This is a genomic window from Comamonas sp. MYb396, from assembly GCF_037479555.1.
GTDB lineage: Bacteria > Pseudomonadota > Gammaproteobacteria > Burkholderiales > Burkholderiaceae_C > Comamonas.
The window spans coordinates 1-113,636 of sequence record NZ_JBBGYU010000010.1 but is presented as its reverse complement, the minus strand read 5'-3'; the positions used below and the strand labels follow the sequence as shown (position 1 = coordinate 113,636).

At 61.8% G+C, this 113,636-nt stretch carries 102 protein-coding genes and 1 riboswitch (1 of these 103 running past the window's edge); of the genes, 53 read left to right on the top strand and 49 right to left on the bottom strand.

What is annotated here, in order from left to right:
- A protein-coding gene (gltS, locus tag WH265_RS20780) for a sodium/glutamate symporter (protein ID WP_339559527.1) crosses the window boundary here: on the bottom strand, nt 1–760 show its 5' portion. 479 nt of this gene lie to the left of the window's left edge; 760 of the gene's 1,239 nt are visible here — the first part of the coding sequence; it begins with the start codon at nt 758–760; its stop codon lies off the left edge, out of view.
- Between the two features lie 225 nt (nt 761–985).
- Nucleotides 986–1,097: riboswitch (S-adenosyl-L-homocysteine riboswitch) on the top strand.
- A gap of 35 nt (nt 1,098–1,132) precedes the next feature.
- Here gltS and metH point away from each other — a divergent pair.
- Both metH and WH265_RS20770 read left to right on the top strand, forming a co-directional pair.
- Nucleotides 1,133–3,886, top strand: a complete 2,754-nt coding sequence (metH, locus tag WH265_RS20775; RefSeq protein WP_339559526.1) for a methionine synthase — start codon at nt 1,133–1,135, stop codon at nt 3,884–3,886.
- A gap of 118 nt (nt 3,887–4,004) precedes the next feature.
- Complete coding sequence (locus WH265_RS20770; RefSeq protein WP_312988892.1) at nt 4,005–4,274, top strand: helix-turn-helix domain-containing protein; 270 nt, start codon at nt 4,005–4,007, stop codon at nt 4,272–4,274.
- 38 nt (nt 4,275–4,312) lie between these two features.
- On the opposite strand, the gene WH265_RS20765 is transcribed toward WH265_RS20770, so the two are convergent.
- Nucleotides 4,313–4,918, bottom strand: coding sequence for a DUF4304 domain-containing protein (locus tag WH265_RS20765; RefSeq protein WP_339559525.1), 606 nt, complete (start codon nt 4,916–4,918; stop codon nt 4,313–4,315).
- 249 nt (nt 4,919–5,167) lie between these two features.
- Between WH265_RS20765 and WH265_RS20760 the strand changes: the two genes are divergently transcribed.
- The 3 genes from WH265_RS20760 (at nt 5,168) to WH265_RS20750 (ending at nt 7,513) form a co-directional block, all read left to right on the top strand.
- The gene (locus WH265_RS20760; RefSeq protein WP_021025332.1) at nt 5,168–5,992 is read left to right on the top strand and encodes an ABC transporter substrate-binding protein; all 825 of its coding nucleotides are present in this window, start codon (nt 5,168–5,170) and stop codon (nt 5,990–5,992) included.
- Nucleotides 5,993–6,059: 67 nt separating this feature from the next.
- Complete coding sequence (locus tag WH265_RS20755) at nt 6,060–6,827, top strand: amino acid ABC transporter permease (protein WP_339559524.1); 768 nt, start codon at nt 6,060–6,062, stop codon at nt 6,825–6,827.
- On the top strand, nt 6,824–7,513 hold the full coding sequence (locus WH265_RS20750) for an amino acid ABC transporter permease (RefSeq protein WP_339559523.1): 690 nt from the start codon (nt 6,824–6,826) through the stop codon (nt 7,511–7,513). Before WH265_RS20755 ends, WH265_RS20750 begins: the two co-directional genes overlap by 4 nt.
- 73 nt (nt 7,514–7,586) lie before the next feature.
- On the opposite strand, the gene WH265_RS20745 is transcribed toward WH265_RS20750, so the two are convergent.
- The 3 genes from WH265_RS20745 to WH265_RS20735 form a co-directional block, all read right to left on the bottom strand.
- Nucleotides 7,587–8,948 carry a glycerophosphodiester phosphodiesterase family protein gene (locus WH265_RS20745; RefSeq protein WP_339559522.1) on the bottom strand — a complete coding sequence of 454 codons (1,362 nt, stop codon included), beginning with the start codon at nt 8,946–8,948 and terminating at the stop codon, nt 7,587–7,589.
- 287 nt (nt 8,949–9,235) lie between these two features.
- Nucleotides 9,236–9,505 (bottom strand): hypothetical protein, encoded by a 270-nt coding sequence (locus WH265_RS20740; RefSeq protein WP_339559521.1) that lies wholly within the window; start codon nt 9,503–9,505, stop codon nt 9,236–9,238.
- 43 nt (nt 9,506–9,548) lie between these two features.
- On the bottom strand, nt 9,549–10,328 hold the full coding sequence (locus WH265_RS20735) for an SDR family oxidoreductase (protein WP_339559520.1): 780 nt from the start codon (nt 10,326–10,328) through the stop codon (nt 9,549–9,551).
- Between the two features lie 116 nt (nt 10,329–10,444).
- On the opposite strand from WH265_RS20735, the gene WH265_RS20730 reads away from it, so the two are divergent.
- The gene (locus tag WH265_RS20730; protein WP_339559519.1) at nt 10,445–11,380 is read left to right on the top strand and encodes a LysR family transcriptional regulator; all 936 of its coding nucleotides are present in this window, start codon (nt 10,445–10,447) and stop codon (nt 11,378–11,380) included.
- A gap of 104 nt (nt 11,381–11,484) precedes the next feature.
- On the opposite strand, the gene WH265_RS20725 is transcribed toward WH265_RS20730, so the two are convergent.
- The 3 genes from WH265_RS20725 to WH265_RS20715 all read right to left on the bottom strand — a co-directional run bounded on the left by WH265_RS20725 (nt 11,485) and on the right by WH265_RS20715 (nt 13,089).
- On the bottom strand, nt 11,485–11,835 hold the full coding sequence (locus tag WH265_RS20725; RefSeq protein WP_021025325.1) for an RNA recognition motif domain-containing protein: 351 nt from the start codon (nt 11,833–11,835) through the stop codon (nt 11,485–11,487).
- A 108-nt stretch (nt 11,836–11,943) separates the two neighbouring features.
- The gene (locus tag WH265_RS20720; RefSeq protein ID WP_084635674.1) at nt 11,944–12,153 is read right to left on the bottom strand and encodes a hypothetical protein; all 210 of its coding nucleotides are present in this window, start codon (nt 12,151–12,153) and stop codon (nt 11,944–11,946) included.
- Nucleotides 12,154–12,417: 264 nt separating this feature from the next.
- Entirely contained in the window at nt 12,418–13,089 is a 672-nt protein-coding gene (locus WH265_RS20715) for an ankyrin repeat domain-containing protein (RefSeq protein WP_021025323.1), read from the bottom strand.
- 177 nt (nt 13,090–13,266) lie between these two features.
- Here WH265_RS20715 and WH265_RS20710 point away from each other — a divergent pair, with 177 nt between their 5' ends.
- Nucleotides 13,267–14,433, top strand: a complete 1,167-nt coding sequence (locus tag WH265_RS20710) for a hypothetical protein (protein ID WP_339559518.1) — start codon at nt 13,267–13,269, stop codon at nt 14,431–14,433.
- A gap of 19 nt (nt 14,434–14,452) precedes the next feature.
- Here the strand turns inward: WH265_RS20710 and WH265_RS20705 are convergent, their stop codons facing one another.
- The 4 genes from WH265_RS20705 to WH265_RS20690 all read right to left on the bottom strand — a co-directional run bounded on the left by WH265_RS20705 (nt 14,453) and on the right by WH265_RS20690 (nt 17,677).
- Nucleotides 14,453–15,079, bottom strand: a complete 627-nt coding sequence (locus WH265_RS20705) for a pseudouridine synthase (protein ID WP_339559517.1) — start codon at nt 15,077–15,079, stop codon at nt 14,453–14,455.
- A complete protein-coding gene (locus WH265_RS20700; protein WP_339559516.1) occupies nt 15,079–15,765 on the bottom strand; it encodes a GntR family transcriptional regulator in 687 nt (228 codons plus the stop codon). The genes WH265_RS20705 and WH265_RS20700 overlap by 1 nt, the downstream gene beginning before the upstream one ends.
- A 4-nt stretch (nt 15,766–15,769) precedes the next feature.
- A complete protein-coding gene (locus WH265_RS20695) occupies nt 15,770–17,077 on the bottom strand; it encodes a C4-dicarboxylate transporter DctA (protein ID WP_260718493.1) in 1,308 nt (435 codons plus the stop codon).
- A gap of 234 nt (nt 17,078–17,311) precedes the next feature.
- Nucleotides 17,312–17,677: a RidA family protein gene (locus tag WH265_RS20690; protein WP_021025308.1), complete on the bottom strand. Its 366-nt coding sequence runs from the start codon at nt 17,675–17,677 to the stop codon at nt 17,312–17,314.
- Nucleotides 17,678–17,809: 132 nt separating this feature from the next.
- Here WH265_RS20690 and WH265_RS20685 point away from each other — a divergent pair, with 132 nt between their 5' ends.
- The 10 genes from WH265_RS20685 (at nt 17,810) to WH265_RS20640 (ending at nt 30,781) form a co-directional block, all read left to right on the top strand.
- Nucleotides 17,810–18,475, top strand: a complete 666-nt coding sequence (locus WH265_RS20685; protein WP_339559515.1) for a TenA family protein — start codon at nt 17,810–17,812, stop codon at nt 18,473–18,475.
- Between the two features lie 78 nt (nt 18,476–18,553).
- Entirely contained in the window at nt 18,554–19,753 is a 1,200-nt protein-coding gene (locus WH265_RS20680; protein ID WP_116927483.1) for a threonine ammonia-lyase, read from the top strand.
- A 206-nt stretch (nt 19,754–19,959) separates the two neighbouring features.
- Nucleotides 19,960–21,228: an MFS transporter gene (locus tag WH265_RS20675; RefSeq protein ID WP_312988906.1), complete on the top strand. Its 1,269-nt coding sequence runs from the start codon at nt 19,960–19,962 to the stop codon at nt 21,226–21,228.
- 34 nt (nt 21,229–21,262) lie between these two features.
- The gene (locus tag WH265_RS20670; protein WP_339559514.1) at nt 21,263–22,699 is read left to right on the top strand and encodes an MFS transporter; all 1,437 of its coding nucleotides are present in this window, start codon (nt 21,263–21,265) and stop codon (nt 22,697–22,699) included.
- 39 nt (nt 22,700–22,738) lie between these two features.
- Complete coding sequence (locus WH265_RS20665; protein WP_339559513.1) at nt 22,739–26,545, top strand: nitrate reductase subunit alpha; 3,807 nt, start codon at nt 22,739–22,741, stop codon at nt 26,543–26,545.
- A gap of 25 nt (nt 26,546–26,570) precedes the next feature.
- Nucleotides 26,571–26,930 (top strand): cupin domain-containing protein, encoded by a 360-nt coding sequence (locus WH265_RS20660; protein WP_339559512.1) that lies wholly within the window; start codon nt 26,571–26,573, stop codon nt 26,928–26,930.
- Complete coding sequence (narH, locus tag WH265_RS20655) at nt 26,927–28,450, top strand: nitrate reductase subunit beta (RefSeq protein ID WP_339559511.1); 1,524 nt, start codon at nt 26,927–26,929, stop codon at nt 28,448–28,450. The genes WH265_RS20660 and narH overlap by 4 nt, the downstream gene beginning before the upstream one ends.
- Before the next feature lie 11 nt (nt 28,451–28,461).
- Nucleotides 28,462–29,148, top strand: coding sequence for a nitrate reductase molybdenum cofactor assembly chaperone (gene narJ, locus WH265_RS20650; protein ID WP_339559510.1), 687 nt, complete (start codon nt 28,462–28,464; stop codon nt 29,146–29,148).
- Nucleotides 29,149–29,165: 17 nt separating this feature from the next.
- Nucleotides 29,166–29,888 (top strand): respiratory nitrate reductase subunit gamma, encoded by a 723-nt coding sequence (gene narI, locus WH265_RS20645; RefSeq protein WP_116927489.1) that lies wholly within the window; start codon nt 29,166–29,168, stop codon nt 29,886–29,888.
- Complete coding sequence (locus tag WH265_RS20640; RefSeq protein WP_339559509.1) at nt 29,885–30,781, top strand: peptidylprolyl isomerase; 897 nt, start codon at nt 29,885–29,887, stop codon at nt 30,779–30,781. The genes narI and WH265_RS20640 overlap by 4 nt, the downstream gene beginning before the upstream one ends.
- Before the next feature lie 802 nt (nt 30,782–31,583).
- Here WH265_RS20640 and WH265_RS20635 read toward each other — a convergent pair.
- The gene (locus WH265_RS20635) at nt 31,584–31,790 is read right to left on the bottom strand and encodes a DUF3079 domain-containing protein (protein ID WP_230773705.1); all 207 of its coding nucleotides are present in this window, start codon (nt 31,788–31,790) and stop codon (nt 31,584–31,586) included.
- A 133-nt stretch (nt 31,791–31,923) separates the two neighbouring features.
- Between WH265_RS20635 and WH265_RS20630 the strand changes: the two genes are divergently transcribed.
- The 3 genes from WH265_RS20630 to WH265_RS20620 are packed head-to-tail and all read left to right on the top strand — an operon-like array spanning nt 31,924 to nt 35,176.
- Complete coding sequence (locus WH265_RS20630) at nt 31,924–32,481, top strand: hemerythrin domain-containing protein (protein ID WP_339559508.1); 558 nt, start codon at nt 31,924–31,926, stop codon at nt 32,479–32,481.
- Complete coding sequence (locus WH265_RS20625) at nt 32,478–34,478, top strand: type IV pili methyl-accepting chemotaxis transducer N-terminal domain-containing protein (RefSeq protein WP_339559507.1); 2,001 nt, start codon at nt 32,478–32,480, stop codon at nt 34,476–34,478. Before WH265_RS20630 ends, WH265_RS20625 begins: the two co-directional genes overlap by 4 nt.
- Nucleotides 34,475–35,176, top strand: coding sequence for a response regulator (locus WH265_RS20620; protein WP_339559506.1), 702 nt, complete (start codon nt 34,475–34,477; stop codon nt 35,174–35,176). The genes WH265_RS20625 and WH265_RS20620 overlap by 4 nt, the downstream gene beginning before the upstream one ends.
- 39 nt (nt 35,177–35,215) lie before the next feature.
- Here WH265_RS20620 and WH265_RS20615 read toward each other — a convergent pair whose 3' ends face one another.
- A complete protein-coding gene (locus WH265_RS20615) occupies nt 35,216–36,742 on the bottom strand; it encodes an aminotransferase-like domain-containing protein (RefSeq protein WP_339559505.1) in 1,527 nt (508 codons plus the stop codon).
- 110 nt (nt 36,743–36,852) lie between these two features.
- Between WH265_RS20615 and WH265_RS20610 the strand changes: the two genes are divergently transcribed.
- The 3 genes from WH265_RS20610 (at nt 36,853) to WH265_RS20600 (ending at nt 40,034) form a co-directional block, all read left to right on the top strand.
- Nucleotides 36,853–37,464 carry a LysE family translocator gene (locus WH265_RS20610; RefSeq protein ID WP_339516743.1) on the top strand — a complete coding sequence of 204 codons (612 nt, stop codon included), beginning with the start codon at nt 36,853–36,855 and terminating at the stop codon, nt 37,462–37,464.
- A gap of 116 nt (nt 37,465–37,580) precedes the next feature.
- On the top strand, nt 37,581–37,727 hold the full coding sequence (locus tag WH265_RS20605; RefSeq protein ID WP_021029027.1) for a hypothetical protein: 147 nt from the start codon (nt 37,581–37,583) through the stop codon (nt 37,725–37,727).
- A gap of 438 nt (nt 37,728–38,165) precedes the next feature.
- On the top strand, nt 38,166–40,034 hold the full coding sequence (locus tag WH265_RS20600) for a phosphoenolpyruvate carboxykinase (GTP) (RefSeq protein ID WP_339559504.1): 1,869 nt from the start codon (nt 38,166–38,168) through the stop codon (nt 40,032–40,034).
- Nucleotides 40,035–40,418: 384 nt separating this feature from the next.
- Here WH265_RS20600 and WH265_RS20595 read toward each other — a convergent pair whose 3' ends face one another.
- Nucleotides 40,419–40,829: a hypothetical protein gene (locus WH265_RS20595; RefSeq protein WP_239645084.1), complete on the bottom strand. Its 411-nt coding sequence runs from the start codon at nt 40,827–40,829 to the stop codon at nt 40,419–40,421.
- A gap of 173 nt (nt 40,830–41,002) precedes the next feature.
- On the opposite strand from WH265_RS20595, the gene WH265_RS20590 reads away from it, so the two are divergent.
- From WH265_RS20590 to WH265_RS20580, 3 genes are all read left to right on the top strand, one after another.
- Entirely contained in the window at nt 41,003–41,980 is a 978-nt protein-coding gene (locus WH265_RS20590) for a LysR family transcriptional regulator (protein WP_021029030.1), read from the top strand.
- Between the two features lie 42 nt (nt 41,981–42,022).
- Entirely contained in the window at nt 42,023–42,868 is an 846-nt protein-coding gene (locus tag WH265_RS20585) for a metallophosphoesterase (RefSeq protein WP_339559503.1), read from the top strand.
- A gap of 243 nt (nt 42,869–43,111) precedes the next feature.
- The gene (locus tag WH265_RS20580) at nt 43,112–43,534 is read left to right on the top strand and encodes a universal stress protein (RefSeq protein ID WP_339559502.1); all 423 of its coding nucleotides are present in this window, start codon (nt 43,112–43,114) and stop codon (nt 43,532–43,534) included.
- Between the two features lie 172 nt (nt 43,535–43,706).
- Here WH265_RS20580 and WH265_RS20575 read toward each other — a convergent pair whose 3' ends face one another.
- Nucleotides 43,707–44,651, bottom strand: coding sequence for a LysR family transcriptional regulator ArgP (locus tag WH265_RS20575; protein WP_339516736.1), 945 nt, complete (start codon nt 44,649–44,651; stop codon nt 43,707–43,709).
- Between the two features lie 87 nt (nt 44,652–44,738).
- On the opposite strand from WH265_RS20575, the gene WH265_RS20570 reads away from it, so the two are divergent.
- On the top strand, nt 44,739–46,073 hold the full coding sequence (locus WH265_RS20570; RefSeq protein WP_339559501.1) for a D-amino acid dehydrogenase: 1,335 nt from the start codon (nt 44,739–44,741) through the stop codon (nt 46,071–46,073).
- A gap of 70 nt (nt 46,074–46,143) precedes the next feature.
- Here the strand turns inward: WH265_RS20570 and WH265_RS20565 are convergent, their stop codons facing one another.
- Both WH265_RS20565 and WH265_RS20560 read right to left on the bottom strand, forming a co-directional pair.
- Nucleotides 46,144–47,244 (bottom strand): branched-chain amino acid aminotransferase, encoded by a 1,101-nt coding sequence (locus WH265_RS20565; protein ID WP_021029035.1) that lies wholly within the window; start codon nt 47,242–47,244, stop codon nt 46,144–46,146.
- A gap of 238 nt (nt 47,245–47,482) precedes the next feature.
- A complete protein-coding gene (locus WH265_RS20560; RefSeq protein WP_339559500.1) occupies nt 47,483–48,292 on the bottom strand; it encodes an alpha/beta fold hydrolase in 810 nt (269 codons plus the stop codon).
- Nucleotides 48,293–48,447: 155 nt separating this feature from the next.
- On the opposite strand from WH265_RS20560, the gene WH265_RS20555 reads away from it, so the two are divergent.
- Entirely contained in the window at nt 48,448–48,975 is a 528-nt protein-coding gene (locus WH265_RS20555; RefSeq protein ID WP_339559499.1) for a flavin reductase family protein, read from the top strand.
- 59 nt (nt 48,976–49,034) lie between these two features.
- Here the strand turns inward: WH265_RS20555 and WH265_RS20550 are convergent, their stop codons facing one another.
- From WH265_RS20550 to WH265_RS20515, 8 genes are all read right to left on the bottom strand, one after another.
- Nucleotides 49,035–49,808 carry a ferredoxin--NADP reductase gene (locus WH265_RS20550; protein WP_116927613.1) on the bottom strand — a complete coding sequence of 258 codons (774 nt, stop codon included), beginning with the start codon at nt 49,806–49,808 and terminating at the stop codon, nt 49,035–49,037.
- A 157-nt stretch (nt 49,809–49,965) separates the two neighbouring features.
- Nucleotides 49,966–50,790, bottom strand: a complete 825-nt coding sequence (locus tag WH265_RS20545; protein WP_027011415.1) for an IclR family transcriptional regulator — start codon at nt 50,788–50,790, stop codon at nt 49,966–49,968.
- A gap of 29 nt (nt 50,791–50,819) precedes the next feature.
- Entirely contained in the window at nt 50,820–51,956 is a 1,137-nt protein-coding gene (locus tag WH265_RS20540) for an alpha-hydroxy acid oxidase (RefSeq protein ID WP_339559498.1), read from the bottom strand.
- 13 nt (nt 51,957–51,969) lie between these two features.
- The gene (dapA, locus tag WH265_RS20535; RefSeq protein WP_339559497.1) at nt 51,970–52,884 is read right to left on the bottom strand and encodes a 4-hydroxy-tetrahydrodipicolinate synthase; all 915 of its coding nucleotides are present in this window, start codon (nt 52,882–52,884) and stop codon (nt 51,970–51,972) included.
- A 6-nt stretch (nt 52,885–52,890) separates the two neighbouring features.
- The gene (locus tag WH265_RS20530) at nt 52,891–54,654 is read right to left on the bottom strand and encodes an ABC transporter permease subunit (RefSeq protein WP_021029041.1); all 1,764 of its coding nucleotides are present in this window, start codon (nt 54,652–54,654) and stop codon (nt 52,891–52,893) included.
- Nucleotides 54,651–55,745, bottom strand: a complete 1,095-nt coding sequence (locus WH265_RS20525; RefSeq protein WP_339559496.1) for an ABC transporter ATP-binding protein — start codon at nt 55,743–55,745, stop codon at nt 54,651–54,653. Before WH265_RS20525 ends, WH265_RS20530 begins: the two co-directional genes overlap by 4 nt.
- Before the next feature lie 148 nt (nt 55,746–55,893).
- Complete coding sequence (locus WH265_RS20520; RefSeq protein ID WP_021029043.1) at nt 55,894–56,970, bottom strand: ABC transporter substrate-binding protein; 1,077 nt, start codon at nt 56,968–56,970, stop codon at nt 55,894–55,896.
- 50 nt (nt 56,971–57,020) lie between these two features.
- Nucleotides 57,021–58,451, bottom strand: coding sequence for an FAD-binding oxidoreductase (locus WH265_RS20515; protein ID WP_339559495.1), 1,431 nt, complete (start codon nt 58,449–58,451; stop codon nt 57,021–57,023).
- Between the two features lie 321 nt (nt 58,452–58,772).
- Here WH265_RS20515 and WH265_RS20510 point away from each other — a divergent pair, with 321 nt between their 5' ends.
- Nucleotides 58,773–59,987 carry an ABC transporter substrate-binding protein gene (locus WH265_RS20510; RefSeq protein ID WP_339559494.1) on the top strand — a complete coding sequence of 405 codons (1,215 nt, stop codon included), beginning with the start codon at nt 58,773–58,775 and terminating at the stop codon, nt 59,985–59,987.
- Between the two features lie 111 nt (nt 59,988–60,098).
- Nucleotides 60,099–62,000 carry an ABC transporter permease gene (locus tag WH265_RS20505; RefSeq protein ID WP_339559493.1) on the top strand — a complete coding sequence of 634 codons (1,902 nt, stop codon included), beginning with the start codon at nt 60,099–60,101 and terminating at the stop codon, nt 61,998–62,000.
- Nucleotides 62,001–62,049: 49 nt separating this feature from the next.
- Here WH265_RS20505 and WH265_RS20500 read toward each other — a convergent pair whose 3' ends face one another.
- The 3 genes from WH265_RS20500 to WH265_RS20490 all read right to left on the bottom strand — a co-directional run bounded on the left by WH265_RS20500 (nt 62,050) and on the right by WH265_RS20490 (nt 65,688).
- Nucleotides 62,050–62,397 (bottom strand): signal protein, encoded by a 348-nt coding sequence (locus tag WH265_RS20500; protein WP_445228560.1) that lies wholly within the window; start codon nt 62,395–62,397, stop codon nt 62,050–62,052.
- A gap of 143 nt (nt 62,398–62,540) precedes the next feature.
- Nucleotides 62,541–64,136 carry a DUF3482 domain-containing protein gene (locus WH265_RS20495; protein WP_339559492.1) on the bottom strand — a complete coding sequence of 532 codons (1,596 nt, stop codon included), beginning with the start codon at nt 64,134–64,136 and terminating at the stop codon, nt 62,541–62,543.
- A gap of 22 nt (nt 64,137–64,158) precedes the next feature.
- Nucleotides 64,159–65,688: a DUF2868 domain-containing protein gene (locus WH265_RS20490; protein WP_339559491.1), complete on the bottom strand. Its 1,530-nt coding sequence runs from the start codon at nt 65,686–65,688 to the stop codon at nt 64,159–64,161.
- Nucleotides 65,689–65,790: 102 nt separating this feature from the next.
- On the opposite strand from WH265_RS20490, the gene trpB reads away from it, so the two are divergent.
- The 11 genes from trpB to WH265_RS20435 all read left to right on the top strand — a co-directional run bounded on the left by trpB (nt 65,791) and on the right by WH265_RS20435 (nt 77,745).
- Nucleotides 65,791–66,990, top strand: coding sequence for a tryptophan synthase subunit beta (trpB, locus tag WH265_RS20485; protein ID WP_445228559.1), 1,200 nt, complete (start codon nt 65,791–65,793; stop codon nt 66,988–66,990).
- Nucleotides 66,991–67,183: 193 nt separating this feature from the next.
- Nucleotides 67,184–68,185 carry a LysR family transcriptional regulator gene (locus tag WH265_RS20480; protein ID WP_339559489.1) on the top strand — a complete coding sequence of 334 codons (1,002 nt, stop codon included), beginning with the start codon at nt 67,184–67,186 and terminating at the stop codon, nt 68,183–68,185.
- Between the two features lie 11 nt (nt 68,186–68,196).
- Entirely contained in the window at nt 68,197–69,684 is a 1,488-nt protein-coding gene (locus WH265_RS20475) for an NAD(P)/FAD-dependent oxidoreductase (protein WP_339559488.1), read from the top strand.
- Nucleotides 69,681–70,655 carry an ABC transporter permease gene (locus tag WH265_RS20470; RefSeq protein ID WP_312988447.1) on the top strand — a complete coding sequence of 325 codons (975 nt, stop codon included), beginning with the start codon at nt 69,681–69,683 and terminating at the stop codon, nt 70,653–70,655. The genes WH265_RS20475 and WH265_RS20470 overlap by 4 nt, the downstream gene beginning before the upstream one ends.
- Complete coding sequence (locus WH265_RS20465; RefSeq protein WP_339559487.1) at nt 70,652–71,602, top strand: ABC transporter permease; 951 nt, start codon at nt 70,652–70,654, stop codon at nt 71,600–71,602. The genes WH265_RS20470 and WH265_RS20465 overlap by 4 nt, the downstream gene beginning before the upstream one ends.
- The gene (locus tag WH265_RS20460; RefSeq protein WP_339559486.1) at nt 71,599–72,618 is read left to right on the top strand and encodes an ABC transporter ATP-binding protein; all 1,020 of its coding nucleotides are present in this window, start codon (nt 71,599–71,601) and stop codon (nt 72,616–72,618) included. Before WH265_RS20465 ends, WH265_RS20460 begins: the two co-directional genes overlap by 4 nt.
- 8 nt (nt 72,619–72,626) lie before the next feature.
- Nucleotides 72,627–73,655 carry an ABC transporter ATP-binding protein gene (locus tag WH265_RS20455; RefSeq protein WP_339559485.1) on the top strand — a complete coding sequence of 343 codons (1,029 nt, stop codon included), beginning with the start codon at nt 72,627–72,629 and terminating at the stop codon, nt 73,653–73,655.
- Between the two features lie 71 nt (nt 73,656–73,726).
- A complete protein-coding gene (locus WH265_RS20450; protein WP_339559484.1) occupies nt 73,727–75,295 on the top strand; it encodes an ABC transporter substrate-binding protein in 1,569 nt (522 codons plus the stop codon).
- Entirely contained in the window at nt 75,295–76,602 is a 1,308-nt protein-coding gene (locus WH265_RS20445) for an acyl-CoA thioesterase/bile acid-CoA:amino acid N-acyltransferase family protein (protein WP_339559483.1), read from the top strand. The genes WH265_RS20450 and WH265_RS20445 overlap by 1 nt, the downstream gene beginning before the upstream one ends.
- Nucleotides 76,603–76,618: 16 nt before the next feature.
- Nucleotides 76,619–77,137, top strand: coding sequence for a CMD domain protein (locus WH265_RS20440; RefSeq protein ID WP_339559482.1), 519 nt, complete (start codon nt 76,619–76,621; stop codon nt 77,135–77,137).
- The gene (locus WH265_RS20435) at nt 77,134–77,745 is read left to right on the top strand and encodes a peroxidase-related enzyme (protein ID WP_133856802.1); all 612 of its coding nucleotides are present in this window, start codon (nt 77,134–77,136) and stop codon (nt 77,743–77,745) included. Before WH265_RS20440 ends, WH265_RS20435 begins: the two co-directional genes overlap by 4 nt.
- 98 nt (nt 77,746–77,843) lie before the next feature.
- Here WH265_RS20435 and WH265_RS20430 read toward each other — a convergent pair whose 3' ends face one another.
- The 8 genes from WH265_RS20430 to WH265_RS20395 form a co-directional block, all read right to left on the bottom strand.
- Nucleotides 77,844–79,217: an LLM class flavin-dependent oxidoreductase gene (locus WH265_RS20430; RefSeq protein ID WP_339559481.1), complete on the bottom strand. Its 1,374-nt coding sequence runs from the start codon at nt 79,215–79,217 to the stop codon at nt 77,844–77,846.
- A gap of 31 nt (nt 79,218–79,248) precedes the next feature.
- Complete coding sequence (locus tag WH265_RS20425; protein ID WP_339559480.1) at nt 79,249–79,809, bottom strand: carboxymuconolactone decarboxylase family protein; 561 nt, start codon at nt 79,807–79,809, stop codon at nt 79,249–79,251.
- A complete protein-coding gene (locus WH265_RS20420; RefSeq protein WP_339559479.1) occupies nt 79,806–80,717 on the bottom strand; it encodes a branched-chain amino acid ABC transporter permease in 912 nt (303 codons plus the stop codon). Before WH265_RS20420 ends, WH265_RS20425 begins: the two co-directional genes overlap by 4 nt.
- Entirely contained in the window at nt 80,714–81,577 is an 864-nt protein-coding gene (locus tag WH265_RS20415; protein WP_339559478.1) for a branched-chain amino acid ABC transporter permease, read from the bottom strand. Before WH265_RS20415 ends, WH265_RS20420 begins: the two co-directional genes overlap by 4 nt.
- The gene (locus WH265_RS20410; protein ID WP_339516680.1) at nt 81,577–82,299 is read right to left on the bottom strand and encodes an ABC transporter ATP-binding protein; all 723 of its coding nucleotides are present in this window, start codon (nt 82,297–82,299) and stop codon (nt 81,577–81,579) included. Before WH265_RS20410 ends, WH265_RS20415 begins: the two co-directional genes overlap by 1 nt.
- Nucleotides 82,296–83,072, bottom strand: coding sequence for an ABC transporter ATP-binding protein (locus WH265_RS20405; protein ID WP_339516678.1), 777 nt, complete (start codon nt 83,070–83,072; stop codon nt 82,296–82,298). Before WH265_RS20405 ends, WH265_RS20410 begins: the two co-directional genes overlap by 4 nt.
- Nucleotides 83,069–84,295, bottom strand: a complete 1,227-nt coding sequence (locus WH265_RS20400) for an ABC transporter substrate-binding protein (protein ID WP_339559477.1) — start codon at nt 84,293–84,295, stop codon at nt 83,069–83,071. The genes WH265_RS20405 and WH265_RS20400 overlap by 4 nt, the downstream gene beginning before the upstream one ends.
- Nucleotides 84,296–84,446: 151 nt before the next feature.
- Nucleotides 84,447–85,772, bottom strand: a complete 1,326-nt coding sequence (locus WH265_RS20395; protein ID WP_339559476.1) for a YifB family Mg chelatase-like AAA ATPase — start codon at nt 85,770–85,772, stop codon at nt 84,447–84,449.
- A 58-nt stretch (nt 85,773–85,830) separates the two neighbouring features.
- On the opposite strand from WH265_RS20395, the gene WH265_RS20390 reads away from it, so the two are divergent.
- Genes WH265_RS20390 through WH265_RS20375 form a run of 4 tightly spaced genes read left to right on the top strand, consistent with a single transcriptional unit; the run spans nt 85,831 to nt 91,908 of the window.
- Entirely contained in the window at nt 85,831–87,213 is a 1,383-nt protein-coding gene (locus tag WH265_RS20390; RefSeq protein ID WP_339559475.1) for a hypothetical protein, read from the top strand.
- The gene (locus tag WH265_RS20385; protein ID WP_339559474.1) at nt 87,210–89,285 is read left to right on the top strand and encodes a hypothetical protein; all 2,076 of its coding nucleotides are present in this window, start codon (nt 87,210–87,212) and stop codon (nt 89,283–89,285) included. Before WH265_RS20390 ends, WH265_RS20385 begins: the two co-directional genes overlap by 4 nt.
- 17 nt (nt 89,286–89,302) lie before the next feature.
- A complete protein-coding gene (locus WH265_RS20380) occupies nt 89,303–91,408 on the top strand; it encodes a hypothetical protein (RefSeq protein WP_339559473.1) in 2,106 nt (701 codons plus the stop codon).
- Nucleotides 91,409–91,425: 17 nt separating this feature from the next.
- Nucleotides 91,426–91,908 (top strand): hypothetical protein, encoded by a 483-nt coding sequence (locus WH265_RS20375; protein ID WP_339559472.1) that lies wholly within the window; start codon nt 91,426–91,428, stop codon nt 91,906–91,908.
- Nucleotides 91,909–92,417: 509 nt separating this feature from the next.
- On the opposite strand, the gene WH265_RS20370 is transcribed toward WH265_RS20375, so the two are convergent.
- A complete protein-coding gene (locus tag WH265_RS20370; RefSeq protein ID WP_339559471.1) occupies nt 92,418–92,864 on the bottom strand; it encodes an Lrp/AsnC family transcriptional regulator in 447 nt (148 codons plus the stop codon).
- Nucleotides 92,865–92,973: 109 nt separating this feature from the next.
- Between WH265_RS20370 and WH265_RS20365 the strand changes: the two genes are divergently transcribed.
- Nucleotides 92,974–94,017 (top strand): ornithine cyclodeaminase, encoded by a 1,044-nt coding sequence (locus WH265_RS20365; protein ID WP_339559577.1) that lies wholly within the window; start codon nt 92,974–92,976, stop codon nt 94,015–94,017.
- 268 nt (nt 94,018–94,285) lie between these two features.
- Here the strand turns inward: WH265_RS20365 and WH265_RS20360 are convergent, their stop codons facing one another.
- The 7 genes from WH265_RS20360 to WH265_RS20330 are packed head-to-tail and all read right to left on the bottom strand — an operon-like array spanning nt 94,286 to nt 102,359.
- Nucleotides 94,286–94,630: a RidA family protein gene (locus tag WH265_RS20360; protein ID WP_339559470.1), complete on the bottom strand. Its 345-nt coding sequence runs from the start codon at nt 94,628–94,630 to the stop codon at nt 94,286–94,288.
- 57 nt (nt 94,631–94,687) lie between these two features.
- Nucleotides 94,688–95,641 carry an ornithine cyclodeaminase family protein gene (locus WH265_RS20355; protein ID WP_339559469.1) on the bottom strand — a complete coding sequence of 318 codons (954 nt, stop codon included), beginning with the start codon at nt 95,639–95,641 and terminating at the stop codon, nt 94,688–94,690.
- The gene (locus WH265_RS20350; RefSeq protein WP_445228562.1) at nt 95,638–97,416 is read right to left on the bottom strand and encodes an ABC transporter ATP-binding protein; all 1,779 of its coding nucleotides are present in this window, start codon (nt 97,414–97,416) and stop codon (nt 95,638–95,640) included. The genes WH265_RS20355 and WH265_RS20350 overlap by 4 nt, the downstream gene beginning before the upstream one ends.
- Nucleotides 97,417–97,439: 23 nt before the next feature.
- Complete coding sequence (locus WH265_RS20345) at nt 97,440–98,900, bottom strand: amidohydrolase family protein (RefSeq protein WP_339559467.1); 1,461 nt, start codon at nt 98,898–98,900, stop codon at nt 97,440–97,442.
- A gap of 11 nt (nt 98,901–98,911) precedes the next feature.
- Nucleotides 98,912–100,483, bottom strand: coding sequence for an ABC transporter substrate-binding protein (locus WH265_RS20340; RefSeq protein ID WP_339559466.1), 1,572 nt, complete (start codon nt 100,481–100,483; stop codon nt 98,912–98,914).
- A gap of 35 nt (nt 100,484–100,518) precedes the next feature.
- Nucleotides 100,519–101,427, bottom strand: coding sequence for an ABC transporter permease (locus WH265_RS20335; RefSeq protein WP_339559465.1), 909 nt, complete (start codon nt 101,425–101,427; stop codon nt 100,519–100,521).
- Complete coding sequence (locus tag WH265_RS20330; RefSeq protein WP_339559464.1) at nt 101,424–102,359, bottom strand: ABC transporter permease; 936 nt, start codon at nt 102,357–102,359, stop codon at nt 101,424–101,426. Before WH265_RS20330 ends, WH265_RS20335 begins: the two co-directional genes overlap by 4 nt.
- A gap of 244 nt (nt 102,360–102,603) precedes the next feature.
- Here WH265_RS20330 and WH265_RS20325 point away from each other — a divergent pair, with 244 nt between their 5' ends.
- The 6 genes from WH265_RS20325 to WH265_RS20300 all read left to right on the top strand — a co-directional run bounded on the left by WH265_RS20325 (nt 102,604) and on the right by WH265_RS20300 (nt 108,589).
- Nucleotides 102,604–102,819, top strand: coding sequence for a hypothetical protein (locus WH265_RS20325; protein ID WP_339559463.1), 216 nt, complete (start codon nt 102,604–102,606; stop codon nt 102,817–102,819).
- A gap of 167 nt (nt 102,820–102,986) precedes the next feature.
- Nucleotides 102,987–104,018 carry an isopenicillin N synthase family dioxygenase gene (locus WH265_RS20320; RefSeq protein ID WP_339559462.1) on the top strand — a complete coding sequence of 344 codons (1,032 nt, stop codon included), beginning with the start codon at nt 102,987–102,989 and terminating at the stop codon, nt 104,016–104,018.
- A gap of 216 nt (nt 104,019–104,234) precedes the next feature.
- The gene (locus tag WH265_RS20315; RefSeq protein ID WP_339559461.1) at nt 104,235–105,173 is read left to right on the top strand and encodes an N-carbamoyl-D-amino-acid hydrolase; all 939 of its coding nucleotides are present in this window, start codon (nt 104,235–104,237) and stop codon (nt 105,171–105,173) included.
- On the top strand, nt 105,170–106,669 hold the full coding sequence (hydA, locus tag WH265_RS20310; RefSeq protein ID WP_339559460.1) for a dihydropyrimidinase: 1,500 nt from the start codon (nt 105,170–105,172) through the stop codon (nt 106,667–106,669). Before WH265_RS20315 ends, hydA begins: the two co-directional genes overlap by 4 nt.
- The gene (locus WH265_RS20305; RefSeq protein ID WP_339559459.1) at nt 106,666–107,346 is read left to right on the top strand and encodes an aspartate/glutamate racemase family protein; all 681 of its coding nucleotides are present in this window, start codon (nt 106,666–106,668) and stop codon (nt 107,344–107,346) included. Before hydA ends, WH265_RS20305 begins: the two co-directional genes overlap by 4 nt.
- Nucleotides 107,347–107,671: 325 nt before the next feature.
- On the top strand, nt 107,672–108,589 hold the full coding sequence (locus WH265_RS20300; RefSeq protein ID WP_339559458.1) for a LysR family transcriptional regulator: 918 nt from the start codon (nt 107,672–107,674) through the stop codon (nt 108,587–108,589).
- A gap of 359 nt (nt 108,590–108,948) precedes the next feature.
- Here the strand turns inward: WH265_RS20300 and pdxR are convergent, their stop codons facing one another.
- On the bottom strand, nt 108,949–110,454 hold the full coding sequence (gene pdxR, locus WH265_RS20295) for a MocR-like pyridoxine biosynthesis transcription factor PdxR (RefSeq protein ID WP_339559457.1): 1,506 nt from the start codon (nt 110,452–110,454) through the stop codon (nt 108,949–108,951).
- 83 nt (nt 110,455–110,537) lie between these two features.
- On the opposite strand from pdxR, the gene gabT reads away from it, so the two are divergent.
- Complete coding sequence (gene gabT / locus WH265_RS20290; RefSeq protein ID WP_339559456.1) at nt 110,538–111,824, top strand: 4-aminobutyrate--2-oxoglutarate transaminase; 1,287 nt, start codon at nt 110,538–110,540, stop codon at nt 111,822–111,824.
- A gap of 237 nt (nt 111,825–112,061) precedes the next feature.
- Here gabT and WH265_RS20285 read toward each other — a convergent pair whose 3' ends face one another.
- The 3 genes from WH265_RS20285 to WH265_RS20275 all read right to left on the bottom strand — a co-directional run.
- Nucleotides 112,062–112,709 carry a hypothetical protein gene (locus tag WH265_RS20285; protein WP_339559455.1) on the bottom strand — a complete coding sequence of 216 codons (648 nt, stop codon included), beginning with the start codon at nt 112,707–112,709 and terminating at the stop codon, nt 112,062–112,064.
- Nucleotides 112,710–112,918: 209 nt separating this feature from the next.
- Entirely contained in the window at nt 112,919–113,230 is a 312-nt protein-coding gene (locus WH265_RS20280; RefSeq protein ID WP_339559454.1) for a DUF2726 domain-containing protein, read from the bottom strand.
- A 12-nt stretch (nt 113,231–113,242) separates the two neighbouring features.
- The coding region (locus tag WH265_RS20275; RefSeq protein WP_339559453.1) for a hypothetical protein at nt 113,243–113,636 on the bottom strand (394 nt) is incomplete at its 5' end.

The following is a 113,636-nucleotide window of genomic DNA, read 5'->3' as shown; positions in this document are numbered from 1 at the left end:
CCTGGGTGGCGCTGGTCATGAACTCGGCAAAGGCCAGGCAGCCGGCAAACAGCGCCAGGGTCTCGATGGCCGCCTCGGCAGTGATCAGGCGCGGGGCGGTATTGGGCGTCTCGAAATTGGCGACCTGGCTGCTGTCGTTGCTTTCGGTGTGGTCGCTTACTTCTTTTTCGATCATTGTGCGTGGCTGGGCCAGCTGATGGCGGGTAATGAGGCGCTTGGCCAGGGGGCCGCCCAGCAGGCCGCCGATGACCAGGCCAAAGGTGGCGCAGGCAATGCCCAGCGCGGTGGCGCCGCTCAGGCCGTATTGGTTCTCCAGCACCGAGCCCCAGGCGCCAGCGGTACCGTGGCCGCCCAGCAAGGTGATCGAGCCCGCGACCAGGCCAATGAGCGGATCCAGCCCCAGCAGGGTGGCCAGGCCCACGCCGACACCGTTTTGCACAAAGATAAAGGCGACGATGACGCCCAGAAACACCACCAGGCCCATGCCGCCTTCACGCAGCTTGGCAAAGTTGGCGCTCAGCCCGATCGACGAGAAGAACACCAGCATGAAGCTGGTCTGCATCGCGGTGGCAAAGGCCAGGGTCAGGCCGGTGGCCTGGTGCAGTGCAAAGATAAGGGCAGCCACCACCAGGCCGCCGGAGACGGGCTCGGGGATATTGAAGTCGCGCAGAAAGCGGATATGCCGCGTCAGCCACTTGCCCAGCAAGAGCACGAGGACGGCAAAGATCAGGGTGTAGTAAGCACTGAAACTCAGATGCAAGGGAATTCTCCTCAAAGAGCAGGCCTGGACCTGTTTGAAAACAGAAAGCCGGTGTTGACTATGGGTTGGTGTTTTTTGCCGGCAAAGCGCTGCAATATGGGTGAATGCCGAAGCATCGTCTGATTGAATAGGGCTATAACCAACAACGGTGAGTGGTGTTTTCGGCTATGAACAAGTCCCCCTGCCTGTGCTCCAGCGGCCGGCCTGGCTTAAAATGCAGGGCCTTGTCCCAAGGAGCGCTGCAGCAGGCCGGTGGTACCCCATCGCAGGCCTGTCAGGCTTGGGGCAGGTCGACGGGCATGCACGGCATGGCCCGCATCAACGGCGCTCACCTGTTCTGTCTCTGTTTTCTGGTTTTCACAGGTGAGCCCCATGTCCGCGTCTGCTGCCCCCGTTTCCGTTCCTCCCATGCGCCTGTCGGGCCTGGAGCCCGTGTTTGTTGGCGAGGACAGCCTGTTTGTCAACGTGGGCGAACGCACCAACGTGACGGGCTCCAAGGCCTTTGCGCGCCTGATCCTGAACGAGCAGTACGAAGAGGCGCTGGCCGTTGCGCGCCAGCAGGTGGAAAACGGCGCCCAGGTGATCGATGTCAACATGGACGAGGCCATGCTCGACAGCAAGGCCGCGATGGTGCGTTTTCTGAACCTGATCGCCTCCGAGCCCGATATCGCCCGCGTGCCCATCATGGTCGACAGCTCCAAATGGGAGGTGATCGAGGCGGGCCTGCGCTGCATCCAGGGCAAGGGCATCGTCAACTCCATCTCGATGAAGGAGGGCGTGGACGAATTCAAGAAACACGCGCGCCTGGTCAAGCGCTATGGCGCCGCTGCCGTGGTCATGGCCTTTGACGAAAAAGGCCAGGCCGATACCTACGAGCGCAAGATCGAGATCTGCGAGCGCGCCTACCGCATCCTGGTCGACGAGGTCGGTTTTCCGCCCGAGGACATCATCTTCGACCCCAACATCTTTGCCGTGGCCACCGGCATCGAAGAGCACAACAACTACGGCGTGGACTTCATCGAGGCCACGCGCTGGATCAAGCAGAACCTGCCCGGCGCCAAGGTGAGCGGCGGCGTGTCCAACGTGTCGTTCTCGTTCCGCGGCAACGACCCGGTGCGCGAAGCGATCCACACCGTGTTCCTGTACCACGCGATCCAGGCGGGCATGGACATGGGCATCGTCAACGCCGGCATGGTCGGCGTCTATGACGACCTGGAGCCGGTGCTGCGCGAGCGCGTCGAAGACGTGGTGCTCAACCGCCGCCCCGACGCCGGCGAGCGCCTGGTCGAAGTGGCCGACAGCGCCAAGAGCGGTGCCAAGGACGACAGCAAGAAGCTCGAATGGCGCGGCACGCCCGACAGCCCCAAGACGGTGAACGAGCGCCTGTCGCATGCGCTGGTGCATGGCATCACCGACTTCATCACCGAAGACACCGAAGAGGCCTACCAGGCCATCGTGGTGCAAGGCGGCGGGCGCCCGCTGCATGTGATCGAAGGCCCGCTGATGGACGGCATGAACATCGTCGGCGACCTGTTTGGCGCCGGCAAGATGTTCCTGCCCCAGGTGGTCAAGTCGGCCCGCGTGATGAAGCAGGCCGTGGCCCATCTGGTGCCCTATATCGAAGAGGAAAAGCGCCAGCAGGAAGCGGCGGGCATGGATGTCTCGAGCAAGGGCAAGATCGTCATCGCCACCGTCAAGGGCGATGTGCATGACATCGGCAAGAACATCGTCACCGTGGTGCTGCAGTGCAATAACTTCGAGGTCATCAACATGGGCGTGATGGTGCCCTGCCACGAGATCCTGGCCCGGGCCAAGGCCGAGGGCGCGGACATCATTGGCCTGTCGGGCCTGATCACACCCAGCCTCGAAGAGATGCAGTATGTGGCCGGCGAGATGCACAAGGACGACTATTTCCGCGTCAAGAAGATCCCGCTGCTGATTGGCGGCGCCACCTGCTCGCGCGTGCACACGGCCGTGAAGATCGCTCCCAAGTACGAAGGCCCCGTGCTTTACGTGCCCGATGCCTCGCGCAGCGTGAGCGTGGCCCAGAGCCTGCTGGGCGAGAACAAGGACCGCTACCTGCAGGAGGTGGAGGCCGACTACGACAAGGTGCGCACCCAGCACGCCAACAAGAAAAAGACCCCGCTGTGGACCCTGGCCCAGGCCCGCGCCAATGCCACGCCGGTGGACTTTGCTGCGCACCCGCCCGTCACGCCCCGCGTGCTGGGCCGCCGCGTGTTCAAGAACTTTGACCTGGCCGAGATCGCCCAGTACATCGACTGGGGCCCGTTCTTCCAGACCTGGGACCTGGCCGGCCCGTACCCTGCCATCCTGGACGACGAGGTCGTCGGTGTGGAGGCGCGCAAGGTGCTGGCCGATGCCCAGGCCATGCTCAAGAAGATCATCGAAGGCCGCTGGCTGCAGGCCAATGGCGTGATGGGCCTGTTCCCTGCCAACCGCGTGGGCGACGACATCGTGTTCTACACCGACGAGTCGCGCAGCACCGAGCTGCTGACCTGGTACGGCATGCGCCAGCAAACCGAAAAGCAGGCGGTGGACAACGTGATGCGCCCTAGCCGCTGCCTGGCCGACTTTGTCGCCCCCAAGGATTCGGGCATCGGCGATTACGCCGGCCTGTTTGCGGTCACGGCCGGTATCGGTGCCGAGAAAAAGGACAAGGAATTTGAAGCCGCACTGGACGACTACAGCGGCATCATGTTCAAGGCCCTGGCCGACCGCCTGGCCGAAGCCTTTGCCGAATGCCTGCACCTGCGCGTGCGCCAAGACCTGTGGGGCTATGCCGCCGATGAGCAGCTGAGCAACGAGGAACTCATCAAGGAAAAATACCAGGGCGTGCGCCCCGCCCCCGGCTACCCCGCCTGCCCGGACCACACCGCCAAGATCGACCTGTTCAAGGCGCTGGATGCCGCCGATATCGGCATGCACCTCACCGAGAGCCTGGCGATGTTCCCCGCCTCCAGCGTCAGCGGCTTCTACCTGGGCTACCCCGAAGCTGTCTACTTCAATGTCGGCGAAATCGGCGAAGACCAGCTGGCCGATATGGCCCAGCGCCGGGGTATGGACATCGAAGTGCTGCGCCGGGCGCTGGCGCCGAATTTGGCGTAAATACAAGCCATAGGCTGTAAAACGGAAATACAAACTAAGACTTGTATTTTCGGAATACAGCCTATGGGTTGTGGCCTCACAATAGCTGCTCCTGAGTTACTGTGAATGGGGAGTACGCATGGATGAATTCATCGTCCACACCAGCCGGCAACTACCGATATTTCTGAGCGCTTTTCGCAAGGCGGCGAAGCTCACCCAGGCAGATGTGGCCATGCGCATGGGGGTGACCCAGCAGACGGTCTCTGCGATGGAACGCAATCCCAAGGCGGTCAGCGCTGAACGCTTGATGAAACTCCTGAGCGTTCTGGGCGTCGACCTGGTACTGCGGTCACACCCGGAACCGCGCGACTATGCCGGCTCTGAACTCCGGTCACTGGATGATTGGTAAAGCGCGGTTGAGGAACTGCTCGGCGTCTATTCCAACCCTCAACCCGCCAAAACCGCCTCCAGATTCGCACGCAGCGAAGTAGCACGCTCCGGCACCCGGGGCAGCGCTGCTTGGGCGATTGACTGAGCCAGTGCAGCCTCACCCAACACGACGGCGACCCGGGCCCAGATGAGCAGGTGGGCGGGGTGCATGTCCGTGTCCTGCGCCGCCAGCCGGGCGGCATCTAGAAACGATGCAGGGTAGTCGCTGGAGGGGGCAAAAAAGGCCTGGGACTGCCGCTGCCATTCCGACACCAGAAAGGCCACCGATTCGGCCGCATTCTGTGCGCTGGCGCCATAGGCAAACTCCGCGTCTGCGGCGTTGCGAAAGCCAGCGATGACCGATCCGCGCCAAGCGCAGTCGTAGTCGCGCATCGCCTGCGGCGCGGGCAGGGCGCCACCGGCCGCATCGCCCAGCGCCAACAGATGGGCACCCAGGTTGACCTGGAACACCGCACTGCGCGGGCGGTGCTGGACCTCAACGACATGCACCACCCCACCGTCCAGCACCCGCCGGGCGATATCGCCCTGGCGGACAAAGCCTTCGGCCACAAGCTGCGGGAAGAACTGCGCGCGCAGTGCGCTGGTGGTGGTTTTGCGGTCCATGGCGGGTGGCTCTTGGGGGATGGGGCGGCAGGTGCAGACATCAGGTGTGCTGCGCTCCCCTGCTTATAAAGCCTTTTGGGCGTTTTGGCCGATGTGCTTTGTCGTCGAATCGTACATGCGAAATCTACATATCGATTGAATGAAATCGTCGTTGTCCAACGACGGTCTGCGTTCCTACACTGGGCCTCCAATCAACGTTTCGCTGGCCCGGGCATGGTGCCCTGGCGTGGGATCTCAGAAAGCATAGCTATGAAAAACAAGGCATGGGCGATGGTGGCGACCGCTGCGGTGGCAGCGCTGGCATCGGGGGCGGTGTGGGCCGATCGCCTGCAGGATATCAAGCAGGCGGGGGTGCTGCGTGTGGCGGCCTTTGATGCCAATCCACCGTTTGGTTTTGTCGATCCCAAGACGCGCAAGATCGTGGGCCTGGATGTGGACTATGCACAGGCCTTTGCGCAGCGACTGGGCGTGAAGCTGCAGCTGGTGCCAACCAACCCGGCCAACCGCGTGCCGCTGCTGCTGTCGAACAAGGTCGACCTGGTGCTGGCCAATTTCACGATCACCGACGAGCGTGCCAAGCAGGTGGGTTTCAGCGTGCCTTACTTTGCTTCGGGCACGCAGTTCATCGCGGCCAAGGGCACGCTGACCTCGCCCGAGCAGCTGAACCAGCTGCGCATCGGTGTGGACAAGGGCACGACCAATGAGATCGTGCTGCGCGAGAAGCACCCGCAGGCGACCTTGGTGGCCTATGACGACACGCCGTTTGCGTTCACCGCGCTGCGCAATGGCAATGTGCAGGCCATCTCGCAAGACGGCCCCAAGCTGGTCGGCCTGCTGGCCACCATCAAGGACAAGAAGGAGCGCGACAAGTGGGAGGTGCCGGCGTTCACGATCTCGAGCGACTACATCGGCGTGGGCATTCCCAAGGGGGAGGCGGCGCTGACCGACTTCGTCAACACTGCGCTGAAGGAGCTGGAGGCCAGCGGCCAGGCCGGCAAGATCTATGACACCTGGTTTGGGCCGCAGAGCGCGACACCGCTGGTGCGCAATTTCAAGATCGGCGACAAGCCATAACAGCACAGGTAGGGCACAACCCCGCGTCTGAGAAGGCGCGGGGATGTGCCTTTTGGGGTCGGTATTTATGCAATTTTTAATGTCCTGGCTGGAGCCGCTGTGGCCGCACCTGCTGGCGGGCAAGTACTGGCGCTGGCTGCTGGAAGGTTGGTGCACCACGGTGCTGGCCTCGCTGCTGGTGATTGCGGCGTCCACGGTGCTGGGCATAGGCTTTGCGGTGGCGCGCAGCGCGGCCTGGGCACCGCTGCGCTGGCTGGCGCTGGTCTACCTGTCGGTGTTTCGCAATACGCCGCTTCTGGTGCAGCTGTTCTTTTGGTACTTTGGCGTGCCCAGCCTGCTGCCACCGGCCTGGATGGCCTGGCTCAACCAGGCGCACAGCCTGGCGCTGGGGCCGTTCAGCCTGGGCTGGCCTTCGCTGGAGTTTGTCTCGGCCTGCATCGGCATGGTGTTCTATGCGACGGCCTATGTGGGCGAAGAGGTGCGCGCCGGCATCAACAGCGTGCCCGCCAGCCAGAGCCAGGCGGCGCGTTCGCTGGGCATGGGCGGCTGGCAGCTGCTGCGCCATATCGTGCTGCCCCAGGCGCTGGCGCGGGTCATCTCGCCGCTGATGGGCCAGTACATGAACATCGTCAAGAACACCTCGCTGGGCATGGCCATTGGCCTGGCCGAGCTGTCGTACCGGGCGCGCCAGGCGGAGGCCGAGACCTTCCAGTCCTTCCAGGTCTATGGCATCACCACCTTGCTCTACATCGTGCTGATCGTGGTGCTGGAGCTGCTCAGCCAGCAGCTGGCCCAGCGCCGCCGCTGGGGCCGGGTGGAGGTGAGGCGCGCATGAACTTTGCTGCACTGGGCGATGACTGGCTCTACCTGCTGGTCGGCACCTTTCCCGAAGGGCCGCCGGGCGGCGCCTTGCTGAGCCTGATCCTGAGCGCGGTCTCCGGCCTGCTTTCTGCCGTGCTGGGGCTGGCGCTGGGCATTGCGCTGGTGATGGGGCGGGGCCGGGCCTTGCAGTGCCTGCGGGTGCTGCTGGGCTTTTTGCGCGCCATTCCGGTGCTGCTGCTGATCTTCTGGATTTATTTTTTGCTGCCGGTGCTGTTCAAGCTGGATGTGCCGGGCAGCTTCTCGGTGGTCTGTGCGCTGTCGCTGGTCAGCGGCGCCTACCTGGCCCATGGCGTGGCCGCTGGCCTGCAGGCGATTGCGCCGGGCCAGTGGGATGCGGGCGCGGCGCTGGGCCTGACGCGCTGGCAGGTGCTGCGCAGCCTCATCCTGCCCCAGGCGCTGGCGGTGATGCTGCCCTCGTTTGTGAACCAGTGGGTGACCCTGATCAAGGACAGCTCGCTGGCCTATATCGTCGGCGTGGGCGAGCTGTCCTTTTTGTCCACCCAGGTCAATGCGCGGCTGATGGTGCACCCGGCCGAGGTGTTCCTGCTGGTGGGCGCGATCTACTGGCTGATGTGCTCGGCGCTGAACCTGCTGGCCTGGGCGCTGGCGCGGCGCAGCCAGCCGCATTTGGTACGCTGAGTTGGCACGCTGATGCGGGCATGAAAAAAGGACGCCAGGCGTCCTTTTGGGGGTGAGCACTGCTGCGCCGTGCTTACTGGTTCTTCAGCTCGGTGATGTAGGCATCGCGGGCCTGTACGCCCGTCGGGGTGAAGTCGGTGAACACGCCGTCGATGCCCAGGCGGTAGTAGGCCAGGAACTCCTGCACCGGGTCACCCTTGTAGATGCCGGCCAGGCGGCCCGCTTCGTTGCGGAAGGTGAAGCTGTGCACGATCAGGCCGGCCTTGTGGGCGTTGGCGATCAGGCCGGTGTCCTTCAAGGTGTTGACGTCCTTCAGGCCCGAACCATTCTTGTAGGGCACGACGGAGTGGGCCAGGATCTGGGGCTTCCAGGGGCCGATGCCGTCGGCATAGGTCTTGATCTCGGCCAGGCCGGCCGGGGTCTGCATCACGGCAAAGGTGCGGGCATCGCCAGCCAGGGTCCAGCTGTAGGGGCGGCCGCTGATGAAGGTCCATTCATCGGTGGTGATGTAGACCATCGAGCCGTCCTTGAGGTCGAAGTCATTGCCATCGATCAGCTGCACGCCCTTGGCCTTCATGCCGGCCTTGCGCAGGTACTTGAGGCTCTCGGGGTCAAAGCTCTGGATGTAGACGGCCGAGTCCTTGCTGTTGAGCTTGTTCTTCTCGAGCAGCGCCATCACGGCGTCTTCAAACGGGTGGCTGCCGCTGCCGCAACCATTGGCGATCGCCTGCTGGTTGTTCCAGTAGGGGTTCTTGGTTTCGGCATACACGGGGATGGTGCGGCCCAGCGACTTGCCCTTGGCCGCTGCGATGTCGATCACATCCTGGGCGCTGATCAGCGGCAGCTTGCCGTTCCACTCGGTGGGGCGGTCGGCGCGGTTGTCCAAGGTGGTGCCGGCAACCCAGTCACGCAGCTCCTGCATCGTGAAGTCGCTGATCGACCAGTCATTGCTGTGGTCTTCGCCGTCGACGATCAGCGCCTTGAGCACCGACTTCTGGTTGCCCGGCTCGACCAGGTCCGTCAGGTACTGGCTGGGGCCGTTGGCCGGAATGGCGGGGTACTTCACATCGACCAGCACGCCGGGCGTGGTGCGCTTGCGGGCTGCCACGGCGGCATTGGTCTTGGCTACGTCGGCGATGTTGGTGCTGTCGCTCAGCCAGGCGTTGTGGCGTGCCACCAGCTGGCAGTCACGCGTCATGTGCATGTCCAGCTCCAGCATGTCGGCGCCGGCATCGGCCGCCTTTTCGTAAGCCATGCGGGTCTGCTCGGGGTACATGCCCGAGTAGCCACGGTGGGCGATCACCTGGGGCTGCTTGCCGTCCAGGGTCTTGAAGCTGGGATCATCATCGCCGCCGCCACAAGCGGTCAGCAGCAGTGCGCCGCACAGGGCAGAGCCCAGCGCAGCCAGGCGAAATGTGGGTTGGTGTGTTGTCATCGTCCGTTGTCCCCAGGGTTGGTGAATCAGCAAGTGGATGGATGCTGCGGGGTCGGTATGACGGCACGGTGACAATGTAAAGCACGCGTCTGCGGCTCACAACAGGCGAGGTGTGCAGGCACTTGTTGTGCAGGCACTTGTGGGTCTTTGCTGCCGCCTGTAGAGAACACCCCCATCAACCGCTGCAGGCATCCAATTCCATGCACCAGCGTAGTGCAAGGCTGGGGGCTGGCCCAGTGTTTTCGATGCTGCAGCGCGGCAACTGTGGTGTTCTGTCCAATCGCCGATCAGGCGCGGCCCAGCCACCAGACCAGGCCCAGCGCCAGCGCGGCGGGCACGGCGAAGTTGACGAGAAAGATGGGCAGCTCCTGCGCGACGGTGTAGCCGGCCTTGTGGACGCCGACCCACATATTGACCAGCGCAACCCCCAGCCAGGCGGGGATGAAGTACTTGGCCGCCAGCGCGATGCTGGCCGCATCGGCGCCCCAGAGCTTGCCCAGCAGGGCAAAGACGGCCAGCAGCAGCAAGCCGGTCAGCATGACCAAAATCATATGCATGGGCAACTCCTTGTGGTGGTGGGAGCGCGGCGCCCTCCCGGCCTTATTTTGTCGTATAGCCGCCGTTGATCAGAATCGTCTGGCCGGTGATCCACCAGCCATCGCTCACCAGGTGGCGCACAAAGGGCACCACGTCTTCGATGTCGGTCAGCCCCGTCTGGCTGAACGGCGACAGCGCCGCTGCGCTCTTGTGGTAGGCCTGCGCATCGGCGCTTTCCTGACCGTAGAAGAAGGGCGTGTCCATGGGGCCGGGGCCGACGGCGGTGACCGAGATGCCGCGTGCGCCCAGCTCCTTGGCCGCTGCGCGGGTGTAGTGCTCCACCGGCGCCTTGGTGCCCGCGTACGAGGAATAAAACGGCGTGAACGCGCCCAGCAGCGAGGTGACCAGGGTGCAGATCTTGCCGCCATCATTCACCTGCTTGCCCGCCTCTTTCAGGAAGAAGAACGCAGCCTTGTTGTTGACCGCATCCATCTCGTCAAACTCGGCCTCGCTGATTTCGGACATCGGCTTTTTCAGCACCTTGCCGACGGTGTTGATGGCGATGTCGGGGCGGCCCACAGCGGCCACCGCATCGGCAAACAGCTTCTCGACTGCTGCAGCGCTGGTCAGATCGCCTTGCAGGATGACCGCCTTGGCGCCGAGCTTTTGCACCGCTGCCAGGGTCTGCTCTGCATCGGCCTTGCTCGCAGCGCTGTTGTAGTGGATGGCGACGGCCTTGGCGCCATGGTGGACGAGGTCGGTGGCCAGCAGGCCCCCGAGGTTCTTGGCACCACCGGCGATCAGAACGGTTTTGCCTTGGATGCTGTGCTTGGGGTTGGACATGAAAAGCTCCTAGGGAAGAGCTGCTCAGCGTAATTGGTCATGAAACAAAGATAAATATAGAATTTATTCCATGTTTATCCAGAATTTATTAACAATGAATACGCAGGATCCGGGCCATGGACCGCATTGACCTGCTGCGCATCTTTTTGCGCGTGGCCGCGACCGGCAGCTTTTCCCAGGCCGCCGACCAGCTGGCGCTGCCCCGGCCCACGGTGTCGCTGGCGGTGCAGCAGCTGGAGGCCCGGCTGGGCACGCGCCTGCTCCACCGCACCACGCGCAAGGTGGCGCTGACGCTGGACGGCCAGGCGCTGGTGGACAGCGCCAGCAGCTTGGTCGATGAGATGCAGGACCTGGAGCAGCGCTTTCGCCCGCAGTCGCATGCGGTGGCCGGGCGCCTGCGCATCGATGTGCCCAGCCGTGTGGCGCGGCTGATCGTCGCCCCGGCATTGCCGGCGCTGCTGGCGCAGCACCCGGGGCTGGAGGTGGATCTGGGCTCCAGCGACCGGGCGGTGGACCTGGTGCAGGAGCACATCGACTGCGCCTTGCGTGTGGGCCCGCTGGCCGACAGCTCGCTGGTGGCCAAGGCGCTGGGCAGCATGGCGCTGATCAACTGCGCCAGCCCCGCCTACCTGGCCCGGCAGGGCAGGCCGCAGACTCCGGCCGATCTGGCAGCGCACCAGAGCGTGCACTACAACTCACCCACCAGTGGGCGCCCTGCCGCCTGGGCGTGGGTGGAGGGCGGCGCCGAGCACAGCATGGTGCTGCCCGGGGCCGTGGGCGCCAACCATGTGGAGAGCTATATCGCCTGCGCGCTGGCGGGCCTGGGCCTGATCCAGATACCGCGCTATGACGTGCAGGCGTATCTGCAATCGGGCGAGCTGGTAGAGGTGCTGCAGGGCTACCCGCCGCCTGCGCTACCGGTGCATGTGCTCTACCTGCACCGCGCGCAGCTGTCGCGCCGGGTGCGGGTGTTCATCGACTGGATCGAGCAGCTGCTGGTGCAGGCCGGAGCGATCGCGCCCGGCCCGCAGGGCTCCGCGTCCCGTCCATGACAAAAGCGCCTCTGTGTACCAGCGGTACCAAGAGGCGCTTTGTAAGGCCCCGGGAGGCCTGTTCGACCCGGCTAGGACAGCCGGGTCTTCAAGATGCGATGCGCTCAGTAGCGGCCACCGCCGTAACCACCTTGGCCGTAGCCCACGTCCGAGCGACCGCCCGAACGCGCGCCTGCGTTGCTGTAGCCACCCGCGCCTCTGGACTCTTCCCGGGGGCGGGCCAGGTTGACGACGATCTGGCGTCCGTCGACGGACCGGCCATTGAGCGCGTCGATCGCTGCCTGGGCCACATCGGCCGAGGCCATTTCCACAAAGCCGAAGCCTTTGGAGCGACCGGTGTCGCGGTCCATCATGACTTTGGCCGAGGTCACGGCACCGAATTCGGAGAAGTTCTCCTCAAGGCTGGCGTCGGTCACGGAGTAGGGCAGGTTGCCCACATAAATTTTGCTGCTCATGTCAGAGCCTTTCTGGAAGAGGTTGCGCGATGCTTGCGCAGGGGTGGGCGATGGACTGGAGAACCCAGGCCCTATCGCCAAGGGATGGGAGGGGTTGCCCGCCGGCGATCAGCAGACCGGGGGCTTGGGCATGGACGACTGCAGCCAGCCTTGGGTCACGGCAAAGATGCGCGCCGCCTCTGCGGAGGCAAATGTCTTGTCGAAGCGGAAGACCCGGCAGTAACTGCCGTTGCCTGGTGCGCGCTGGACGGAGAAGGAGGCGCCGAAGCGGCCATTGGCGGTCGGGTGGGTTGACGGCGAAACGAGGTACTTCCCGATGGAAATAAAAGTCTTGGAAATGGGTAGCAATCTGGGGTCAGCGGCTTGGGGGGCCGGTGTGAGCGTGTAGTACGCGGTTGACTGCTGCTCTGCAGATCAACCAGGCGAATGTCGCCAGGAACGCTGGATGCCGCCTTGCGGGTCCACCAGCGGGAACCAGAGGCTTGCGCAGCGGCAAATACCTCTTGAACGGCATTCACTATAAAGCAATAGTTATAAAAAGTCTAATTTTTATTAACTTATTGCATAAAACAACGCTGCAGATCAGCGCGCACCCGCGGCGCTCAGCATCTCCACCATCGCGCTGTAGCCGCGCTGCCGGGCATGGGCCAGCGGCGTCACGCCCTCCTTGTCGGCCAGGTTCACATCGGCCTTGGCATCGATCAAGAGCTGCAGGATCTGCTGGTGGCGCGGGCCGCCATCGCTCAGCACGATGGCCTCCATCAGCGCCGTCCAGCCCAGGCGGTTGACATGGTTCACATCGACGCCGGCGTTGATGAGGGTGCGCACGGTCTCGACATGGCCGCGCTCGGCCGCCGGGATCAGCGCGGTGCCGCCATAGCGGTTGGTGCTGCGCAGGTCGGCGCCGTGGGCCAGCGTCATCTGCAGGATCTCCTGGTGGCCGCGTGCGCCGGCGTACAGGTAGGGGCTGTCTTCGATGTGGTCCTTGGCATTCACATCGGCGCCGGCCTCGATCAGGGCCTTGGCCGCTGCCACCTGGTTGCTCTGGGTCGCTACCAGCAGCGGCGTGCGGCCCTGGGCATCGCGCGCATCGAGGGCGCTGGCGCCTCCGTTTTGCAGCAGTTGCTGGATGCGGCTGCCGTTGTTGGCAGCCGCTGCCTGGTGCAGGGCGAGCGTGGTCATGTTCTGTGCGTGGGCAGGGGGTTGCGTCAGTTGAAAGGCCAGGCCAAGGCAGAGGCTGAGCAAGGGGCGCATGGGGTCTCCTTTGAACAGGTTCTTACAGCGGGGGTATGGCAGCCGCGTCCATCCCCTCCAGTTCATATACTCCCAAAACCATAGCTGGTCTTGCAGGCTTAGTGGGTGCGAAAGGGCATTCTTGCACAGGAATGCCGGATGCCGGTGGAGATGAGAGACAAGGGAGTGCAGAGACGAATGGGCGGGAGCAACGAGCGAAAGCAGCAGCGCGGCCATGCGGCGCTGCTGGTGCTGGGCGGGGTGCTGATGGCGGCGCTGGGCGTGCTGCTGCTATGGCTGTGGCTGCCGCTGCTGATAGCAGTGGCAGCAGGCGGGCTGGTGTTTGTGCTGCTGTCGCAAGCGGGCCGTATCGGCTGGATGCTGGAAGGGCGGCGCGCGCAGCGCGATCCAGGCTTGCTGATGGAGGACGGGCGGCTGCGCACGCCCGTTTGGCTGCCGTTTTACGCGATGCTGGCGGCCTTGCTGGCAACGGCTTGCGGCTGGATGGTCCTGTTCCTGCTGCCCGAGCGCCTGCACCCGGCCGAGATGCTGCAGATGGGCACGGGCCTGGCCGGCGCCATCGTGGTGCTGGTAGCGGTCTGGCTGCTGGGGCAGCTGAGCACCGGCTGGTCGCTGCTGCGCCAGGGCGAGGCCTGGAATGCCCGCCGCATGTCGCCCGAATGGTGGATCTGGGCGGCGATCGCCTTTGTGCCCGCGGCGCTGGCCATGGGCCTGATGGTGCCGGACCGGGCCGGGCTGCAGGTCTGGGGCCTGCAATGGCGCGGCTATGACAGCCAGCCCATCCGCATCCAGCTGACGCCCGCCCGCAACCCCGAACAAGCCCGCCTGCGCGACGCGGCCCTGCTGGAGTTGGTGCAGCCGCTGCTGGTGCAGGGCAGCCGCCGCATCCGTGCCAGCATGCGCAGCCGCCACGGCACAAGCCACTGGAGCGCCGCCCTGCCAGCGCGCTACCGCCTGCAAGGCGATGTGCTCGATATCCAACTGGCGGGCCGCCTGGAGCCGGAGGGGCTGCAGCGCTATGCACGGCAACTGCAGCAACTGGGCGCGGGCGACCACAGCGCCCTGCGCTGGCTGGCTGCGGCGCAATGCCTGCCAGCCCCCAGTGCGATGGCCGCCTTGAGCGCTGCCGCGCGGCGCGCGCAGTGGGCACAGGTGCAGGCCTGCGCGCAGCAGCGCAGCCAGGCCTTGCAGGCGCTGGGCGCGCAGCTGCAAGGGCAGATCGAGCAGGTGGAGGTGCTGCCGCTGGCGCACTACCGGCCCTGGCCCCGGCGCGGTGGCTGGCAGGCGGTGGCCTTGCCCTCGGGGCAAGAGGCTTTGGATGCATTGCCGCTGCTGGCGCATTGAGGCCTGGCGCGGCGGCTTTTTACAGCGCCAGATCTGTCCACTGCCCCGGCTCCAGGCCATCGAGCGTGTAGGGGCCAATGGCCATGCGCACCAGGCGCAGCGTAGGGTGGCCGACGGCGGCCGTCATGCGCCGCACCTGGCGGTTGCGGCCTTCGCGGATGATGAGCTCGATCCAGCAATCGGGCACGCTCTGGCGCACGCGGATGGGCGGGTCGCGGGGCCACATCGCAGGCTGCGGATCGAGCATGCGCACCTGGGCCGGCAGGGTCTTGCCGTCTTTCAGGGCCACGCCATCGCGCAGCTGCTGCAAGGCAGCGGCATCGGGAATGCCTTCGACCTGCACCCAGTAGGTCTTGGCCATCTTGTGGCGCGGATCGGCAATGCGGGCCTGCAGCTGGCCGTCGTTGGTCAGCAGCAGCAGGCCTTCGCTGTCGCCATCGAGCCGGCCGGCGACATAGACGCCGGGCACGTCGATAAAGTCCTTGAGGCCCTGCCAGCGCCCCTCGGGCGTGAACTGGCTGACAACGCCATAGGGCTTGTGAAAACCCAACAGCCGGGGCGGGCCGGCCGGGACTGCGGGCCTGGCAGGCTTGAGGCGCTTGACCGGCCCGCCGCTCTTGCGCGGCCGCATGTGTGGCTCGGGCATCAGCGCTGCACGGGGCTCAGGGTGGCACGCAGGCGCTCGCCCGGTGCGGTCTCCGGGGGCGGGGGCGTGGTCTCCAGCGCTTCTTCGACATTGCCGATATGGGCCAGCATCAGTGTGCGGGCCTGCTCGGCATCGCCCCGCTCCAGCGCCTCGACAATGCTGGCGTGGTCCGCGCAGGACTGCTCGGCGCTGTGGTCGGACTGGTAGAGCGTCGCAGCCAAGGTGGTGCGGGCGGTCAGGTCGCGCAGGGTATCGGCCAGCAGGCGGTGGCCCATGTTCTCGGCCAGGCAGACATGGAAATCGGCCAGCAGAAAGGCGCGCGTGGCCGCGTCGGCGCCCTGGATGGCGCGCTGCTCCTCGTCGATATGCAGGCGCAGCTGGCGGATCACCTGCTGCATCGGGCGGCCTGCGGTCTCCAGGATGCCCGCCTCGATGATGCGCCGGGCGGCGAAGGCGTCACGTGCCTCTTCGGCGCTGGGCTGCACCACATACCAGCCCCGGCGCGGCTGCACCTGCACAAAGCCGCGCGCCTGCAGCTGCATCAGCGCCTCACGCACCAAGGTGCGGCTGACCGAGAAGTTGTCCGCCAGCGCCTGCTCTCCCAGGCGCTCCCCGGGCGAGAGCTTCTGCGCGAGGATGGCTTCGACGACGCGTTCTGCAATGGTGGTGGGGCTGACAGCAGTCATGGGCTCAGGCGTGGGGTGTAGACAGCTCCGATTGTGCCGTGTCTTGCGGTAGTTTCTCGCCATTGAGCACCTTATGGGCCCGTTCGCGGTCGATATCGCCCTCCCAGGAGGCAATCGCCACGGTGGCCACGCAGTTGCCGATCAGGTTGCCCAGCGCGCGGGCAATGCCCATGAACCAGTCCACCGACAGCACCAGCACCAGGCCGATGGCCGGGATGGCGGGGATCGCATGCAAGGTGGCGGCCAGCACCACAATCGCCGAGCCGGGCACGCCGTGTGCGCCCTTGGAGGTGACCAGCGCAATGGCCAGGATGGTCAGCAGATCGGTCATCGAGATCGGCGTATTGGTGGCCTGGGCAATGAAGACCGCCGCCAAGGTGATGTAGATCGAGAATGCATCGAGGTTGAAGGAGTAGCCGGTGGGGATCACCAGGCCGACGGTGGAGTCGCGGATGCCCAGGTGGCGCAGCTTGGCCATGATCTGGGGCAGCACGCTGTCCGACGAGGTGGTGGCAAACACCACCATCAGCTCTTCTCGCAGGTAGCGCAGCAGCTTGATGAGGCTGAAACCCGAGACGCGCATCGCAAAGCCCAGCACCACAAACACAAAGAAGGCGACGGCCACATAGAACAGCAATACCAGCATGCCCAGCTGCTTGAGCGAGCCCACGCCGTACTGGCCAACGGTAAAGGCAATCGCGCCCAGCACGCCCAGCGGCGCGAGCTTGATGATGATGCCCATCACCTTGAACAGCACATGCGACATCGTGTCGATCAGCAGGCTGACCGGCGCGCCGCGCTCGCCCAGCATGGTCAGCCCGCAGCCAAACAGCACGGCAAACAGCAGCACCTGCAGCACATCGCCGGTGGCAAAGGCCTGCACCACGGTGGTGGGGATCAGCTTCATCAGAAAATCGACCGTGCCGCCGCTGGTCAGCTTGTCGGCATTGCTGGCGTAAGCGCTCATGGCCGAGGCATCGAGCTTGCTCGGGTCCACGTTCATGCCTGCACCAGGTTGGAACACAAAGGCCAGCACCAGGCCCAACACCAGCGCGATGGTGGTGAGCACCTCGAAGTAGATCAGCGCCTTGACGCCAACCCGGCCCACGCGCTTGAGGTCGCCTGCGCCCGCAATGCCATGCACCACCACGCAGAACACCAGCACCGGGATGATCATCTTGATGAGCTTGATGAAACCATCGCCCAAAGGTTTGAGCTTGACGGCCCACTCCGGCACCAGCAGCCCGATGAGGACCCCCACGATAAGAGCCACCACCACCTGCCCGAACAGCGATCTGACAAAACGACGCATACGCATTCCTTTTCGGTTTGTATACAAGTTGTAAATTTCTTGTATGCAAAATGTACCCATGCACATACCGATCAGTGAACAGGGATTACCCGTGAGCGTTCACCGACTTGTGCAGCCTGGGAGACACAAGCAAAAAGCCTGCCATGCAAGTTGCAAGACAGGCTTTGTATGCAAGGAATGCTGCGTTCAACGCAGCCTATGAACAGGTTTTTCGGCAGGGCCAGCGCGTGCCGATCAGGCCTTGTCGACGGCGGCGACCACCACCACTTCGATCTTGTAGGCCGGGTTGCCCAGCGTGGCCTGCACGGTGGCGCGGGGCGGCGTGTGGCCGGGGGCCACCCAGGCGTCCCAGACGCTGTTCATCTGGCCGATCTCGCTGATGTCGGTCAGGTAGATCTGGCACTGCAGGATGCTGGCCTTGCTCGATCCGGCCTCGCCCAGCAGGCGGTCGATATGGCCCAGCACTTCCTGGGTCTGGGTGACGATATCGGCGCCGGGGTTGTTCTCGGGGATCTGGCCGGCCAGGTAGACGGTGCCGTTGTGGATGGCGATTTCGGACAGGCGGGCGCCGACGTGGCGGCGGTCGATGGCAGAGGTCATGCTCGTCTTTCGGTAACAGAGGGAGAGGGTGGGGATGTGCAAAAATCATAGCGCATCACAAGGATGGTGCGCAGGCACAAGGCTGTTGCGGCACAATGGCCCTCTTCGCCGTTGCAGCCTCTGCCACCCACCATGACTGACCGTTTTTCCGATGCGCTTCAAGCGCTGAACCAGCCCGTTTGGGATGCCTGCATCCAGCACCGCTTCATTGGCGAGATGCGGGCCGGCAGCCTGGACGATGCGGTGCTGCGCCGCTACCTGGTGCAGGACTACCAGTTCATCAACCAGTTTGTGGCGCTCTTGGGCGCGGCCATCGCCAGCGCCGATAGCTTTGCGCCGCGCGTGCGCCTGGCGCAGTTTGCGGCCATGATCACCAGCGATGAGAACACCTATTTCCAGCGCAGCTTTGACGCGCTGGACGTGTCCCAGCAGGAGCGCGAGACGCCGCCGCTTACGCTGCCGACTGTGCAGTTCCAGGCGCTGATGGGTCAGGCCGCGCGCAGCCAGAAATACGCCAACTGCCTGGCCGTGCTCTGCGTGGCCGAAGGCCTGTACCTGGATGGCTTTGACCAGCCCGGCCAGACCCTGCCGCCGCGCTTTGAACATGCCGAATGGATCAGCCTGCACGCCAATGCCTTCTTCCGCGATTTTGTTGGCTGGCTGCGCGCTGAGCTCGACCGCATGGGCGAGAGCATCGAGCCCGACGCGCGTGCCGAGGCGGCCGATTATTTCAGCCGCGCGGTGGCGCTGGAGCAGGCGTTTTTTGACCATGTCTACCAGCCGGCAAGCGCCGACTGAAGCCCGGCACCCCGGATACGGAACCCATCACCACCGCCGCCCCCAGGCCGGGCGGCCCACCCTCCAGCGAGTCACCCCATGCTCAGCATTCAAGACATCCGCGACGCCGCCCAGCGCATCCAAGGCAAGGTCGAGCGCACGCCCTGCCTCTACTCCCACACCCTGTCCCAGATCGTGGGTGCCAAGGTCTACCTCAAGTTCGAGAACCTGCAGTTCACGGCGGCCTTCAAGGAGCGCGGTGCCTGCAACAAGCTGATGCAGCTCAACGCCGAGCAGCGCGCACGGGGCGTGATTGCAATGAGCGCGGGCAACCATGCCCAGGGCGTGGCCTACCATGCGCAGCAGCTGGGGGTGCGGGCGGTGATCGTGATGCCGCGCTTCACGCCGGGCGTCAAGGTCGAGCGCACGCGCAGCTTTGGTGCCGAGGTGGTGCTGCATGGCGACACGCTGGAAGAGGCCCGCGCCCATGCCTATGCGATGGCCGAGGACCAGAAGCTGGTGTTTGTGCATCCCTTTGACGATGCCGACATTGCCGCCGGCCAGGGCACCTTGGCGCTGGAGATGCTCGAAGACCAGCCCGACCTGGACACCCTGCTGGTCGCCGTCGGCGGCGGGGGACTGATCGCCGGCATGGCCACGGCCGCCAAGGCGGTCAAGCCCGGCATCCAGGTGGTGGGCGTACAGACCTCGCGCTTTCCCAGCATGGTCAATGCGGTGCAGCACCAGGACCTGCCCGTGGGCGTCTCGACGATGGCCGAAGGCATTGCCGTGGCCACGGCCGGCCTGATCACGCGCGAGATCGTCGCCCGCACGGTGGACGACCTGGTACTGGTCGAGGAGAGCGATATCGAGCAGGCGGTGCTGATGCTGCTGGAGATTGAAAAGACCCTGGTCGAGGGCGCGGGCTCGGTGGGGCTGGCGGCGCTGCTGCGCTACCCCGAGCGTTTTGCCGGCCAGAAGGTGGGCCTGGTGCTGTCGGGCGGCAATATCGACCCGCTGCTGCTGGCCTCCATCATCCAGCGCGGCATGGTGCGCTCGGGGCGGCTCGCGCGCCTGCGCATCAGCTCACGCGATGTGCCCGGCATGCTCGCGCGCATCACGGCCATCGTGGCCGAGGCGGGGGCCAACATCGAAGAGGTGCACCACCAGCGCGCCTTCACCAAGCTGGCCGCGCAAAACACCGAGATCGACATCGTGCTGCAGACCCGCAGCAAGGCGCATATCGACGAGGTGGTGGACAAGCTGCGCGCCGTGGGCATGCAGGTCGATCTGGCCTGAGCAACCGGGCATCATGCCGGTCAGGCCGCAGGGCCGGTTTGATGCACATCAGGCGCTGCGGAGAAAAGCGGCGCCATAGTTCTTCAGAACGATGGCAGGGCGCAGGCCATCGTTCTTGCGGCGCGGCCTGATGCGCTAACCGGTGGATGGTGCGCTGCGCGCTGGCGCAGCACAGTAGGGGCAGACCAACAACATCTGCCGCCACCATGGATTCCGCCACTGCCCCTCCCGCTGTCTCGCGCCAGGCCTGGAGCGTGCTCGCCGTCAGCACGCTGGCCTTCACCGTCTGCTTCATGGTGTGGATGATGTTCGGCGTCATCGGCATCCCGCTCAAGCAGCAACTGGGCCTGAACGCGACCGAGTTTGGCCTGCTCACCGCCATGCCGGTGCTCTCGGGCTCGCTGGTGCGGGTGCCGCTGGGCATCTGGACGGACCGCTTTGGCGGCCGCACCGTGATGACCGTGCTGATGGCCGTCACCGTGCCGGCCGTCTGGCTCATGGCCTACGCCACGCAGTACTGGCAGTTCCTCGTCATCGGCCTGTTTGTCGGTCTGGCCGGTGGCTCGTTCTCGGTGGGCACGCCCTATGTGGCGCGCTGGTTTCCCAAGAGCCGCCAGGGCATGGCCATGGGCGTCTATGGCGCGGGCAACTCCGGCTCGGCCGTCAACAAGTTTCTGGCCCCGGCGCTGTTGGTGGCGGGCGGCTGGGCGCTGGTGCCCCAGGTCTACGCGGCCATTCTGGCCGGCACCGTGGTGCTGTTCTGGCTGTTCAGCGCGCATGACCCGCGCCACCTGGTGGCCAACAACGTTCGCTTTGTCGACCAGCTGCAGGCCTTGAAGGACCCGCGCGTGCTCAAGTACTGCCAGTACTACAGCATCGTCTTTGGTGGCTATGTGGCGCTGGCGCTGTGGATGGTGCAGTACTACGTGGGCGAGTACGGCCTGGACATCCGCGTCGCCGCCTTGCTCGCGGCCTGCTTTTCGCTGCCCGGCGGCGTGCTGCGCGCCATTGGCGGTGTGCTGTCCGACAAATACGGCGCCCACAAGGTCACCTGGTGGGTGATGTGGGTGAGCTGGATCTGCCTGTTCCTGCTGAGCTACCCGCAGACCGATTTCACCGTTGCCACGGTCAACGGCCCCCAGACCTTCCACCTGGGCCTGAACGTCTACAGCTTCACCGCGCTGATGGGTGTGCTGGGCGTGGCCTTTGCGTTCGGCAAGGCCAGCGTCTTCAAGTACATCGGCAACGACTACCCCGACAACATCGGTGCCATCAGCGGCATCGTGGGCCTGGCCGGCGGCCTGGGCGGCTTTGTGCTGCCTATCCTGTTTGGCCTGCTGCTCGATCTGACGGGCCTGCGCTCCAGCGCTTTCATGCTGCTCTATGGCGTGGTCTGGGTCTCGCTGATCTGGATGTACTGGACCGAGGTGCGCCGCACCGATGTGATGGGCCCCGCTGCAGGCCGCAAGGCGTGACAGCCGCCATCGATTTCTGCTGGAAAGACTCTCCATGACAAGCAACACCCCCTCTGCGCCGCGCCGCGGCAGCACCTTGACGATCTGGACCCCGGAGGACAAGGCCTTCTGGGAAAAGGAGGGCGAGGCCATCGCCAAGCTCAACCTGTGGATCTCTGTGCCGGCGCTGTTCCTGGCCTTTGCCGTCTGGCAGGTCTGGAGCGTGGTCGCCGTCAGCCTGCCGGGCCTGGGCTTTCAGTACTCCACCAACCAGCTGTTCTGGCTGGCGGCCGCGCCTGCGCTGTCGGGCGCCACCTTGCGCATCTTCTACTCCTTCATGGTGCCTTTGGTGGGCGGCCGGCGCTGGACGGCGATCTCGACTGCCAGCCTGCTGATCCCGGCGATCGGCATCGGCATGGCCGTGCAGGACCCGGCCACGCCCTACCCGACGATGCTGATCCTGGCGCTGCTGTGCGGCCTGGGCGGGGGCAATTTCAGCTCCAGCATGGCCAACATCAGCTACTTCTTCCCCAAGGACCGCAAGGGCTCGGCGCTGGGCGTGAATGCCGGCCTGGGCAACCTGGGCGTGTCGGTGGTGCAGTTCCTGAGCCCCATCGTCGTCACCGTCGGCCTGCTGGGCATCTTTGGCGGTGAGCCGCAGACCATCAGCCAGGGCGGGGTGCAGGTCCAGGTCTGGATGCAGAACGCCGCCTTCATCTGGGTGCCCTGGATTGCGCTGACCTCGGTCGCGGCCTGGTTCGGGATGAACGATGTGGCCGATGCCAAGGCCTCGGTGGCCGCGCAGGCCGCCATCTTTGTGCAGCCCCACAACTGGATCATGTGCCTGCTCTACCTGGGCACCTTTGGCTCCTTCATCGGCTTTGCCGCCGGCTTTCCGCTGCTGATCAAGGGCCTGTTCCCCGCCGCCAATCCGCTGGCCTACGCCTGGCTGGGCCCGCTGGTGGGCGCGCTGGTGCGGCCCTTTGGTGGCTGGCTGGCCGACAAGGTCGGTGGCGGCGTGGTCACGTTCTGGAACTTTCTGGTGATGGCGCTGGCCGTGCTGGGCGTGCTGTGGTTTCTGCCCAAGGGCACGGGCAGCTACGCGCTGGCCTGGGGGCCGCAGGCGGGCAGCTTCACCGGCTTTTTTCTGATGTTTCTGGTGCTGTTTGTCACCACCGGCATCGGCAATGGCTCCACCTTCCGCATGATCCCCGTGATCTTCAACCAGCTGGCCACGCAAGGCGCGGGCAAGGATGCGGCCTCGCAGGCCGCCGCCCTCAAGGAAGGCAATGTGCTGGGCGCCGCCGCCGTCGGCTTTGCCGGCGCACTGGGTGCGTATGGCGGCTTTTTCATTCCCAAGAGCTATGGCAGCTCGATCGCATCCACCGGCGGGCCCGAGGCCGCGCTGTGGGTGTTTTCTGCCTTCTATCTGCTGTGCGCCGTGGTGACCTGGTGGTGCTATGCCCGCCGCAACGCCGCGATGCCCTGCTAAAGGCTCCAGAGCCTGGACCCCACGAGAAAGAGAACCGTTATGAGCCATTTCCTCGACCGACTCACCCACTTTCGCCTGCCCAAGGAGAGCTTTGCCGGCGGCCACGGCCGCACCACCGGCGAAGACCGCACCTGGGAGGACGCCTACCGCGCCCGCTGGGCGCATGACAAGATCGTGCGCAGCACCCATGGCGTCAACTGCACGGGCTCCTGCTCCTGGAAGATCTATGTCAAAGGCGGCATCGTCACCTGGGAAACCCAGCAGACCGACTACCCGCGCACGCGCTGGGACATGCCCAACCATGAGCCGCGTGGCTGCGCCCGGGGCGCCAGCTACAGCTGGTACCTGTACAGCGCCAACCGGGTCAAGTACCCGATGGTGCGGGGCCGCTTGCTCGAGCGCTGGCGCGCTGCGCTCCAGGTGGCCAAAACGCCGGTCGATGCCTGGGCCCTGATTGCGCAGGACGATGCCGCACGCCGCGACTACCAGCAGGTGCGCGGCATGGGCGGCTTTGTGCGCTCGACCTGGGACGAGGTCAACCAGCTGGTGGCCGCTGCGAACGTCTACACCATCAAGCAGCACGGGCCGGACCGCATCATCGGCTTCTCGCCCATCCCGGCGATGAGCATGGTCAGCTACGCGGCCGGCAGCCGCTACCTGAGCCTGATCGGTGGCGTCTGCATGAGCTTTTACGACTGGTACTGCGACCTGCCACCGGCCAGCCCCCAGGTCTGGGGCGAGCAGACCGACGTGCCCGAATCGGCCGACTGGTACAACAGCAGCTACATCATCGTCTGGGGCTCGAACGTGCCGCAGACGCGCACGCCCGATGCCCACTTCTTCACCGAGGTGCGCTACAAGGGCGCCAAGACCGTGGCCGTGACCCCCGACTACAGCGAGGTGGCCAAGCTCTCCGATGTCTGGCTGCACCCCAAGCAGGGCACCGATGCGGCGCTGGCGATGGCCATGGGCCATGTGGCGTTCAAGGAGTTCTACTTCGACAAGCGCAGCGAATACTTTGACGGCTACGCGCGCCGCTACACCGACCTCCCGATGCTGGTGCTGCTCGAGAGCAAGACCCTGGCCGATGGCAGTGTGGTGCAGGTGCCTGGCCGCTACCTGCGCGCCAGCGATTTCAACGGCAAGCTCGGCCAGGACAACAACCCCGAGTGGAAGACCATGGCCTTTGACAGCCAGGGCCGCGCCGTGCTGCCCCATGGCTCCATCGGCTTTCGCTGGGGCGCCGAGGGCCGCGATGACGCGGGCAAGTGGAACCTGGAGTCCAAGGAAGCGCGCCATGGCGACGAGGTCCGCCTCAAGCTCTCGGTGCTGGAAGATGGCAGCCAGGCCCATGAGATTGTCGATGTCGGCTTTCCTTACTTTGGTGGCATTGCCACGCCGCACTTCACCGCCAACGAACAGCAAGGCGATGTGAGCCGTGCCAAGGTGCCGGCTGTGCGCCTGCGCCTGGGCAGCGAGGGCGACTACCGCGAGGCCCTGGTGGCCACCGTGTTCGACCTGCAGGCCGCGCAATACGGCATCAACCGGGGCCTGGGCAGCGGCGCTGCCAGCTATGACGACGATGCCGCCTACACGCCCGCCTGGGCCGAGAGCATCACCGGCGTGCCGCGCGAGCAGATCACCCTGGTGGCGCGCGAGTTTGCCGCCAATGCCGACAAGACCCAGGGCAAGTCCATGGTCATCATCGGCGCAGCGATGAACCACTGGTACCACTGCGACATGAACTACCGGGGCGTCATCAACCTGCTGATGCTCTGCGGCTGCGTGGGCCAAAGCGGCGGCGGCTGGTCGCACTACGTGGGCCAGGAAAAGCTGCGCCCGCAGACCGGCTGGACGGCGCTGGCCTTTGCGCTCGATTGGGCACGCCCACCGCGCCAGCAGAACTCGACCAGCTTCTTCTACGCCCATACCGACCAGTGGCGCTACGAGAAGCTGGGCCTCGAAGAGATCGTCAGCCCCCTGGCCGACCGCAGCCAGTACGGCGGCAGCATGATCGACTACAACGTGCGCGCCGAGCGCATGGGCTGGCTGCCCAGCGCGCCGCAGCTCAAGACCAACCCCTTGTCGATAGCGGCCGCCGCCGATGCCGCCAACCTGGCGCCGCGCGACTATGTGGCCCAGGGCCTGCAAAGCGGCAGCCTGGCGATGAGCTGCGAAGACCCCGATGCGCCCGAGAACTGGCCGCGCAACCTGTTTGTCTGGCGCAGCAACCTGCTGGGCTCCAGCGGCAAGGGCCATGAGTACTTCTGCAAGCACCTGCTGGGCACCGACAACGGCGTGCAGGGCAAGGACCTGGGCCCCGATGACGCCAAGCCCGAAGAGGTGACCTGGCATGCCGATGCACCCCAGGGCAAGCTCGACCTGCTGGTCACCCTGGACTTCCGCATGAGCACCACCTGTCTGTACTCGGACATCGTGCTGCCCACGGCCAGCTGGTACGAGAAGAACGACCTCAACACCAGCGACATGCACCCCTTCATCCACCCGCTGTCAGCCGCGGTCGATCCGGTCTGGGAATCGCGCAGCGACTGGGAGATCTACAAGGGCTTTGCCCAGTCCTTCAGCGAGGTCTGCGTGGGCCACCTGGGCGTGGAGCGTGACACGGTGCTGACCCCGCTGATGCACGACACCCCCGCCGAGCTGGCCCAGCCCTATGGCGTGGCCGAGTGGAAAAAGGGCGAATGCGCGCTGATCCCCGGCAAGACCGCGCCGCAGGTCACCGTGGTGGAGCGCGACTACCCCAACACCTACAAGCGCTTTACCGCACTGGGCCCGCTGATGGACCAGCTGGGCAACGGCGGCAAGGGTATTGGCTGGCAGACCGGCACCGAGGTTGAGCAGCTGGGCCAGTTGAATGGCCTGACCACCGAGCCGGGCGTGACCGAGGGGCGCCCGCGCATCGTGAGCGACATCGACGCCTGCGAGACCATCTTGCAGCTGGCGCCAGAGACCAATGGCCATGTGGCGGTGAAGGCCTGGGAGGCGCTGGAGAAGGTGACCGGCCGCGCGCACAAGCACTTGGCGATCTACCGCGAGGACGAGAAGATCCGCTACCGCGACATCCAGGCGCAGCCGCGCAAGATCATCAGCTCGCCCACCTGGAGCGGCATCGAGAGCGAGACCGTCAGCTACAACGCCGGCTACACCAATGTGCATGAGCTGATCCCATGGCGCACCCTCACCGGCCGCCAGCAGTTCTACCAGGACCACCCCTGGATGGTGGCCTTTGGCGAGGGCTTCTCCAGCTACCGGCCACCGGTGGACATGAAGGCCACGGCCGGCATGCAGGGCATCCAGCCCAATGGCCACCCCGAGATCCAGCTGAACTTCATCACGCCGCACCAGAAATGGGGCATCCACAGCACCTATACCGACAACCTGTTGATGCTCACGCTCAACCGGGGCGGGCCGGTGGCCTGGATCAGCGAGGAGGACGCCCAGCGCGCCGGCATCGAGGACAACGACTGGATGGAGATGTTCAACCTCAACGGCGCCGTTGCCGTGCGGGCGGTCGTCAGCCAGCGGGTCAAGCCCGGCATGGTGATGATGTACCACGCGCAGGAGAAGATCATCAACACGCCCGGCAGCGAGATCACCGGGGTGCGCGGCGGTATCCACAACTCGGTCACCCGGATTGTGCTCAAACCCACGCACATGATCGGCGGCTACGCGCAGTACAGCTACGGCTTCAACTACTACGGCACCATCGGCACCAACCGCGACGAGTTCGTCGTGGTGCGCAAGATGGCCAAGGTGGACTGGCTGGACACGCCGCGCGATGACCACCTGGCCGCCGCCTACCAGGCCCAGGGCGAGAACCCCTGAGCGCCGCGCAGAAGGACTCCCCGCCATGGCACTGATCCACACCCCTGCTGGCGCCATCTTCTCGGCGCGGCCCCTGGCGGCCGCGCTGGGCGCGGCGCGCTCGTACACCTTGGTGCGCGATCCCGATCTGCAGATCTTCCGCCTGGTGCTGCAGGCCGGCCAGTCGCTGCAGCGCCACCAGGTGCCCGAGCGCATGGTGATCCAGTGCATCGAAGGGCGCTTCGTCTTCGAGACCATGGGCCGCCAGCTGGCCATGGCGCCTGGTGACTGCTGCCACATCGCCGCGGGCGAGCCCCACGCCGTGCATGCCCAGGAGGCCGCCTCGGCCCTGGTCCTGCTTTTCGCACCGACCCCCACACCAACCCCCACGGAGAACCCAACATGAAGGTTCGCGCACAAATCGGCATGGTCCTGAACCTGGACAAATGCATCGGCTGCCATACCTGCAGCGTCACCTGCAAGAACGTCTGGACCAACCGCCCCGGCGTCGAGTACGCCTGGTTCAACAACGTCGAGACCAAACCCGGCATCGGCTACCCCAAGGAATGGGAAAACCAGGAGCGCTGGAATGGCGGCTGGGTCCGCAAGGCCGATGGCTCCATCGCGCCGCGCCAGGGCGGCAAATGGCAGCTGTTGATGAAGATCTTCGCCAACCCCAATCTGCCCGAGATCGACGACTACTACGAGCCCTTTACCTTCGACTACGAGCACCTGCAGACCGCCAAGGAGATGAAGGCCGCGCCCACGGCCCGGCCGCGCAGCCTGATCACCGGCCAGCGCATGGACAAGATCGTCTGGGGTCCGAACTGGGAAGAGATCCTGGGCGGCGAGTTCAGCAAGCGCAGCAAGGATGTGAACTTTGACGAGGTGCAAAAGGACATCTACGGCCAGTTCGAGAACACCTTCATGATGTACCTGCCGCGCCTGTGCGAGCACTGTCTCAACCCTGCCTGCGTGGCCAGCTGCCCCAGCGGCAGCATCTACAAGCGCGAGGAAGACGGCATTGTGCTGATCGACCAGGACAAGTGCCGTGGCTGGCGCATGTGCGTCTCGGGCTGCCCCTACAAGAAAATCTACTACAACTGGAAGAGCGGCAAGGCCGAGAAGTGCATCTTCTGCTACCCGCGCATCGAGGCGGGCCAGCCCACGGTCTGCTCCGAAACCTGCGTGGGCCGCATCCGCTACCTGGGCGTGCTGCTGTATGACGCAGACCGCATCGAAGCAGCGGCCAGCGTCACCCAGGACAAGGACCTGTACCAGGCCCAGCTCGATATCTTCCTCGACCCCCACGACCCGGCGGTGATCGCCCAGGCGCGGGCCGATGGCATCCCCGAGGCCTGGCTGATCGCTGCTCGCAACAGCCCCGTCTACAAGATGGCAGTGGACTGGCAGGTGGCCCTGCCGCTGCACCCCGAGTACCGCACCTTGCCGATGGTCTGGTATGTGCCGCCGCTGTCGCCGATCACCGCCGCCGCCCAGGCCGGCCATGTCAGCACCAATGGCGAGCTGCCCGATGTGAACCAGCTGCGCATCCCCGTCAAGTACCTGGCCAACCTGCTCACGGCAGGCGACACGGTGCCGGTGGTGCGCGCGCTGGAGCGCATGCTGGCCATGCGCGCCTACCAGCGCGGCAAGCATGTCGATGGCCTGCCCAACGAGGCCGCTCTGCAGCAGGCCGAGTTGACGGTGGCCGAGGCCGAGGAGATGTACCGGACCATGGCCATTGCCAATTACGAAGACCGCTTTGTGATCCCCACCACGCACCGCGAATACGCCGAGAACGCCTTCAATGTGCGCGGCGGCTGCGGCTTCTCGTTTGGCAACGGTTGCAGCGAAGGCGTGACCGACACCAGCCTGTTTGGCAGCGAGAAAAAACGCACCATCCCGATCCAGGCGAGCCTGTGAGGAGAGACAACATGAAAGACAGCATCAGCTTCACCTTGCGCGCACTGGCCCACCTGCTGCGCTACCCCGACGCCGATATGCGCGGCCATCTGGTCGACATCCACACGGCGCTCAACGCCGAGAACGCTTTGGGCCATGTGCGCCGCAGCGAGCTGGACGCATTGATGGACCGCCTGCTGGCCGAAGGCATGGATGCCGAAGCCATCTATGTGGACCTGTTTGACCGGGGCCGTGGCACCGCGCTGCACCTATTCGAGCATGTGCATGGCGACTCGCGCGACCGGGGCCCGGCGATGGTCGACCTGGTCCAGACCTATGAGCAGGCCGGCCTGTTGCTCGACCCCGCCGAGCTGCCCGACCACATGACGGTGCTGCTGGAGTTCGCCTCCACCCAGCCGACCCTGGAGGCGCGCGCCTTCATCGGTGAGTTTGCGCACATTCTGCAATCCATCGCTGCGGCACTGGGCCGCCGGCACAGCGACTACGCCGCCGTGCTGTCCGCCGTGCTCGATCTGGCCGGCCAGCCGCTGGTGGCCGACACCCCCGCTGCGCCGCTGCCCGCCGACGAGCCGCTGGACGCGAGCTGGGAAGAGCCCGCCGCCTTTGGCGGCTGCAACAGCCAGGGCCAGGCCGCGCCGGGCAGTGCCCAACCCATCCACATCACGCGGCGCCAGCCACCCGCTGGCGCGGCCCGCTGAACCCCGAGGAGACCGCCATGCCCATTGCATTGCACAACTTCCTGTTTAACGTCTATCCCTACATCTGCCTGGCCGTCTTTCTGATGGGGAGCCTCGCGCGCTTTGACCGCGACCAGTACACCTGGAAGAGCGACTCCTCGCAGATGCTGCGCGCCGGCCAGCTGCGCTGGGGCAGCAACCTGTTCCATATCGGCATCCTGTTCCTGCTGTTCGGCCACACGGTGGGCTTGCTCACGCCGCACTTCATGTATGAGTGGCTGATCACCGCGCCGCAAAAGCAGATGCTGGCCATCATCTCCGGCGGCACCGCCGGCCTGGTCTGCTTTATCGGCCTGAGCCTGCTGCTGCACCGGCGCATTGCCGATCCGCGCATCCGCCGCACCAGCCACCGCACCGATCTGGCCATCCTCATCATCCTGTGGGTGCAGCTGGTGCTGGGCCTGGCCACCTTGCCCGCCTCGTTCTCGCACCGGGCCGATGCCCACGCGATGCTGGTGCTGGCCGACTGGGCCCAGCGCATCGTCACCTTCCGCCCCGACGCGGCAGGCCTGGTGGCGCTGGACTGGCCGTTCAAGGTGCACATGGTGCTGGGCATGACGATCTTCCTGCTCTTCCCCTTCAGCCGCCTGGTGCATGTCTGGAGCGGCTTCGCCTCCGTGGCCTACCTGGCACGGCCCTACCAGCTGGTGCGTGCGCGCCGTCTGAACCTGTCCAACAAGCAGCCAGGAGGCCGCCCATGAACGCCGATCTGCACACCCCCACCGGTGGCTGCGGCAGCGCAGCCTGCAGCTGCCAGGACAGCCCCGCCGCCCCCAGCCTGCCCCGCATCGAGGCGCCGCTGGGTGCCCCGCGCGATGCGCTGGCTGCTGCCCAGGTCAACGGCATTGCGCTGTGCGATGCCGATGAGCTGCTGGACCCGCTGGAGCTGCGCCAGCGCGCCTGCACCGAGCTGCTGCGCCAGGCTGCCCAGGCCCAGGGTCTGCTCGCTGCTGACGACCCCGTGCCCCGCGCCGGCGCCATCAGCGAAGCGGCCGGCAGCGCCATCGAGCAGCTGCTGGACGCCGAGCTGCAACTGCCCGAGCCCGACGACAACGCCGGCCGCCGCCACTACCAGGCGCATGCCGCCCGCTACGCCCGGGGCGAGCGCGTGCGGGCACGCCATGTGCTCTTCGCAGTGACGCCGGGTGTCGACATCAACGCCTTGCGCCAGCGCGCCGAGGCCTGCCTGCTGGATGTGCGCAGCGCCACCCCGCAAGAGCAGGCCGCCGGCGACCGCTTTGCCGCCGCTGCCAGCACCAGCAGCAACTGCCCCAGCGGCGCGCGGGGCGGCCAGCTGGGCTGGCTGCGCATCGAAGACTGCGCCCCCGAGTTCGCCCGCGAGCTTTTCGGCCATGCCGAGGTGGGGGTGTTGCCGCGCCTGGTGCACAGCCGCTTTGGGCTGCATGTGGTGGAGGTGCAGGAGCGCGATGCGGGCACCGTGCCGCCTTATGAGCAGGTGCGGGCCGCTGTGTTGCAGCAGTTGCGGCAGCAGAGTTTTGCGACGGGCTTGTCGCAGTATTTGCGGGTGTTGGCTGGGCGGGCGCGGGTGGTGGGAGTGGATTTGGAAGGGGCGGAGACGCCTTTGGTGCAGTAGCTCTTTTGTTTGTTTGCTCTGCCGTAGGTCTGGCAGTCTCGTTTGTTCTAACGACAGAGGCCGGGAGCCTCCAAGTAAGAGATGCTGACGGATTCAGCTGCCGTTTTATCTCCATTTTTCTGTCGAAGGACAGAGGCCGGATTTCGTCCGGCGGCCGACTCACTTTTCTTGCTCGCACAAGAAAAGTAAGCAAAAGAAGTGCGCCCCTGCTGTCTGCGACCCCTCCGCTGCGCTGCGGGGCAACCTGTGCTGAGACGTTTGCGGGCTGCGCCGTGGAACTCACTACGCGCTAAAGCGCTCCGTTCAAACAGCCACGGCGAGTCAGTTCACGAAGCATGCGCGCTGGGGCGCGCATGCCAGCCCGCAAACGCCCCATCACAGGCGCATACAGAAGGGGGTGTAGTCCCCTTCCATGCCGAGCGCAGCGATGGCATTGCGGCTGCTGGATCCCTCTTCCCCCTTCTAGCCGTGCCGAGAAGCACAGACCCAGGGGCGGGCGTGTGCCGAAGGACACACGCCTTCGTGGTCATGCTTGCCGCATCTGTTTGAACGGAGCGCCTTGGCGCGTAGTGAGTTATGCGGCACGCCCCTGGGTCGAGCATCGCAGGTTGCCCCAGTGCCGCAGGCACTGGGGACACGGATAGCAGGGGCGTGCTTCTTTGCTTACTTTCTTGCACGAGCAAGAAAGTGAGTCGCCTGCCGGGCGAAAACCGGCCTCAGGCCTGAGGGCCAAGGCAGGAGCCTGCAGGGCCAAGAGCGATGGAATGCCGACCGTCATACGATCCGCACGCCGCCCGAAACATCAGGACTGCCCTGGCAGACCATCACCCTCAGCAGGCTGAGAAGCCAAAGGATCCCACTCTGCCCAATCGGGCCCAAACAACTCCACCGGGTGCGCCGACCGCTCCGATCCATTGCCACAAGCCATGGACGACGCAGCGCAATAACGGTCACACCCCCAGCAAGTCCGCTCAGGATGCGCAGGATGGATAGGAAAACGTTTGGCCATAAAGAGCTAACAGGGCAAAGATATAGCAGTACCGCACCACTGTGCGCCTGCGCCAGTCAGCAGAATTTGACCTGGATCATGCTTGGCGTACACCGCAACGCACAGGCAGCGATGGGCAGCGAAAATGGAGGCTGTGACACAGCTCCTGAACACCCCACCCACAGCAGGCTTTGACGAGCCTTTCGGCATGCTGCAGGCCTGCCACGGCCGGGTGGCGCGCAGCCTGGATCTATTGGTCCGCCTGGGTGCCTACCTGGCCGAGCAGGGCGGCGGCGATGCGCAGGGCCAGGCGCGCGATGCGGCGGCTGATGTGCAGCGCTACTTTGACCTGGCGGCGCCCTTGCACCACCAGGATGAAGAGCAGCATGTGCTGCCCGTACTGCGGGCGGCGGGGCAGGGCGCGCTGGCCGACCAGCTGCAGGCCGAGCACCGGCAGATGGAGGCGCTGTGGCCGGCGATACGGGCGGATCTGCAGGCAGTGCAAGCAGGCCATGCACCGACGGGCGAGGCGCTGGTGGCGGCCCGGCGCCGCTGGGCGGATTTTGCCGAGATCTATACGTGCCATATCGCGGCAGAGGAGACGCAGGCCTACCCCAGCGCGCAAGCGCAATTGGAGCCTGCCGTGCAAGCCGCGATGGGGCGCGAGATGGCGCAGCGGCGCGGGGTGCGTTACCCGGAGGCGGGGCCATGAAAGGGGAACTGCAGCCAGCACGCCAGCGGCCGCTGGCCGTCAAGATCGGCGCCATTGGTTGCGCGCTGCTGCTGATGGCGCTGGTCGCGATTGGTCTGACCTTGCGGCTGACCTGGTCGCTCGAAGGGGGCGCTGCGGCCGTCAACGAAGCGGGGCGCATGCGCATGCAGACCTGGCAGCTGGCGCAGGCCTTGCCGGAGGCGAGCCCGCAGCGCCTGGCCTTGCTGATCGGCCAGCTCGACACCAGCCTGGCCTTGCTGGAAAAGGGCGATGCCGCCCGGCCGCTGTCGGTGCCGCGCGATGCGGCCTCGCGTGCCGCCCTGCAAGCTGTGCAGCAACGCTGGCAGCGGCTGCGCGCAGCCTGGCAGCAGCCGGTGACTGGCAGCCAGGTGGTGCAGGCCGAGGTCACGGCCCAGCAGGCGCAGAGCTTTGTCGGCGAGGTGGACCACCTGGTCGGCCGCATCGAGCAGCAACTGGCGCGCTGGACGACCTGGCTCAACACCGCCCAGTTCGTGATGATGGCGCTGGCCATTGCCGCCGCGCTGGCGCTGCTGTATGCGGCGCAGCTGCTGGTGTTTGGGCCGCTGGCGCGGCTGCAGACGGCCCTGGCCCAGGTGGAGGCGGGCGATTTGTCGGTGCGGGTACAGGCCGATGGCGGCGATGAGTTTGGTGCGCTGGCGCGGGGCTTCAACCGCATGGCGGTGCGCCTGCAGGACCTGTATGCCAGCCTGGAGCGCCGCGTGCAGCAAAAGACCGAACACCTGCAGGCCGAACGCGCCCGCCTGGCGGTGCTGTACGAGGCTGCCGCGCTGGTGGCGCGCGCCGATGCGCTGCCGGTGCTGGCCCAGGGCTTTGCGGCCCAGATGCGCAAGACGGCGCAGGCCGATGCGGTGGCGCTGCGCTGGTCAGATGAGCACAACCGCCGCTATGTGCTGCTCGCGTCCGAAGGGCTGCCCGAGGAGATGGCCGATGCCGAGCACTGCCTGCCCACCGGTGACTGCTTTTGCGGCCAGCCCCAGGCCCAGGCGCAGACCCAGCTGGTGGCGCTGCAGGACTGGCGCCGTGGCGTGCCGGCAGCGGCCGGCCGGGTCGATGCCGGGCAATGCCGGCGGGCGGGCTTTGTCAGCGTGCTGAGCGTGCCGGTGCGGCTGCATGAGCGCATGGTGGGCGAGGTGGACCTGTTCTTTCGCCAGGCCACCACCTTGGCCGCCGATGACCGCGCACTGCTCGATGCGCTGGCCAGCCACCTGGCCGGTGGCATGGAGGGCTTGCGCGCCGACGCCTTGCAGCGCGAAGCGGCGGTGGCCGACGAGCGCGGACTGCTGGCGCGCGAGCTGCACGACTCCATCGCGCAGAGCCTGGCGTTCTTGAAGATCCAGGCGGGGCTGTTGCGCAGCGACATGGCACGGCTGCCCCCGGATGGCGCGCGCGTACAGGCAACCTTGGGCGAGCTCGATACCGGCATCCGCGAAAGCCTGTCCGATGTGCGCGAGCTGCTGCTGCACTTTCGCACCCGTACCAATGCCGAGGACATCGTGCCTGCGCTGCGCACCACCTTGACCAAGTTCGAGCACCAGACCGGTCTGCCCGCGCAGCTGCAGATTGCCGGCGAAGGCATGGCGCTGCCGCCCGATGTGCAGGTGCAGGTGCTGCATGTGGTGCAGGAAGCGCTGTCCAATGTGCGCAAGCATGCGCAGGCCAGCCAGGTGTGGGTGGAGGTGGAGCAAGGCCCGCAGTGGGCGGTAGAGGTGCGCGACGATGGCCAGGGCATGGCGCAGGCCGCCCTGGCGCTGGATGAAACCCATGTGGGCCTGCGCATCATGCGCGAGCGCGCTGCTGGCATTGGTGCCAGCCTGGAGATCCATTCCGTCCCCGGGGCCGGCACCTGCGTGCGCCTGAGCCTGCCCCGCTTGCAGCCCCTGCAACCCCTTCAGCCCCTACCGACATTTCAGCCGCCCACGGCCGCAACCCTTGCCACCTCCAGGAGCCCCGCATGACGGCAGCGCAAGCGCCTACCCCCGCGATACGCCTGCTGGTGGTGGATGACCACCCGCTTTTTCGGCGCGGTGTGATCGCGCTGCTGGCCGCCCAGCCGCAGCTGCAGGTGGTGGCCGAGGCCGGCGATGCGGGCGAGGCGCTGCGCCAGGCCGCGCAGCTGCAGCCCGATGTGGTGCTGCTGGACCACCATATGCCGGGCGTGAGCGGCGTGGACCTGTTGCCGGACCTGCGCGCAGCAGCGCCAGCGGCGCGGGTGCTGGTGCTCACCGCCAGCGAAGACGCGGGCACGCTGGCGCTGGCCTTGCAGCGCGGCGCCCAGGGCTACCTGCTCAAGACGGCCGACAGCGAGGTGCTGGTGGCCGCGATCGAGCGCGCGCTGCGCGGCCAATCGACGGTGAGCATGGAGATGACCGACAAGCTGGTGAGCGTCCTGCAAAACCGGCCGCTGGAGCCGGCTGCGGCGCCGCCGGCCATGCCCGAACCGGCCGACCCGCTGGAGCAGCTGTCGCCGCGCGAGCTGGAGATCCTGCGCGAAATTGCCGCGGGTGCCAGCAACAAGGAGATTGCGCGCAGCCTGGCGATTGCCGAGACCACGGTGAAGATCCATGTGCAGCACATTCTGCGCAAGCTGGGCCTGTCATCGCGCGTGCAGGCCGCGGTGCTGCTGACCGAGGGGCGCGGGCGTACAGGGGCCTGAGGCCATCAGCGCAAGCGCGTGGCCGCCACCGGTGTCCGATCAAGCGCCCCGGTGGCGCTCCAGCAGCAGGGCCAGGGTCTGCCAGGCAGCCGGCTGCTCGGCCATGGCCACCGAGATGCGCAGCAAGCTCGACGGCGCCTGGCGCGGCGAGAACAGCACGCCGGGCGCCAGCAGCAGGCCATGCTCGCTGGCCTGGCGCGCCAGCAGTTCCGAATCCATGCCGCAGTCCACCCAGGCGAAGGTGCCGGCGACCGGCTCATGCACCGCGTGGCAGCCCAGCGCTTCGAGCTGGCGCAGGCAGCGGTGGCGCGCCTTGTCCACCCGCTCGCGCAGCCGGTCCACATGCTTGCGGTAGCTGCCATCGGCCAGGATGCGGTGCACGATCTGCTCGCTGGGCAGCGCCGAGGTCAGGCCCCCCAGCAGCTTCAGATCGGTCAGCTGGTGGATGAACTCGGGGCGCGCGGCCACATAGCCCACGCGCAAGCCGCCCGACAGCGTTTTGGAGTAACCCCCCACCAGCAGCACGCGCTGCAGCCGGTCCATGGCCGCCAGGCGCAAGGGCATATTGCCCAGGTACTCAGAATAGGTGTCGTCCTCGACCAGCAGAAAATCATGCCGCTCGGCAATGCGCAGCACCTCGTGCGCCACGCCGGCCGACAGGCTCAGCCCGGTGGGGTTGTGCACGGCGGTGTTGAGAATGAAGAGCTTGGGCTGGTGCTGCGCGGCCAGTGCCTGCAGCGCCTGCACATCGGGGCCGCCGGGCAGGCGCGGCACCCCCACCACATTCACCCCCATGGTGTTGAGGCGGCCAAAGATCAGGAACCAGCCCGGGTCCTCGACCAGCACGGTGTCGCCGGGCTGCAGAAAGCAGCGCACGATCAGGTCCAGCCCGTGGGTGACGCCGCTCACCGTCATCAACTGGGTCTCGGGATGGGCCGGTACTTCCTGCGCCTGTAAGGTCGATGCGATCTGGCGGCGCAGCGGCGCCAGGCCCTGGGGCAGGCCATAGCCCAGCAGGCTGCGCTCGGCACGCAGGCCCTGCTTCAGGATGGTGCGCAGCGCGCCGCTGATCAGGCCCTCGTCCATCCAGCTGGCGGGCAGGCAGCCGGCGCTGCCGGTGTGGCCGGAGCCATCGGCATCCTCGCGGAAGATGCCGCGCAGCAGGTAGGAGGTATCAAAGGCCGCGCCCTGGGCCAGGCTGGCGGCAGGGGCTGCGGCCGCCTCGGCCAGCGCACGCTGGGCGCAGACAAAAAAGCCCGCACCCCGGCGCGACTGCACCAGGCCCTGCGCGGCCAGCCGGTCATAGGCCTGCACGACGGTGTCGCGGCTCACCCCTGCCTGCTCGGCCAGCGCCCGCACCGACGGCAGGCGCATGCCCGCGCGCAGCCCGTGGTTGCGGATGCGGTCGCTGAAATGCGCCACCAGCTGCTCGACCAGCGATGCGCTGCCGGTGCGCACTGGCTGCCAGCCCCAGGCAGCTGCGGCCAGCGGAGGGGCGCTGGGGCTGGGGGCAGCGGTATAGGCGACATCGGCGATATCAGCAGCCGGCGAAAGTGTCTGGGTCATAAGAGCAGGCCAATTCTTGAACTGGCCAGATAAAGTGTACCGGTACTGTACTGCATCGAGGACTTAGCATAGCAGCAGCTTTTCTTTTCTCCTTTTTTCCGCACCTTGCCATGTCCGTTCTGCCCGAAACCTCCGCCTTTGTGTTGCCCCTGGCCCTGTTCGCCTTTGTCAGCTCGGTCACGCCAGGCCCCAACAATGTGATGCTGACGGCCTCGGGCGCGAGCTTTGGCTACCGCCGTACGGTGCCGCACATGCTGGGCATCAGCCTGGGGGTGGTGGCCATGCTGCTGCTGGTGGGCCTGGGCCTGGGCGTGGCCTTTGAGCGCGAGCCGCGCCTCTACACCTGGCTCAAGTACCTGGGCGCTGCCTACCTGCTGTGGCTGGCCTGGAAGATTGCCCGCTCCGGCCAGGCGGGTGCCGGGCAGGCGGCTGCGCAACCTTTTGGCTTTTGGCAGGCCGCTGCCTTCCAGTGGGTCAACCCCAAGGCCTGGATCATGGCCATCGGCATTGTGGCCACCTACACCCCGCGCGATGGCTATGCCGCCAACCTGCTGCTCGCCGCGCTGGTGCTGGGCCTGGTGAACTACCCCAGCGTCAGCGTCTGGACCTTGTTTGGCAGCGCCGTGGGCCGCGCGCTGCGCACACCCCGGGCGCTGCAGCGCTTCAACTGGTGCATGGCGGCGCTGCTGGTGCTGTCGCTCTACCCGGTGCTGGAGGGCTGACAGCGGGCGAGCCGACCCAGGAGCCTGGCACCGTGGCAGGCTCAGGGTTCGCCCGGCATGCAGGCCCGGCGCCCGCTCGCTACAATGGTCCTCAGCCTTTGCATTGGAGAGAGCCCATGTCCAGCCCGCACACCGACGCCGACACCGAACACGCCCCGATGGATACCGTGGAAGCCATTGTTCCGCTGATGCCCGTGGTGCTGCCGCTGGTGGGCGCGCTGATGATGTTCCTGCTGGCCTTTATCGCCGTACACATGGCCTGAGCGCTGCGCGCGATCGGCGCGCCAAACCCCGTTGCTGAACCCGCCGCTGGCGGGTTTTTTGTTGCCTGGCGTTCGCTGACGAAGGCTGGCACGGCCCTGTGCTGGCCAGGCCCCTGGGTGACGTCTGGTTGACGCCTGGGTGGTGCCTGGGTGGTGCCGGGCCCAGCGCCACCTGCGCGACAGGGCTGTTGCCCAAGAAACCGGTATCAATACAGTTATGCATTTTGTCATGCATCAAATGCATAGATGCGAAGACTGAAAATCACCGTTTTGGGGGCCGACTGCTAAAATCGCCAGTCCAGCGTAGGCATTGTTGCGCACAGGCATTGCGCCTTGTCCGACGCTGTGGAGACGGTTTTTCAAAAATGGGTTGCTGTCGGCCAAGGAGCTTGTCGCAGCGGTTTTTGATGAACCGTTTACAACTTTGAAAGCCTTCCCATGAACGCAAACATCCAAGCCGGTGTCGCCATTCAGGCCCCCGACTACGTCAAGAACCCCAAGCTCATCGCCTGGGTGGCCGATATGGCCGCACTGTGCAAGCCCGATGCCGTCTACTGGTGCGATGGCAGCCAGGAAGAATACGACCGCCTCTGCCAGCAACTGGTCGATGCCGGCACCTTCAAGAAGCTCAACCCCGCCAAGCGCCCAGGCAGCTTTCTGGCCTGGTCCGACCCGTCGGACGTGGCCCGCGTGGAAGACCGCACCTACATCTGCTCGGCCAAGAAGGAAGACGCCGGCCCGACCAACAACTGGATGGAACCTGCCGAGATGCGCTCGACTCTACAGCCGCTGTTTGACGGTTGTATGAAGGGCCGCACCATGTATGTGGTGCCGTTCTCGATGGGCCCGCTGGGCTCGCCGATTGCCCACGTGGGCATCGAGCTGTCCGACAGCGCCTATGTGGTGGTCAATATGAAGATCATGACCCGCATGGGCCGCGCCGTGTACGACGTGATCGGCAGCGATGGAGATTTTGTGCCCTGCGTGCACACCATCGGCGCGCCGCTGCAAGCCGGCGAGAAGGACACGACCAGCTGGCCTTGCAACAAGACCAAGTACATCGTGCACTACCCCGAGACGCGCGAAATCTGGTCCTACGGTTCGGGCTACGGTGGCAATGCGCTGCTGGGCAAGAAGTGCTTTGCGCTGCGCATCGCCTCGACCATGGGCCGCGACCAGGGCTGGCTGGCCGAGCACATGCTGATTCTGGGCGTGCAAAACCCCCAGGGCAAGAAGTACCACGTGGCCGCCGCTTTCCCCAGCGCCTGCGGCAAGACCAATTTCTCGATGCTGGTGCCGCCCACCGGCTTTGAAGGCTGGAAGGTCACCACCATCGGTGACGACATCGCCTGGATCAAGCCCCAGGCCGACGGCTCGCTGCGCGCGATCAACCCCGAAGCTGGCTACTTTGGCGTGGCCCCTGGCACCAACTACCACACCAACCCCAACTGCATGGCCAGCCTGGACAAGAACGTGATCTTCACCAACGTTGCGCTGACCGATGACGGCGATGTGTGGTGGGAAGGCATGGAAAAGGACAGCGGCCAGCTGCCCGAGCACCTGATCGACTGGCAAGGCAAAGACTGGACGCCCCAGATCGCCAAGGAAACCGGCGCCAAGGCCGCCCACCCCAATGCCCGCTTTACCGTCGCTGCCACCAACAACCCGGCGCTCGACGAAGCCTGGGACGACCCCAAGGGCGTGAAGATCGATGCCTTCATCTTTGGTGGCCGCCGCTCGACCACCGTGCCGCTGGTGACCGAGGCGCGCAACTGGAAGGAAGGCGTCTACATGGCTGCGACCATGGGCTCCGAAACCACCGCTGCCGCCTTTGGCGCGCAAGGCGTGGTGCGCCGCGATCCGTTCGCAATGCTGCCTTTCATGGGCTACAACATGAGCGACTACTTCGCCCACTGGCTGAACCTGGGCGACAAGCTCGAAGCCGCTGGCGCGCAGCTGCCCAAGATCTACACCACCAACTGGTTCCGCAAGGATGCCGCTGGCAAGTTCGTCTGGCCTGGCTACGGTGAGAACATGCGCGTGCTCAAGTGGATGCTCGACCGCCTCGAAGGCCAGGTGCAGGGCACGCAGACCGCCTTTGGTGTGGCACCGCAGTATGCCGAGATCAACTGGACCGGCCTGGACTTCAATGCCGAGCAGTTCAAGACCGTCACCAACATCGACACCGCCGTCTGGACCGAAGAGCTGGCATCGCACCAGGCCCATTTCGACCACCTGGCCCAGCGCCTGCCCCAGGCGCTGCTGGACATCAAGGCCGATCTGGAAAAGCGCCTGGTCGCTGCCTGATCGGTAGCTGGCGAGCTCGCTGGTAGCCCCGCTGCCAGTGGCTGGGATAGCGCAACACAGCAAAACCCCGCATGTTTTAGGCATGCGGGGTTTTGTTTTGGGTGCTTGGTTTGTTGTGAGCGCGCTTGGACTCAGCGTCAGCGCATCGATGGAACTGTGGTTTGTTGCATACAGCCAGCATGTTGCGGGGCAGGAAAGTGCTTGCCAAGCGTTTTCCTAGCACCTGCGGCTTGCGCAGGCGGAGGTGTTCCGCAATCCCAAACCGCTGATCCACTTTGGATGAGATGCAGCCACCAGCAACAAAAAAGCCACGGCATGCCGTGGCTCTTGAAAAGGCAGATCGTGGCTGCCGGCGCTGGGGCTCTGGAGGAACCCCGGCGTTGATCAGTAGTTCTTGTGGTAGAACGAAACCGCTGCGTCGCTCATGGCGCGGTTCAGGTCAGCCATCACGCGGCTGTCTTGCAGGGCCACTTGCCAGGTCTTGTCGTCTTCCAGGGCGCGGCGGTGGCCTTCGTCCCAGCTGCGGCGGGCGGCGCGCAGGCTGCTGCTCAGGTTGCGGGCAGGGGCGGCCAGCAGGGCGATGGCGACAAAGGCGACAGCCCACAGCAGGGCCCAGCCAGCGATCCAGTGGCTACCGCCAGCGACGGAGTCCACCAGGCGGGTAGCAACCACCAGCACGGCAGCGACCAGCGCGGCCAGCATCAGCGATGCGCCAACGCCCTTGGTGCCGAAGGTGGTCTTGAGATGTTCAGCAGCACGTTCCACACGCAGAACGCCCGTGTGTTCGGTAGCCATGTCAGTGTGTACAAAACTGTTGGTCATGATGGATGTCTTTGGTATTAATGCTTCTTTGAAGCGATGAACGAAGTATAGGGTTTACCCTAGACGTTCTCAAATTTATCTTTTGAATCTGTATCATTCATGTCAGTGATGTATTGCGGTTCGCCCAGCGCTGCAAAGGATTGAAAATGCTGCCCCACCAATTTCGGCACCTGGACCTGAACCTCTTGCGTGTATTCGACGAGGTGATGAATGAGCGCAGCCTGACCCGGGCGGCCGACAAGCTAGCCATCACCCAGCCGGCAGTCAGCAATGCGATGCGGCGCTTGCGCGAGGCGCTGCATGACGAACTGTTGGTGCGCAGCGGCCAGGGCGTGGAGCCCACGCCGCTGGCCAATGCGCTGTGGCCGGTGGTGCGCGAATCGCTGGCGCGCCTGCAGGCCAGCTTTGCACCGGAGCGCTTTGACCCCGCGCATGCGACCCAGGCCTTTGTCGTGGCGATGGCCGATGCGACCGCCGCCACCTTGCTGCCCAGCCTGATGCATATTCTGGAGACCGAGGCACCAGGCGTCTCTGTGCATGTGCAACCACTCACTACCCGGGATCCGCGCGAGGAGCTGGAAGCCGAGACCGCCGACCTGGCCGTGGGCTATTTCCCCTTTGTGCTCGCGGAGATGACGGCCCGCGCCCAGTCGGGGGACCTGGTGGATTTCGAGAGCCGGCGCCTCTATGACGGCGAATACCTCTGCGTGATGCGCAAGGATCACCCTTTGAGTGAGGGCTTGCTGACTTTGGAGCGCTACTGCGATGCGCGCCATATGCTGGTGAGCTTTTCCGGCCAGCCCTTTGGCTTTCTGGACGAGGCGCTGGCATCGATCGGCCGCAAACGCCGGGTGGTGCTGACGGTGAACCAGTACTTCACCGCCGCCCGCGTGGTGGCGCGCACCGATCTGCTGACTGTCCTGCCGCGCCACTTTGTGCCCGCCACCGGTATCGCCGATCTGCTGGCCTTCCAGCCGCTGCCGCTGCGCGTCGAGGCCGTGCATGTGGATGCGCTCTGGCGCAGCCGCAGCGGGCATATTCCGCCCTCGGCGCTGGAATGGATGCTGCACGCGCTGGAGCGCTCGGCCCGGGCGGCTTTTCCTGACCTGGAATTACCGATGTAGCGGGGCTGCAAGGCGCCAAAGCCCATGGTAGGCTTGGCGACCATGCACCTGCAAATTCTGTCCGACCTGCATCTGGAGACCCACCCCCATTTCCGTGCCCAGCCTGCGCCCGGCGCACAGTTGCTGGTGCTGGCCGGCGACATTGGCTCCTACCAGAATGGCTCGATGCTGGACGATGCCGATTTTGGCCTCACCCAGTTCAGCCCGCAACAGGCCGGCGGCCATTGGCCCGAACCGGTGATCCTGGTGCCCGGCAACCATGAGTTCGACAACCAGGATTTCGATACCGCCCGGCTGCGCCTGCGTGCCAGCTGCGAAAAGCTGGGCATCACCATGCTCGACTGCGACACCCTGGTCATCGATGGCGTACGCTTTATCGGCACCACGCTCTGGTCCGACTACGACGCCATTGCGCTGCACAACGGCGTGACCGAGCTGGGTGCGCTGATGAAGCAGCGCGAGAAGGCCTTCAAGGCTGCCAATTTCTACCTGACCAAGGCCCAGATGCAGCGCAACGGCCAGCCCTTTTTGGCCGCCGAGATGCGCGACGAAGCGCTGCGTTGCCAGGAATGGCTGCGCGCCGCACTGGCCGAGCCCTTTGACGGCAAGACCGTCGTCATCACCCACTTTGCGCCCAGCCTGCGCAGCGCCGATCCGCGCTATGGACTGACCCCTGGCACCGCCGGCTTTTGCAATGTGCTCGATGACCTGCTGCCCTATGCCGACCTCTGGATCCATGGCCATCTGCATGCTCCGAGCGACTATGTGGCCAAAGGCCAGCACAGCGATGGCCGCCCCTGGCAATGCCGGGTCGTGGCCAACCCGCTGGGCTATGCGCGCAAGGGCGAGCAGGAAAGCTTCAATCCGCATTGCTTGGTGCGGGTGTAGCCAGGTTTGCTCCATTTCCGGCCTCCCCTCGCCAAATCTCAAATCCAAGGGTTTTTACCTAAATTTATCGCCAGGCCTGATGCACATCAATGCCCGTTTGACGATAAATCTATAAGCTGATACACATGATTTAGCCTGTAAAGCGCGTTCTTGCTGATGGAGCGCGGGTTTGCCAGGCCACAGTCCAGCGTTGGTGGCGCCACCGGTGTTGGGTCCCTCACCCCTTTTTGAAGGAGTCAAGGCATGCGTATTTTGTTGGCCGTTGATGGCAGCCCCTACACCCAGAAGATGCTCGATTACCTGGCAGCGCACGCAGAGTGGCTGACGCCCAACCACCACTATACGGTGCTCACGGTGCAGCCTTTGCTGCCGCCCCGGGCCGCCAAGGCCTTGGGCAAGGCGCTGGTGGATGACTACCACAGCGAGGAGGCGCAGAAGGTGCTGGTGCCGGTGCAGGAGTTTCTGGCCGCCCACCAGGTCAAGGCTGTGGCCGAGACTGCCGTCGGCCCGATCTCGCAGACCATTGCCGAGACGGCCGATAAGGGTGACTATGACCTGCTGATCATGGGCACCCGGGGCCATGGCGCACTGGCCAAGCTGGTGCTGGGCTCGGTGGCGACCCAGGTGCTGGCCGAGAGCAAGCTGCCGGTATTGCTGATTCGGTAAATGGATCAGATCATGCGTCTGTCATTTGCTATTCACCATATAGCAATACTTGGCGTGGATACTGCACAAGCAATGGATTTCACTGATGAGGGAGGGATGGAACCACCGGTGCGATGAATGCCTGTGGACATCCGGAAACTGCTTGCATCCCCCTGGGGTGCAGGCAGTTTTTTTATGCCTTGACGGTGGCGCGCGCGGCGGCCGTGGGCGGCGCCAGGCTGCTCTTGGCGCTGTGCACCATCGCGTCGCTCAGGGCGCCCAGCAAGGCCGACTGCAGATTCCAGCAGTGCCAGTACAGGTCCACGCGCAGCACCTGGGCCTCGGCCACATTGACCAGGCGGCCATCGGCGAGATAAGGGCGGGCCAGCAGCTCGGGCACCACGCCCACGCCCCAGCCAGCAGCCACGGCGCGCACCTGGGCTTCGGAATTGGGCACATAGAGCTGGTGCAGGCCGACGGTCTTGAGGCCCATCGCGCGGGCGACAAACACGCGCTGCATGTCGTCCTTGCGGTTGTAGCTGAGAAACGGCAGGTGCTTGAAGTTGCTGCGGTTGATGCCCTGCGGCACATGCTGCTGGGCAAAACTGGGCGCTGCCACGGCGATGTAGTGCATGGCGCCCAGCGCGGTCACGCGGCAGCCGCGCAGCGCCTGCGGCATGGTGGTGACGCAGCCGAGCACCTCGCCGGTGCGCAGCAGCTCCAGCGTGTGGTCCTGGTCGTCGGTGATGATCTCCAGCGGCAGCTGCTGCAGTGCGATGTCCTGCAGCGCATCGAGCGCCCAGGTGGCAATGCTGTCGGCATTGATGGCAATCGAGATGGCCTCGTCATGCGCGCTGCGGCCCATGGCGTGGGGCAGCAGGCTGTGCAGCTCCTGCTCCAGGTCGGTGCGCAGCAGCCGCAGCTGCTGGGTGTGCTTGAGCAGCAGCTGGCCGGCAGCGGTGGGCCGCAGCGGGCGGCTGCGCACCACCAGCACCGAGCCGATCTGCGCCTCCAGCGCGCGCAGCCGCTGCGAGACGGCCGATTGCGTCACATTCAGGCGCAGCGCGGCCTTCTCGAAACCGCCTTCTTCAATCACGGCGGCCAGGCATTCCAGCGCGACCGGGTCCAGGTTGCTCATGGGGCTCCAGTATTAGAAGAACTGATGAATCTTGAAGAAGTTTAATTGCACTTTATGTTACAGCCAAGATGCCAGACACTGAGAGGCATGAAAGTCATCATCCTCGGCGCCGGCATCATCGGCACCAGCACTGCCTGGCATTTGCTGCAACTCGGCCATGACGTCACCGTCGTGGATCGCCAACCGGACGCGGCGCTGGAGACCAGCTATGCCAATGCCGCGCAGATCTCGGTGAGCTACTGCGAGCCCTGGGCCAACAAGCATGCCCCGCTCAAGGCGCTCAAGTGGATGTTCGACAAGGAGGCCCCGCTGCTGCTGCGCCCCCATGCCGATCCGCAGCAATGGCGCTGGCTCACGCAGTTTCTGGCCGAGTGCAATGACCGCTCCTTTGCCCGCAATGTGCAGCAGATCGTCGCGCTGGGTGCCTATAGCCACAACGCCTTGAAGGCGATGGTGGCGCAGACTGGCATCCAGTTCAACCGGCTCGAGCGCGGCATTGCCCACTTCTTCACCAGCGACGAAGCGGTGCAGGATGCGCAGATGGCCGTCGACCTGATGCGCCAGTACGGTGTGAACCGCCGCATGGTCAGCACCGAAGAGTTTTTGAAGATCGAGCCCGCCTTCAAGCCCTATGCCGCGCAGATCAAGGGCGGCACCTTTACCGAGAGCGACGAGAGCGGCGATGCGCGGGTGTTCACGCAAAAGCTCGCCCAGCTCTGCGCCCAAGGCGGCGTGCAGTTTCTCTACAACCACCGTGTTGAGCGGCTGAATGTGGCCGGTGGCGCGATCGACTCCGTCACCGTGCGCGCCACCGCAGCGGGCGCCGACAGCAGTCCGCGCACCTTGCAGGGCGATGCCGTCATCGTCGCCTGCGGCAGCTACACCGCGCCGCTGCTGCGCACCGTGGGCCTGAATGTCGCCATCTACCCCGGCAAGGGTTACAGCGCCACCTTGCCGATCTTGAAACCCGAGTCCGCGCCCTTTGTCAGCTGCATTGATGATGGCAACAAGCTGGCGATGAGCCGCCTGGGCAACCAGCTGCGCGTGGCCGGTACGATCGAGCTCAACGGTTTTGACAGCTCGCTGGACAGCCCGCTGGCCAAGGCCCGCTGCCATATGCTGGCGCGCCGCATCGAGGAGCTGATGCCCGGCGTCTGCGACACCCGCCTGCCCGAGCAAGGTGGCAACCCGCAGTTCTGGACCGGCCTGCGCCCCGCCACCCCCACCAATATCCCCTTCATCGGCCGCACCAAGATCGGCAAGCTCTGGATCAATGCCGGCCACGGCACCCTGGGCTGGACCCATGGCGCCGGCAGCGGCAAGGCCATGGCCGAGCTGGTGAGCGGCCGCATGCCAGAGATGCAGTTTGGCTTCTACGGCTATGAAAGCGAAGCCAAGCGCCGGGCCGCAGTCGCCGCCTGAACGGCAACGGACAACGCCATGAAAAAGGGCCGCACACTGTGCGGCCCTTTTAGCGTTTATCGCGGACGAATCAGGCGTCCAGACGCACCAGCCAGCCGTGGCGGTCAGGGGCGCGGCCGTACTGGATGTCGGTCAGTTCCTTGCGCAGGGCCATCGTGACTTCGCCAGCCGGGGCCGACAGGTCGCCCACCGAGAAGCCTTCGCCCTTGAGCTGGCCGATGGGGGTGATGACGGCAGCGGTACCGCAGGCAAACACTTCGGTGATGTCACCGGAGGCGACGCCTTGCTTCCACTCGTCCACAGCGATCTTGCGCTCTTCGACCACCATGCCACGGTCGCGTGCCAGTTGCAGCAGCGAGTCGCGCGTGATGCCTTCCAGAATGCTGCCCGACAGCGCGGGGGTGACCAGCTTGTTTTGCTTGCCGTAGACCAGGAACACGTTCATGCCGCCCAGCTCTTCGAGGTACTTGCCTTCGGCAGGGTCGAGGAACAGCACCTGCGAGCAGCCGTTGTCCTGCGCTTGCTGCTGGGGCAGCAGCGAAGCGGCATAGTTGCCGCCGCACTTGGCGGCACCCGTGCCACCCTTGGCCGCGCGGGCATAGTCGGTGGACAGCCAGATCGCCACGGGCGCCACGCCCTTGGCAAAGTAGGGGCCGGCGGGGCAGGCGATCACGTAGTAGGTGGCCTTGTGGGCGCTGCGCACGCCCAGGAAGACTTCGTCACCGATCATGAAGGGGCGCAGGTAGAGGCTCGCTTCGTTGCCGCTGGGCACCCAGTCCTTGTCCACGGCGATGATTTGCTTGAGCGATTCCACAAAGATATCGACCGGCAGCTCCGGCAGCGCCAGGCGGCGGGCGGAGCGCTGCAGGCGCTCGGCATTGGCCTGGGGGCGGAAGGTCCAGACCGAGCCGTCAGCATGGCGGTAGGCCTTGATGCCTTCAAAGATTTCCTGGCCGTAGTGCAGCACGGCGGCCGCAGGGTCCAGCGCAATCGGGCCGTAAGGGGTCACGGCCGCATCGCGCCAGCCGCCCTCTTTGTCCCAGTGCACCGAGACCATGTGGTCGGTGAAGTGCAGACCAAAACCCGGGTTGTCCAGAATCTTGGCGCGCTCTTGGGCGCTGCGTGGCTGGCTCGATGGGGTGACGGCAAAGGTCAGGGAAGAGGGGGACACGGGACTAATCCTTCAGTTGGCAACAGGGACAGCAGCGTCCTGTGGGGAGCCGCTGCCGATCATGGTGGCCGTCCGCCAGCCTGGAGAGGCTCCAGGAAAGTGACGGGCTGCACGCCAAACCCCATAGCATGCCAGTTTTTTGCCCCGGTGGCGCCAAGCGGGCTGCATTGCCAGGATGGCAAGTCAACCAACTGCAGAGGCAAAGCGCCGCCGCAGGCGCCGGATTTACGGGTTTTTCCTAGTGCACCGTGGCACGCTGGGTCGCCAAAAAGTCGAGCAGCAGGCCCTCGAAGGCATCGGGGCTCTCCAGCTGGGGCCAGTGGCCAACGCCCTCCAGGCAGGCATGCCGAGCGTCGGGCAGTTGGTTTGCCAGCGCCTGCATACGCTGGGGCGGCATGCAGACATCCTGGCCGCCGCTCACCAGCAGGCAGCGCTGGCTGAGGTGGGGCAGGCGCTCGGCGAGGGTGCTGGGGCCGGCCAGCATCTCCAGCATGCGGCCATAGGCCAGCGGCTGGATCTGGGTGATTGCATGGCGCGCCAGCTGCAGCCCTTCGGGCAAGGCCTGCTGGCCCGATTGCAGCTGCACCAGCAGCTCGGCAAAGCGCTGCATCTGCACCGCCTCGGTGCTGGCCTGCTGCTGGCACTGGGCCAGCAGTTGCTGGCGCGTCTGCACCCAGTGCTGCTGGCTGTCCGCCCCCAGCGCCGGGCCGCCGGCCACCAGGCTCAGGCTGCGCACGCGGGTGGGGTGGCGCAGGGCCAGCTCGGCGGCCACCATCGCGCCCATGCCATGGCCAACGATATGGGCGCGGCCAATCTTCAGCGCTTCGAGCAGGCCGTCCGCCGTGGCGGCCAGCGCCTTCAGGCTGTAGCCGCCATAGGGCGGCGGGTTGGCATGGTAGCCAGGCATGTCCCAGGCGATCGCGCGGTAGCCCTGGCTGGCGAGCAGCTCCACCTGCGGGGCAAAGCCCAGGTGGTCGGTGTCGGCATCGTGGAGCATCAGCACCGTCGGGCCACTGCCGAGCATCGCGAAGTTGGGAATCAAGGACATAGGTTTGCTTCTCGCCGTGTGTTTCCCCCGCAGATGCGGCCCGCCTGCCTTGTTTTCAAGCACCTACGCGCGCAGGGGCCTCGCCCCCTGGCCGATAATGACCGCTATCCATGCTTTTGACGGCATGGCGTCTGCCCCTGCCGTCTGCCTGCCCCGTGAACCGCTCCCTCCCCCCCGAACACCTGCAATCGCCTGTTTCTGCCTCGTTTTCCGAACGTGAGTTTCGCAATGCGCTGGGCCAGTTCGCCACCGGGGTGGCCGTGGTGACGGCGCTGGCGCCCGATGGCAACAAGGTCGGGCTGACGATCAGCTCCTTCAATTCCGCCTCGCTCACGCCGCCGCTGGTGCTGTGGAGCCTGATGAAGACCGCCACCTCGATGCCGGTGTTCGAGAGTGTCAGCCACTACGCGATCAATGTGATGGGCGCGCACCAAAAGGAGCTGGCCCTGCAGTTCAGCCGCAAGGGCATCGACCGCTGGGCGGGCGTGGAGTATGAAATGGGCGTGACCGGCGTGCCGCTGCTCGCCGGCGCCATTGCCAGCTTTGAGTGCCGCAACGGCCCCCACCATGATGCGGGCGACCATGTGGTCCTGGTCGGCGAGGTCGCGCACTGCCAGCATGTGGTGGGCGTGCCGCCGCTGCTCTACCACGGTGGCAATTTCTACACCGAGCAGCTGATCTAATCTGCGCTGCAGACAACAAAAAACGACCCGAGGGTCGTTTTTCATTGGGCGGGCGCTGCTTACTTCTCGACGAAGGCGCGCTCCACCACAAAGTCGCCCGGCGTCGAGGTATTGCCTTCCTTGAAGCCCTTGGCTTCCAGCAGTTCCTTCAGCTCAGCGAGCATCGCGGGGCTGCCGCAGAGCATCACGCGGTCGGTGTCCGGGTTCAGTTCGGGCAGGCCGATGTTCTGCGGGAAGGTGCCGGCAGTGATCTGGTTGGAGATACGGCCCTGGTTGCGGAAAGGCTCGCGCGTCACCGTCGGGTAGTACACCAGCTTGTCCTTGACGATTTCGCCGAGGAACTCGTGGTTGGGCAGCTCTTCTTCGAGCAGCTGCTGGTAGGCCAGTTCCTGAACCTGGCGCACGCCGTGCACCACAACAACCTTTTCGAAGTGGTCATAGGTCTCGGGGTCGCGCGCTACCGACAGCCAGGGCGCCAGGCCCGTGCCGGTGCCGATCAGGTACAGGTTCTTGCCCGGCAGCAGGTAATCGACCAGCAAGGTGCCGGTGGGCTTTTTGCCGACGATGATGGTGTCACCCACCTGGATGTGCTGGAGCTTGCTGGTCAGCGGGCCGTCATCGACCTTGATCGACAGGAACTCCAGGTGCTCCTCGTAGTTGGGGCTGGCGATGGAATAGGCGCGCAGCAGGTTCTTGCCATCGACCTTCAGCCCAATCATCGTGAAGTGGCCGCTGGAAAAACGCAGCGCGGGATCACGGGTGGTCGTGAAGGAGAACAAACGATCGGTCCAGTGGTGAACAGACAGGACACGTTCTTCGAGAAAGGCGCTCATAGCAGTGCAGTAGTCAGTTGGTCTTGTGTATATCTATAAACGCTATTGTTCACTATTCATACAACTTAAACGTCATATGGACATATCGGCGCGTTGTGAGCGGGGTTTTTCGCTGAATCCATGCCTATTTTCGACTTGGCCGAATAACGTTGATCGTCTAGAAGTTATCCAGGATGTTGGAGATCGAGGTCGCCGCCAGCAGCACATGGGGCAGCAGCTCGGCCTCGGCCTTGGCCGTGCCCCAGCGGGTGGAGGGGGCCGAGATGGTGATCGCGCCAATGGGCACACCGCCCCGGCCGGTGATGGCGGCGGCCACCGAGATATCGCCCACCACGGTCTGGTTCTGCACAATCGCATAGCCGTCACGCTCGGCGTCTTCGATGCAGCGCAGCAGCTCCTCGGGGTCGGTCATGGTCTGCGCGGTGATCTTGACCAGTGGGGTCGATTCGATCAGGCGCAGGCGCTCGTCCATCGGCAGCTTGGCCATCATGGCGCGGCCCGAGGCGGTATAGGCCGCAGGCAGGCGCGAGCCCACGGCAAAGTCCGAGTTGTAGATATAGCGGCCCGGCACCTTGGCGATAAAGACCACCTCGTTGCCATCCATCTCCTGCAGGTTCGAGGTCTCGCCCAGGGTGTGGGTCATCTCGATCAGGTAGGGGTAGGCACGCTCGACGATGCGTTGCGAGCGCAGGTAGTTGTAGGACAGGCGCAGCACCTCGGGCGCGAGCGTGTAGAGGTTGGAGCCGGGCAGGCGCCGGATATAGCGCAGCTTCTCCAGGGTGAAGATGATGCGCTGGGTGGCACTGCGGTCGAGCTGGGCCGCGCGTGCAATCTCGGCGAGCGACATCTCGCGGTGGGTGTCGCGAAAGGCCTCCAGCACCTGGAAGGCCTTGGCCAGCGAGCCGACAAACAATGAGGATTCACGGGCGGTGGGTTCAACGCTTGCTACGGGCTCGGCAATGCTGTGTGTGGTTTTAGGCATCGTAAAAAGCGGCTGTCTCGGGTCACTGTCTAGTATTTTTGCAGAAAGGTCGCGTCCAGGCTGGTGGCCTGCGGGGCGCCCAGCAATCGGAGGGTGGTCTCCAGCTCGGCGCGCAGTATCTCCAGAACCTCGGCCACGCCCTGGGGCCCGCGCGAGGCCAGCCCGTACAGAGGCGCGCGCCCCAGCAAGACGGCATCGGCCCCCAGCGCCCGGGCTTTGGCGATGTCACTGCCGCGGCGCACCCCGCCATCGACAAAGATATGCATCTTGCCATGAACGGCGTCGGCAATCTGCGGCAATTGCGCCATCGGTGCGGGTGCGCACTCCAGCTGGCGCCCGCCGTGGTTGCTGACCACGATGCCATCGGCGCCGGCCTGCAGCGCGCGCTGGGCATCCTGGGCGCTCAGCAGGCCCTTGACGATGACCGGGCCCTGCCAGTGGCGGCGCACCCAGGCCAGGTCTTCCCAGCGCAGGGCCATGTCCATTTCACGGCTCATCGCGGCGGCCTGCTTCTGGATATTGCTCTCCACCCCGGCGCTGCGCGCCAGGTTGACCAGCTGCGGCGAGCCGCCCTGGCGCAGCATGCGCAGGCACCAGCGCGGGTGGCTGAGCAGGTCGGCCAGCAGCCGGGGCGTCCAGGGCACGGGCATGCGAAAGCCGTTGCGCACATCGTGGTCGCGCTTGCCATGCACCATGGTGTCCACGGTCAGCATCAGCGCGCTGAAGCCCGCCGCCTGCGCGCGCGCCATCATGCTTTGCGCAATGCGCCGGTCCTTTTGCACATAGAGCTGCAGCCACAGATCGCCCGGGCTGGCGGCGCGCACATCTTCCAACAGCGACGTGGAGGCGGTCGACATCACAAAGGGCAGGCCGGCGGCATGCGCTGCGCGGGCCAGCACCTGCTCGGCCTGCGGCCAGTACAGGCCGTTGAGCCCGGTCGGGCCTACAAAAGCGGGCATCGCCTGCTTGCGGCCAAACAAGGTGATGCTGGTATCCACCTGGCTGACATCGACCATCGTGCGCGGCAAGAAGGTGACATCGCCCCAGGAGGCGAGGTTGCGGGCCATGCTGCGGCCGTCTTCGGCGCCGCCTTCGAGGTAGTCAAAGGCAAAGCGGGACAGGCGCCGGCGGGCCAGCGCGCGGTAGTCTTTGATGGCGGGCAGCATGGCGGGTGCTCGCTCAGGCCAGCTGGCGCTCGGCCTGCAGGCGGGTCGCCAGCGCCTGGCGCAGGCGGGCGGACAAATCGGGGTTGCAGTCGACCAGCGGGGCCAGCAGGTGCGGGGCCTGGATGCCCACCAGGTCCCAGACCGACTTCATCGGGCCGGGGTTGGTCTCGGCAAAGGCCAGGTCCAACAGGCCAATCAACTCCTGGTGCAGGGCCAGCGCTTCTTCGGTCTTGCCGCTGGTCAGCAGTTCGTACATGCGGGTCCAGGTCTTGGGCAGCAGGTTGGCCGTCACGATGATGCCGCCCTGGGCGCCGCAGAGCATCTGCGCGGGGAAGATGGTGTCCTCGCCGCTCAGCACCGCAAAGCTGGCATCCACGCCCTGGACCACCTTGAGGAAGTGGTACATGTCGGTGTTGCAGGCCTTCATGCCGATGATGTTTTCGTGGCGCGACAGTTCATGCAGCACTTCGGGCGCAATCGAGATGCGGGTGCGGTAGGGGATCTCGTAGATCACCACCGGCAGCGGCGACGCATCGGCATAGCGCATGAAGTAGTCGCGGATGCCTTGCTGCGAGGGCGTGGTGTAGTAGGGCGTCAGCAGCATCAGCGCGTCGGCGCCGGCATCGGCCAGCGCCTGGCCCGAGGCGATCGCGTCGTGGTAGCCGGGGTCGAGCACGCCGGCCAGCACCGGCAGGTCGGCGGACTGGTGCTCGCGCACCGTGGCCACCATGCGGGCCCGCTCGGCGCGGGACAGCGCGCCGTACTCGCCGGTACCGCCCAGTGGCACGGTGCCGCTGATGCCGCTGCCTTGCAGGTGGGTGAGCAGCGCGCGCACGGCCTGGGTGTCGATCTGGCCGTCAGCGGTCACGGGCGTGGCCAGTGCCGGGAAGATGCCGCGGAGTTGCTCAGAGGTGATACGTGTAGTCATGGTTCATCAATTCAAAGAAGCGGCGGAGCGGCGACGCAGCCAGTCCGCACAGGTGATCAAAATGCCAATGAAGGCGAACAGGCAGGTCGAGACGGCGGCAATCACCGGCGAGATCTGCAGGGTCACTTCATCCCAGAACTGCTTGGGCAGGGTGGAGCTCAGGCCCCCGGAGGCAAACAGCGAGATGGTCAGCTCGTCAAACGAGGTGGCAAAGGCAAACAGGAAGGACGATGTCAGGCCGGCGGCAATGATCGGGAAGGTCACGTAGCGCAAGGTCTGCCAGGGGCGCGCGCCCAGGCTCTGGGCGGCCATGTCCAGGCGCGTGTCGTAGTTGCGCAGCACGGCCATCATGGTCATCACCACATAGGGGATGGCGATGACGGTATGCCCCAGCACCAGACCCAGCGAGGTGCCCACCAGGCCCACCTTGGAGAAGAAATAGAACATGCCCACGGCAATGATCATGCGCGGGATGATCAGCGGCGACAGCACAAAGGCCAGCAGCAAGGCCTTGCCGCGCATCTGGCCGCGCACCAGCAAGAAGGCCACCGGCGTGCCCACGGCCATGGCCGCCAGCGCGGCAAAGAAGCCCACGACAAAGCTGCGCACCGTGGCATTGATCCACAGCGGCGAGGCCAGCATGTCCTGGTAGTGCTGCAGGGTAAAGCCCTGGGGCGGCCAGTTCAGGCCCGACTTGTCGGCAAAAGAGATCGGGATCATCAGCAGTGCAGGCACGCTCAGGAACACCAAGAGGGCCACCACACTGGCGCGCAGCACGAAGGAATCCCCCTGCTGCAGATCGCGTTTGCGCGAGCGCGGCACCAGCGCAATCAGCCGGTCGCTGATGCTGCCGAGCAAGCCCAGCACCATCTCGGACAGCTGGCGCATGAAACCGCTGCTGTGGTTGCTCTTGTCCGACTGTGCGCCCGTCATCGTCGACAGACCCAGCACCTTGTCATAGATCGCAAACACGATCAGCACGACGACCAGCAGCAGCACCGAGATGGCGCCGGCAAAGCCCCAGTTCATCACCTGCATCACCTGCTCGATGATCAGCTGGGTGATCATGGTCTCCTTGCGGCCGCCCAGCAGCTGGGGCACGATGAAAAAGCCCACGGCGGTGACAAAGACCATGATGGCGCCCGCAGCCACGCCGGGCATGGACAGCGGAAAGTAGACGCGCCAGAACGCCGTGCCCGGGCGCGCACCCAAGGTGAGCGCGGCGCGCGGCAGGTTGCGGTCGATGTTCTCCATCACCGAGAGCATGGTCAGCACGGCCAGCGGCATCAGCGCATGGACCATGCCCACGAGCACGGCGCCAAAGCTGTAGAGCATGTTCGACGGCGCATCCTGCAGGCCCAGCGCCAGCAGCAGCTGGTTGGCCAGGCCATTGCGGCCCAGCACGACGATCCAGGCGAAGGCGCGCACCAGAAAGCTGGTCCAGAACGACAGCAGAATCCAGAACACCCAGCGGCTTTTCTTGTCCTTTTGCAGCGACGAGACCAGGTAGGCAATCGGGTAGCCGCCGACGATGGACAAGAGCGCCGTGACCAGCGAGATCTTCAAGGTGATCCACATGGTGTCCAGATACACCGAGGAACTGAACAGCTGGCTGTAGTTGTTCCACTTGAAGCTGCCATCGCTGTAGATGCTCAGCAGCAGCAACTGGCCCACCGGGTAGACCAGCAGCACCAGAAACAGCATGACCAGCGGTGCGGCCATCATCAGCGGCCTCACCCAGGCGGCACGGGGGGTGGCGGCGCTGTTCATGCGGGCTCCGGCACGGCCACGGCGTCGCTGCTGGACCAGCCAAAGTCCAGGGTGCTGCCCAGCGCGTGGTCATGCTTGGCGATGGAGGTCGGGAAGGACAGCACCACCGGCTCGCTGCTAAGCGCTGGCGCCTTCAGGTAGAGCTTGGTGAGGCTGCCGGTGATCATCGTATCGAGCAGCTGGCCGCTGAAGCGCTCGCTGGCGCCCTGGGCCGCCGCAGCGGCGGCCATGTTCTGCGGGCGCACCATCACGCAGACCTTGGCGCCGGTGGTGAGTGGCTGGTCGGCCGAGGCCAGCAGCTCGGTGTTGGTGCCGGTCAGCGCGACGCGGGCCTGCCCGCCCTGGCTGGACACCACCGTGCCCTTGAACAGATTGCTCTCACCCAGAAAATCGGCCACAAACGGCGTGCGCGGGCGGAAGTACAGGTCTGCGGGCGAGCCCAGCTGCTCGATGCGGCCGCCGTTCATCAGGCAGATGCGGTCCGACATGGTCATCGCCTCTTCCTGGTCGTGGGTCACATAGACGATGGTGGTGCCGGCTTCGCGGTGGATGCGCTTGATCTCCAGCTGCATGTGTTCGCGCAGCTTCTTGTCCAGCGCGCCCAGGGGCTCATCCATCAGCACGATCGAGGGCTTGTAGACCAGGCAGCGCGCCAGCGCAATGCGCTGCTGCTGGCCGCCCGACAACTCTTTGGGAAAGCGCTGCGCCACATGGGGCAGGTGCACCAGCTCCAGCGCCTCCATGGCGCGCTTCATCGCGGTGGCGCGGTCCAGCTTGCGCATCTTCAGCGGAAAGGCGATGTTCTCGGCAATCGTCATGTGCGGGAACAGCGCATAGTTCTGGAACACCATGCCGATGTCGCGCTCATAGGGCGCGCCATAGGTCACATCCTTGCCATTGATCAGCAGCTGGCCGCCATCGGGCACGGACAGGCCGGCGATCATGCTCAGCAAGGTGGTCTTGCCCGAGCCCGAAGGGCCCAGCAAGGTCAGGAACTCGCCTTCGGGCACTTCCAGGTTGGTGGGGTGCAGCGCGACAAAGGAGCCGTAGCGCTTGGTCAGGCCCGCAATCGACAGTTTTATATTCTTCATTTCAATCTTCTCCATTGCACCGGGGTGCAACGAATGAACCAACGGAGGCTCTGCAAAACCCTCGCCCGGGGCAGGGAGCTTTGCAGAGACTCCCACATGCCTGCAGCGGCGTGCCGCTGCAGGCTTCGTCATCGCTGGCGGGTAGCGCTTACTTGAGCACCCAGCCGTTGAACTTCTCGATCACCGCAGCCTGGTTGGCCACCCAGTACTTGGCATCGATCTGCACGCCGTTCTTGATGTTGTCGGGATAGGTGGGCGATTCCTTGGCCAGCTCGGGCTTGATGAACTTGAAGGCTTCTGGCTGGGTGACGCCGGCGGCAAAGTACTGGGTCAGCGAGGCCATGCGCTGGGGCTCGGACGCGAACTTGATGAACTCGCGGCAGGCGTCGGCATTGGGCGTGCCCGCCAGGATGGACCAGCTGTCCACGCCCCAGATGTTCTGGTTCCAGACGATGCCGATCTTGGCGCCATCGGCATTGGCCGACTGCGGGCGCGACACCCAGGTGGCGATCATGTCGACTTCGCCGGACTTGAGCATCTGCTCGACCTGGGCGCCGGAGTTCCACCAGACATCGATCTTGGGCTTGATCTCATCGAGGGCCTTGAAGGCGCGGTCCAGATCCAGCGGGTACAGCTGCGCAGCAGACACGCCCGAGGCCATCGCGGCCTGCTCCAGCGTGTCGAACGGGTGCTTGCGGATGCCACGGCGGCCGGGGAAGTCCTTGACGTTCCAGAAATCGGCCCAGGATTTGGGTGCGGCGCGGCCCTTGAAGGCCTCTTCGCGGTAGGCCAGCACGGTGCTGTAGACATTGGTGCCCACGCCGTAGGGCGACATGTATTGCGCCGGGATGGTCTTGACGAAGGGGTCGTTTTCCAGGCCGTGCTTTTCCAGCAGCACCTTGCCGCCTTCGGTCAGCAGCAGGATGGCGGGCTGGCTGATCTTGGCCATGTCCCAGGTGTAGTTCTTGGTCTCGACCATGCTGCGGATCTGCGCCACAGGCTCGGCCGTTGCCTGTACCCCCACCACTTCGATGCCGGTCTTCTGCGTGAAAGGCTTGTAGTACACCGCGCCGTAGGCCTTGGTGTAGATGCCGCCGTCATCACGCACCACGATACGCTTGGACGTGGCACGGGCATAACGCAGTACGGCAGGTGCAGCAATCAGGCCTGCGCCAGCCACGGCCGCCTTCAGTGCGGTGCGACGGGAGGTAGTGATCTCAGTCATAAAGTGTCCTTTCGAAGGAAGAGGCAGGGGAAGTCAAGGGAGGGGAGGGATCAGGGGGCGGGCGGCAGCAGGCGCCCGGGGTTGAAGCGCTGCTGCGGATCGATGGCGCGCTTGATGGCCTGCATCAGATCGAGCTCGACGGCGGGCTTGAACAGCGCCATCTCGTCGGTCAGCACCTGGCCGATGCCATGCTCGGCGCTGAAGGTGCCTGCCAGCGCGCAGGCCACTTCGTTGACGGCCTGCTTGACGCGGTGCGAGAGCTGGTCCTGCTCAGCGGGCGAGAGTGCCTGCCACTGCGCAAACTGCAGCTGCGGGATGAAGTGCACATTGCCGTCGCCCAGGTGGGCCACGATGATGATGGGCGCGCCCGGCACAATGCCGTGCGCCGCAGCCGTTGCCTGGCTGATGAAGGCCGGGATGGCCGACAGCGGCACGGCCGGGTCGGTGTTGATGCCGATGCCGGCCTTCTTGTTGCCTTCGGAGACGCTGTGGCGCACCTCCCACCAGTCGGCCTGTTGCTTGCCGTTGGTGGCGATGGCCGCATCCAGCAGCAGGCCCTCTTCGGCAGCAGCCGACAGCGTCTCTTCGAGCGCAGCGGACAGCAGCGCCTCGTCGCAGGTGTCGGTCAGCTCCACCAGCACATGCCAGGGGTAGCTGGGGCTGAGCGGCGCGCGCCGGTCGGCCACATGGTTCAGCACAATGTTCAGCTGCACATCGTTGAGCATCTCAAAGGCCGACAGCGAGGCGCTGCAGCGGCTCTGGAAACGGGCCAGCATGTCGATCGCCGCCTGGGGCGACTCCACCGCCAGCCAGGCCATCGCCCGCGCCGTGGGCAGCGGGTGGAGCTTGAGCGTGGCGCCGGTGATGATGCCCAAAGTGCCTTCGGAGCCAATGAACAAATGCTTGAGATCAAAGCCGGTGTTGTTCTTGCGCAGGCCGTAGAGCCCTTCCCAGATGCGGCCATCGGGCAGCACCACTTCGAGGCCCAGCACGTTCTCGCGGGTATTGCCATAGCGCAGCACCCCCGTGCCGCCGGCATTGGTCGCGATATTGCCGCCGATCTGGCAGGAGCCTTCGGCGCCCAGGCTCACCGGGTAGAGCCGCCCATGGCTGCGGGCGGTCTCCTGCACGGTCTGCAGCACGCAGCCGGCATCGACCACCATCGAGTTGTTGGCCGGATCGACCGCGCGCACCTGGCGCATGCGCCCCAGGTTGATGACCACGGTCTCGGGCAGATCGGCGCGCGGAATCGCGCCTTCGCAGAGGCTGGTATTGCCGCCCTGGGCCACCACCGGCACCTGCGCTGCATGGCAGAGCCGGACCACCTCCGCCACCTGCGCCGTCGTCGACGGGAACAGCACGCACTGGGCCTGGCCCTGGTAGCGGCCGCGCCAGTCGGTCACATGGCCGGCCAGGTCCTGCTGGCTGCGGAGAACTGCGCTATCACCAAGCAACGCGATGAAGGTCTGAATCAATGCCATATGCCCACGGGTCCAAAGTCTGGGAGAGAGGAACCGATGATGGCTAATTCTTAATAAGATTAGTATTAGATGAAATACGAATACATGTGATCGAATGGCAATTAGTCAAAAGATCTGGCTAGGGCGCCGCAGGCAGCAAAACCCATCGCACCAAGCGGTCAAAACCTGATCGGCATCCGCACCGGCAGCCGCGTCCAGATCTGCATGCGGGCAGCCCTTTGCAGGCCCGGACGTTCACAGCGCGCGGAAGCCGTCACAATAGCGGCCTGAATGTCAGCGCCTGCCTCCGCTGTGGGGCCGGTCTCACCTGGAGACTTTTGCATGCCTATTTCTGCCCGCACCCCTCTGTTGTCCCGCACGGCCAGTGCGCTGCTGCTCGCTGGCCTGGGGGCCTCGGCTGCCCAGGCGGCCGGTGTCATCAAGATCGGTGAGATCAACAGCTACAAGAACCAGCCCGCGTTTTTGGAGCCCTACAAGCGCGGCATGGAGCTGGCGGTGGACGAGGTCAATCGCGCAGGCGGCGTGAACGGCAAGAAGCTCGAGCTGATCACGCGCGACGACAATGCCAACCCGGGCGATACCGTGCGCGTGGCTGAGGAGCTGATCGCGCGCGAAAAGGTCGATGTGCTGGCCGGCGGCTTTCTGTCGAACACCGGCATGGCGCTGACCGACTTTGCCAAGCAACGCAAGTTCTTCTACCTGGCCACCGAGCCGCTGACGGACAAGATGGTCTGGAGCAACGGCAATGCCTACACCTTCCGCCTGCGCCCTTCGACCTATATGCAGGTGTCGATGCTGGTCGAAGAGGCGCTCAAGCTCAAGAAAAAGCGCTGGGCCCTGGTCTACCCCAACTACGAGTACGGCCAGTCGTCGGTCGCCACCTTCAAGGCGCAGATGAAGGCGGCGCAGCCCGATGTGGAGTTTGTCACCGAGCAGGCCACCGTGCTGGGCAAGGTCGATGCCGGCAGCGTCGTGCAGGCGCTGGCCGATGCCAAGCCCGATGCGATCTTCAACGTGCTGTTTGCCACCGACCTAACCAAGTTTGTGCGCGAAGGCAATACGCGCGGCCTGTTCAAGGACCGCGAGGTCGTCAGCGTGCTGAGCGGCGAGCCCGAGTACCTCGACACCTTGAAGGCCGAAACGCCCAATGGCTGGATCGTCACCGGCTACCCGGTGCACAGCCTGAAGACGCCCGAGCACAAGGCCTTTTTTGACGCCTACCAGGCCAAGTACAAGGACTACCCGCGCCAGGGCTCGGTCGTTGGCTATGCCGGTATCAAGTCGCTGGCCGAGGGCATCAAGAAGGCCGGCAGCACCGACACCGAGGCGCTGATCAAGGCCTTTGAAGGCCTGCAGGTCGTGTCGCCGTTTGGCCCGATCACCTGGCGCGCGCAGGACCACCAATCGACCATGGGCGCCTATGTGGGCAAGCTCAAGAACGTGGGCGGTAAGGGCGAGCTGGTGGACTATGTCTACCGCGATGGCAAGGACTACCTGCCCAGCGACGACGAAGTGCGCAAGATGCGTCCGCAGTAAGCTGATGGAACGCTGCCTGGCCCCCGCAAGCGCCGCAGGTCGGTGGGCGCGCATGCCCCGATGGCTGGGGCGCCAGAGCGGCCAGGCATGGCGACAAGCGCAGGGAGGCGCATGAGTTTTTCCGGTCTGCTGGTGCAACTGCTCAATGGCCTGGCCGGCGCCTCGTCGCTGTTCCTGGTGGCCGCCGGGCTGTCGCTGATTTTCGGCGTCTGCCGCATCGTCAACTTTGCGCACGGCTCCTTCTACATGGTGGGCCTGTATGCGGCCTATGCGCTGGCCGAGGCCATGGCACCGCTGGGCGGTGGCTGGGGTTTCTGGCTGTCGCTGCCGCTGTCGGCCATCGCCGTCGGCCTGCTGGGCGGCGTGGTCGAGGTGCTGCTGCTGCGCCGCGTCTACAAGGCGCCCGAGCTGTTTCAGCTGCTCGCCACCTTTGCGCTGGTGCTGGTGATCAAGGATGCGGTGCTGTGGCTGTGCGGGCCCGATGAGCTGCTGGGCCCGCGCGCGCCGGGGCTGGGCGGCGCGGTCGATATCCTGGGCCGTGCCTTTCCAAGCTATGACCTGTTCTTGATCGCGGTGGGCCCCCTGGTGCTGGGCGCCACCTGGCTGCTGCTGCACCGCAGCCGCTTTGGCATGCTGGTGCGCGCGGCCACGCAGGACCGCGAAATGGTCGGTGCGCTGGGCGTGCGCCAGGCCTGGCTGTTCACCGCGGTGTTTGCGCTGGGGGCCGCCTTGGCCGGGTTGGGCGGCGCGCTGCAGCTGCCGCGCGAGCCGGCGACCCTGGAGCTTGATCTGCAGACCATTGGCTCGGCCTTTGTCGTGGTGGTGGTCGGCGGCATGGGGTCGCTCACCGGCGCCTTTGTCGCGGCACTGTTGGTGTCCACCGTCAAGGCGCTGTGCATCTGGCTGGGCGTGGTGCAGATCGCCGGCATCGACATCGCGTTTCCGCAGCTCACCTTGGTGGCGGACTTTTTGGTGATGGCCGTGGTGCTGGTGCTGCGCCCCTGGGGCCTGCTGGGCAAGCCGCAGGCCGCGAGCCGCAGCCATGGCCTGCGCGAGCAGCCGCTGCGCGCGCCCCCGCCTGCGTTGAAGGCCGTGGGCGCCGCCGTGCTGCTGGCCTTGCTGGCGCTGCCCTGGGCGGTGGATGCGCAGTCCTACACCCTGGTGCTGATGGTGGACCTGGTCATTGCCGCGTTGTTTGCCACCAGCCTGCATTTCTTGATGGGACCGGCGGGCCTGCATTCCTTTGGCCATGCGGCCTTTTTTGGCCTGGGGGCTTACGGCGCTGCGCTGCTGCTGAATGCGGCCGGCCTGCCGATGCTGTGGGCGCTGTTGCTGGCGCCGCTGCTGGCGGCCTTGGGCGGCCTGCTGACGGGCTGGTTTGCGGTGCGGCTGACGGGCGTGTATTTCTCGATGCTGACCCTGGCCTTTGCGCAGATCATCTGGGCCACCACCTTCCAGTGGGATTCGGTCACCGGCGGCAGCAATGGCCTCACGGGTGTCTGGCCGGTGGCCTGGCTGGAGGACAAGCGCTGGTTCTACCTGCTGACCCTGCTGCTGGCCACCGCCAGCGTGCTGGCGCTGTGGCGGGTGCTGTATGCGCCGCTGGGCTATGCGCTGCGTGCCAGCCGCGATGCACCGCTGCGTGCCGAGGCCATCGGCATTGCGGTGGCACGGGTGCAGTGGATGGGCTTTGTGCTGGCCGCCTCGGTGGCCGGGCTGGCGGGCGCCTTGTTTGCGTTCTCCAAGGGCAGCATCTCGCCCGAGACCATGTCGGTGGCCAAGTCGGTCGATGGCCTGGTCATGGTGCTGCTGGGCGGTGTGCAGACCTTGGTCGGCCCGATTCTGGGCGCCTTCAGCTTTACCTGGCTGCATGACGCCGTGGCGCGCAACACCGATTACTGGCGTGCCACCTTGGGCGCGGTGATTCTGCTGCTGGTGCTGCTGTTCCCCCAGGGCATTGCCGGTTATGGCAAGCGCTGGTGGCAGTGGCTTGCGCAGCGCCGGGCAGCGTAAAAAACCCTGCGGGTTTGCGCAGGGTCGGGGTGGTGCGGGACGGCGCCGATCAGCTGTTGCAGGCCTTGCTGCCCTTGGCCGGTTGGATGCCCTTGGCTTTCGCATCCGCCACCGTCATGTACTCGCCTTGCTTGGTGGTGCCGTAGTAGCGGTCACCTTGGCAGTGGTAGATCTTGGAGCTGGTATTGGCCCAGACCTTGCCGGCACCGCCGCCAGGGGCCGGGGTTTTGGCCTTGTCGGCAGCGGCCGCTGGCGCTGCGGGGGCCGCCGGCGCGGCCTTGGCGGCGGGGGCTGGTTTGGCGGCCGGTGCCGTACCCGCTGCCGGTGTTTGGGCAAAAACGGCCGCTGTGCTGCACAGGGCGATACCGCTGATCCAGGCTTTCCAGGTGTTGCGCATAAAACTCTCCTGTCCTTGAGTTGCTGGGATGCCTGGCTTGCTGGGCCATGGCATCTCCATGCTGCGACGGGCCTTTGCAAAAAACAAGCGGGTCAATGCGGATCGGTGTTTTTTATCGCCAATAATTTTGTAATTGCTTGTTTTTATTGATTATTCGCATCAGCATTGACCGTCGGTCGATCCATGTCGGGGTAGAGGCGGCCAAGCGCCTGGTGCAGGCATTCGCCCAGCTGCAGCTGCAGCGCCTGCAAGTGGGCCGCGCGTGCCTCGTCGCTCAAACCGGCATCGGCGGCCAGGCTGCCCAGCGCCTTCCACTGCTGCTGCCACTGCGTGGCGCGGTGCTGCACGGCGGTCTGCACCGCCTCGCTCCACTGCGCCGGTGCACTGGGGCTGGTGTAGCGCCCGCGCCCCCGGCCAAAGTGCGAGATCACCAGGTACTTGAGCAGCAACTGGCCGGTCAAGGCGCTCAGGTACTCGGGCGAGAGGTGAAAGCGCTGGGCCTGCTGGTCAAACATCTTGTTGGCGCTCCAGGCAGCACCGGCAAAGGTGACGGCGCCCACCAAAGCGCCCACCAGCGCGCCTGCGCCCAAGGTCATGCCACCGGCCACCATATCGGCGCCCAGGCCGGTCGCAGCGCCGGCCGTGAGCGCACCCCAGAGGCTGGCCGTCTGCGGGTCCAGCGGTGTGCTGGTTTTCAGGTGGTCCTTGAGCTGCTGCTGGATCTGGCTGGCCGCCTGGCCATCGAGCTGGTGCAGCGCCAGCAGGGCCTGGGTGCTGGCCAGGTCGGCCTGCTGCAGGGATTGGGTCAGGCGCTGCATCGCGGCGGTCTGCTCGGGGCTGAGCTCGGCGCCCTCAGCGCCGCTGCCGCGGATGGCCTGCGCAACCGAGCCGCTCACCTTGCTCCAGGCGCGCTGCCAGAGCTTGTTGTCGCTGGCCTGCACGGTCTCCTGCGCGGTGGCCGCCAGCAGCAGCTGCTCGGCCAGGGCCTGCAGGCTGGCCGCTTCGCGCGCTTGCTGGCGCTGCGCGCGGGTTTGCAAGAGGCGCTGGTAGGCCGGCTGCTTGGCATCGGGCAGCAGCGGTGCGATGGACTGCATCACCTGCTTTTCGTGCCACCAGCTGCGTGTGAAGGCATCGAGCACCTGCACCGAACGCACGGTGCCGGCAAACTCGGCCGTCGCCGCGCGCCAGCGCTGCAGGTCTGCAGCGGTTTGCGCGGCTGTGGTGTCGCTGCCGATCTGGTTGAGCAGCACCAGCACGGGCTTGTCCATCCACTGCAGGATGCGCATCTCGCTGGCCCAGTAACCGGCGTCGGCCGGGTCTTCGGCGGCATTGACCAGGTAGAGCATCACATCGGCATGGTCACGCGCGGCCTGCAAGGCGCGCTGGCTCATGTAGAAGGGTTTGTCGCGCCAGCGGTCCCAGACATTGGACAGAAACCAGCCCAGTGGGTTGCCCTGCTGCTTCAAGCGGTTGTAGAGCCGCACCGAATCGCCAAAACCCGGTGTGTCCCAGAGCCAGAGCTCATCGCCCTGTTCGGTGCGCTGCAGCAGGTAGCGCTGCGACTGGCTGGTGACATGGGCGGCGTCCTGCACTTCGCCAATGTCCTCGGCCACCAGGGTGCGGGCCAGCGTGGTCTTGCCGATATTGGTGTGCGACAGCAGGCACCAGGCGATGGTCTGGTCGTTGGCCGCATCCGCTGCCTGCGGCACGGCGGTGGGGAGTGGGGGGGCGTTCGTCATCTCGGTCATCGTGCGGGTCTCGTCAGGTGCCGGTGGTGATCAGCTGGGCGTTGAAGCCGTGCTGCTGGGCAAACTCCTGCCACAGCGCTTCGCGCTCCTGCAGGCGGCGCGGGGCGCCGGCATTGCGCGCGGCAAAGTCACTGGCCCAGAGCCAGAGCTGGCCGTTGGCGCCAAAGCGGCTGCGCAGCTGGGCCAGCAGCTCGCCATGCACCTCGGCCTCGGGCGTGGCTGACAGGTTGATGAGCGCAATGGCCTGCGCAGCGGGCGCGATATCGACGGCCGGCAGCGCAGCGCCATAGGCGAGGGTCGGCAGCCAGTCGACATGGGCGCCGGCGCCATAGAGGCCGATGGCATGGTGGTCGATCGCCGCGCGGCGCTCGGGCGTCACATCGATGCTGAACGGCAGCAGCACCAGGCGCGTGGCCAGGCCGCCAAAGTCGCGCTGCAGGCGGGCAAAGTAGGCCTGGTTCAGCGGCAGCTGCAGGTGCTGGCGGCGCCAGCGCACGCGCAGCCCCTGCCACAGCGCCAGCAGCAGACGCGGTACCACCACGGTGGCGCCCAGCAAGGCGGTATAGGCCCAGACCCAGCGCTCTCCAACATAGGACACGGGCGCGCTCAGCACACCCGGCTGCGGCGCCTGGGCTGCTGCCGATGGGTACTGCGCCGGCATGCTGCTGGTCACCCAGCCTTGCAGCGCCTGGATGTCGGCCAGGCTCCAGGGCGTCGTCCACTGCAGCCATTGGGTGGGGGCGAACAGGAGGTTGAGCCAGTGCTGCACCTGCGGGGCCGACAGGAAGGTGCTCTCCCAGCCGACCTGGTATTCCTTGGTGAGGCCCGTGAGCCAGAGCGAGGCCAGTGCGCCCACGGCGACGAGCGCAGCGCCCAGGTGCAGCCACAGCAGCCATTGCGCATTGCGCACCCCTTCGCTGGCTTGCCACCAGTTGCGCTCAAAGCGCAGCGCCATCTTGCGCAGGCCGCTGCCGCGCAGTGCGGGCATGGCCTTGCCACGCAGCCGGGCCATCCAGCCCGGGTGTTCATCGGAAACGGAAGCGCTGGGGGCTGCGCCACCAGCGGCCAGCTGCGCAGGCTCCCAGGGCGCCACGCGCGCTGGCTGGCGCCGTGCCAGGCGCAGCAGACTGCGCACCAGCAGCACCGCATACATCAGCAGGTTCCACAGCACGATGCCCATCAGCGACAGCGACAGCAGATCGACCCGGTGCGGGTCGGTAATGCGGTGGCTGGCAAAGCCAAAACACAGCGCCAGCAGGCCGATGGCCAGCGGTGCCCAGCGCGCCAGGCCCGGGGCATGCTGCCACAGCTGGCGCACATCAGCGGGCAGCTGGCTGGCCTGGATGATGCGCTTGGCGCGCAGCTGCAGAAACTGGGCAAAGGCGGCCTGGCCGGCCTTGCCACCCAGCGCGGGCTTGCCCAGGGTGTGCAGCACCTCCTGCGTGATGGCCTCGCAGCGCGCAGCGCTGGGCAGGGCCTCGTGGGGCGGTGAGGTTTCGATGGCATGGGCCAGGGCGATATCACGAACGGCGTCAGCTTTCATGGCAGCTATTGTGGCATCGGGAAAACCTGCAAGGTTTTGCCCGGACTGCTGTGGTATCAACAAGGCTTTGCCATCACAGAGATAAAGCAGCCTATGACAACAATGATGAACTTTGCTGAGATGCCCGATGCCAACGGTTTCTTTGGTGACTATGGTGGCCAGCTGGTGCCCCCGCACCTGAAAAAGGCGATGGACGATATCGCACAGGCCTACGAGCAGATCGTGCAGCGCCAGGATTTCCAGGACGAGCTCCAGCAGCTGTTCCAGGACTATGTGGGCCGCCCCAGCCCGATCTTCCATGCCAAGCGACTCTCGGAACAGCTGGGCGGCGCGCAGATCCATTTGAAGCGCGAAGACCTCAACCACACGGGGGCCCACAAGATCAACCACTGCCTGGGCGAGGCGCTGCTGGCCAAGTTCATGGGCAAGACCAAGGTGATTGCCGAGACGGGCGCCGGCCAGCATGGCGTGGCCTTGGCGACGGCCTGCGCGCTGGTGGGCATCCCCTGCGAGATCCACATGGGCCAGGTCGATATCGAGAAGGAGCACCCCAACGTCACCAAGATGCGCATCCTGGGCTGCAAGCTGGTGCCGGTGAGCTTTGGCCAGGCGACTCTGAAGGAGGCGGTCGACAGCGCGTTTGAGGAGTACCTCAAGGACCCGACGAACTACCTGTATGCGATTGGCTCGGTGGTGGGGCCGCACCCGTTTCCGAAGATGGTGCGCGACTTCCAGTCCATCGTCGGGCGCGAGGCGCGTGAGCAGTTCCAGACCCGGCACGGCAAGCTGCCCGACTATGTGGCGGCCTGCGTGGGCGGGGGCTCCAATGCGATGGGCATCTTCACGGCCTTTCTGCCCGATGCCGGTGTGAAGCTGGTGGGTGTGGAGCCTGCGGGCGAGGGCGTGGACCAGCCGGGCAAGCATGCCGCCACCTTGTCGGTGGGCAAGCCCGGTGCCATCCATGGCATGAAATGCTATGTGCTGGAGAACGCCGATGGCAGCCCCGCGGCCGTGCATTCCATCGCCTCGGGTCTGGACTACCCTGGTGTCGGCCCGCAGCACAGCTACTTGAAGGACCTGGGCCGGGTCGACTACCAGGCCGTGGATGACCAGGCCTGCCTCAACGCCTTTATGACCCTGTCGCGGGTCGAGGGCATCATCCCGGCGCTGGAAAGCGCCCATGCCGTCGCCTGGGCCATGGGTATCGCGCCGCAGCTGGACAAGGGGGTGAACATCCTCGTCAACCTCTCGGGCCGGGGTGACAAGGACGCCGATTATGTGGCCAAGAAGCTGGGGCTCTGAGCGAGTTTTAAGCTAAAAGCAGCCGGAAACGGCTGCCACACAGGGAGCACATGCTCCCTTTTTTGCGTCTGCAGGGCGGCTGGCGCGCCCCCGCGTACTCGGGTAAATACGCTTCTGCTATTTGGATATGTGTATTTAGTATTTGTAGATCGCATACTCAATAGTTCAGAATGCGTTTTTCGCATCAAATACCATGGAACTTCGCCAGCTTGAGGCCTTTGCGGCTGTCATCTCCACCGGCAGCGTGACGGCCGCCGGCCGCATGCTGGGCCGCTCGCAGCCGGCGATCAGCCGCCTGGTGCAGGAGCTGGAGCAGGAGATTGGTTACGCGCTGTTCAGCCGCAATGGCCCGCGCATTACGCCCAATGAACAAGGCTTTCTGCTGTACGAGGATGTGGCCCATGCGCTGCACAGCCTGCAGCAGATCCGCCAGCGCGCCCGCGAGATTGCAGGCGGCAGCCAGCGCCCGCTGAACCTGCTGGCCACGCCGGCGCTGGCTGCGGGCCTGGTGCCTGCGGCGCTGGCGCGGCTCGAAGGCGCGATGGCGCAAAGCATCTCGCACATCCAGCTGCGTAGCGCCTCGCCCGAGCAGGTGGCGCAAGGCGTGCTGACGGGTGCCGCCCAACTGGGCGTGAGCAGCCTGCCGCTGGAGCACCGGGGCCTGCAGGTGCACTGGATTGGTCGCGCGCCCTGCGTGGCGGTGCTGCCCGAAGGCGATCCCCTGGCCGCGCTGGACGTGGTGCCACTGCTGGCGCTGGCCGAGCGCCGCATCATCACCATGGCCAACCCCTACCGGCTGCGCGGGCGCCTGGATGAGGCCTTTGCCGCCGCCCGCCCTGGCGCGCAGCCGGGCGAGACCCAGTTCATGGAAACCAATGCCTCGGTCAACGCGATGGCCGCCGTGCGCGCGGGCCTGGGCGTGTCGGTGCTGGAGCCGGTGACGGCACTGGGCCTGCCCTTGCAAGGTGTGGTGGTGCGCCCGCTCGATACCGAGATCCCCTTTTTGTTTGGCGTGGTCAGCCAGCAGGCCACGCCTTGCACGCCGGCGATGGATGCGCTGTGCCAGGCCTTGACCGAGGTGGCGCAGGCGCTGCTGCCTGGCTTTGTACTGCATGACGCACGCGCCCACGCCGCGCTGCTGGAAGAAATGCTGCCCGAGGGCCAGCGGCCCGCTGCGGGCACACCAGAATTTTGAGAGAACCACGCATGAACGACGAACGCTTACTGCCGCCCCAGGGGCTGGCCGCACTCGAAGCCCGGGTGCGCCAGGACCTGGCCTGGCTGGACCTGCCCGCCAAGGACTGGCTGCCCGAAACCGCGCTGGAGGGAGAGCCGGTGCTGCCCGTTGCCATCATCGGCGGCGGCATGTCGGGCCTGGCCGCATGCGCGGCGCTGCGCTTCATGGGCGTGCCGGCCGAGATCTTTGACCAGTCGCCGGCGGGCTTTGAAGGCCCCTGGGCAACGACGGCGCGCATGGAAACGCTGCGCTCGCCCAAGCAGCTCACCGGCCCGGCGCTGGGCAAACCGGCGCTCACTTTCCGCGCCTGGTTCGAGTCGCAGTTCGGCCTGGAGGCCTGGGAGGCGCTCGACAAGATCCCGCGCCTGCAGTGGATGGACTACCTGCGCTGGTACCGCCAAGTGCTGGCGCTGCCGGTGCACAACGGCCACAAGGTGCTGGCCGTGCGCCCGCGCGGCGCCGATGGCGTGGTGCAGCTCGATCTGGAGACGCCCGGCGGCGCACGCAAGGTGCTGGCGCGCCATGTGGTGCTGGCCACCGGCCGCGACGGCCTGGGCGGCGCCTATGTGCCCGAGATGGCGCGCAGCCTGCCGCGCGACCGTTGGGCCCATTCCTCGGACAGCACCGATTACGCCCAGCTGGCCGGCCAGCGCATCGGCGTGGTGGGGGCCGGTGCCTCGGCGATGGACAGCGCCGCCACCGCGCTGGAGAGCGGCGCGGCCAGCGTCGACCTGCTGATCCGCCGCAAGGACATTCCCCGCGTCAACAAGGGCAAGGGCGCCGGCAGCCCGGGCCTGACCTATGGCCATCTGCAGCTGCCCGATGACTGGAAGTGGAAGATCCGCCACTACATCAATGTGCAGCAGGTGCCGCCACCCCGGGGCAGCACCTTGCGCGTCTCGCGCCATGCCAATGCCCGCTTCAACCTGGGCTGCGCGATCGAGCGCATGGAATGGACCGGCGACGAGATCCGCGTGCACACCTCCAAGGGCGTGTTCCACCTGGACTTTGTCGTGTTTTCCACCGGCTTTCGCATCGACTGGAATGCGCGCAGCGAGTTTGCGCCCTTTGCCGCCCATGTGCGCAACTGGGGCGACCGCTACCGCCACCCCGAGGGCGAGGACGACCAGGAGCTCTCCGATTCGCCCGACCTGGGCCCGGCCTTTGAGCTGCAGCAAAAGATTCCCGGCGCCTGCCCGGGGCTGGAGCGCATCCATGCGTTCTCCTACCCGGCCGCGCTGACGCATGGCACGGTGTCCGGCGATATTCCTGCGATCAGCGTGGGCGCCGAGCGCCTGGCCCAGGGCATCAGCAGCCGCTTGTATGCCGAAGATGTGCAGTGGCATTTCGAGAAGCTGCAGGCCTTCAGCGACCCCGAGGTGTTTGGCGATGAGTGGACACCGGCCGAACCGCCTGGCGAAGCCGCCGCACTGCTGGATAAGGCGGGCACACCATGATCGGCTGGCTGCTGCGCCGCCTTGCGCAGGCCGTGGTGGTGGTGCTGCTGATGACGGTGATCGTCTTCGTCGGCCTGCATGCCATCGGCAACCCGGTTGATATTTTGATCGGCCAGGACGTGGACCAGGTCGAGCGCGCGCGCATCATCGCCCAGCTGGGCTTTGACCAGCCGCTGTGGCGCCAGTACCTGGGCTTTGTCGGCGGCGCGCTGCAGGGCAACCTGGGCGTGAGTTTTGTCTACAACGTGCCGGCGATCGAGCTGATTTTGCAGCGCCTGCCGGCGACGCTGGAGCTGGCGGTTGCCGCCTTGGTCATCGCCGTGGTGCTGGGCGTGCCGCTGGGCCTGCTCGCCGGCCTCTACCCCGAGAGCTGGTTTTCCAAATCCATCATGGCCGGCAGCATCGTGGGCTTTTCGCTGCCCACCTTCTGGGTCGGCCTGATGCTGATCATGACCTTCAGCGTCTCGCTGGGCATGCTGCCATCAAGCGGGCGCGGCCAGACCGTAGAGTTTCTCGGCGCGCAGTGGTCGTTTCTGACCGCCGATGGCCTGCGCCACATGCTGCTGCCGGCGATCAACCTGTCGCTGTTCAAGATCTCGCTGGTGATCCGCCTGACACGCGCCGGTGTGCGGGAAGTGCTGCCGCTCGACTATGTGAAATTTGCCCGCGCCAAGGGCCTGTCGCCGCTGCGCGTGGTGGGCCTGCATGTGCTGCGCAATACGATGATTCCGCTGGTCACCGTGCTGGGCCTGGAGCTGGGCTCGACCATCGCCTTTGCGGTGGTGACCGAGAGCATCTTCTCCTGGCCGGGCGCCGGCAAGCTGATTCTGGACAGCATCAATGCGCTGGACCGTCCCGTCATCGTCTCCTACCTGGTGGTGGTGGTCTGCCTGTTTGTCACGCTCAATCTGATCGTGGATATCTTGTACAAGGTGCTCGACCCCCGCGTGCGCCTGGAGGGCGCAGCATGAGCGGCACCAATACCCCTGCTAACACCCCTGCCAACACCCCCGTAGGCACCGCCCCGGCAGCGGCGCTGCGCCAGCCTTCGCCCTGGCGCGCGCATGTGGCCGATTTTCTGGCCTCGCGCCTGGCGCTGTTTGGCCTCGTCGTCGCCGTCGTGCTGATCCTGGCAGCGCTCGTCGCGCCCTGGATCACGCCGCAGAACCCCTATGACCTGCAGCAGCTCGATGTGCTCGATGCGCGCCTGCCGCCAGGTTCGGCCAATGGGCTGGACAGCTTTCACTACCTGCTGGGCACCGATGGCCAGGGGCGCGACCTGTACTCGGCGATTCTCTACGGCCTGCGCATCAGCCTGCTGGTGGGTGTGGGCTCGGCGCTGATTGCCGGCGTGGTGGGCACCTTGCTGGGTCTGCTGGCCGCCTATGCCGGTGGCAAGACGGACACGATCATCATGCGCGTGGTGGACCTGATCCTGTCCTTCCCCTCGATCCTGGTGGCGATGATGATCCTCGCCTACCTGGGCAAGGGCGTGGGCAATGTGGTGCTGACCCTGGTGATCCTGGAATGGGCCTACTACGCCCGCACCGCACGCGGCCAGGCCCTGGTCGAGCGCCGGCGCGAGTATGTCGAGGCGGCGCGCTGCCTGGACATCCCCAACTGGCGCATCATGGTGCGCCACATCCTGCCCAACTGCCTGCCGCCGCTGATCGTGATCGGCACCCTGCAGATCGCCCGCGCGATCACCCTGGAGGCCACCCTGAGCTTTCTGGGCCTGGGCGTGCCGGTCACCGAGCCATCGCTGGGCTTGCTAATCTCCAACGGTTACCAGTTCATGCTCTCGGGCCAGTACTGGATCAGCTTCTACCCCGGCATTGCGCTCTTGGTCACCATCGTGGCGATCAACCTGGTGGGCGACCGCCTGCGCGATGTCCTGAACCCGAGGAACACCCGATGAGCAGCGTGCCCACCTTGCAGGTGCGCAATCTGCGCACCGAGTTTGCGACCCGCGCCGGCACCCTGCGCGCGGTCAACGATGTGTCCTTCACCCTGGAGCGTGGCCGCATCCTGGGCCTGGTCGGCGAGTCCGGCTCGGGCAAGTCCGTCACCGGTTTTTCCATCATGGGCCTGGTCGATGCACCGGGCCGCGTGACCGGCGGTGAGGTGCTGTTCCAGGGCCGCGACATCACCAAGATCAAGCCGCGCGAGCTGCGCCAGCTGCAGGGCAACCGCATCGCGATGATCTTCCAGGATCCGATGATGACGCTCAACCCCGTGTTGCGCGTGGACACGCAGATGATCGAAGCGGTGCGCGCCCACACCTCGGCCAGCAAGGCCCAGGCGCGTGAGCGGGCCCGCGAGACCCTGGCGATGATGGGCATTGCCAGCCCCGACGAGCGCCTGCAGGCCTACCCGCACCAGCTCTCGGGCGGCATGCGCCAGCGCGTGGCCATAGCGACTGCGATGCTGCACCAACCCGATCTGATCATTGCCGACGAGCCCACGACGGCGCTGGATGTGACCATCCAGGCGCAGATCCTGTCCGAGGTGCAAAAGCTCGCGCGCCAGCAGGGCACGGCGCTGATCTGGATCACGCATGACCTGTCGGTGGTGGCCGGTCTGGCCGACGAAGTGGCAGTCATGTATGCCGGCCGCATCGTTGAGCAGGGCGGCGTGGATGCCGTGCTCGACAGCCCGCTGCACCCCTATACCGCTGGCCTCATCGGCAGCCTGCCGGCCAACAACCGGCGCGGCAGCCGCCTGCAGCAGATTCCCGGCATGACGCCCAATATGCTGCAGCTTCCTCCCGGCTGCGCCTTTGCGGCGCGCTGCACCCGCGCCACTGCCGCCTGCCAGGCCCAGCCCGAGCAGACCGAGCCGCTGCCCGGCCGCCTGGTGCGCTGCTTTCACCCGGCGCTGACCGTAAGCTCCCCTAGCGCCGCCCCGGCACAGGGCCTGGAGGTGCGCGTATGAACGACACGATGACACATACACCCACGGTAGACAGCGCGGCAGACACCCCGGTGGTCGAGCTGCGCCAGGTCAGCAAGCGCTTTGGCGAGCAAAAGCCGGGCATCGGTGGCCGCCTGCTGCAAAGCCTGGGGCTGGAAAAGCCCCACCCGGTCACCCGCGCGGTTGACCGGGTCGATCTGCTGGTGCGCCCCGGTGAGGTGGTGGGCCTGGTGGGCGAATCCGGTTGCGGCAAGTCCACCCTGGGCCGCATCGCGGCGGGGCTGCTTCCACCGTCCGATGGCGACGTGCTGTTCTCCGGCAAGGCCATGGCCAGCCTGACGCCGGACGAGCGCCATGCCGAGCGCCTGCGCATCCAGATGATCTTCCAGGACCCGTACGCCAGCCTGAACCCGCGTCTGCGCGTGGACGAGATCGTCGGCGAGGCAGCCCGTATCCATGGCCTGGTCGACCAGGCTGGTTTTGACGACTACGTCTGTGCGCAGATGGAGCGCGCCGGGCTCGACCCGGCGCTGCGCAGCCGCTACCCGCACCAGTTCAGCGGTGGCCAGCGCCAGCGCATCGGCATTGCCCGCGCGCTGGCCGTGCAGCCCCGCATGCTGGTCTGCGACGAGGCCGTGGCCGCCCTCGATGTGTCGATCCAGGCGCAGATCCTGAACCTGTTCATGGACCTGCGCGAGCAATTGCACCTGACCTATCTGTTCATCAGCCATGACCTGGGCGTCGTCGAGCACATCTGCGACCGGGTGGTGGTGATGTACCTGGGCCGCGTGATCGAGACTGCGCCGGTCGAGGAGCTGTTTGCCCGGCCCAACCACCCCTACACCCAGGCCTTGCTGGCCGAGGTGCCCAACATGAACGCGCGCCACAAGACCTACTCGGCCATCCAGGGTGAAATCCCCAGCCCGCTCAACCCTCCCAGCGGCTGCCACTTTCATCCGCGATGTCCGCGCGCCATGCCGCGCTGCAAGGTGGAGGCACCCCAGCTCAAGGGCATCGCCATCCAGCACCAAAGCGCCTGCCATTTGAACGACGCCTGAACGCGCAGCTGAGCGCCGCCTTTTTCTCCGTATTCATTGCCCCGTTTTCACAGTTTCACCAGGAGTTCGCCATGAAACGCATCATCGTCTCTTCCCTCACCGCTGCCCTGATGGGCGCTGGCCTGGCTGCCCATGCGCAGACCTTGAACATCGGCTTTGCCGACCCGGTCTCGTCGATGGACCCCCAGCTCAACAACCACGCCGGCGACCGCTCGGTGGACCTGCACTTCTGGGATCTGCTGGTGCAGAACAACCACAACAAGCTGCAGCCTGGCCTGGCAGCAAGCTGGAAGAATCTGGACCCCAAGACCTGGGAGTTCAAGCTGCGCACCGATGTGAAGTGGCAAGACGGCAAGGCCTTCAGCGCCGAGGACGTCATCTACTCCTACCAGCGCGCCCGCGCCGTGCCCGGCAGCGTGGCCACCTTTGCCGGCTACCTGCGCACCGTCGAATCGGTCACTGCCAAGGACCCGCACACGCTGATCATCAAGACCACCATCCCCAACCCCGATCTGCCGCTGAACCTGGCCTCGGTACACATCGTCAGCAAGCATGTGGGCGAGAAGTCGGCCACCGAAGACTACAACTCGGGCAAGGCCATGGTCGGTTCGGGCCCCTACAAATGGGTGTCTTACACGCCGGGCGACCGCGTGGTGATGCAGCGCAATGAGGGCTACTGGGGTGACAAGGCCATCTGGGACAAGGTCAACTACCGCTACATCAACAATGCCGCATCGCGCACCGCCGCGCTGCTGGCCGGCGATGTGGATGTGATCGACAAGGTCTCGGTCTCAGATCTCGCGCGCCTGAAGAACGCACCCAACGTCACCGTCTACCCCTATGACGGCCTGCGCGTGATGCTGCTGCAACCCAGCTTCAACCCGGCGTCCAATGCCTTCATCACCGACAACGCTGGCAAGCCGTTGGCGAAGAACCCGCTGCTCGACCAGCGCGTGCGTGAGGCGCTGAACCTGGCGATCAACCGGGGCGCCATCGTCGACCGCATCCTGCAGGACGCGGCAACCGAGGCCAACCAGTGGATGCCCAAGAACACCTATGGCTACAACCCCGACATCAAGAACATTCCTTTTGATGCCGCCAAGGCCAAGAAGCTGCTGGCCGATGCCGGTTTCCCCGAAGGCTTCAAGCTGACCATGCATGTGCCCAACGACCGCTACCCACAAGGCCCGGAAACGGCCCAGGTGGTGGCCCAGTTCTGGACCCGCATTGGTGTGAAGACCCAGGTGGAGGTGGTGCCATGGGCCGTGTACTCGGGCCGCGCCAACAAAAACGAATATGCGATGAGCATGCTCGCCTGGGGCAATGGCACCGGTGAGGCCAGCTATGCGCTGGTGAACGTGCTGGCCACGGTCGATGCCAAGAAGGGCCTGGGCGCCTCCAACTGGGGCCACTACAGCAACCCGGCCGTGGACAAGGCGCTGACCGAATCCACCGAAGAGTTCGACATGGCCAAGCGCGAGAGCATCCTGCGCCAGTCGGCCAAGGTGGTGTCCGATGATGTGGGCATCATCCCGCTGTTCCACTACCGCAATATCTGGGCCGCGAAGAAGGGCCTGAAGGTCACCCCGTTCAGCAGCGACCGCACCACCGCCTCGATGGTGACCAAGGTGGCACCCTGATGGCCCAGCTGTCCATCACGGTTGACCAGGCGGACGCGCTGATCGATGTGGCACGCCACATCCGTATCGAAGGCGCCCAGCCCGGTGAGGCGGTGGAGGTGACTGCCGAGACCCCGCGCAGCGGCGTGCTGTGGCGCGCGCAGGCGCGCTTCATCGCCGATGCGCAGGGTGCTGTCGATCTGAACCGCGATGCGCCCGTCTCCGGCAGCTATGCCGGTGCCGATGGCATGGGCCTGGTCTGGTCGCAAAGCCCGGTGGCATCCACCAGCCGCGAGCTGTTCAACCAGCCGGTGACCGATGCGCTGCTGACGAGCTTGCAAGCCAGCGCGGGCACTGCGCAGGCGCAGGCGCGCTTGAGCCAGCAGCTCGCTGCCCCCGGCGTGACCCGCCGTGAGGTGCGCGAGGACGGCCTGGTCGGCACCCTGTACCTGCCCGCTGGCGCCGGACCGCACCCGGCGGTGATGATCGTCAACGGCTCGGGCGGCGGCATCAATGAGCCGCGCGCGGCGCTCTATGCATCGCGCGGCTATGCGGCCTTTGCGCTGGCGTATTTCAAGGCGCCGGGCCTGTCGCCCTACATCTCCAACACCCCGTTGGAGTATTTTGAAAAAGGCCTGCAATGGCTGCGCCGCACGGTGCAACCGGCGCATGACTTTGTCGCGCTCAGCGGCCAGTCACGCGGGGGGGAATTGGTGCTGCTGCTGGGGGCGACCTTTGCGCAGCAGGTATCGGCCGTGGTGGGTTATGTGCCCAGCGCCTTGGTGCACAGCGGCCAGAACGCCTGCGACCCGCAGGTGGGCCGCGAAGGCCCGACCTGGCTGCTGGGCGGCCAGCCGCTCACCCACATCTGGGAGAACAACCGCACGGCCAGCTGGGCCCCGTTTGACGAAGGCCCTGCACCCCACCGCCATGAGCGGGCGATGCGCACCGCCTTGCGCGATGCCGAGGCCGTGGCACGTGCGCGCATCCCGGTGGAGCGCATCCAGGGCCCGGTGATGCTGCTGTCGGCGACCGACGATGGCTCCTGGCCGTCGAGCGTGTACTCAAAGATGGTGCGCGACAAGCTCGCCGAAGTGCAGCACCCGCACGATGTGCAGTGGCTGGACTTTGAGCGCGCCGGCCACGCGATCCTCTTCCCCTATGTGCCGACCACGCAGCTGGTCTATGCCCACCCGGTCTCGGGCAAGGTCAGCACCGGCGGCGGCAACCCGGCCGACAACGCCCATGCCGATGCCGCGTCCTGGCAGGGCGTGCTGCAGTTTCTAGAACGCGCAGTGGCGGCCCAGGCCGGCGCTGCAAAAACATAAACCCAAGGAGTCTTGCATGTCCACATCCCCCAGCGATGACCTGATCGACCGGCTGGTCGGTCTGGCACCGGGCAGCCGCACCTATGCGGCCCGCCACCAGCGTGAAAAGGTGGTGGCCGCCACCCAGGGCAGCTACCAGGCCCTGTTTGATCCGGCGCTGCCGGGCATCAGTGTGGCCGAGCGCCTGCTGGTCGCGCTCTATGCCTGCCGCCTGACCCCTGCGCCCGAGCTGGTCGCCCACTACCGCGAACGCCTGCAGCAACTGCCGGTGGATGCCGCGCTGATCGCCGTCGCCGAGACTGGCCAGCCCCAGGACGCGCAAGACCCGCGCCTGGCGGCCATCCTGGCCTTTACCCGCACCCTGATCGAGAACCCGATCGAGGGCGACAAGGCCGCGCTGCAAACCCTGCCAGCCGCTGGCATCAGCACCCCGGCCGTTGTGGCGCTGTCGCAGCTGATCGCGTTTCTCTCCTACCAGGTCCGCCTTGTGGCCGGCCTGCAAGCCATGAAAGCATCCGAGGAGGCCACCGCATGAGCACGCCCGCCGCATTCCAACCCGCCCAGGTCATCCGCGCCCACGGCTTCACCAACGAATCGCTGGAATGGAAGGCCTGGCTGGATGTGGTCCAGCTCGACCAGGCCACGCCCGACCAGATGGCCGTGCTGGAAGAGAGCCACCCCAAGGCCAAGACCTCGGACTACTACCTGTTCCTGGTGCACCAGCCGCTGATCCTGCGCGAGCGCTCCACCGCCTTCAACGCCATCATGTATGCGCCCGGCGGCCTCTCGCGTGCCGAGCGCGAGCTGGGCTCCACGGTGGTATCGCGCATCAACGGCTGCGTCTACTGCGCCTCGGTGCATGCGCAGCGCTTTGAGCAACTGGCCAAGCGCAGCGACACCATTGCCCAGGTCTTCGAACAGCCCGCCACCGCCGGCACCACCGCGCGTGAAAAGGCCATCGTGCAGTTCTCGATCAAGATCACCGAGCAGCCCGCAGCCATCAACGCCGCCGACATCGACGCGCTCAAGGCCGAGGGCCTGAACGACGGCGAGGTGCTGGACCTGCTGCATTCGGACGCGATCTTTGCCTGGGCCAACCGCCTGATGCTGAACCTGGGCGAGCCGCTGATGCCGGAAGCCTGAAGCGGCTGTCTGCGCTGATGTGCCAACCCCCATCGCTCTTTAGAGGGCGGTGGGGGTTGTTTTTTGGGGGATGGTTGAAGTAACCGCCCGCATCAAAATTAACGCCGGTACGCTGCGCCCGGGTGGCTGGCCGGCAGCAGCTTGCCCCCTGCCGGGAACAGCTTCTCACGCAAGCTCCCTTCTGCGTAGCGCGTCTTGAACATGCCCCGGTTTTGCAGCTCGGGGATCAGCAGGTCGACGATGGCGTCCAGGCTCTCGGGCATGACGGTGCGCACAAGGTTGAAGCCATCGATATCGCTCTCGGCGACCCAATGGGCCATCTGGTCGGCGACTTCCGTTGGCGAGCCGATGAAGACCGGCGCGCGCGCACCGACGGGGCTGAAATCCAGCAGGTCGCGGACCTTGGGCGGCTGCGGCGTGTTGCGCGTCAGGTGCTCGACGGTGGACTGGATGGCATTGGTCTTCGCAAACGGCAGCACATCGTCCAGGCCCAGCTGGGACAGGTCCATGCCGGTCCAGCCCGAGACCAGCGCCAGCTGGCCGGCGCTGTCGAGGTAGTGCCGGTATTCGTCGCGCAGGTCCTGGGCTTCGGCGGTGGTGGGCGCAACGATCACGGTGGCGCCCAGCAGCGCGAGCAGATCGTAGGGATCGCGGCCGGCGTGCTGGGCCGATGCGCGCAAGGCCTTCACCGATTTGGCGGCTGCCGCAGGTGTGGGGCCGTTGATAAAGCAGGCCTCGGCATGGCGGCCGGCAAACTGCTGGCCGCGCGCGGAGCTGCCGGCCTGGTACAGCAGGGGCGTGCGCTGGGGCGAGGGCTCGGCCAGTGCCCGGCCATGCACGCGGTAGTAGGGGCCGTCATGCGCCACCGCATGCACGCGCTCCGGGTGGCTGAACACGCCGCTGTCCTTGTCGCGCACGGCAGCGCCGGCCTCCCAGCTGCCTTCCCAGAGCTGGTAGATCGCGGCCATAAAGTCTTCGGCCACGTCATAGCGCTCGTCATGGTCGCGCAGGCTGTCGCGGCCCAGGCCACGCGCACCGCTCTCCAGGTAGCCGGTGACGATGTTCCAGCCCAGGCGGCCGTTGGTCAGGTGGTCCAAGGTGCCAAAGCGCCGTGCGAAGGAGAAGGGGTGGTCGTTGCTCAGGCTGGCGGTCACGCCAAAGCCGATGTGCTCGGTCACCAGGGCCATCGCCGAGATGAGCATGGTCGGGTCCAGCTGCGGGGACTGGGCCCCTGCCGCCAAGGCCGCATCGGCATTGCCGGCATAGACGTCGTAGATGCCAAACACATCGGCGATAAAGATGCCGTCGAGCAGGCCGCGCTCTGCCGTGCGCGCCATGTCCGCCCAGTAGCGCAATTGGTGGTATTGCGCCTGGTTGTCGCGCGGGTGCTTCCACAGGCCCGCCCAGTTGTGGGAGGGCGCGGCCATCTGGAAGCTGTTGAGGCGCAGTTCACGCCGGGGCTGTCTGCTCATGCGATGGAATCCGTTGCAGTGCGTTCGTTCGTCAGGCTTGCGCCGCCTCGCTGGCTGCCGGGGTGGCCAGTGGCGCGGTCTGCACCTGCAGGATGTCGTTGAAGCGGTTGAAGGCGCCGCACAGCGCGGTGCGCCAGGTCAGCTCCACAATCTGCGCTTCGCTGAAGTGCTGGTGCAGGCGCCCAAAGATCTCGTCGCGCGTCTGGCTCCAGTTCCGGGTCACGGCGATCGCGTACTCCACCACCAGGCGGTCCACCTCGTTCAGCTCGGGGTGGCTGGCGTAGTCCAGCAAGGTCCGCACGCCTTCGGCCGACAGGCCTTCGACCAGCAGCTTGGGCCCATGGTGGTCGATGCAGTACTCGCATTCATTGAGCAGCGAGACGGTGACAATGGCCAGCTCGGTGTAGCGCTTGGGCAGCACCGCTTCCTGGCCCAGCTGCAGCAGCAGCGCCCAGGTCTGCGAGAAGATCGGCAGGCGCTGCGCCATGACGCCGGCTTGGTCGGCAAAATCGCCAGCGGCCAGCATGCGGTCCCACAGCGGCTGCTCTGCGGCGGGCAGGTCTTCGCGGGATTTGCGGGTGATTCGGGTCATGGTGAAGTTCCTTGAGAGCGGGGGCCGAGCCGGTATTCCGGCAGCAGCCCATTGGGTTTGAAGATCAGCATCGCCAGCAGTAGCACGCCCACCAGCGACAGGCGGATGGCGGCCAGCTGCGTGCCATCGAGCCAGGGCACGACGCCGGCCAGCATGCGGCTGCCCTCCAGCAGCAGGATCACCGTGAAGCCGGCGACCAGCACGCCGGCATGGCTACCACGCCCGCCCAGGATCACGGCCATGAAGGCGTAGGCCGTCAAGATGGTGCTGAACTGGGTCGGGTCGATATAGGTGTAGTAGAAGGCGTGCAGGCTGCCGGCAATGCCCAGGATGGCGCCGCCCAGCGCAAAGCTGCGCGCCCGCACCCAGAGCACGTTCTTGCCCAGCGCCTCGGCCACGCCCGCGTCCTCGCGCGTGGCGCGCAGCAGGCGGCCAAAGGGCGAGCGCGCCAGGCGCTGCAGCACCACAAACACCAGCGCCAGCCAGACCAGGCAAAAGCCCAGAAAGAACAGATCCCGCCAGGCGCCGGGCACCAGGTCGGTAAAGGGCCGCACGATGTTGGGGATGCCCAGGGTGCCCCGGGTCAGCCATTCCTCGTAGCTGATAAAGAGCCGCAGCGATTCGGCAAAGCCCAAGGTGACGATGGCCAGGTAGTCTTCGCTCAGCCGCACCGAGATGAGGCTGACCAGCGCACTGGCCGCTGCCGTCAGCAGCAGCGCCAGCAGCATGGCTGCGAGCGGCGGCAGGCCCTGCATCTGCAGCAGGCTGCAGGCATAGGCGCCCAGCATGTAAAAGCCGAACAGGCCAAAATTAACGAGGCCACCCAGGCCCCATTGCAGGTTCAGCGCCAGGCCCGACAAGGTGGCGATCACCACCAGCACCAGGGTTGCAATCAGATAGCTTGTCATTTGCGCACCCACTTGGCACCAAACAGACCCTGCGGGCGCAGCAGCAACAGCAAGGCCATGACCCCAAAGGCCACCACCGTGCGGTAGTGGGGCGGCAGCAACAGGGTGGCCAGCTCTTCGGTCACCCCCAGCAGCAGCGCGCCCGCCACCGCCGCCATCGGGCTGCCGATGCCGCCCAGGATGGCTGCGGTAAATACCGGCAGCAGGTAGTTCCAACCCATCTGCGGGTCCACATTCGAATCCAGGCCGATCAGCACGCCCGACAAGGTCGCCATTGCGGCGGCCAGCGCCCAGACCGTGGCCGTCACCTTTTTGCGCGAGATACCGCGCACATCCGCCAGATCGGGATTGTCGGCCACCGCCTGCATCGCGCGGCCCAGGCGCGTGAAGCGGAACACCAGCCACACGAGCGCCAGCGCCACCAGCACGCAGGCCAGGGTGATGAGCTGCTCCTGGTTGACGCGCAGGCCGAGCAGGCGCGCGGGCCGGGCAATCTCGACACCAAAGCCGCGCGGCGCATTGCCGGCGACCAGGCGCACCAGGTTCTCCAGCACCAGGCCCAGGCCGATCGAGGCCACCAGCAAGGTGACGCCCGAGCGCCCACGCAGCGGCGCAAACACCAGCCGGTCCAGCAGCAGTGCCAGCGCAATGCTGAGCGCCATGCCGGCGGCCATTGCCAACGGCAGCGGCCAGCCCAGCGGGCCGTTGAAGGCATAGACCAGATACGCGCCGGTGGTCACCATCGCGCCAATGGCGTAGTTGGCAAAGCGCAGCACGCTGAAAACCAAGGCCAGCGACAGCGCAGGCAGCGCAATGAGCAGGCCCGATACCAGGCCGTTGAAGATGAGCTGCGCCAGCATCAGTGCGCTCCCAGATAAAGACTTTGCAGCTGGCCATTGGCCAGTAGCTCCTGGCTGGGCGCGCGCGCCCGCACCTGGCCGGCGACCAGCACCAGGCCCTGGTCGGCAGCGGCCAGACCCAGCCGGGTGTTTTGCTCGATCATGAACAAGGTGACCCCGGTTTGCGCCACGCGCTGCACCACCTCAAAGAGGCGCGATGCATTCAGCGGCGACAGGCCCGCCGAGGGTTCATCGAGCGCCAGCAGCCGGGGCGAGGGCATTAGCGCCGCGCCCATGGCCACCATCTGCCGCTGGCCGCCGCTGAGCAAGCCAGCGGCGACATTCAGCTTGGGAACGATCTCGGGAAACAGCGCCAGCACCGCATCGAGCCGCTCGCGCAAGGCCTTGGCGCCGCCGCTGGCGATGAACTCGTGGCCGAGCTTGAGGTTGTCCAGCACCGAGAGGTTGCGGAACACATTGGCCTCTTGCGGCACATAGCCCAGCCCCAGGCGTGCGCGGCCCGGCGCATCGAGGGCGGTGATGTCGCGGCCATCCCAGATGACGCGGCCCGACTGCGGGCGGATCAGCCCGGTCACGACGCGCATCAAGGTGGATTTGCCCGAGCCGTTGGGGCCGACCACCACCAAGCTGGAGCCGGGTGCGACCTCCAGGCTCACGCCGTGCAGCACGGCGCGCGCGCCGTAGCCGGCCACGACGCTGTCCAGGCGCAGTTCGGCGCTCATGCCACACCTCCGAGGTAGGCTTCGACCACCTGCGCGTTGGCAGATACCTGGGCAAAGCTGCCCTGGGTCAGCACCTTGCCCTGGGCCAGCACATACACCGGGTCGCACAGCGCGGCAATCATGTCCATGTTGTGTTCCACAATGGCAAAACTCATGCCTTCGGCCTGCAGGCTGCGGATGAAGTCCGCAATCTCGCCGACCAGCACCGGGTTGACGCCGGCCGCCGGCTCATCGAGCAGCACCAGCCGGGGCTTGAGCATCAGCGCGCGGCAGAGCTCCAGCAGTTTCTTCTGGCCGCCCGAGAGGCTGTCGGCCCGCTCATGCGCCAGGCGCCACAGGCCCACGCGCTCGAGCAGGGACTGGGCCTGCGCCATCGCCTGGGCTTCGTGCTGGCGGGCGGCCGCCGTGTTCAGCAGCGCATGCCAGAGCTTTTCGCCGGGCTGCTGCGGGGCGGCGAGCAGCAGGTTCTCCAGCACCGTGAGCGCGCCCATCTCGCGCGAGATCTGAAAGGTGCGGGTGAGCCCGGCCTGGGCGCGCCGGTGCACGGACCAGTGCGTGATGTCCTGGCCGTCGAACAGCACCCGGCCACCTTTGTGCGCCTGCTGGCCGCCCAGCACATTGAACAAGGTGGACTTGCCCGCGCCATTGGGCCCCACCATGCCGGTGATGCCACCGCGCGCAATGCGCAGGTGGGCACCGTCCAGCGCGGTGAACTCGCCAAAACCTACATGAACATCCTGAACCCTGAGCAGATCGTCTGTCTGCAGGCTCATTTGGTGGTGCCCACCAGCTTGCTCACGCCGTTGAGCACGCGGTAGTGGCCGTAGTCCAGGTCCACCTGGTCGCCATTGGGCGCAAAGCGGAAGTCCGCTGTCGCGCCGGAGTAGCGGAAAGGCTTGCCCGCGCGAATCAGCTGCAGGCCCTGCACGGGGTCGTGTACATCGGGGCCCTTGGCGTTGACCACGTTGGCGATCTCCTTGCTGAAGTCGGCCGCCTTGGCGCTCTTGGCCTTTTCGATCGCGAGCGCCAGCACATTGATCTCGTCAAACACATTGGCGCCAAAGGCGACGATGGTGCCTTCGGGCTGCTGCGTTTGCTTCAGGTAGAGCTGGTAGCTGGCGTTGTTGCCCACCGGCGTGGCCTGCACATGGTTCACGCCTTCGGCGGCGGCCTTGCCCACGTTCTGCACAAACTTGCCGCCGCTGTCGGCCGCATGGCTGAAAGTGTAGAGCTTGCTTTCGTAGCCGCTGCGGTAGATCTCGCGCACGATGGCGCTGAACTCGGGGATATAGCTGGGCAGGAAGACCGCATCGGGCTTCTTGCTGAAGATCTTCTCCACTTCGGCCCGGTACGAGGGCTGGTTGGGGTTGAAGTAGAGGGTGTCGAGCACCTTGCCGCCCTGCTGCGCAAAGCGCTCGGCAAAGGGCTTGACGGTGCTGAGCGTGAAGGGCGTCTGCAGCACCAGGATGGAGGCGGTCTTCGCGCCATCCTTGTAGGCCACATTGGCAAAGGCCTGGCCCCAGTTCTTGCCATTGGTCTGGAAGCGCCAGACCAGGCCCTTGTTGTCGCCCTCGGTCAGCTCATCGGCCGAGCCCACGGGCAGCAGCGCAACATTCTTCTCGAGTGCCACCGGGCGCACGGCCAGTGCCACCGCGCTGCTCCAGACGCCGGTGATCGCCACCACACCATCCACATCGATCAGCTTGCGCGCGGCCGACACGCCGGCTGTGGGCGTGGTCTCGTCATCGGCCACCACAATCTCCAGCGGCCGGCCCAGCACACCGCCATGGGCATTGATATGGGCAGCGGCGGCCTTGGCCGCTGTTTCCTCTTCCTTGCCATAGGCGCCGCCCGATCCGGTCAGCGGGGCCAGCAGGCCAATACGGATGGGGGCGCCGCTAGGGGCGCTGGCTGCGCCTGCCGCACTGGCACCGGCCACCACACACAGCGACGCCGCCGCCACGCCCAAGATTCGCCACTGCCCCAATTTGCTCACGCCCATATCCGCTTTCAAAGAACCGCCGTTCGCAGCAGGGCTGCGCGGCGCAAAAGGGGGGATTGTGCGAAGTCAGCGTTGCGGGAGGAACTAATTTTTCTGACTTAGTAAACGCGTTTTCTGCATAAGGGTGAGCGTTCAGCAGCGCTGGCTACATGCCGCTCGTACCCAGCAGCGCCCGCCGGTACTGCACCGCCTCGGCCACATGGGCCGGGCTGATGGTCTCCGACTGCGCGAGATCCGCAATCGAGCGGGCTACGCGCAAGCTGCGGTGGATGCCGCGTGCCGACCAGGCCAGCTGGGCGGCGGCGGTTTGCAGCAGCTGCAGCGCAGCGGGCTCGGCCTGGCAGTAATCGTCGAGCGCCTGGCCTTGCAGCTGCTGGTTGAGCATGCCCTGGCGCTGCAGTGACCGGGCGCGGGCAGCGGTCACCCGCTCGCGGATGGCGGCGGAGGGTTCGCCGGCCGGGGCGGTCAGCAGCTCATCGGCGGGCAGGGGGCTGACTTCCAGGTGCAGGTCAATGCGGTCGAGCAAGGGGCCGCTGATGCGGGCCTGGTAGCGGCTGACCTGGTCGGGCGAGCAGCGGCAGGCGCGCTGGCGCGAGCCCCGAAAACCGCAGGGGCAGGGGTTCATCGCGGCAATCAGTTGGAAGCGGGCGGGAAAGGTGGCCTGCTGCGCGGCGCGGGCGATGCTGATCTGGCCGGTCTCCAGCGGCTCGCGCAGTGCTTCGAGCGCGCTGCGCGGGAACTCGGGCAGCTCGTCCAAAAACAGCACCCCGCAATGGGCCAGCGATATCGCACCGGGCCGGGGCGGACTGCCGCCGCCCACCAGGGCCACGGCGCTGGCGGTGTGGTGCGGCGCCATCGTGCTGCGCTGGCCCCAGCGCTGGGCATCAAAGCTGCCGACCAGGCTGTGCACGGCGGCGTTCTCCAGCGCCTCGGCCACGCTCAAGGGCGGCAGCAGGCCGGCAAAGCGCTGGGCCAGCATCGATTTGCCAGCGCCCGGTGCGCCCAGCATCAGCAGGTTGTGGCCGCCTGCGGCAGCGATCTCCAGCACCCGCTTGCTGGCCGCCTGGCCTTTGACATCGGCCATGTCGGCGCCGGGGGCCTCGGGCGGGCGGGGCTGGGCGGGCATGCGCTGCCACTGGCTGGGCGCTGCCTCGGGCTCGGCGCTGGTGGCCTGGGGGGCAAAGTGCTGCACCACATCCAGCAGGTGGCTGGCGCGGTAGACCTCGGCATCGGGCACCAGGGCGGCATCCTCTGCACTGCCCGGGGGCAGCACCTGGCGCACCTGCTGGCCGCGCTGGTGCAGGTCCATGCTGGCGGCCAGCGCGCCGCGCACCGGGCGCAAGGCACCCGACAGCGACAGCTCACCGGCAAATTCATAGTCCTTGAGCCGGTCCGCATCGATGGCGCCGCTGGCCGCCAGAATGCCGACCGCAATGGCCAGGTCGTAGCGGCCCGTACAGGGGTGTTGCAAAAATCTTTGCTTGAAGTCAACATGAAAACCGGTTGTACCCATGCTGAGGATCTCGTCTATGCCTGGCTATGGATTCAAAGTTGTCTATGCCGATAGCCAACTCCTGGCTGAGGCAGGCTTTGCCTCAGTTTCGTGTTTTCCTTTCATTCTTGACTCAGAGCCTGGTTACGCAAGATTTCCAAATCAGTTCCTGCTGGATCGAGGGCTAGGGTTCTGGGACATCAAGGGACGAGGGAATGTGAGAAACCCCTCCCCACCTAGTCGCGTGTCCATGCGCAACTTTGCGTACCGGCTTGCTAACGCACTCGAATGGGCGGAAGCGCGAGGCCTCGATCTGATGATGGTTGACTACACCGCTGATCTTATTGGCCGTTATCAGCAAGAAATGCTTGCTGGAGCCTGGTCAGCGCGTGGGCAGCCCCTAGCTCCTGAGACCGTCAATTCGCGTGTGCAAGTCGCACTTGAGTTTCAGATGTGGGCTGCGGACAAGGGGCTACGACCAGAATTATGCATCCCGGTTTATTCAACTTCCTTCATTCCTGGTGGCTATTCGTATAGCCGCGCACACGAACGAATTTCTTTGCAGTCCAGAAAAGGGAAAATTAAGATAATCAGACGCTCTTTAAGATTTCCTTCGATTTCAGAAATCAATGAATGGCGCAATAGGATTTATGAACGGCCAAATTCGGGTGTTACAGAAGGCTTAATAGTTGACCTAATTCTTAATACGGCCATTCGTAGGGAAGAGGCTGCCTGTTGGCGTGTAGACACTTTGCCGATGGATATGAATTCATGGAGGATTGCCAATCCAGATCAGCCAGAGTCGGTGCAAAGTATTTTGGTCGATATTAAGTATGGAACTAAAGGGAAGGAGTACGGAATAGACGAGTTTGGTGACAAAATTGGGCCAGAAGGCACCATCCACGTTCCCAAATGGCTTGCATTACAAATTCACGAGTACCGATCAAATGAAAGATTGTTGTCGCTAAAAAATTTATTGAAAAGTAGCCAATCACAATATATACAAAGACGTTTGCTGAATCAGTCGGTGCATCTGTTCGTAAATCCGTTATCTGGAAAACGATATACGGGAGAGCAGATATACAATTTCTGGACGCGTGCTAAGGGGCCGGAGGGATGGAGTCCACATCGCGCTCGAAATTGGTGGGCATGCTCCTATCTTGAAACGAGAATGAAGCAGCACACCAGTTTAATCCATAAAATTCTTGAGATTCCCCACGCATTCAAAAATGAAACCTTACTGCTTGCATTACGAGATACTGCGCAAACAGTAATTCAACTTGAAATTCGCCCTCAACTAAGGCACGTAAGCACTCGAACTACAGAAATATACCTTCGCTGGTTGTTTGAGAAAATTCATCTGACATCGATTTTTTCATCAGAGAGTGCTAATCGTGTTTGGGAAGTGAGCGAAAAATGAGCATTAAAAAAAATAATAAGGATCACGTTATACAAGATGCATTTAAGCAATCTGCCTTTACACCAGTTGTTAGTGATAATCTTCTCGTATTTTGGACAAATCATCCTCAAGACAACAATCTTGTAGATCTTAGAATTTTTGCAACAGGAGAAAATGAAGAAAATCGCGTCGTTAAAAGAGGGGCTTGGCAAGGTCCATTTACCGGAAGACCACGGCTTATCGCGCAACTAGCAAGCGCATGTCAAGCGAACTGTATGTTGAGAAGTGAAGGCACCGTAAGAGCGCTGATGGTCACCCTAAGGTGTTGGTGGCGGCTCTTTGACAAAATTCAAAAAAGCCATGGCTTTAAAGAAAGTAGTGACGTCATAGATTTATCAAGCATAAGCGAAATACACGTTGAATTTGCACGTCGAAAGAAGATAAGCTTGCGGTCCTTTTCGCAATTTTTGACCATAGTTAATGATGCACTTAAAGCAAATAAAATGCCGTTATTAACATGGAGTGCGCCTGCAAGTCCTGCACCAACGCGACACCTTATCTCAGAAGATCAAGCTAAGGACCTCAAGATAGCACTAAAGCAAGAATGGCAAACAGTGCGTAATACATGGAGGGATAACGATTTAATCGCTTCGTCGATGAGTAGAGATGATTTTGCATTGAATTCCATTCTAGATAAGAATAAAAGTTTCCTCTTATCTAATTTGGAATATTTTCAAAAAATTCAAATAAAAACAGGAAAACTGCTTCCTTCAGGAAGGGAGCTTCGAGATGGGAGAAATCATAGTTTTCTAGCCGCTAGAGGTTATTTTTTTCTGGTTATGCGGGGTATGGTGTTTCCTACTCTTGAAGAGGTGGATGTTGCATTTCATTTAGCTTTGATGAATAGTGGATGGAATCCTGCTACGTTACTTAATTTAGATGCATCATCCGATGAACTAATATTCACCCATCCAAAGAATGCAGACCAAATTGTTCTATCGGCCACTGGTGATTCGAGCAAAGAAGTTGTCATGTTTGCAAGTAAATCGAGAGCAAATGGCAAGGTACAGTTCTGCACGGGCCTAGAGAAAAATCCTAACTCTCCCCCAGCAATTGTGGCCGCACTATTAAAAAGAGTCGAAGGCTTAAGGAATATTCTGAGGGGTGAGTTCAGAGAGGCTTGTTTGAAGCTAGAGAATGCGCGAGAAAGCAAACTAGACCAGAGTGTAATCTTTCAACATGTTAAAAATGTTCAGAGACTAAAGCAAGGTATGAGGAGTGCATGGTTATATGTGGATCGCGTTGGGAAAATAAACTGGCTGGATGGAAAGGGATGTCTGAGATATGGCCCAAAGAATAAATCCGTTCCATTTATAAAAATTTTGCTTTCTAAAGTGAATAAGACAAGGAGAGAAAATGGACTGATTGAAATACCCGCAATAAGACCCTCTGATTTTAGAGATATCTATGCAAGGCAGGTATATATCCAATCTGGAGGCAATATACTGGCGGTAATGCTTGCCTTGGGACATTCGTCATTGAAAAGTACTGCGTGTTATATAGATAATAACATTTTCAATGTCGAAAGTGACGAGACTGCGCGGAGATTCATGACACATTTATTTCATGAATTGAACAACGGCCGAATTGATCTCACCATACTCGCGCAGTTAGTTCGCTATGGGACGATGACGGATATTATGAGAGAAAGGTTGGAGAATTACCGAGAATTGCAAAGGAGTAGATTGGGTGTTGCATGTAGTGACCCAAGAAAGCCTCCATCACACATAGCACCTAATCACAAACAAGGCGGTCTTTGCGAAACACAACGCTGTCTTAAAAATTGTACTCATGCAAGATTTTTGCCAGAGTCTCTTGATGGTTTAGCCATGCGAGTAGAAGAGATTCTCGCATTGTCGGAGAAACTTCCTCGTGAAACCTGGCTTCATGCAGATTTGGAAACGGAGTTGGAAGTTGGATTGGGGATTCTCAATCACCTATTTGAGTCACGCAAGGTTTCGCTGCAGCGAGAAAAATGGAGATCTCTCATTAGATCTGGTGGGCACCTGATTCCTGGATATGGATTTATTTAAATCGTTGGAGATCAATTTTGAATAAAAAAAGTGCAGCAAATTCGATTGATGTATCAGAGTCATTGAAGGCTGGTCGATTTGCAGTGCTTAAGAAATTTCGTGCGGCTGATATTCAGTATTTGGAGCCGGTTGAGTTAGCGTTGATCCAAAATATCTTGGGTCATGGGAATACTCTCGGGAGATGGGAGACGCCGCAAGAAATAGCCCCAGGATTGATACGATCAACACTTAGGGTCATAGACATTAGAAAGCGCATAAGTACTTTTCTTACCAAAGAAGATTCTTTTCAAAATATCTCAGAACTACAAATAGACAGTGGTGTGGTTACGTTGACTAAATTGGCCATATTAATGCGTATTTCGCAAGGGTCGGTAGCAGGGCAGGCCGCACTAAAGCCAATTTCAATTAGTACGTATTTATATACGGCATTGTCACTTATTGCTGCAAGAGCTTTAAGACGAAGATTAATTTGTGGTAAAGATGGATTGCTTCAGCATTTAAATGAAGACGATATTTTTGAGTTTTGTGTTTTGAGGAGAGAGGAGTTCGGAAATCAGATTGCTCGTATTAATAAATTTTATAACTTAGGTCTATGGAGTGATAATCCTCCCGAAATTCATCTGCGGAAGACTACAGATCCATCATCTGCGCTCATAACGCGAGCTGCTGAGCGTAAATCAATTCCATTTACCCCATTTCCTGAGGGGTGGCTTTCTGAGATAGGGCCGCGAGTGCTTTGGGTTGTTCAAGATTTAGGTCCGTGGCTGATTAACTTGCTAGAAGAATTGAAAAAATCCATAGATGCCGACGAATGGACGAAGCGGCCCAGAGAGCATTTTTTAGGTCTAATATTGAGATATATAAGGAAAAACCCGCCCTTGGATAGTCAGGGCCAGGAGTTGGTGCCCCCATTTAATCTAAACATTGCTAATGGTCGACGAGGCGCTGACAGGTACGAATGGCCTCCTCGAACTTGGGAGCATATCGCTACTCTTGCCGTTACTCTTCAAGCTGCTCATCTCTTTATATGTTTACTGGGAACCGCGGGAAGAATTGGAGAAATAGCCTCACTCAGTCGTGAATGCATCAAGATTCATATGAATGGGAAATCCTACGTGCATGGAGTCACATATAAACTTTCAAATGATATTTTTGGTGAGGTGAGGCAATGGCCCGCACCTGCCATAATTTGCCAAAGCCTTGGGCAACAGCGGCGACTCGTTGAGGTCCTAGAATGGTTTCCAAGAAATTATAAAAGTAACCTGCCTAAGTCACCTCGATTCTCTGCGAGCCTATGGATTCCTCTTGGAATTATGAACTTTGATCACGATGATGGCATCTTGAATTTCAATCATTCATTGTATGCGCTTGCTTTACGCCTTGGAGTGGATACCAAACCAGGCGGTGACAATATTCATTCGCACCGTTTTCGCAAAACTGTCGGAAGACTTGCTGGTGTTGCTCTTTGGAATTCACCATTGGTACTTAAGCGTCTGTTTGGACATAAGAGTATGGAAATGACGCTCCACTATATCCTGAGCGATCCAGGGGTTCGTTCGGACGCAGAACGGGTTCTGCGTGAGTTGCGAATTATGCATTGCGTCGATACATTAGAAGAGATTCGGGAATCATTGGACAATGATACTCCACGAAGCATTTTGGGAGGCGTTGGAACAGCTCGAATTGCTATGGCTGTGAAGATGCGCGTGGAGTCTTTAGCAAACTCTGGACGCATTTGGGATAAAGGAACAGCCTATGATCTGGCATACCTTTTGACAACGCAAGGGCAAGGATGGCGTCTAGTTAGAGAGAATATAGTTTGTGCAAAGGCTCCCGGAGAAGCTGGTTTGTGTAGAGCCTCGCGACCAATGGGGGAGCCAGATACTTCGAATTGTCAACCAGAGTGCAATAATAGAATTTTATTAGTGCGGCAACGCCGTGAAACAGAATTGATAGTAGAGCAATATATGAATCTTGCGCTCCAATCACGTGAAGATGGGCAGATTCTAGTTCTTGCTTCGGTAATGGAAAATTTGAAAAATGAATTAAGAAATTACCCTGATCTTAATCAAAAATATCAAAATTCCGTAGAGTTTCAAGAGTTATGCGAACTTTGCAGATAATATATTTGGAGTGTTTTATGAGCGAAAATCATAAACAGGCTGCCAGCAAAAGAGGTGCCGATCGAATGGCAAGAACTCTCAAGCTTGTAACTGATGCAATGACTCAGATAAGCGAAGAAATTAAATGCAATTCTGGAATATATCAGAGGAATGGAGGTGCGGTTTCAATGGCTGAAATTGCACGTCGTGCAGGCATAAATGAAGCTACTCTTTATAAGAAGATTAATGTGGGTTTGAAAGAAAAGGCTGCAATTTGGTTGGCTGCATTGAATATTTCCCAAACTGTCGGGAGAAAACGTGTTCGTCAGAACCTTCAGCAACGTGCCTTAGACTGGAAAGAACGCCACGATGCACTGCAAAGCAGGCATATTTTGACTGAGCTTCAGTTGCAGAAATCAATTTCGGAAAATGAAATATTGCGAAATAGATGTGATTCTCTCATGAAGCAATTAGATTCATCAAAAGTAATTAATATATCCTCAAGTAGGGTAATGAAATAAATGGTCAATATTAATTGGCGTATTCCTATATTGAAAAGATTGTATTTGTAATATTTTATATTAAGAACGAGAGTAACATTTCTGCGTTCATGCTCGAGCTGTCTAGCGCATTCATGCAAAAGGTTTACAGACAAATGGCCTAAAGTCAGTATTGTATAGACTTAATTCCTGATATAAATCAGGGCAGCAAGCTGCCATCTGAGGTAGCTTGGCCAGGTATGCAGGATCTTTGGGAGCGCGGCTATTGTGCGATCACGAAGTTCAGAATTCAGTGAACAGCTGACCTGAAAATTGCAAATTTAATGAAGCAAGAAAACGGCACTCTATGTTTTGGATGGGTCGTATAGCATCCTTACCCATTACCTTTAGCCGCTCAGACGCCATAGTGCTGAGAAGCCCGCTCAAGCATCGACTGCCGAGCCTTGGACTTATAGCATAAAAACAGTCCAAGTTTTTATCCGCCCACCACCCCCAAGGTTAGGTTTGGTGGAAATTAACATGCGACACTTCTATAGCTTATAAGTTGTCAATAGCAAACTTGTTTCTGAGTTTCCTACACCCTCTATCAAGCGTATTTCATTCAAAACCCGATCAAACTTTTCTAAATCATCCGCGCGCACTTCTGCCATCAGATCCCAGCGACCGTTCGTTGAGTGCAACGCGACAACATTCGGATTTCCACGCAAAATATTTATAACATCATTCGCCTTATTTCCGACAATTTCAACGCTCATAATAGCTCTTATACCTTGTGGTTCAGCATGAGAGCGCAATTGAAGAGTGTATGCAACAATCACTCCGTCACGCTCAAGACGAGCAATTCTATTTTGAACCGTGGCACGTGCTAAGCCCATCTCCTTTGACAAACTGACAATTGAAGTCCGTGCATTGCTGCGCAGTGCCGCAATGATTTTATGGTCAACGAGATCTAGATAATCTAGCATTTTGCCAGTCATGATTGGCACCTTGATAACTTTGGACAGTTAATGATCATGTTGTACGGTTGCTTTTGACTCGAACTACATGCAAAATTCTCTTCTGTCGAAACAAGTGAGAAGGTTTTACATGACGTGGTTTATAGATGTTTCCACCATGAGCCGTCTGGTTCAAACCGTGGGCATTTCCAAATTTATTGGCGAGCTTGCCGATCAAATTGAGGCAGATTTTGTGCGCTGGCCAGATTTTGAAAAATCTGCTCGAGTGGCAAATCACTCTGACGTGGGCGTCATTGAGCTGATGCCAGTTTCCGATGCGGAACACTATGCGTTTAAATACGTAAACGGACATCCGACGAACACCAATAAAGGGCTCTACACGGTTATGGCGTTCGGCGTACTTGCTGAAGTCGACACAGGATACCCAGTTCTTCTTTCGGAGTTGACTGTCGCAACCGCTATCCGAACCTGCGCAACATCTTTGATGGCCGCCAGAGCCCTTGCACGCAAAGATTCGAGACGGATGGCACTCATCGGCAATGGCGCACAAAGCGAGTTTCAGGCGGTGGCCTTCCACACGCATCTCGGGATAGAAGAAATCGTGGCATTTGATGTTGACCCCGAGGCAACCGAGAAACTTATTCGCAACCTCGCGGAGTTTCCAGGCCTGAAGATTCGACGGGCTTCGAGCATTGCTGATGCCGTGCGCCATTGCGATATTGTAACGACCATCACAGCTGACAAAACACTTGCGACCATCCTCACACCGGATATGATAGAGCCAGGCATGCACATAAATGCTGTCGGTGGTGATTGTCCTGGTAAAACTGAACTCCACGCAGATGTGCTGCGCATGGGCCAGGTCTTTGTAGAATTCGAACCCCAGAGTCGGGTCGAAGGTGACATTCAACAGATGCCGCCAGATTTCCCTGTAACAGAGCTCTGGCAGGTGCTGTCCGAGAAATGCAGAGGCAGAATTACTCACGACGATATAACTATTTTTGACTCGGTCGGCTTTGCATTGGAAGATTACTCGACTCTGCGCTACTGCCTAAATCAAGCGACTCGCCTCAATCTTGCAAAACGTGTCGAGTTGGTCCCCCAAGCAGAAGATCCCAAGGATCTGTTTCGTTTCACTCGCGGCTCTCGCCTGCATATGAAGCGAGTGGCTTGATTGGTGATCTGCTATTTGACATAGCAGGTTTATTACAGCTATTTTCTCAATTATGGGCGAGCATCTACCAGTAGATGTTCGCCCTCTAATTATCTTCGCTGGCAAGCGGTCAGCAATATATCTTAGGTTAGATTCCTGGATAGCGTGGTTGATGCTTAGCTGAATCCTCTTTGCATGAGAGCCGCACAAATAACGAAATTTCCATCCAAGCTGCGTCTTATCTGGCTTTTGCAGAACTATTAGTTATCTGTACCTCGTCCACTCAAGATCATTTGATTTTATTTAATTGCATATCAGCTGCTGCAACTACGACAATCTCCACTAGATATTCCTCGCTAGCCATTTTTGCTTCAATTGTCGCTCGCGCGGGTGTGGCCCCTGGATACATAGATATCCATTGCTCCCACGCACGATTCATTTGATCGAAATCCTCCATCGATTTTAGGTAAATTTGTGCACTTAGCAAAAGACCACGGTGACTACTATGTAGCGCTAAAAGCTTGTCAATATTTTCAAGTGCTTCATTTGTTTGTTCAAATGCACCTAAATTTATATTATTAGCAACTTGCCCCGCCAGATAAATTGTCTGATTAAAGCAAACTGCCTGCGACATGCGAGGCCCAGATTGTGTTCGTATGATTTTCATAAAGCAACGACCATTAAATGTTATTTAGTAGCATTTAGACATCTGATGTTGAACCAGTACTGCAGCTGCCAAATCCTCAAGTGCTGAACCCACCGATTTGAAAACTGTGCGATTTTTGCGATCTTCTCGACACATCAAAGCGGGGATAGTCTTTCGTTGGCACAGATCAAATAAGGTGCCTTTTATTTCTACCGGATTGAGAGCATTTGACGCAAACGCTGTGAGCAGATCGCCAGCTTTCGTGGGAGCTTCATCCGTATCGACAAAAACTTCAGCATCTTGAAAGCAATCAGGATGTGCTTCTATCATCTCGGGCGTGAACGAACCGATCAGATCGAGATGGCTCCCTCGCTTTAGCCATGCTGCTTGGATCAAGGGCTGCCTGGACAACGTGGCGCATGTCACAATGTCAGCTGCACGGACAGCAGATTCAAGCGAATCTATTGCTTCGGCCACCAGCCCGCGAGAGGACAGTTGAGCGACTAACTTATAGGCCTGCTCCTTCCGCCTAGTCCAGACTAAGATGCGCTGGATCGGGCGGACTGCACTGTAAGCCAGCGGAAGTAACTCGGCAACACGTCCCCCTCCCACTACCAATAGTGTTTTAGCGTCTGTTGGCGCGAGAAACTTAGCTGCCAACGCTGACGCAGCAGCAGTGCGCCAGGCAGTAAGCACATTTGCATCCATTGATGCGACAGGTACACCCGTTCGTCCATCGAACAAGGTGTAGACCCCATGCAGTCCGGGAAGGCCAAGGACTGCATTGCCGCCGTAGATATTGATAACCTTAATTCCAAAGTCACCTCGGTCGTTCCACGCAGGCATGATCAATGAAACGCCGCGATGCCCACCACTTTCGATGTGATGGGTGTGTCGCAGTGGAACGCTCACATTGGAGGCGAACGCAGATTCCAACGTTGCGATGAGTTGGGTAAAGTCCAGACCTCGCTCAGTCTCGTCAACGCTATAGACCCTCATAACGCCATGCTGGTTGTGTTGCCGACCATTTGGCGAACGAGATGCCCCGGCGTAATCTCCACCAATGCTCCGGATTTAGGACGTGTGCCGGTTTTAAAGATGGGACTCGGAATATCTGCAGCGGTGCGCACTTGGCGCTCTTTTCGAGCCGTCGGATCCGGTATGGGTACGGCAGATAGTAGGCGCTTCGTATATGGGTGTTTAGGCGCATGCAACACTTGCGCGGTCGGACCGATTTCGACAATCTCGCCTAAGTACATCACCGCAACGCGATGGCTTATCCGCTCGACAACCGCCATATCGTGGGAGATGAAGAGGTAAGAAAGATTTTCGCTAGCCTGAAGATCCTGCAGAAGGCGCACAACTTTGTCCTGCACCGAAACATCTAGAGCTGACACAGGCTCATCAGCGATGATAATTTTTGGCTTCACACTTAGGGCTCGGGCTATGCACAGTCGCTGACGCTGCCCCCCTGAGAACTGGTGTGCGTATCGCTCAAGATATGCACGGTGCAATCCAACCTTTTCAAGCAGCTCTGCCGCAATGCGACGGCGTTCCGCCTCAGGTAGCTCTCCATGTATCTTCAGCGGTTCACTCACCAAGTCCCATGCCTGCAGCCGAGGGTTTAGCGATGCATAGGGATCCTGAAAAATCATCTGGATCTCACTTCGATGGGGACGCATGAGATTTGGCGTGAGATTGGAGAGCTCGTGACCCCGAAGGCGGATAGAGCCCTCTGAGCTTTCGAGTAACTTGCTGATCAGTCGCCCAGTAGTCGATTTTCCAGATCCAGATTCACCCACCAGCGCAAGGGTTTCACCGGGCATCAGATCAAATGAGACATTTTCTACAGCATGCACATGCGCATGCACATTGCCCCAGAGTCCGGATTTGACGGCAAACCTTTTACTGATGTTGCGAACTTCCATGACAGGTACCGCTGCTGAGTTCTTCAGAGGTTCTGGCGATCCGCTGCCAAGCCTTGGCACAGCATTGAGAAGAGCCTGTGTGTAGGGTTCAGAAGGCTTCTCGAAGAGTTCCGTGCAGGACGCTTGCTCAACGATGAGACCGTGGCGCATGACCACTATTTCATCAGCAACTTCTGCTACAACGCCCATGTCGTGTGTGATGAACAAGACCGACATACCAGTCTCGCGCTGCATATCTTGAATCAGGCTTAGTATCTCAGCCTGTACAGTCACGTCCAGAGCCGTCGTCGGTTCGTCTGCAATCAGCAGCGATGGCTTGCAGGCCATCGCCATGGCGATGACAACACGCTGACGCATACCGCCTGACAGTTCACCAGGGTACTGCTGCATGCGACGCTGGGGCTCTGGCATTCGTACAGCCTCAAGCATCCTTTGCGCCCGCAATCGAGCCTCAGAGCGTGAGATATTTTCATGCAGCAGATAGACCTCGGCGATTTGATCGCCGATAGTCATCACTGGATTGAGCGAAGTCATCGGCTCCTGGAAGATCATGGCGATCTCCCGGCCACGAATTTTACGAAGCGCATCTTGCGGCAGGTCGAAGAGATCTACCTCTTCCCTCCCTGCTTGGCGAAAAATGGCCTTGCCGGATTCGATGCGACCACCCGCATTAGCAATCAGCCCAAGAATAGAAAAGGCGGTTACCGATTTGCCAGAGCCGGATTCACCCACTAAGGCAACTGTCTGGCCTCTGCCGATGCTAAAGCTTACGCCCTTGACGGCCACGCTGTGTTGAGCCCCTTTGCCGAAACCCACACGCAAGTCTGAGATCTCCAGGACCGGCATTTTGTCCGAAACACTATGGACTGTCACAATGGCACCTCCAGAGCATCAACCGTTCGCAAAACGCGCGGCGACATCTGTTCCACTTGGCGTGAAGCATAGTCGTTGCCAGGTGCATTCAACAGCGTAACCTTTTGGCCGCGTTCGACCTCGAAAAGCGCTTTCTCGATATCGATCGTCAGGACTTCTCCGCTGCGCACTACTTGTTGTCCTCCCACATACACATCACGGATCGCACGGTCGCCAGCTGAATAAAGAAGACTGCGCAGCGGCTCACGAACTGGCCGCATGTATGCATGTCCCAAGTCGACTAACGAGAAATCTGCCTTGCATCCAGCCTCCAACCTTCCAATGTCGGAACGGCCCAGCATTGAGGCAGCAGTGGTGGTTGCCGAAGCAAAAATATCTGCGGTGGGAGCAGCAGTGTAGTCGCGGGCCATGATGCGCGAGGCATACATAGCTGTCCGCATCTCATCAAGAATGTTGTGAGGGAAGGTGTCCGTTCCAATACCCACGCGAATTCCCGCGTCCTTGTAGCGACCGTAGGTGTTCAGAGCGATGCCACGGCGTGCGAAGACAGTAGGGCAATGCGCGACCGCTGCGCCCGATTCGCTGAGCAGTTGGAAGTCTCGCGCCTGAGGCCAAAATACAGAAGGGTGATCGTTCAGAAAGATGCCGTGACCGATGATAAGGTGCTCATCCAGAAGCCCTATGTCATGCAGCCATTCGATCGGAGTACGTCCGTGCCTGCGGGTGATTTCAGCGAATTCCACTGCGCTCTGAGCAGCGTGAATTTGAAGGCGCATGCCCTCCTCCAGTGCTGCAGCCCGACTGTCCCTGAGCAGCTCTTCAGTGCAAGTGTCAATCTGCGATGGGCAAAGCATGGAGCTGAGTCGACCACTGTCGTGCTCGCGCGCCTTCCGTGCTATCTCCAGTGCACGCGCGAAGGACTTTCGACCAGCTGGCTCATCCCACGTGTAGTCAACCGAGTGGCCATTGCGGGTTTGCCAGGCACCCGAACGATACATGGGACCTAGCACCGCGCGGATGCCAGTAGCTGCTACATCGTCTATCCAGCTCTCGCGCGGAAGGGACATGTCCACATACGTAGTTACGCCGCTTTTTAGCATCTCGCTGACGGCCACCTGTGTAGTGAAGGGTGCAAACTCCACGCCCACACGAAATATCGGCATGTATTCATAGAGCGAGCTCTGGCCCAGCCTAGGACTACCAAGCTCCTCCAGAAGCCCGCGGTTGCCAGGCTCGGACGATGGATGGGTATGCATGTTGATCAGCCCTGGCATCGCCATCAAGCCCCCACCATCAATCGTCTTGTCTGCGTGGCCGTCGAATGTTCCGCCAACCTGAATGAGCCGATCACCTTGAACTACCAAATCTTGTCCATGGAGGTAGACATGCTCTTGCGCGGTGACATCGAAAGCTATAAGGACATCAAGGTTTTTGAAGTGAATTGTTTCGTTCGTCATTTGCTTTCCAATCACTGCCATTCGATATCCAGGCCCTTGTAAATGGCCGATCCTTCAATACCATGAGCGCGTACGGGCTTGAGCTTATTGCTGGTAGCCAGATACAGAGAGTCATGGAACAACGGAATCCAAACCGCCGCGCTCGACACCTTGTTAAGCACTTGGCTGTAAAGTGCATCCGCATCACGCGAGTTCAGCTGGGCATCTCCATCAGCAAGAAATTGATCAGTTTGTGGGTCCTTCCAGTTCATGCGGTTAGGTGTCGGGACACTGGTGGAAATGAAATACTGAGACAGAGCTTCTCCGGTGCTCATATAGCCAAAGCTCATGCTGAACATGTCAAACTCTTGTGTCGCGAGCTTTCCCCACGCAACGGTAGAGTCAAAGAGCTGAATACGAAGATCCACACCAACACGCTTCAGATCACCTTGAACCGACTCAAGGATGTCCTTCCAGTAACCTGTGATGCCATAAAGCAGAGGCGACAAACGTTGGCCGTTTTTACTGCGGATGCCATCAGCACCTTTGACCCAGCCTGCCTCATCCAATAACTTCTCGGCGCGCTTCGGATCGAACTTGAAAGCTCCGTCGCCGGAGCTGGAAGTGCCGGTAGAAAGCATGCTGGTGGCGGGCTTGCCAGTATTAAAGGTGATGACGTCTGATAAGGACTTACGGTCAATGGCCAAGTTCAGAGCCTGACGTACGCGCTCATCAGCCACAACAGGATGATCCATCTTGAAGCCGATGAAGAATGTCCAGTTAAATGTCGACGCCTTGGACAGACTTACAGTTTTGCTCTTGCTAAGATCGTTAATGGAGTAATAGGGAAGGTAGCGCGTCAGCTGTGCTTGGCCAGTCTGCACAGCATTCAACCGGGTAGTCTCTTCCGGCACAATCTTCCACACAATGCGATCAACCTTTGGTCGCGGATCTTTGTAAATTGATGGGCCCCAGTCGTATCCAACGTGGCGGGTAAGGACGACTTCATTGCGCGGTGTCCAACTCTGAAAGCAGTAGGGACCGGTACCGTCAAACCCTTTAACACCGAAGTCAGCGCCTAAGGCTTTGACCTGCTCTGAGTTAATGATTGTGTGATGGTGCTGGCTCATTTGCCGCAGCAAATCGACATAAGGGCGTTTGAGCTTATAAACCACCGTTTGAGGATCTGGGGCGGTGATTGAATCCACCTCCCCAGCCCGGAATTTCTCTAGACCTTTAGTTTCCGGATCCAGCCAGCGCTTGTAGCTAAAGACTACATCTTGTGCCGTCATGGGCTTGCCGCTACAGAACGTAACGTTCTCCTTCAGCTTGAAGGTGTATACCAAACCATCTGGAGACACAGTCCAACTCTTAGCCAAACCAGGTACTGGAGTTTTGAGGTCGTAGTCAAGGCCAACGAGAGTGTCACCGGCCATGAACAGTACCTCGCTTGCACCGCGTGCCAGAGTGCGCTGCGGATCGTACCGATCAGTTTCAAGCTCACGCACGATGAGGACAGACTTGGTCTGCTGTGCGTGAACAGCCGGAGCAACGCATGCGATAGAGATCAAAACGGAAAGCACCGTCTTTTGGGAGTTCAACATGGCTAAGTCCTTACTAAGATTAAAAATAGATTACATCAACTCTGCAAACGTAGATCGAAGGCGTCCCGCAAACCATCGCCGAGCAAGTTCACCACCAAAACGACTCCAAAAATAACAAGGGTGGGAATAGTGGAGATGTGCGGGAAGATTTCTAGAAATTTGCGCCCATCTGCGGCCATACTTCCGAGCTCTGCAAATGGCGGCAAGGGGCCCAAGCCTAGGAAAGAAAGTAATGCCGCAAGCAAGATGGTGTGCCCCAGTTGCAAGGTTGCGTAGATCAAGAGCATTGACGCGCAGTTAGGCAGTACATAACGTAGGATGAGGTAACTGTCTGAAAAGCCAATCGACCTACCCGCTTCCATGTAATCTTGTTTGATGACGACCATGGCAGCGGAGCGTGCTACACGAATCATTCCAGGAACAGCTGAGATGCACAGCGCAATAAGTAAGCTGGTCATGCCTGGTCCAAGAAGCGCAGATAGACTCAGTCCGAACAGAATGGCTGGGAACGACAAAAGGACATCCGCCATTCGCATGATGAGGGTGGTCAAACGGGCATAGTAAGCTGCAAGAATCCCAAGGAGCGCGCCGATTCCGGATCCCACGAACACACTAAAAACTCCGATAAAGAGCGTGGCGCGCAACCCGAATAACACACGCGAGAGCATGTCCCGGCCCTGCACGTCAGTGCCAAGCCAATAGGTTACTTGGTCGGGCGAAACCCATCCTGGCGGCTTTCGTGAGTAGGCCATTTTTGTGGCGTAGGGATCGTGCGGAGCAATAAGTGGTGCCAAGATAGCAGCAAGTAAAATTAGCAACGCCAAGCTCAGCCACAACAGTAAAAGCTTATCGCGCCATACTCGTTGCAAAAAACTATTACGTGCCACGGGTGCGAGTTGCACTGCCGCATTCGCGGAACTACTGGAATCGATGGAAACGCTCATTTGCCACCCCGCGGGTCCAGATAGACATAAAGCATGTCAATCAAAAGGTTGATAACGATAAAGCCGAGGGCTGTGACTAAGATGGCACCCTGGGCCAGGGGAAAGTCGGCAGAGAAGATGGCACCGACAGCCATTCGACCCACACCAGGCCACGAAAAGATCTGCTCGGTTACAACAGCTCCTCCGAGCAGTTGGCCCACCTGAAGGCCGACCAGCGTCACAATGGGTAATAGCGCGTTGCGTAGGGCATGTCGGCACAGTACATAAGACTCGCTTGCGCCTTTTGCTCGCGCAGTGCGAACGTAGTCCGAAGCTAGAGTTTCTATTACTGCTGTACGAGTGATACGGGCTACTGGTCCAATCAGAACAGACCCAAGTGTGATTGCAGGAAGAATGATCGCGAGGAATCCGTCCCAGGTCCAGATGGGACCCGATCTACCTAAATAAGGCAGTAGACCGGCACCTCCAATATATTGAATAAGCAACATGCCAACCCAAAATACCGGAAGCGACACGCCCATCACAGAGAGAAGCATAACGATCCGATCGATTAGCTTTCCGCGTCTGTAAGCCGCAATGGTCCCGAGAGCAATTGCCAAAGGAACTGCCCAAATGACACTGGCTAGCATCAGTTCGATAGTCGGTCCCACTGTCGCAGCAATTTCATCTGACACCAGTTGGCCTGAAATCATAGACCTGCCTAGGTCGAGGTGGAAGAGACGCCAGACGTATAGCGCCAACTGATAAACAACGGGCTGGTTTAACCCAAGTTCCTCTCGGATAGCTGCTATTTCCTCTGGCGTGGCACTTGCGCCTCCAATTACTGCTGCAGGATCAGAAGGTGCGATCTGGATCAGGATAAACCCTACCAAGATCACTCCAATCAAAACGGGAAGTGACGTTATAAGTCGCGAGATAAGTTGCTTAAGCATAGGTAATTCCTGTACCTGCCCAGTCTGGAGGCGTCGATACGTGATGAGCTCTTGTCCTTGAATTGAAGTTGTCGGTAATTCTTAAGGGCATAGGACTTCCCGTCGAGTGATGATCGTTTTGCGGGGCTTTCCTTTGGGTTAAGAGCTTGCTCATTTTTGTGCGGGAGAACCCTAAGTGCGCACCAATAGTGAGCATGCACCTTCGCGGTGAGACGCTCAAAATTTTTACATCTGAAGCGTAGCTATGATGATCAGCATCATCTATGCCAGCCTGTCTAAGCGAGAAAACTCTGGATCACACCAGGACTTCAACTGGTGTGCAGCACATTGCACAGCTCCTAAGAAGGCCATGAACAAGGCCGAAACGGAATTCTTGACCGAGGTAGTTCAACGCTTCTTAGCTGATGAATTCGCAGACGAGGCAATGCTCGTGACCCGCTGCACGAGCTGGCCGCCATGAACAAACGGCATGAGCGCATAAGAACTCAGACCTAGGCTCCTTCGAGACGGGAGCATTTAACCAATGGCTAAACCTCACTATCAAAACTCCAACTGACAAAAGGTTGAAGGAATCGAAGAATGCACAGGCACCAGAAATTTCTGGCGTAGCCATGTGGAGATGTGTTCGTGAGCCCCCAATTTGCCTCGCTGCCTAACAAACCTGACGCTAGAGAAGAAATTCCGGTTCTAGACATAGCACCCTATCGCTTGGGTGTACCTGGCGCTCTTGAGCAGTTAGGCGCCCAAATGCGCCGAGCGCTGGAGGACTTCGGCTTCTACTTCGTCATAAACCACGGAATTCCCCAGGATCTCATCGACGGTGTGTTGAATGCAGCTCGGCAATTTTGCGACCTCCCACTTGACCAAAAGATGTCGCTATCTTTCAACGAGCACCATGTAGGGTACATCCCGCTGTGCCATAGCGCAGAGCACCGAACCGCACTCGACAAGGACCATGAACTGAACCTTTTCGAGTCTTTTTTAATAAAACGCGACCTCGCGGCTGACCATCGTGATGTCTTGGCGCACAAGCGCTTTCGCGCACAGAACCAATGGCCCGAAGGACATCCTCAAATTCGACGCCAAATCATGGCTTATGTAGATGCGGCTGAGCGTCTGTGCACATCGCTCCTACCTCTGTATGCAGTAGCGCTTGATTTACCTGCTGATTGGTTTGCACCGGCATTCCGCGAACCGATGTACACCTTAAAGCTCTCGCATTACCCCCAGCAGCCTATGGACGCTTGCAGTAATTCTGGCAAGTTGCCGTATTTGAACAGCAGCTTCATGACCGTGCAGCCACAGAGCCGGCTCGTGGATCTGTTCATTCGCCTACCAAATGGCAAATGGATTGACGCTCCCGACGTGCCGGGTAGCCTTCTAGTCAGCGGCGGTGACCTCACATGTCGGTGGACTAACGGTCGATTTCTGGCTACCCCGTATTTTGCAAACAGAAAATCCGACACAGAATATTATGCAGCGTCCTTTTTCATGGATTGCGACTACGATTGGGTTATGCGTGATATTCCCTCTTGCGCTCCTCGTGTGGGTAATTCAGCATTTTTGCCAACCACTTATTTCGAGTATTTGACGTGGTATGAGACACATCGCCATGAAACACTGAGTCGTAAAGACGGGGTGAGACTTTCCGCATATTAAGGCTTTCCACAAACTAAGTTTATGCTACTGACTAATCAGACACCTTTGCTGTAAGCATCTAGAGTGATGGTAGATTTTCATTCTCGCTCACATCGAATCGGGAAAACTTGTCAGGCAAGCTGATTTATAACGTTGAAGTTCTTACTGATTGCGCTGGTGCGCATAATCAGAACCGAACCAAATCAATTAACCTCAACAACATACTAAGGATATTTTATGTCTTCCAATACTCGCACCCTTGGGCTGGCAGTTGCGCAAATGGGCCCAGTACATTTAGCGGATTCGCGCGAGGCGGTGGTACATCGTTTAATGGAGATGATGCGCGAAGCCAAGTCCCGCGGTTCAGAATTTGTGGTGTATCCTGAGTTGGCTCTGACGACCTTCTTTCCACGATACTGGATGAGCGAGAAGGAAGCGCAGGAGCGTTTCTTCGAGGTCAGCATGCCTGGACCCGCGACCCAGCCACTCTTCGACTTAGCACGCGAGTTACAGGTAGGCTTTTACCTCGGCTATGCTGAACTAACACCCGAAGGCAAGCCTTACAATACGGCGATCATTGTCGACCGCACTGGACGCATCACAGGCAAATACCGCAAGATTCACCTGCCTGGTCATTCGGACCATAAGACTGAAGCACCATTCCAGCACTTGGAGAAAAAGTTTTTTGATGTCGGCGATCTAGGATTCCGCGTCTTCGACACAGACAACATTCACATGGGCATGTGCTTGTGCAACGACCGCCGTTGGCCCGAGACGTATCGCGTGATGGCACTGCAGAGTGCCGAGGTTGTCGTTCTCGGCTACAACACACCTTCGCAGAACATTCACTGGAATGAACCTGTGCATCTACGAACGACTACCCACCTGATTTCGCTTCAGGCTTCGGCTTACCAAAACGGCATTTGGGTCGCGGCGGCAGGCAAGTGTGGATCAGAAGATGGTTTTCACATGATCGGCAGTTCAGTTATTGTGGCCCCCACCGGCGAGATTGTTGCACGCGCGCTTACCGAGGAGGACGAAGTAATTTGCGTCAAAGCGGACCTGTCACTGGGTGAGTTTTTCCGGGAACATGTATTTAATTTTGCCAAGCACCGCCGCCCTGAGCACTACAAGCTAATCACCGAGCGCACCGGAGCAGGCGAGGCCCTAGCATGAGCACCCCGGACGTCAGCTTCGACTTAGTAATTCGCAATGGCCGCGTTGTCTCGCAAGGGCAGATTCTCGAGGCCGATCTTGGTGTGCATAGCGGGGTAATCGCGGCCATCGGTGCGAACCTGCCTGCCGGAAGTCGTGAAATAGATGCGGCCGGCCGTTGGGTCCTGCCAGGCGGGATAGACAGCCACTGCCATGTTGAACAGCGCTCGGGCATGGGCATGATGTGCGCTGATGACTTTTATTCGGCCACAGTTTCTGCCGCATTTGGAGGAACAACCACTATTCTGCCCTTTGCCGCACAGCACCGGGGTATGTCAGTACCTGAAGTGCTAGAGGATTATCATAGTCTCGCACGCGATAAGGCCATCATTGACTACGGCTTTCACCTAATCCTGGCGAACCCCGACGAGAAGACTTTGACTGATGACCTACCTGCAGCTATCCGCAGCGGGATCCGCTCGCTCAAAGTCTATATGACCTACGATCTAATGAAGCTAGATGACTGCCAGCTTCTGGACGTCTTTGCGCTAGCGCGTGAAGAGGGTGCCCTGGTGATGGTTCATGCCGAGAACAACGACGTCATCAAGTGGCTAAGCCGCCGCCTACTGGAGCGCGGGCACAAGGCACCGAAATTTCATGGTTTCGCCCATGACCCTCTCGCCGAAACCGAGGCGGCCTACCGGGCCATCTCGCTGGGTCGCCTAGTAGATGTGCCTATTCTTCTTGTGCATGTGGCTGGTGGTGAGACGGTCGAGGTGATTCGTCAAGCGCAGTTGTTAGGCGCAAATGTTCTCGCCGAAAGCTGCCCTCAATATCTGTTCCTGACGGCAGCAGATCTTGATCGCGATGGCCTCGAAGGCGCCATGTTCTGCTGCTCGCCGCCTCCGCGCGATGCGCAGTCGCAAGAGGCGATTTGGCAAGGCCTGCTTGATGGCACTCTTGCTACGTACTCTTCAGATCATGCACCGTATACCTTCGATACCGCTGGTAAATTGCCTAAGGGCGATCAGACCACGTTTAAGGAGATGGCCAATGGTGTACCGGGAATCGAGTTGCGGCTCCCCCTACTTTTCAGCGAAGGGTTTCTCAAAGGACGCATGGACATCCACCAGTTCTGCGACCTTTCCGCTGGCAACCACGCGCGCCTCTACGGCCTAGCTCCAAGCAAGGGTGCCTTGATCGTTGGTGCTGACGCAGACATCGCAATCTGGAATCCGGAGCGTGAAGTCGACGTCACCGCATCGATGCTACATGATCGGACAGGTTACACGCCATATGAAGGCAAGCGACTGAAGGGTTGGCCCGAAATAGTCATCAGCCGCGGCCGCGTCGTTATAGCGGATGGATCGCTTCACGTCGAGCGCGGCTCAGGCCGCTTCATCGCTCGTGGATTGCCGGACGTGCCACGTCGTGAAACGCCTACCGCTGGTCCCGGTTCCCGCCCACATGGAAAGGTGCTCAAGGCGCTTGTCGGCCTAGAAAAGGTAGCTCAATGAACACTTCTAAAGAACTTCCCGTGGTGCGGGTTTTCAATCCCAACACCTCCGCGACTGTTACGACTTCCATTGCCAAGGCAATAGGGTCCGTTACTGCGAATCTTCCATGCTGCTTCGTTTTCTCGACCGCTAGAAGCGGGCCGGAAGGCATTGTGACGCAGGAGGACTACGATTTTGCCTGCGGAACTGTTGCAAATGAGGTTACATTGAATCAAGGAAATCACGACGCATTTGTCGTGGCCTGTTTCAGCGATCCTGGTGTAGATCTGGTTCGCAGAAGCAATAGCGACGCGGTAGTGCTCGGACTTGGTGAGTGCGGTCTCCGAGAAGCCTTGACCCATGGGGAAAGGGTAGGTATTGTGGCGATCGCTGACGCCGCTATCCCACGACACATGCGTCACTGGGAGCGCCTGGGGTTGCGTGAGCATGTCGCTGCCGAAAGGGCGCTGAACCTTCCTGTCAATCAATCCGGAAGCGCGGAGATCGCTTGGGAAGCCTTGGTGAGTGCCGGTCGTGCGTTAAGAGACATAGACGGTGCAAATACCATTTTGCTAGGCTGCGCAGGAATGGCTGATCTGCGCGGGCCTCTCGAGGAGGAGCTTAAACTACCCGTTATAGATCCGTGTGCCGCCGCCGCCATGGTCGCCTTCAAACGCGTACAGCGAGTTCACACCTGACCTCAGACTACCTGCAGTCCGCGAGCTTTCTAACAATAACTTTTATGGTCAAACCCTATTTCAGATCTACTGGTTTAGTGGTTCGACCCTAGGTTTATGGCAATCGACTAAACAATTCGTTTGTAACTTCGTCTGTTAAAGCCTTATAGGGCAAAGGCAATGCAGCTATTGTGATCCGTTGACCAGCGCCTCTGCTGGTTATTACCACTGTTGATGGGAAGGATTTATTTTATGATAAATGCACACATGATAGATTGCTTCGTATGCCATGTCACCTGAGTGCACATTGAGTCTGTTTAGCAGATAAACACTTTTTTTCGTTTATATGAATTTAAGACAGATCGAAGTGTTTCGTGCTGTGATGTCCACTGGGTCTGTCAGTGGTGCGGCCCAACTTCTTCATGTGTCCGTGCCCGCCATCAGCAAACTGCTTTCCCACACAGAACTTCAACTCGACTTTCCTTTATTCGAGCGTAGTAAGGGGAGGCTCTATCCAACTACGGAAGCCCGCCAGCTGTACCACGAGGTCGAGCTTGTTTACCGAGGCGTGCGACGCATCGATGATCTCATACACCAGCTTACGGAGCGACGACAGAGCATGGTTTCGGTCGTCACAAGCCCTAGTATTGGTCAGATGATCCTCCCACTGGCTATCGCTCAATTCCGCAGCGGTAACCCCGGTGTGCGCGTGCATTTCCACGCTCTTAGCCACGCACATCTCTGCGATCGAGTTTTGAGTCGCCTTTGCGATTTCGCCGTCTCAATGCTACCTGTTGAACATCCAAATCTGATGTCAATGCCTATCGCTCAGAGCAATATAGTTTGCATCGCTCCTCGGGCTCACCCCATAGCAGTCAGATCATCGGTTTCGGTGAACGATTTGCTAGACACTTCACTGATCAACTACCCAACTGACTCGCCATTTGGCGCGCGACTGAGCAGGCTTTTTGCCGCGCACGATGCCTCCCCGAAAACGCAAATCGAAGTGGGTTCACCGCAAAATGCATGCGCTTTAGTACACGCCGGTGCTGGTGTCGCTTTAGTTGACGAATTCTCCCTTCAGTCTTGGCAGGAGTCACGCTTCAAGGTGCTTCCTGTTGAAGGAGCTGAGCCAATCATCGCCAGCCTGGTTTACATGCGGTCTGAAGGACTGTCAGATGTGGCGGAGTCATTGGTGCGCTCCCTGCGCAGTGTGCTTCTGCAGCTATCGCTCCATCTCCGACAACCTGCGAGCAAAAGTTAATCCTTTGCTTATCAAAGCAAGAACAAATTCGCTTAAGGGTTCACCAGTGTTCATAGACATTGGTATAACCTGTGCAAAATATGAGGCGACATTTCGCTGCTGAATGCTTATGTTTAGGAGTGTTCGCACCAGGTGGGGCACAGGTTTGGAGGCTTGCGGCCACTGACGAATCGGTGCTCCCATATTGTTAGCGCCTAGGCCACTCGACCGGCATTGCGATTTGGATGCCCGCATAATCGAATAATATATTACACTCTCATTAACCCGAGGCTTCACAAGCATTCATTAAGAGTTTTCGCGCAACCTCTAGAGTAATCTATATCGGCTTTAAATTAACACTCAATCAATTATTCTTAATTTTATATTTTCAAAATATTTCTTCGAATAACTCCCAGAAGTATTGAGAATGGCGCTAGCATTTCTTCTGGTGCGACACAGGCAAATCCAAGCAGAAGCCCTTTAGAAACCGGCCCGCTTACATAAAACCTAGACAATGGGCGTGTCAATACACCCTTTTCAGCTAGTATTTCTGATATCTCTACGTCATTTGACTCTGGCGGCAAGGATAGAATGAGGTGCAACCCGGCATCCGTATCAAACGGATGAATCCAATCTTTTCCCAGGCTCTTCAAAATCATATTTATCAACACTGCTCTTCTCGCAGAGTAGACGAGTCGCATCCGTCTAACATGCGCGGCATATTTTCCATCAGATATAAATTGAGCAATTGCCGCCTGTGTTTGCAAGTGACCCCCACGATACAACTCGGAATGTGCAGTCCGTAAAGCTTCCGATATTTCTGGCGGCGCTATCATATATGCGATGCGAAGACCCGGGTATAAAGTCTTGCTAAACGTCCCGATATAAATGACGGGTGCATCAGGAACTAGCCCCTGCAGCGACGGTATCGGAAGACCAGATGACCGAAACTCGCTATCGTAGTCATCTTCCACAATCCAGAATGAGTCAGCTTTGGCTTTGGCAATAAGCTCGAATCTTCGTCGCATGCTCATCACGGATCCCAAAGGATATTGATGAGAAGGTGTAACAAATGCAAATTTTGGAGCCTTCTCACACAACTCCATCGCTTTTGGAATATTCATGCCTTCTTCGTCAACATTAATTCCTTGTATGGTCAGGCCGTTAGATAGCAATATCGTTCTTGTCCCCCAATACCCAGGATTTTCAACCCATGCATGATCCCCAACATCTGCCAATACCCGCGTTATTAGGTCTATGGCTTGGTGCACCCCTTCAGTGACTATTATTTGATTTGGTTTGCAGTTAACTGATCGAGCCTGCCTTAGGTATGCAACAAGATTTTCGTGAAAAACCGCATTTCCACCCTTACTAGCATAGCTTAGCAAGGAAGGGGACATTCTTTCAGAAAGCTTGTTGGCAATACTCGCCAAGGCTTTTTGTGGAGCACGAGTAATGTCGGGAACTCCCGGCATAAATGCCCCCCATTGATTTACTGGCGCGTAAGCATCGTTCACAATAGCACGCCCCCGCGCTGACAGCGTATGTTTCAGCAATGGCAGAGTAACTGAGCACTTTTGTTCCTGCGGCGTGACCACTGGCAGATCAGGGAATCTATCAATCACAAATGTCCCGCTACCTGTCACTGCATTCGCGTAACCTTCCAAAATGAGTTGCTCGTAGGCGTAGATGACCGTATTGCGAGAAATCCCCAGTTCGGCCGCCAAGTCACGCGAAGGAGGTAGTCGGCTTGCTGAGGGTAGCCTTCTGTCATGTATAGCGGCTCGCAGGCAGCAGTAGAGCAGGCGGTTTACTGGCTCAGCGGGGTTTGTAGCACGGCTTTCAGCAAGCATTTGTGCCAACAGGTCGGAACTGATCGACTTCATATTGGTTCTATCGTTTCAGTCAAGGTGGTACCTAATTTTAGATCCGCTTCAAGCTCTAATGCATATCCTTTTGGAGCTACTTTATGACTAACAGACAGATTGACCAACGCCGCGTCGCGGCTTCGCCCCGAGGTGTAGGTTTGACTACAACCGTCTACGCTGCGCGTGCTGAGAACGCGACCATCTGGGACGTAGAGGGCAACTCTTATACAGACTTCGCTGCAGGCATCGCCGTGCTCAACACTGGTCACCGCCACCCCAAGGTTATGGCTGCGGTCAAAGCTCAACTTGACTGCTTTACTCACACTTCCTACCAGGTTGTTCCTTACGAAAGCGCCGTCGCGCTGATGGAGCGCATTAATACGATTGCGCCGGTCAAAGCACCGGCCAAGACAGGATTCTTTACTACTGGCGCTGAGGCCGTCGAGAACGCAGTAAAGATCGCCCGCGCCTACACAAAACGCTCGGGCGTCATTGCCTTCGGTGGTGCCTTCCATGGCCGAACGTTTCTGGGAATGTCGTTGACTGGAAAAGTACAGCCATACAAGGCCGGCTTTGGTCCCATGCTTCCTGAGGTGTACCATGTCCCGTTCCCCAATCCTGCACATGGCGTAACGGTGGAAGACAGCATTAAAGCGCTAGAGCACTTGCTCAAGTACGATATTGATCCTCAAAGAATCGCAGCGATAATTATTGAGCCGGTGCAGGGCGAGGGAGGCTTCAACATTGCTCCTACAGCGCTAATGGAACATCTGCGCGCGCTGTGCGATACACATGGCATGCTGATGATTGCCGATGAAGTGCAAACTGGTTTTGGTCGCACTGGACGAATGTTTGCAATGGAACATCATGAGGTGAAGCCCGACTTAGTCACTATGGCGAAGAGCCTAGCAGGTGGCATGCCGTTAGCCGCGGTATGTGGCCGAGCGGAAGTCATGGATGCGCCAAATCCTGGCGGTTTGGGCGGTACTTACGCAGGCAACCCCCTTGCCGTTGCCGCAGCGAACGCGGTGATAGACGTAATTGGAGAAGAGGATCTCCTGACCCGCGCCACCCGGCTGGGTGAGCAACTGCAAGAGTTTCTAAATGGCTGGAGAGACCGATGCGAATTCATCTTCGATGTTCGCGGACAGGGCTCAATGGTCGCTGTCGAATTTGTAGATGCCACTGGTAAGCCTGATGCTGTAGTTGTTGCCCGAGTGCTTAAGGAAGCACTTGCTCGTGGACTCATCCTTTTGAGTTGCGGAGTCTATGGAAACGTGGTGCGCTTCCTTTACCCGCTGACGATCCCACAGGCGCAGTTTGACGCTGCATTAGTGACACTTGGAGAGGCTCTCACGGCTGCTACTAAAGACTGCGCGGCGGCTTAAGCGAATCGGCATGCCATGCCCAGCGCCGCTGAGCGGCTCGCGCAGCAGCGGTGGCATGGCTCAAGTATCCCAACCTATGGCCTGGATCGAATCGCACCCGATAGTGCAACGATGCTTTTTGGGTGAAGAACATCCGGACTTATGCCAGTGGTTATTCTGTTGAGAAGGAGTCTAAAACGGTCAGCCTGTAAAAGCAGCTGGTTGTAGCTCTAGGCCCTCACCCTGACACCCGTAAGCTTACGAGTGACTATTGTCGAATGTCGCAGCCGTCATACGAAATCGATGTATGACTTCATCGAGCGGTCCGCCGCCGATGCTTGCGGCGAAATGGTACGCGGTCTGCCAGAAGTTCCGCCTATCTCCGGGGAGGTCGCGCCGGCGCGCAATGGAAAGGAAGTCGCACGGAATCTTGCATTCTTGGGGATAGCGAAAGGAATAGAACTCTCGGTACCGATCCTGAGTACTCTCGCGAACCTCTTCACTAATCAGCACTTCCAAATTGAGTGGTGCATTGGTAGCAAATATTGTCGGCTCCATGCTGAAAAGAAAGTACATCACATCTTCCCAAGCATAGTGGAGATCTTGCCCCCTGAAACGATATATAGCATCGAGATGTTTCTCGCCTAGAATCATTCCATCACGCCATTCATCACGCGAGAGATCGTGAGATTCTTTACCGTCGCACTCTATTCCAATGTGACGTCCTTCATGATCCACGACAAGAAAGTCAATAATAAAATCTCCGCACAGCGTTTGCATCCCGTGCTGTGGTTCGAAAGAGATTCCGGCTGCTGCATATCGTAGGAAGTGTCTCGCAAAGAGGTCGTCAGTTGCGTTTTCGTAAGGCGGGTTGTATTGCGGGGGGTGTGCAGTATCGAATAACATTTGGAATCCAAGTACTGTTGGTATCGTAACTTGATTGATATCAGCGAGAAGGTGTAAACCACGATCTATCGAAAATAAAATGCATTACTGAACGGTTGAGTTAGATATCCGTAAATGATATTTCTAAAAATTGATATTGGCTATCAAAAAATAAATCTAAACCTGATGCATTGCTTGTTTCAGAGAATATCAATGTTTTAAACGCTCGCTTAAAGGGGGGCGGGCATTAAAATCTCTCGAATAAGCTGTGCAAAGGCCTCTCGAGTTGTCTCCTTTTGCTCAAACGCTCGTATGCGGATTAGTTTAATGCCGGCCGCAGCGCAGATCTCATTCTTCATTTGATCACGATTTCTAGCCTCTGCAGTGTCATGAAAACTACTATCTAGCTCAAAGAAATAGGATGGACGATAGTCCTGCCCTGGATCTACGACGACACAATCAAACTGGGCATTGAAGAAGAATTTCTTTGAAGCTGCAGATATTATATTTTCCAGTTCTGTAAAGTTAAGAACGGCACTCATTGCAAGGTTGGGTTAAGGCAAAAGCTTGGGAACAGTGTCGGTCATAGCCAAATAGAAAGCCTGCTCTTGAGGGGACCTAAAAATTGAAGTCACATATCTTGTAGGAGCTGTGATGCTGGCGGTTGTTGCAGCATTAATATTCAGTGCGCTCCTTCGCGCGTCGGCTAATTCCTCAGGCCTCTCCTTGTGAAGTCGGATAAGAAGCTCACGTGCCAAAGGTATATCACTAGCCCATTCGGACGCTACGCTTGGCAGGCTTCTATCACCGACCTCGTACATCGCTTGAAGCTTAATTTCAATTAATGGCCGCCAGAAAGATTCTTTGAACTGTAAGCGCGCGGTGAACCCATCTTGAAGTGACTCTCTCCGTCTCGCAACATCGTGTGCACGCAACCCATCGTGCACA

What these genes read in the sequence shown, in the direction of transcription:
- metH (WP_339559526.1), top strand. Translation starts at nt 1,133, where the DNA reads ATGTCCGCGTCTGCTGCCCCCGTTTCCGTTCCTCCCATGCGCCTGTCG.
- WH265_RS20770 (WP_312988892.1), top strand. Translation starts at nt 4,005, where the DNA reads ATGGATGAATTCATCGTCCACACCAGCCGGCAACTACCGATATTTCTG.
- WH265_RS20765 (WP_339559525.1), bottom strand. Translation starts at nt 4,918, where the DNA reads ATGGACCGCAAAACCACCACCAGCGCACTGCGCGCGCAGTTCTTCCCG.
- WH265_RS20760 (WP_021025332.1), top strand. Translation starts at nt 5,168, where the DNA reads ATGAAAAACAAGGCATGGGCGATGGTGGCGACCGCTGCGGTGGCAGCG.
- WH265_RS20755 (WP_339559524.1), top strand. Translation starts at nt 6,060, where the DNA reads ATGCAATTTTTAATGTCCTGGCTGGAGCCGCTGTGGCCGCACCTGCTG.
- WH265_RS20750 (WP_339559523.1), top strand. Translation starts at nt 6,824, where the DNA reads ATGAACTTTGCTGCACTGGGCGATGACTGGCTCTACCTGCTGGTCGGC.
- WH265_RS20745 (WP_339559522.1), bottom strand. Translation starts at nt 8,948, where the DNA reads ATGACAACACACCAACCCACATTTCGCCTGGCTGCGCTGGGCTCTGCC.
- WH265_RS20740 (WP_339559521.1), bottom strand. Translation starts at nt 9,505, where the DNA reads ATGCATATGATTTTGGTCATGCTGACCGGCTTGCTGCTGCTGGCCGTC.
- WH265_RS20735 (WP_339559520.1), bottom strand. Translation starts at nt 10,328, where the DNA reads ATGTCCAACCCCAAGCACAGCATCCAAGGCAAAACCGTTCTGATCGCC.
- WH265_RS20730 (WP_339559519.1), top strand. Translation starts at nt 10,445, where the DNA reads ATGGACCGCATTGACCTGCTGCGCATCTTTTTGCGCGTGGCCGCGACC.
- WH265_RS20725 (WP_021025325.1), bottom strand. Translation starts at nt 11,835, where the DNA reads ATGAGCAGCAAAATTTATGTGGGCAACCTGCCCTACTCCGTGACCGAC.
- WH265_RS20715 (WP_021025323.1), bottom strand. Translation starts at nt 13,089, where the DNA reads ATGCGCCCCTTGCTCAGCCTCTGCCTTGGCCTGGCCTTTCAACTGACG.
- WH265_RS20710 (WP_339559518.1), top strand. Translation starts at nt 13,267, where the DNA reads ATGGGCGGGAGCAACGAGCGAAAGCAGCAGCGCGGCCATGCGGCGCTG.
- WH265_RS20705 (WP_339559517.1), bottom strand. Translation starts at nt 15,079, where the DNA reads ATGCCCGAGCCACACATGCGGCCGCGCAAGAGCGGCGGGCCGGTCAAG.
- WH265_RS20700 (WP_339559516.1), bottom strand. Translation starts at nt 15,765, where the DNA reads ATGACTGCTGTCAGCCCCACCACCATTGCAGAACGCGTCGTCGAAGCC.
- WH265_RS20695 (WP_260718493.1), bottom strand. Translation starts at nt 17,077, where the DNA reads ATGCGTCGTTTTGTCAGATCGCTGTTCGGGCAGGTGGTGGTGGCTCTT.
- WH265_RS20690 (WP_021025308.1), bottom strand. Translation starts at nt 17,677, where the DNA reads ATGACCTCTGCCATCGACCGCCGCCACGTCGGCGCCCGCCTGTCCGAA.
- WH265_RS20685 (WP_339559515.1), top strand. Translation starts at nt 17,810, where the DNA reads ATGACTGACCGTTTTTCCGATGCGCTTCAAGCGCTGAACCAGCCCGTT.
- WH265_RS20680 (WP_116927483.1), top strand. Translation starts at nt 18,554, where the DNA reads ATGCTCAGCATTCAAGACATCCGCGACGCCGCCCAGCGCATCCAAGGC.
- WH265_RS20675 (WP_312988906.1), top strand. Translation starts at nt 19,960, where the DNA reads ATGGATTCCGCCACTGCCCCTCCCGCTGTCTCGCGCCAGGCCTGGAGC.
- WH265_RS20670 (WP_339559514.1), top strand. Translation starts at nt 21,263, where the DNA reads ATGACAAGCAACACCCCCTCTGCGCCGCGCCGCGGCAGCACCTTGACG.
- WH265_RS20665 (WP_339559513.1), top strand. Translation starts at nt 22,739, where the DNA reads ATGAGCCATTTCCTCGACCGACTCACCCACTTTCGCCTGCCCAAGGAG.
- WH265_RS20660 (WP_339559512.1), top strand. Translation starts at nt 26,571, where the DNA reads ATGGCACTGATCCACACCCCTGCTGGCGCCATCTTCTCGGCGCGGCCC.
- narH (WP_339559511.1), top strand. Translation starts at nt 26,927, where the DNA reads ATGAAGGTTCGCGCACAAATCGGCATGGTCCTGAACCTGGACAAATGC.
- narJ (WP_339559510.1), top strand. Translation starts at nt 28,462, where the DNA reads ATGAAAGACAGCATCAGCTTCACCTTGCGCGCACTGGCCCACCTGCTG.
- narI (WP_116927489.1), top strand. Translation starts at nt 29,166, where the DNA reads ATGCCCATTGCATTGCACAACTTCCTGTTTAACGTCTATCCCTACATC.
- WH265_RS20640 (WP_339559509.1), top strand. Translation starts at nt 29,885, where the DNA reads ATGAACGCCGATCTGCACACCCCCACCGGTGGCTGCGGCAGCGCAGCC.
- WH265_RS20635 (WP_230773705.1), bottom strand. Translation starts at nt 31,790, where the DNA reads ATGGCCAAACGTTTTCCTATCCATCCTGCGCATCCTGAGCGGACTTGC.
- WH265_RS20625 (WP_339559507.1), top strand. Translation starts at nt 32,478, where the DNA reads ATGAAAGGGGAACTGCAGCCAGCACGCCAGCGGCCGCTGGCCGTCAAG.
- WH265_RS20620 (WP_339559506.1), top strand. Translation starts at nt 34,475, where the DNA reads ATGACGGCAGCGCAAGCGCCTACCCCCGCGATACGCCTGCTGGTGGTG.
- WH265_RS20615 (WP_339559505.1), bottom strand. Translation starts at nt 36,742, where the DNA reads ATGACCCAGACACTTTCGCCGGCTGCTGATATCGCCGATGTCGCCTAT.
- WH265_RS20610 (WP_339516743.1), top strand. Translation starts at nt 36,853, where the DNA reads ATGTCCGTTCTGCCCGAAACCTCCGCCTTTGTGTTGCCCCTGGCCCTG.
- WH265_RS20605 (WP_021029027.1), top strand. Translation starts at nt 37,581, where the DNA reads ATGTCCAGCCCGCACACCGACGCCGACACCGAACACGCCCCGATGGAT.
- WH265_RS20600 (WP_339559504.1), top strand. Translation starts at nt 38,166, where the DNA reads ATGAACGCAAACATCCAAGCCGGTGTCGCCATTCAGGCCCCCGACTAC.
- WH265_RS20595 (WP_239645084.1), bottom strand. Translation starts at nt 40,829, where the DNA reads ATGGCTACCGAACACACGGGCGTTCTGCGTGTGGAACGTGCTGCTGAA.
- WH265_RS20590 (WP_021029030.1), top strand. Translation starts at nt 41,003, where the DNA reads ATGCTGCCCCACCAATTTCGGCACCTGGACCTGAACCTCTTGCGTGTA.
- WH265_RS20585 (WP_339559503.1), top strand. Translation starts at nt 42,023, where the DNA reads ATGCACCTGCAAATTCTGTCCGACCTGCATCTGGAGACCCACCCCCAT.
- WH265_RS20580 (WP_339559502.1), top strand. Translation starts at nt 43,112, where the DNA reads ATGCGTATTTTGTTGGCCGTTGATGGCAGCCCCTACACCCAGAAGATG.
- WH265_RS20575 (WP_339516736.1), bottom strand. Translation starts at nt 44,651, where the DNA reads ATGAGCAACCTGGACCCGGTCGCGCTGGAATGCCTGGCCGCCGTGATT.
- WH265_RS20570 (WP_339559501.1), top strand. Translation starts at nt 44,739, where the DNA reads ATGAAAGTCATCATCCTCGGCGCCGGCATCATCGGCACCAGCACTGCC.
- WH265_RS20560 (WP_339559500.1), bottom strand. Translation starts at nt 48,292, where the DNA reads ATGTCCTTGATTCCCAACTTCGCGATGCTCGGCAGTGGCCCGACGGTG.
- WH265_RS20550 (WP_116927613.1), bottom strand. Translation starts at nt 49,808, where the DNA reads ATGAGCGCCTTTCTCGAAGAACGTGTCCTGTCTGTTCACCACTGGACC.
- WH265_RS20545 (WP_027011415.1), bottom strand. Translation starts at nt 50,790, where the DNA reads ATGCCTAAAACCACACACAGCATTGCCGAGCCCGTAGCAAGCGTTGAA.
- WH265_RS20540 (WP_339559498.1), bottom strand. Translation starts at nt 51,956, where the DNA reads ATGCTGCCCGCCATCAAAGACTACCGCGCGCTGGCCCGCCGGCGCCTG.
- dapA (WP_339559497.1), bottom strand. Translation starts at nt 52,884, where the DNA reads ATGACTACACGTATCACCTCTGAGCAACTCCGCGGCATCTTCCCGGCA.
- WH265_RS20530 (WP_021029041.1), bottom strand. Translation starts at nt 54,654, where the DNA reads ATGAACAGCGCCGCCACCCCCCGTGCCGCCTGGGTGAGGCCGCTGATG.
- WH265_RS20525 (WP_339559496.1), bottom strand. Translation starts at nt 55,745, where the DNA reads ATGAAGAATATAAAACTGTCGATTGCGGGCCTGACCAAGCGCTACGGC.
- WH265_RS20520 (WP_021029043.1), bottom strand. Translation starts at nt 56,970, where the DNA reads ATGACTGAGATCACTACCTCCCGTCGCACCGCACTGAAGGCGGCCGTG.
- WH265_RS20515 (WP_339559495.1), bottom strand. Translation starts at nt 58,451, where the DNA reads ATGGCATTGATTCAGACCTTCATCGCGTTGCTTGGTGATAGCGCAGTT.
- WH265_RS20510 (WP_339559494.1), top strand. Translation starts at nt 58,773, where the DNA reads ATGCCTATTTCTGCCCGCACCCCTCTGTTGTCCCGCACGGCCAGTGCG.
- WH265_RS20505 (WP_339559493.1), top strand. Translation starts at nt 60,099, where the DNA reads ATGAGTTTTTCCGGTCTGCTGGTGCAACTGCTCAATGGCCTGGCCGGC.
- WH265_RS20500 (WP_445228560.1), bottom strand. Translation starts at nt 62,397, where the DNA reads ATGCGCAACACCTGGAAAGCCTGGATCAGCGGTATCGCCCTGTGCAGC.
- WH265_RS20495 (WP_339559492.1), bottom strand. Translation starts at nt 64,136, where the DNA reads ATGACGAACGCCCCCCCACTCCCCACCGCCGTGCCGCAGGCAGCGGAT.
- WH265_RS20490 (WP_339559491.1), bottom strand. Translation starts at nt 65,688, where the DNA reads ATGAAAGCTGACGCCGTTCGTGATATCGCCCTGGCCCATGCCATCGAA.
- trpB (WP_445228559.1), top strand. Translation starts at nt 65,791, where the DNA reads ATGATGAACTTTGCTGAGATGCCCGATGCCAACGGTTTCTTTGGTGAC.
- WH265_RS20480 (WP_339559489.1), top strand. Translation starts at nt 67,184, where the DNA reads ATGGAACTTCGCCAGCTTGAGGCCTTTGCGGCTGTCATCTCCACCGGC.
- WH265_RS20475 (WP_339559488.1), top strand. Translation starts at nt 68,197, where the DNA reads ATGAACGACGAACGCTTACTGCCGCCCCAGGGGCTGGCCGCACTCGAA.
- WH265_RS20470 (WP_312988447.1), top strand. Translation starts at nt 69,681, where the DNA reads ATGATCGGCTGGCTGCTGCGCCGCCTTGCGCAGGCCGTGGTGGTGGTG.
- WH265_RS20465 (WP_339559487.1), top strand. Translation starts at nt 70,652, where the DNA reads ATGAGCGGCACCAATACCCCTGCTAACACCCCTGCCAACACCCCCGTA.
- WH265_RS20460 (WP_339559486.1), top strand. Translation starts at nt 71,599, where the DNA reads ATGAGCAGCGTGCCCACCTTGCAGGTGCGCAATCTGCGCACCGAGTTT.
- WH265_RS20455 (WP_339559485.1), top strand. Translation starts at nt 72,627, where the DNA reads ATGACACATACACCCACGGTAGACAGCGCGGCAGACACCCCGGTGGTC.
- WH265_RS20450 (WP_339559484.1), top strand. Translation starts at nt 73,727, where the DNA reads ATGAAACGCATCATCGTCTCTTCCCTCACCGCTGCCCTGATGGGCGCT.
- WH265_RS20445 (WP_339559483.1), top strand. Translation starts at nt 75,295, where the DNA reads ATGGCCCAGCTGTCCATCACGGTTGACCAGGCGGACGCGCTGATCGAT.
- WH265_RS20440 (WP_339559482.1), top strand. Translation starts at nt 76,619, where the DNA reads ATGTCCACATCCCCCAGCGATGACCTGATCGACCGGCTGGTCGGTCTG.
- WH265_RS20435 (WP_133856802.1), top strand. Translation starts at nt 77,134, where the DNA reads ATGAGCACGCCCGCCGCATTCCAACCCGCCCAGGTCATCCGCGCCCAC.
- WH265_RS20430 (WP_339559481.1), bottom strand. Translation starts at nt 79,217, where the DNA reads ATGAGCAGACAGCCCCGGCGTGAACTGCGCCTCAACAGCTTCCAGATG.
- WH265_RS20425 (WP_339559480.1), bottom strand. Translation starts at nt 79,809, where the DNA reads ATGACCCGAATCACCCGCAAATCCCGCGAAGACCTGCCCGCCGCAGAG.
- WH265_RS20420 (WP_339559479.1), bottom strand. Translation starts at nt 80,717, where the DNA reads ATGACAAGCTATCTGATTGCAACCCTGGTGCTGGTGGTGATCGCCACC.
- WH265_RS20415 (WP_339559478.1), bottom strand. Translation starts at nt 81,577, where the DNA reads ATGCTGGCGCAGCTCATCTTCAACGGCCTGGTATCGGGCCTGCTCATT.
- WH265_RS20410 (WP_339516680.1), bottom strand. Translation starts at nt 82,299, where the DNA reads ATGAGCGCCGAACTGCGCCTGGACAGCGTCGTGGCCGGCTACGGCGCG.
- WH265_RS20405 (WP_339516678.1), bottom strand. Translation starts at nt 83,072, where the DNA reads ATGAGCCTGCAGACAGACGATCTGCTCAGGGTTCAGGATGTTCATGTA.
- WH265_RS20390 (WP_339559475.1), top strand. Translation starts at nt 85,831, where the DNA reads ATGCCTGGCTATGGATTCAAAGTTGTCTATGCCGATAGCCAACTCCTG.
- WH265_RS20385 (WP_339559474.1), top strand. Translation starts at nt 87,210, where the DNA reads ATGAGCATTAAAAAAAATAATAAGGATCACGTTATACAAGATGCATTT.
- WH265_RS20375 (WP_339559472.1), top strand. Translation starts at nt 91,426, where the DNA reads ATGAGCGAAAATCATAAACAGGCTGCCAGCAAAAGAGGTGCCGATCGA.
- WH265_RS20370 (WP_339559471.1), bottom strand. Translation starts at nt 92,864, where the DNA reads ATGACTGGCAAAATGCTAGATTATCTAGATCTCGTTGACCATAAAATC.
- WH265_RS20365 (WP_339559577.1), top strand. Translation starts at nt 92,974, where the DNA reads ATGACGTGGTTTATAGATGTTTCCACCATGAGCCGTCTGGTTCAAACC.
- WH265_RS20360 (WP_339559470.1), bottom strand. Translation starts at nt 94,630, where the DNA reads ATGTCGCAGGCAGTTTGCTTTAATCAGACAATTTATCTGGCGGGGCAA.
- WH265_RS20355 (WP_339559469.1), bottom strand. Translation starts at nt 95,641, where the DNA reads ATGAGGGTCTATAGCGTTGACGAGACTGAGCGAGGTCTGGACTTTACC.
- WH265_RS20350 (WP_445228562.1), bottom strand. Translation starts at nt 97,416, where the DNA reads ATGCCGGTCCTGGAGATCTCAGACTTGCGTGTGGGTTTCGGCAAAGGG.
- WH265_RS20345 (WP_339559467.1), bottom strand. Translation starts at nt 98,900, where the DNA reads ATGACGAACGAAACAATTCACTTCAAAAACCTTGATGTCCTTATAGCT.
- WH265_RS20340 (WP_339559466.1), bottom strand. Translation starts at nt 100,483, where the DNA reads ATGTTGAACTCCCAAAAGACGGTGCTTTCCGTTTTGATCTCTATCGCA.
- WH265_RS20335 (WP_339559465.1), bottom strand. Translation starts at nt 101,427, where the DNA reads ATGAGCGTTTCCATCGATTCCAGTAGTTCCGCGAATGCGGCAGTGCAA.
- WH265_RS20330 (WP_339559464.1), bottom strand. Translation starts at nt 102,359, where the DNA reads ATGCTTAAGCAACTTATCTCGCGACTTATAACGTCACTTCCCGTTTTG.
- WH265_RS20325 (WP_339559463.1), top strand. Translation starts at nt 102,604, where the DNA reads ATGATGATCAGCATCATCTATGCCAGCCTGTCTAAGCGAGAAAACTCT.
- WH265_RS20315 (WP_339559461.1), top strand. Translation starts at nt 104,235, where the DNA reads ATGTCTTCCAATACTCGCACCCTTGGGCTGGCAGTTGCGCAAATGGGC.
- hydA (WP_339559460.1), top strand. Translation starts at nt 105,170, where the DNA reads ATGAGCACCCCGGACGTCAGCTTCGACTTAGTAATTCGCAATGGCCGC.
- WH265_RS20305 (WP_339559459.1), top strand. Translation starts at nt 106,666, where the DNA reads ATGAACACTTCTAAAGAACTTCCCGTGGTGCGGGTTTTCAATCCCAAC.
- WH265_RS20300 (WP_339559458.1), top strand. Translation starts at nt 107,672, where the DNA reads ATGAATTTAAGACAGATCGAAGTGTTTCGTGCTGTGATGTCCACTGGG.
- pdxR (WP_339559457.1), bottom strand. Translation starts at nt 110,454, where the DNA reads ATGAAGTCGATCAGTTCCGACCTGTTGGCACAAATGCTTGCTGAAAGC.
- gabT (WP_339559456.1), top strand. Translation starts at nt 110,538, where the DNA reads ATGACTAACAGACAGATTGACCAACGCCGCGTCGCGGCTTCGCCCCGA.
- WH265_RS20285 (WP_339559455.1), bottom strand. Translation starts at nt 112,709, where the DNA reads ATGTTATTCGATACTGCACACCCCCCGCAATACAACCCGCCTTACGAA.
- WH265_RS20280 (WP_339559454.1), bottom strand. Translation starts at nt 113,230, where the DNA reads ATGAGTGCCGTTCTTAACTTTACAGAACTGGAAAATATAATATCTGCA.